The organism is Sphingomonas jaspsi DSM 18422, from assembly GCF_000585415.1.
Classification (GTDB): Bacteria; Pseudomonadota; Alphaproteobacteria; order Sphingomonadales; family Sphingomonadaceae; genus Sphingomicrobium; species Sphingomicrobium jaspsi.
In genome coordinates, this window is record NZ_KK073876.1 from 699,009 (window position 1) to 810,974 (window position 111,966).

A 111,966-nucleotide genomic window follows, 5' to 3' on the forward strand; every position below is an offset into this window, starting at 1 on the left:
CGACAAAGCGGTCGGTGACCATTGCGGGGCACGAAACCTCGATCAGCCTCGAGCCCGTCTTTTGGCAGCAGCTGGAAACGGCGGCGGCAGCGGAAGCGCTGCCGCTCAACGCGCTCATCGCCCGGATCGACGTCGAGCGAATGGACGGCGATCCGCCGCCAAACCTGACCTCGGCCATCCGGCAGTGGCTATTGGCGCGCGCGCTGGAGCAGCGTAGCGGCGAATAAGGCGCCACCGTCCGGGGCATGCTCCAACCACAGCGCCGGCTCGATCAATTCCAGTTCGATTACCTTCAGCGCCAGATCGTTGCCGCGGATCAAGTCGACCCGCGCGTAGGCCGCTTCCGCGGGCGCAGCTGCAAGCGCCGCTTGTGCCAGTTCGATCGCACCGGCGGGCGGATCGCAGGGCTCTTCGCGGCCGCCTAGGTGCGACTGGACGCGATAGTCCCCGGCCTTTGGCCGCTTGACGATGCAGTGGCTGAACTGCCCGCCGAACAGCATCAACGAATATTCGCCTTCGCCGGTGACCGAATGGAGGAACGGCTGGACCATCATCGCCTTGCCCACGACATCGCCCGGTAGGGAATCCGTCGGGCCCAGGCGGTGAGTCCCGTCGGCGCTGGCCGACACTGGCGGCTTGATCACCAATTCGTCCCCGAAATCGGCGCGAGCAGCGGAAAGCGCGGCGTCATCCATCGTGTCGACCAGACGCGTCGCTATGGTGGCGATCCCCTTGTCGCCAAGCTCCGCCAAGTAACGCTTGTCGCTATTCCAGCGCAGCAAGGCGACGGGGTTGAGCGTCGGCACCTGATCACGATCGAGCCGGTCGAGCAGGGCATGCCAGCGCGGCGGGTCTAGGTGGTAGCCCCAAGCCACCAGCGGCGTAACGAGGTCGAAGCCGGACAGGTCGCCGACGTCGGTCCACGGCAATGCCTCGACCTCGGCCCCTTGGGCACGAATGGCCGCGGCTTCGACGTCGAACGCCCAGTCCCATTCCTCGTGGAAGCCGGGCGGCGGTACCAGAACGGCGATACGCATCGGGTTAGTCACTACCCGGGGTTGCGGGATAGCGTCATCGCGACAGCAAAATCCGGGCCTGGCTGGCGATTTGCGACAGCATCGGCGCAGTTACCGTTCCGCCATGCTTGGCGCGTTCGACGAGCGAGCGGAACTGGGCAATGCGGATGGGGTTCTTGTCGACCCACTTCTGCACGCTTTCGTCCGGATCGTCGCTGCGCGTGCGGGACAGGAACTCGATCCGCAGTTGTTCGAAGTCTCGCGCCAGATTGGCTTGCAGCAAGCGTTCCCACTGGTCGGCGGGGGTGAAGCTTGCCACTTGCTGCTGCGCCCAGTCGATGCCCAGCACTTCGCCGAGGCGGGTGTAGGCGCGGGTGATCGCCAGTTCGTCGAGACCCTTGCGCGCGCCCAGCGACGCGATGCCGAAGATACCGTCCAGTTCGTAAAGGCGGACCAGTTCGTCGACGATCTTGCGGTCGCCGGTGATCGCTTCCAGCGCTTCGCGCCGCGCCGCCGCCTCGCCGCGCACTTCGGAGCGGATGAGGACGGCAGCCTGCGCCGCGACCTTGTCGAGGCCGGGCTTCAGCGTTTCGACGATCTTCGACACGAACGTCTCGCCCGCCGCGGCACGGATCAGGTCGCCAAGGTGTGCGCGAACCAGCCGTGCGGCATTGGCGAACAGTTCGATGCGGACCGTCTCTGGCACATCGGCCTGTTCGATCCGCTGCCATAGCGCGGGCAGGCCCAGCAGCCGTTCGGCCGCGAGGAAGGCCGAAACGACCTGACCGATCCCGACGCCTTCCTCTTCGACCATGTCGAGCGCGACGCTCGGCCCAAGGCGGTTGACGAGCCGATTGGCGACCTTGGTCGCGATGATCTGGTGCCGCAGGCGATGGGCGCGGATGGCGTCGGCATGGGCCTTGACCATCGGCGCGGGGAAGGCGGCGAACAGCTCGTCCTCCATCATCGGATCGTCGGCCAACTCAAGCTCTTCGGCCGCGGCCTGCAGCGTCAGCTTCGACATCGACAGCACCACCGCCAGTTCGGGGCGGGTGAGCCCGCGGCCCTCGAGCCCCCGACGGAGCAGCGCGTCGCTGCTTTCCAGCCCCTCGACCTTGCGATCGAGGCGGCCGCTGGCTTCGAGGATTTCGATCGTCCGCACGAAGCCGGGAAGCCCGGCGGGCCCGCGCGCCTCGGCGATCGACAACGCCAGGCTCTGGAGGCGGTTGTCTTCCAGCACGAGGTCGCTGACTTCGTCGGTCATCTTGGCGAGCAGCTTGTTGCGGACCGCTTCGTCGAGCCGGCCGTCGCGCATTTCGCGGTTGAGCGGGATCTTGATGTTCACCTCGTTATCCGAACAATCGACGCCAGCCGAATTGTCGATGAAGTCGGTGTTGATGCGCCCGCCCTGTTCCGCGAATTCGATGCGACCGGCCTGGTTGATCGCCAGGTTGGCCCCTTCGCCGATGACCTTCGCACGGACGTCGCGCGCGTCGACCCGCAGCGTGTCGTTGGCCGGATCGCCGACCTGTGCATTGGTCTGGGTCGACGCCTTGATGTAGGTGCCGATGCCGCCGAACCAGAGCAGGTCGACCGGGCTTTTCAGGATCGCGGTAATAAGGCTGGTCGGGTCGATCGTGTCGACGTCGAGGCCCAGCGCTTCCTTGGCCTGCTTGGTCAGTTCGATCGATTTCTGGCTGCGCGGTACGATCATGCCGCCCTTCGACATGACCTTGCGGTCATAATCGTCCCAGCTGGAGCGCGGCAGGTTGAACATCCGCTCGCGTTCCTTCCAGCTTTTCGCCGGATCGGGATCGGGGTCGATGAAGATGTGGCGGTGGTCGAAGGCAGCCACCAGCAGAATCGATTTCGACAGCAGCATGCCGTTGCCGAATACGTCGCCCGACATATCGCCGCAGCCGGCGACCTTGACCGGGTCTTTCTGGACGTCGACGCCCATCTCCAGGAAATGGCGCTGGACCGAAATCCACGCGCCCTTAGCGGTGATGCCCATCGCCTTGTGGTCATAACCGTTGGAGCCGCCGCTGGCGAAGGCGTCGCCCAGCCAGAAGCCGCGATCGAGCGCGATGGCGTTGGCGACGTCGCTGAACGTCGCGGTGCCCTTGTCGGCGGCGACGACGAAATAGGGGTCTTCGCCGTCATGGATGACGACGCTGTCGGGGTGCGTGACATGATCGTTGACGATGTTGTCGGTGACCGACAGCAGCGAACGGATGAAGATGCGGTAGCTTTCCTTGCCCTCTTCGAACCAGGCGTCGCGATCGACCGCCGGGTTGGGCAGGTGCTTGGGATAGAAGCCGCCCTTCGCGCCGGTCGGCACGATGACCGCGTTCTTGACCAGCTGCGCCTTCATCAGGCCCAGGATTTCGGTGCGGAAATCGTCGCGCCGGTCGGACCAGCGCAGGCCGCCGCGGGCGATCGGCCCGCCGCGCAGGTGGATGCCTTCGACCCGCGGGCTGTAGACCCAGATTTCGCGATAGGGGATCGGCGCGGGCAGGCCCGGCACCTTGGCGCTGTCGATCTTGAACGCCAGCGCTTCGGCAGCCGCCGGGGAAAAAGCGTTGGTGCGAAGCGTCGCGCCGACCACGCTGCGCATCAGGCGCAGGATGCGGTCGTCGTCGATCGCGCGGACGTTCTTCAACGCATCGTCGAAGGCGGTCGACTGCTCGGCCATCGCGGCCTTGCGATCGCCGTCGAATTTCGGATCGTGCGAAGCGACGAACAGGTCGATCAGCGCGCGCGTCGCGGCAGGCGCGCGGCGCAGCGCCTCGACCACGGTCAGCAGGCCGAACGACACGCCGGTCTGGCGCAGGTAGCGGAACCAGGCACGCAGCCAGACGACCGAGCGCGGGTCGAGCCCGGCGAACAGCACCAGCTGGTTGAACTCGTCATCTTCGCTGCGGCGGTCGAGGACCGACGATAGTGCGTCCTCGACCAGGTGCGCGCGGTCGATGACGGATTTGACGTCGCTCTCGCATGGCAGTTCGAGCTGGAAGTCGTGGATGTACCCGACGCCGTCGCGCAATTCGCTAGGCATTTCGTCGATGACGCGGAAACCGAAATTCTCCAGCACCGGCACCGCATCCGACAACGGGATGAGGCCGGACTTGGCGTAAATGTTGAGGTGCAACTGGCCGCCCTTGTCGGTGCGGCTGAGGTAGATGCGCGCGTCGCGGCCTTCGCCGTCGATGCTGGCGAGCCGGATGATATCGCTCGCCGCCTCGCTGGCGCGAATGAGGGAGCGATAGCCTTCCGGGAAGGCATCGGCATAGGTGATCGCAAGGCGGGTGCCCCGGCCCGGGCCGGTCCGTTCGATCAATTCCTCTTCGACGTTGGGCCGCCAGCCGCGGACCATTTCGTCGAGGCGATGGTTGAGATCGGCAATGTCGGGCGTCGGTGCCCACGATTCGATATCGACCGTGTAGCGCAGCAGGGCGAGATCGCCCTCGCCAAGTTCGACCTGCCAGCTGGTGACGCGCCGGCCAGTCACTTCCTCCAGCATTTCGGCAATCGCCAGACGGCGCTGGGTGTTCAGCTCTTCGCGCGGCAGCCACACGAAGGCGAACAGATTGCCCTTCAGGATCGAGCGCAGCAGCAGGATGGCGGGACGCGGACGGTCGGCCAGCGACATGGCCGCTTCGATCAGTTCGCGGCCGCTTTCGGCGCTGATGCTGATCAGCAGGTCGCGCGGTACCGATCCGACCGCATGGCGCAGCGCCTTGCCGCTATGCCCCCGCGGGTCGAACCCGAAATGGCGATCCAGCTCTTTAAGCCGCTGCCGTAGCACCGGGACGTCTTCGGTCGGCTGGGTCAGCGCCTGGCTGGTCCACAGGCCGGCATGGACGCCGATGCCCGTCACCTTGCCCTTTTCGCGGATCGGCACCACGACGAGGTCGAGCGGCACGCGGCGATGAACGGTCGACAGGCGTTCGGCCTTGGTCAGCAGCGGTACCGCGCCGCCCTGTTCGAAGTAGCGAATGGCACCTTCGCTGCCGCCCTTGTCGGTGGCTTCGCCGGGGATAGTGAAGATGCCCAGCTCCTCGCTCGGCTCCTTCCCCGGGCGCTCGACATGGTAGCCAAGCAGCGTCATCGCGCCGTCGGCGAACCATTCAAGCAGCTGCCTTCCTTCGTCATTCTCGACCTCGGCAGCGTCGGCCCGCATCTTGGCCTGCAGTTGCGGCCAGTCGCGAACGGCGGCGCTGACGTCTTTAAGGACCGCGTTCAGGTCGGCGACCAGATCGCGGCGACCGCGCGCGTCGGCGCGGTCGAGTTCGATGTACATCACCGATTCCGCATTGAAACCGGACTGGCCCGCTTCGCCGATCTGCTCGGCGACGCCGTCGGCATTGCGCTTCACGCCGACCACGGGGTGGAGCAGGCGGTGGATGGTCAGTTGGCGCCCGGCGATCGCATTGGCGACCGAGTCGACCAGGAACGGCTTGTCGTCGTTGACGATCGCCAGCCGCATCCGTCGGCGTCCAGCCTCGCCACCGGTCGATTCGAGCTGGATCGTGGGCGATTGCGGGCTGCGCGAGGCCATGGCGCCAGCCAGGAAGTTCGCGGCTTCCAGCCGCTGCTCGGGCCCGAACCCGTCCAGTTCTCCTGGCAACGCATGGTCCGAAAGCGCCTGTTGCAGACGATCGGCCAGCGCCGATCCCTTGCCCGATGTGGCCGTCATGTCCTGTATTTGCTCCGCATGGCTAGCGATTGGGGCGGGGCCTAGTCCCGCCCGCGCGCCAAGGCAACAGGGCAATGCTTGCCGGGAGGGCGCTTTCCCTAGCGGCGGCTGCGACGAAGCGCGCGGTCGAGCAGGGCGTCGTCGCCGACCAGTTCGACCACTTCGTGGACGCCATTGGCGTTGCGACGGGTAATGACCAGCGCGAATTCCTCGTTGGTCGCAAGCTGTGCCAGCGCCAGTGGCGTGGCGGCGCGCAGCCGAGTTTTGGCCAGCACCGCATGGTCGACCGCGTCGGGCTTGTCGGGACGGCGCGCCTTGCGTTCGGCCGCGACCAGGCCCTTGAGGCCGCCGTCGGCATCCTCGAGGAATTTGTGGAAACCGCCGAAATCGACGCCCATGCGTTCGGCATAGGACAGCGCCGCGGCGAATTCGGTAAGGCGGGTTTTGTCGTAATCGACGCCGAAGACGAGCTTGACGATCGGCGTCATCGGCGCGCGTTCCTGCGCCTTTACGCCTGCGTCTTCGAGGATTTCGGCATATTCTTCGGGCACGCGGCGGCACGCCACGGCGAAATCATAGGCCATGTCGAGCGCGCGGTAGAGCGCGGCGCGGCTGCGGCCGTCGGCCTGCTTGCAGACCTCGGCGCTTTCGCGCGCGGCCCACAGGCGGTCGGCAAGGCCGGCGTCGGCGTCGACGCTGATCTCGCTCGCCTCATCATCGGCCGGGTCGGTTTCGATCGCGATGGCGTCGGCCAGCGGCCCGTCTTCCCAGACCAAGTGCGGCACGGCGGCGCCCGCATCGGCACCGGCTTCGACCGGTTCAGCCGCTTCGGCCAGGTCGAGGACGTCTTCGTCCGCCTCGTCGGTTTCGGGTTCGAGCGGCGGCAGCGCGGGGCGGATCACCTGCGCGACCTGTCCGGCTTCCCCGGCATCCTTCCAGTTGATGACGCCGTAGATGAAATCGATGGTGTCGCCGTCGCTGCTGAACGGCATTAGGATGCCGCGGTAGCAGATGTTGTGACCGCGCTGGTTGACGAATTCGGCTTCAAATCCGACCGGAGCGCGGTTGGCGATGATTTGCATATAATGGTCGGTAAGGCGGCTCAGCAGCGAGCGGCCCGGAACGTCGGCGATCGATTTGATGTCGTCGCCCAGCCCGCATTCCTCGCGGATGGCGGTGCCGATGTACGGCGTCGCCGGGTTGTCGCCGCCCTCGGTGAAATCGAGCAGCACGCTATGCGGGCCGAAGTCTTGGATATCGCCCGGCTCGAGATCCTCGATCGAAGGATAGTCGCGCCCATCGAGCAGCGAGCACCAGTAATTATAGGCGCGCACATGCATGCGGCGCTCGTCGGTGCCGATCGCGTTCGACACATCGGGCTCCGGTGCTGCCGGCGTTGCGGCCGGCAGGTCGAAGTCGGACGGGTGATCGGAATAGCTGTCCACGCGTAAAAACCCCGCAAATCTCCAAATCCGGTCCAATTTGAAGGATAAGCGTTGCAAAAGCGTTAAGCATATTTGGCGACGCGCGATGGGTTTCCGGCAAATTCAGGACAGGCTTGCGGGGCGAAACGAGGCCGTGTAGGGGCGCAATCCGCAACGGCCGTCGCGCCCAAGCCGCTTTAGCTCAGTTGGTAGAGCACCTCATTCGTAATGAGGGGGTCACAGGTTCGAGTCCTGTAAGCGGCACCATCCGTTTTATGCGCCTTTGAGAAGGCAAATTCACGGCGACCCTCTTAAAGCACGTTCGTTTGTGGGGTGCGCGTGGGTCGATGTTTTCGTGACGAGTTCATGCCGCCGAACGCTCTATATCTCGCCGCCCACGCCCTTAAATTTGGCGACAAAGTCCGAGACTTTCTGGAACACGGAATTCTTCTTTTTGAGGTAGTCCGGGTTTAGGGGGCTCATTTTCGGCAAGATGTCTTTCAAATCATTGCCGTTTTCACTCGCAAATTCTCGTTTGATGGAGTTTGTAACATAGCGCTTGGCGGCCTCAGGGTTTAGGTTCTCTGCTGCCACAAGCTCATCAAATTCACGGCGCTGCTCGCCCTGAGCAAATGCGAAGAACGCTTCGATCACACCATCCTTGCCGTCGATCTCATCAAGATTGGTTTGACTGATGAATTCGACGATCAAACCTTCCTTTGCACGATTGCCTAGGCTCGCCCGGATCAAGCGGCGGGCTTCCTCGATCAGATCGCCTTTATCTTTCGCGTGACGATTCTTCTCGAAAATGAGCTCTAGAATGTAGTCGAGATTGATCTCTTGAGACTTCAGGAGGTCGACTTCAAAGACAACATCATCCCAATCGAGCGTCGACTCTTCGCGCTCTGCCGATTCCTTCTCTCGCCGCAACCAATCACGAATGTCGTTGTAGGTGGATTTGTAATCTTGAATTTTCCGCTCAGCCGGTAGCTTCACGACCGCCAGCTTTTCGATGTCGTCGTCAGTCAGATGATAGAGTTCTTTAAAAGACTCTATGGCCTCTGTGTCGCTTCGGTCGAGGTCTTGAAAGGCCCTCAAGGCAACGAACTCGTCGAAGTTTTGAAGGATGTTTTCGGCCCTGAGGAACTCGCCAAATAGCTTTGCAAAGTCCTTCTTGTCTGCTTCCTTGAAAATCTCGCTGGGGTTAGGAAAGCGGTGCTCCAGCTCATCCAGGATCGTTGTAAGCCCTCGGCAGGCTGCCCCGGAAGCGATGTCGGAGAAGCCGTCCATGTATTCCTGATAGCTTTTCTCCAGCACGACGTTCTTTGTGTTGCTGTCGCCAAACAAGGTGATGGCATCGATGGTCGCCTGCTCCAGATTACGGAACGCGACGATGTTGCCGAACGTCTTCGTTGCATCGAAGATTCGATTGGTGCGGGAGTAGGCCTGGATCAACCCGTGGAAACGGAGATTCTTGTCAACAAACAGTGTGTTAAGCGACGGAGCGTCGAAGCCGGTCAGAAACATTCCAACCACGATCAGTAGGTCTACTTCCTTGGACTTCACCCGATTGGCGAGGTCACGGTAGTAGTTCTGAAATCCGTTTCCGTCCGTGCTGAAACTCGTACCAAACAGCGAATTGTAGTCCCGGATAGCCGCGTTCAAAAACTCTTTGCCGCTGCTCTCAAGAGCGGACACATCGAAGCTTTCGTCCAGAATCTCGCCGATCGCGTTCTGCTCCTCATTCGCCGCGAACGAAAAAATTGTGGCGATCTTGAGGGACTTTTCGCTGTCACTTTGCAGCTGATTCAAGGCTTCGTAATAGAGCTTGGCGGCGTCCACGCTGCTTACCGCAAACATCGCATTGAAGCCGCCGCTTCCAAGATTGGTGCGGTGCGTTTTCTGGCGAAAATTGTTCAATATGTATTGGGAAACTTCCCGAATACGCTGAGGGTGCAACAGGGCCTTCTTGTTCTCAGCAGCGCTGAGTTTGGCCTCATCCTGTTCCTCTTCGATCTCTCTGAACTTCGGCCGAACGTCATTATAGTCGACCTTAAACTTGAGAACCTTCTCGTCCCGGATCGCATCCGTGATCACATAAGAGTGGAGTTCCTGGCCGAAGACGCTGGCGGTGGTTTCTGCACCTGATGCGTTTTGCGGGAAGATGGGGGTTCCCGTGAAGCCGAACTGGTAGAAGCGCTTGAACTTCTTCTTCAGGTTCTTCTGCGCCTCGCCGAACTGACTGCGATGGCACTCGTCGAAGATGAAAACCACTTCCTTGTCATAGACAGGCAAGTCGCTCTCGCTCTTCATCAGGTTGTTTAACTTCTGGATCGTGGTGACGACGATCTTGTTGTCGTCCTTCGCCAGATTGCGCTTGAGCGCAGCCGTGTTCTCAGAGCCATTAACGCTGTCGGGCGAAAATCGCTGATATTCCTTCATCGTCTGGTAATCGAGGTCCTTACGGTCAACGACGAAAAACACCTTGTCGATGAAATCTAACTCGGTAGCCAAACGTGCCGCCTTGAAACTCGTCAGTGTTTTGCCCGAGCCGGTGGTGTGCCAGACATATCCTCCGCCCTCCGGCTTGCTCCAGGTCTTTGCGTTATGAGAGCTTCTTATTTTCCACAGAATGCGTTCGGTTGCGGCGATCTGATAGGGCCGCATGATCAGCAGCGTCTCGCTCACATCGAAGACGGAGTAGTGCAATAGAACATTGAGAAGCGTGTGCTTCTGCAAGAACGTGGCGGTGAAATCCTTCAGGTCTTTGATCAGACCGTTGTCGGCCTTCGCCCAGTTCATCGTGAAGTCGAAACTGTGCTTGTTGCGCTTCGTAGTGTTGGCAAAATATCGTGTATCGGTGCCGTTGGAGATCACGAACATTTGCAGGAACTTATAGAGCGAATTTTCGCTGTTGAAGCTCTCCTTGCTGTAGCGGTGAATCTGGTTGAACGCCTCGCGAATGGCGACGCCGCGCTTCTTCAGCTCGATTTGCACCAAGGGTAGGCCGTTGACGAGGATCGTCACATCATATCGGTTGGCATGAACGCCGGTCTGTTCAAACTGCTTGATGACCTGAAGCTTGTTGCGCGCGATATTCGTCTTATCGAACAGGTAGATATTTTGGATGTGCCCGTCATCGAAGACGAAATCGTGGATGGAATCGTCGTGGACCTTGCGCGCCTTCTCGATGATGCCATCGCTGGGTTTGTCGAGGTAGGTTTCGACAAAGCGCAACCATTCCGCATCGGAGAATTCCACGCTGTTGAGAGCGTTTAGCTGCAACCGCACATTGGCGAGCATGGCCTCAGTCGATGCGATATCAGGGCGGAACTCGTAGCCTTGGCTACGCAGATCCTTGATGAGTTCGCGCTCCAACTCATCTTCGCTCTGATAATGGTCAGCGGCAACCCACTCGCTGGCATATTTGTCCAGAACAATGAAGTTCTTAGACTCCGCGATCGGTTTTGTGTGCTCAACCATTCTGCTCAACCTGCTGCCAGTAGCTGTAATTCTCTTTGATGTGATTTAGCAGAAACGCCACGACCTGTTTCTCTTCGGGAGATGGTTCGGAGATGGCCTCACTCGAAAGAGTGCTGTGGCTGGTAAACTGAATGATGCGGTTAAAGTACGACTGTTTGTCGTCGGGTAACAATTCGGACCACCTTGGATACCCCAGAAAGCTCGCCGTTTTTTCGTACAAGTTGCGGAGCAAAGTGAAGTGAAACCGTTCGATTGCGTTGCTTGCGATCGCTTGCTCCAACAGCTTTTTCAAATGCAGGTGATATGAGAAGCTCTGATTGGAATCGCCTTGCTTTTCAACCAACTCGAACGTGCCGTCATCCAACCGCCCGAGCAGGTAGCAAGCTTTGCTTCCTAGTTCATTGTGCAGCACGTTATAGAAAAGCGGACTGTGTGTCGTAATGACGAATTTCAACGGTTCAGGGGCGCGCTTGATCAAGGCGGCGAGGTCTACCGCCAGCTGGATAAGGTGATTCTCGTCAAGGGAAGTTACAGGGTCATCGATGAACACGTAGGATAGGTTGTTGAATTGATCGCTATCACGATCGCCCGGTTCCGGCACGCTCAGCACGTCGATCACGACTTCAAGCAGCGTGTAGAATATGCTCCAGATGAAGTTGCTTTCCTCGCCCTTGGAAATTTTCAGATTGCCGGTTCCCTCGTCGCCCGTTTCCATTGAGAAGGTGACTTCGGAAAACGCTTTGACGGTCGCCTCGCTGCCGTCCGGACCAATACGCTGATACTCTTCGTTAAAAGTCGGGGTCAGTTTATCGTTAGCGTAGCGCTGAAAATTCCTCGTAATGTTGGGTTCCTGGCCCTGCTCCAGCAATATCCAGTCGGTGAAGGAGTTCGGCTGAATGACTAGCCTGGGCTCGGCATCATTGAGCAGGTCATTGTCCCAATAGAACAGGTCTTCGGTGTGGGCATTGTAATAGAGGATTTTTTGCCGCGTCGGCTCAGCGTCCTCGTCGCCGTCCGGCTTTGGCGCAACCAATTCTTTCAGAGCACGGGACAAGCGGGTCTTGCCGTTACCATTGAAGGCATAAATCAACTGAACCTTCTTGTCGGCGTCGTGCAGCTTTTGCGCGATCTCTTCGAGGGACTTGCTCACGCCTGAGTAGCCTCTTCTGGCTTGGGAAAACTCAGGAGCAGGTCGCGATAATATTCATATTGCTGGTTTCGCAACGCGATTTCGCGCGGAAGGCCCGCGCTGAGCGAGGTGGTGAGCGTGTCGAATTTGTCGAGGATCGCGACAATCCGACCCTGGGCACTTTCCTGTTTGGGGATGGGGATCATAATCTTGGCCAGATTTTCGACGTTTACGCGCCTCACCTTCGTACCCGTGACGTATGGTCGCTTTTGCTTCTGAAATTGCTCAGTCTGAAAGAAGTACGACACATATTTCGGATCGAGGTTGTGGGCATAGAAGCAAGCGTCGCTGCTAACTGCGATGTCGCTTTCGCCGAGCCAAGCGACTGCCTTGCACACATCGTCGTCGTTCTCGCTTGTCGTCGCGATTACCAAATCCCCTTGCTTTGCCATCTTGGCCTTGCGGGCAAAATCTGCGGTGACAAAGCTCTTGGTTGAGTGCGTGAACGTACCATAGTGAGTGTAGATTTGGCCGTAATGAATGCAGCCAACGCCATCCCCCACAAAATCCTTCTTTTGTAGCCCGCCGCCGCGCGTGAACGCACCAAGCCGCTCATCACCCAACGCCAAATAATCGGCCTCTCCGTCGCCAAAGGTGAAGAGAGCTTCGCGGTAGTGCTTGTATTGTCTTTTCCGCGCATCAAGCTCGGCGGTCAGCTCGGCGGTCAGCTCGGCGGTCAGCTCGGTGAAGCTATCCAGGATCCGAACAATCTCCGCCTGAATCGCGAGTGACTTTTTCGGGTTGTCCGGGCAGGGGATCGGGATTGAGTATTCTTTGCGAATAACAGACGGGTGGGCCTTTTTAGTGTAATCGAAAACCTTGATTGCCCAAGCCGCTGACAGAGAATGAAATAGATAGCGGGTTATTAATTTTTCCGGCTGTAGCACGCGCAGCCATCCGCATACATTGGTTACCGAATATTTGTGAGGGCTTCGGTGGAAAAACCGCCCACCGCCGTCAATTGACCAAGTAAGGCGCTCATCATCGAACATGAATTTGCCGTAGCGTCCGAACTCGCCTTGGTTGCTGGCAGATGAAGAATAGACCGGGAAATCCCCGGGAGTATTGGCCAAATCATTTTTTGAAATTACGTTGCCTCTGCCTAGCTTGACGAGGCCTGCGTCTTCTAAGTCACCGAGCAGCAGCCACTCAACGTCAGCGCCATCCAGCAACTTTCCCAGAAAGCCCAGATCACTCACGCCTCGATCTCCGCGATAATCGAGTCAATATCGGCGCGTAGCTGGTCGATCTTTGCGACGGTGGATTTCAGCTCGGCGTTCAGAGCGTTAATATCAATCAGCTCCCGAGTGTCTTTAGGCTTCAAGTAGGCGCTAACCGACAGATTAAAGTCAGCCCCGACAATCCGCTCATAAGAGACGGTTTCCGCGACATGCGGCACCTCTTCCTTGCGGCTGAAAACCTCCATGATCTTGGCGATGTGCTTATCATCCATGAAGTTGTTGTTGGTGCCCTTGCGAAAGAACTCCTGGCCTGTGGCGTCGATAAACTGTACGCCCGTATCGGTCTTGTTCTTGGCCAGCACCAGAATGTTGACGGCAATGGTCGTGCCGAAAAACAGGTTAGGCGCGAGGGCAATGACGGTTTCAACATAGTTGTTGTCGACCAGATATTGGCGGATTTTCTGCTCTGCCCCGCTGCGATAGAAAATGCCGGGGAAGCAGACGATTGCAGCGCGTCCCTTGGCCGACAGATAGTGAAGGGCGTGAAGCACAAAGGCGAAGTCCGCCTTGGACTTGGGCGCCAGCACCCCGGCCGGAGCAAAGCGTTCGTCATTGATCAGCGTGGGATCATCCGATCCCTTCCAGCGGACCGAATAAGGCGGATTGGAAACGATCGCGTCGAACGGTTTCTCATCCAGGAACTGCGGATGTTCGAGTGTGTTGCCGTTCCGGATGTCGAACTTGTCATAATTGATGTTGTGCAAGAACATGTTCATGCGGGCGAGGTTGTAGGTCGTGTAGTTGATTTCCTGCCCGAAAAATCCGTCCTCGATGATATGATCGTCGAATTGCTTTTTGGCCTGCAAGAGCAGTGACCCGGAGCCAGCGGCAGGGTCGTAGATCTTGTTGACGCTGGTTTGTCCGTGCATCGCCAGCTGCGCGATCAGCTTGGAGACGTGCTGCGGCGTAAAAAACTCGCCGCCCGACTTGCCCGCATTGGCCGCATAGTTCGAAATCAGAAACTCATAGGCATCCCCGAACAGGTCGCCTTGGTTGTCTTCAAATTTCAGAGGCAGTCCCGCAACGCCCTTCAGGACCGCCGCCAGACGGGTGTTCTTTTCCTTCACCGTATTGCCCAGGCGATTGCTGGTTGTGTCGAAGTCCGAAAACAGGCCTCGGATATCCTCTTCGGATGGATAGCCGTTTGCGGAGCTCTCGATCGCCTTGAACACGGCCGCCAGATCGGTGTTCAAGCTGTCATTGGTGTTAGCGTTGGCTGCGACGTTTGCGAACAGTTGGCTGGGGTAGATGAAGTACCCTTTGGTTTTCACCGCATCGACCTTGGCTTCCTGCGGAATGGCACTGTCTGCCATTGACGCATAGTTGATGCTATCATCGCCCGCCTCGATGTAGTCAGTGAAATTCTCGCTGATGAACCGGTAAAACAGAGCGCCCAAGACGAACTGTTTGAAGTCCCAGCCATCGACCGCGCCTCTTACATCGTTGGCGATGGCCCAAATCTGTCGATGCAAGGCATCACGCTGTTGTTGGCTGGTCATCCGTCAAAACCCCAAATTCGAATAGGCACAGGCAGTCCCGCATCGCCGTCAATCAATAGGACTGGAAGCAAGGAAGGTCGGCAGTCAAGAATAGACATCCTTAAGGCGTACCAAACCCCTATCGTTCGGTAACGCGCAAATTTTGTCACCTTATTTGGAAATGCCGCAAAGCTGGCGAGGGTCAATTATCAATAGGTTTCAGCAAATGGTGAGCCTCAACACCTAGCGCCTTTGCCAGCCGGTCCGCCGCACGAACCGATGGGTTCCGCGTCCCTCGCTCAAGATCGCTGATGTAGCTGCGTTCCATGCCAACTTCGAGCGCCAGTTGCTCCTGGGTCATGCCCTTTCGCTTCCGGTAACGCCGGACATTTTCACCAAGGAGCTGAACCACGTCCATGCAAATGATGTGGCCGTGCACCTGCGTTCTAGTCTGTAGACCAATCGTGTCATTTTCGCTTGCTCGTCAACCGGCCGTCGGGAACGAAGGGCTCGGAATGTGAGCGCAAACTATCAACGCTCACCTTCAAAGGGGGAATAATGAGTAAACGTACCGTCGAAACTTCAAGCTTAGCTTTAGCCGCACGAGGTTTGCTGGGCCGAAGAGCGCAAGTCTGGCAATGGCTTGTGGTCGCAATTGTCGGTTTGTTCGCGCTCAGCCTGCGAATGAACATTTATCAACTCTCCGCTCCCAACGCTCCGCTGATCCTATTTTGGTCGACCATGGCAATTGGCATGGTGATCGCGGCCGCCCATATGCCGCCAGCTTTTTTCCGCTTGCCTCGCTTCGCCAAAGTCATGGCCTATTTGTGCATCCCGACATATGTGGTGCTGTACGGGTTCGCGCTCGGCCAAGTTGGCGAGGCATGGGAGAGAACCCCTAAAGGCGCCGCTGAAGCCAAGCAGGCCGAAATCGACCGCCAGAATGAGTTGAAAGAGGAAGCGGAAAGCCGCCGATTGGACGCGGAGCTTGCTACAGCGGCAAAGGAACAGGAAAGGGCAGGCAAGCTGATCGCACAGCTCCAGCGATGCTTTCCGGTGTCCCAGGCCACGGTCCGTAGCAGCCTGCACAATCCTCATGCTTTCGAACTCGTGGACACGACGGCGATTGAGTCGGACTTTCGCGGGCGTAATGTCGCTATGACCTTTCGGGGCGAAAACGGTTTCGGCGCGCTTCGTACTTGGGTCATCAAAGCCAAAATCGATCCCAGCGATTGCAGGGTTTTGGACATCGGCGAACCTGAACAAGCATGATCTGAAGCCGAACAAGCCCTCAGGGCGATCCCACATCAACAGCAGCGCCTGCGGAGCAATCCGTGGGCGCTTTTCTTTCGGAGATGCCACATGATTAGCATCCGCGAAGATACGGCGCTTTTACGCGCCCTCGAACTGCCCATTGACGACCGATTGAAACGCCTACTTCGAAAACGACGAAGGCAGCTTGGCGAGGATTTCGAGCTGACCGAACTTGCGCATTTCCTTGTGGTGCAGCCGGCCGATAAATTGCCTGCGCTGGAGCGGGCGCTAGGGTTTGATGTCCTAGTCAATCAGGTCGATGGCTCGCGCTTCGGCCAAGCGGATTTTAGTCCAAGTTCGGAATGGATCGCCGACCACGGTTTCTGCTTCGAGGCGGTCTTCGTTTTTGAGGATAGCGGCTATGGCCACGTCCTTGTCGTGCCGAAAACCGAAGGTATTGATACAAACCTGATCGCGTTTTGCGAGCAATTCGCTTTGCCCGGTGCCGAGTGTCAAACGAGGGCCTGATCGCCAAGAACCCGTTCACTTAATGGTATAGCCCCAGCGAGCCTCACACATCGCGAACGGCTGACCGAACCCACCAATCCCATCGCGCCCCCGGACCCTCCGGCGGGCGTTTTTTTGTGCCCTGAAAGGAACACCCCATGCTTTCATTCCATGACGCTGCCGCAATCGCGGCGGCTCCTGAAGCCATGACCAGCGATCCAGTCCTTCAAAAGTTGATCGCCGACCGCGTCAACGACTGGACGACGACTGACCTGTTAGACCTCACACACCTAGCAATCATCGAACCCGGCGACACCGAACAGGCGATCATCGCTGAATTGGCTTTCTCACCTCTGACCAACCCAATCGATGGTACCCGTTTCAGGGACAAGGGCTTCGAACCCGGCTGGGGCTTTCTGGAGCGCCACAACGGTTGGTTCGAAATGATCCATACCGTTGGCAACGACGGCTTCGCGTTCGTGCTGTTCATCCCCGATAGCGATAAAATCGATCACGAACTGCATCGTCTGTGTCGGACCTTCGCTCCACAAACACGGCCATAGGGCCATCTTATATGAAGCAGGAGGAAGCCATGCGGTTTCTGGCCTTCCTGATCATTGCCAGCGTCATCCTCAGCCTCGCTCGGGCTCTGACGCTGGTCTTGATCCTAGTACTCGCGATCTCGCTACTATGGGCGCTTTTTACCAAGCCGATGGAGCTGTTGGGGCTGGTTCTGCTCGCGCTCATGACGGAGGCGCTTTCCAGCCGGCCGGCCACGACGATCGTCTGCGTGGCTTTCGTCGCGACGATTATCGCAGTTCGCCGGCCCGCCGGAAAAAACGATTGACGGTGCTCGGCCGATCGTTATTTGCCGCGCTCCTGACCGGCATATGCCCGCTTAGCCATAGCAAGCCAACCGCGTCGCAACTGAGCCGCACCGGAATTCAATTCCGGGGCAAACTGGCTTGCGTTTGTGGCGGTGGCATTTCAGCTCCAACACATCGCAGGCCCACACTCAACGAGCCGCCGCGCTCGTTCAAAGGGCAATGCTATGGAAATTGACTACGAATCTCTCGACACCATCACACCGGAAAACCTCAACGAATTTTGCCTGGTGTCCCTACCTATCAATCTGAAGGTCGAGCCCGTCATCAGCTTGGACGATTTGTTCGAGGTGCAGCAGGCGATTGAGGCCATCGCTGCGGTGTTCGGGTTGCACCCCGACATGGTCCAGATAAAGATAACGCAGCCTCTCTAACCATGGTCGGGGGAGGGGGCAGCCGGTGGCCGTGGCTCTTCGCTTCGCACCCCTCCTCGCTGGGAAACGCGGGAAACTAGAAAGCTGAAATCCGACGTTGACAGCGTCACCGTACGCGCTGATGGACGTCACCGATTCCGCAAGGGGCAACACCAAACTGAGTTGCCGGGTCGCGAATCGAAGGACGACATCGGACGTCCAATCTTTTGCTGAGACTTGGCGCCGCTTGGCGCCTCGATCCTACTCGCAAGTGCGACCCAACCACACAACCGAGGGCGAGCTCTATTCGCCTGCAATAAGCGGAATTCAACATGACAGAACCATCAATGTCCGGTCCAGAGAGCCGGAGTCCATTTGCCGAGCACGCGCTCAACGGCCGGGCCGAAAGCCTCCGGTCGCTCGCTCAGGATCAGGTGCCCTTGTTGGGCGGCTTGGCAGTCCAGGGTCAGGCAGGTGTCTGGTACGCCGAGCCCAACGTAGGGAAGACACTAGCCGCCATAAAACTGATGATTGATGACGTGAACTCCAAGGTGCTTAATGGCGACGACTGCTTCTACATTGCCGCTGACGATGGGGCGACCGGGGCACTCTCAAAACTAGAGCTTCTTGAGGCCGTTGGCGTCAACGTCTTGGTTCCCGGATTCGGGGGCTTCAATGTCACTGACTTTCCGAAGTTGGTCGGCGAATCCATTCTGACCGGGACGGCGAAACGCCGCTTCCTCATTGTCGACACGCTCAAGAAGTTCACCAATTTAATGGACAAGGCGGACAGCAGCCGGTTCGCGAGTCAGGTGCGCCAATTTACGCTCCACGGGGGCTCCCTGTTGGGCCTGGCGCATACGAACAAGCGGGCGGATCAAGACGGCAATCCGATCTTTGCTGGAACCACCGATATCCGAGATGACTTCGACTATGTGTTCACGTTGAAGCGCATCCCGCATTTGGAACCGGGACGGCAGTTCGTGCAGGCCGATGCCATAAAGCAACGGGGCTGCACCATTCAGCAGGCCATATTGAGCTACAGCGACGTACCGCGCCGCAAGTATTCGGAGCTCGTCGGTACGCTCACAATTCATACCGATGAGGAGCTTGCCGCTTTACGGCGACAGATCGACTTGTCGAACGATGCTGAGGTGATTCAAGCGGTGGCGCGCCTTATCGATGCCGGGGGCAAGGGCAAAATGTCCATGGCCAAAGAAGTCGCACGGGACCTCGGGGTGTCGAGGAACGCCGTCGATCGACTCATCGACAAGTACACCGGCAACGATCCCAACAAGCACTTTTGGGCATTCGACGTTCAACATCGCGGGTTGCGAATTTATCGCCTGCTGGACCCAAGGCAGGCACTAACGATCGCGCAGCCGGAAATGGTGTTCTAGAATCCCAGAACCCCGGGGCCCCCGGCCACCACCCCCGCGCAGCAGGCGAGGGCTGACCCGGCGGCTCCCCCCAAAAAAACCCGACTGTCGGGCCGCAGAGGCCAGCCAGAGCCCATCCGGCATGGCTCCGGTGCTGCGGCCCACCCTGGGCCCGGGCGCGCTCAGCGCTGCCCACCCATCCACACAGAAAAAGGAACGCACTCTCATGGCAATTCGAAAACTCGATGCTGCGTTCTGCCTGACCGCCTCCTGCGAACCGGGCAAGCGCAAGACTACCTATTGGGACACTGGTATTCGTGGCTTCGTGCTGGAATGCCAGTCGTCTGGTACAAAGACATATGCACTCCGCTATACCGACGAAGGTGGAACCCAGAGACAAACAAAGATCGGAAGATATGGCGACATCACGTTCGACCAGGCTCGCAAGGCGGCCAAAGTGCTTCGGTCGCAAGTTGTACTCGGCGAAAATCCCGCAGCGGAGCGGCAACGGCGCAAGGCAATACCAACCTATGCCGAACTTGCCGATCAGCATATTTCGCACGCCAAGGCCACGCTGCGCCGAGCCGACAACACGGAATCCAATCTCCGGGTTCACGTCATTCCGAAGTGGGGCCGATATCGCCTGACCGACATCCAACCGCAGGATATCTCACGTTGGCTTGCCGACAAACGAGCACAGGGGTTGAAGCCTGCCACGGTTGAGAAGATCCGCGTGGTCTTCAGCCGGTCGTTCGAGCTGGCGCGCATGTGGAACATTCCTGGCAGCGAAACCAATCCTGTGCGCAATGCAGCCCGGGTTCGGTTCAACAACGCTCGGAATCGCTACCTCACGGCCGACGAGGTGCATCGGCTTCTCGAGGCTGCGTCAGGGTCGAAAAACAGGCAGCTAAAAGCCATCATCCATCTGTTGATGTTGACGGGCGCTCGTAAGTCGGAACTGCTCAACGCGAAGTGGGAGCACGTAAACCTGGAACGCCAGGAGTGGTTCATTCCGTTGTCAAAGACCGGCAAGGCTCGGCACGTCCCACTTTCGACCATGGCCGTTGAGGTGATCAAAGCCCTGCCTAAGTTCGACAAGTGCCCTTACCTCATCCCCAACCCGAAGACCCGCAAGCCGTTCACCTGCATCAAACACCCATGGGACACGGCAAGAGAAGCGGCCGGGATTGCTGACCTTCGGATTCACGACCTAAGGCACTCGGCGGCGTCGTTTATGATCAACTCCGGCATCGATCTTTACACTGTCGGACGGGTCCTTGGGCACGCCGACCACCAGTCGACGATGCGCTATTCACACTTGGCGAATGAAACACTCTTGGCGGCGGTCGAAGCTGGAGCAGCTAGTCTGCGGGCCGCGGTACAACTCAGTGAGCAGGGCTGACGTGGCCGCGCCAATCGGGTCCAATTTCTATCGCGTCCTTCGCCATCAAATCAACGAACGTTAGGCACAAACATGAACACGACTACCAAACACACGCCGGCGGCGAGCATCGACAGCGCGCTCGCCGACATTCAACAGCTGCTCTCCGAATGCTGCCCGGCATCTAACAAGCATGAGCGAGCTACGGTCGCGATCGAGGCATTAATCATAGCCGGCGTGTGTACACACTCCGAGATCGTCGGCGCCATGCGTGCCATGGGCTTCGACTACCGGCACGCGAACATCTTGCTCAAGACAATGACGGGCAAGGCATCCCATCATCGATGGACCCTCGACGGGGCCGGCACCTACGGCGTGGCTGCCAACTAGTGACATGCCGGGCAGGCGGCTGGGCCATGGCAATGCGCCTCCCGGCCGTCTGCCACATTATTTATCTTGTTCGGGTAGCTCCTATCGGCCCCACGCGGTCGGTTAAGAGTTGCCTGTGATATTGCGATCTTGACCAGCCGCTGCGTTCAACCTTAGGCGGTAGTTTGCTCGGGTAAGTATGGAATAGGTTCGGGGGGACCAAGAGTTGAGAGCACTTAGACTAGCCATGGTTGGGTTGGGCGTTTTACTGTCCATCCTGCCAGGCCGCATTTCTGTGGCGGAGGCACAGGTCGTGACCGCGGGGCGGACGTTCAGCTGCACGCCCATTGCCGTTTGGGATGGCGACGGCCCAGTGTGGTGCGCCGAAGGACCGAAAGTCCGGATTGCTGGGGTTGCAGCGCGCGAGATTGACGAAACCTGCCGGCCTAGCCAGCCATGCCCGAGCGTTTCAGGGGTCGATGCGCGCGATCGGTTGGTCGCGCTATTTGGCGGGCCCAGAGGCACCATGCCAACCGGCCACATAAAAGTAAAAGCGGCGACGATGACGTGCCGCTCAGATGGTTCAGCCGGGGGAAGCCGGACTGCAGCTTGGTGTTACTCGCCGTCGTTCGGCGACCTATCATGCAAGGTTATCGCCCGTGGAGGCGCGGTGCGGTGGGATCGCTACTGGCGAGGGCATCGTTGCTAAGTTAACCTTAGATTTCACTTGCTCGCACGCCGGTTTGGCTGCAAGTTTTCGTCGCCTTTATTGCTGATTATAGCGACGGCAGAAACCTAGAGAGCGTATTCCCAGGGAACTAGTTATCCCTTTTTGATGCGCGACTGGGAAACGGGGGATAAATGTCAGCGCTCGACACGTTGAAAGAGCTTCTGGGTGCAAAGACCCAACCATACGTTCCAGCATTGAATCCTTTCCTTCAGCTGGACGTGGACGCTCTGGCCAAAGAAATGAAGCTTGAAGAGCGCGGGACTCAACGTGGTGCGGCCGACTTACCCCCAACTGATGCCACCACCTTTGACGATGTCGAGCTTGATATTGTCGATCGCATCGAAACCGAAGCAAGGCAGGCCTTTACGGAGTGCGTGAACGAGCTGCGGGCAATGGACGGTCGCCTAACAAGTCTCGACTTGCTGGGTAGCTTCGCCAAGGCGCGATCTGCTGCCTCGTCTGCACTTGGCGAGTTCGTGGCGGAAGCTCGCATCTGGGACGGCCGGTTGACCCTTGATCGACAAGAGGTGAAGCGCTCGACTGCCTACCTGGAAGAGTTTCGCTCAGAGAACCGGCTGGGAAATCGACTCGCCAAGCCTCAAAAGCGCGGGATTTCGTTTTGGGGGGTGGCGATTTTCGCCGTAGCCGCCGAAACAGCGATCAATGCCATTTTCCTGCGGGTCAACGACGACCTAGGTTACATCGGTGGTGGTATGATGGCGTTCGCCATTGCAGCCATCAACGTCGGTATCGCAACGCTTTGCGGCAAGGTCGTGATGCCGTTCAAAAACAGCGTTCATCCCTTTCAGCGCTGGCGAGCAAACGCCTTCATTACACTCTACTGTTTTGCGGCCCTCCTCCTAAATCTGGCGGGGGCTCATTACCGTTTTGTGAAAGGGCAGGGCGCCGCTGATCCGGAGGGGGCAGCCATTACGCACCTCTTGGCCAACCCCATTGGGTTGCCGAACGTCGTGGCGTGGCTGCTGATACTGTTCGGCCTTGGCTGTTCGCTTGCTGCACTTATTGCTGCCTATCAGTCTGACGATCCGTATCCAGAATACGGGCCTGTCAGTCGACAGCACGATGAGATTCTCGAGAGGTACAACCAGGGCATCGAGGATGCGACCGACGAACTTCGGCGGATCAAGGACGATGCCGTTCAAACCGCGCTCGAGGTAGAGAAGCGGCTGGCGCGTGACCGGCGGGAGTATGAGTCAGCCTTAGTGGGCCGCCAAAGTTTCATCGCGCTTTATGGGCAGCGGCATCCGAATTTGCAGACCGCAGGAAACAGGCTTCTGGGCATTTACCGAAATGCCAACCGGGCGGCTCGGACAACACCGCCGCCTCCATACTTCAACGACCCGTGGAAGCTGACACCTCTTGCCGATCCCGGGACCACGCCGCCGCCGAATCTGACAGCGCAGCTGGATACGGAAGTGGCCGAGACACATCGCGCCCTTGCTGCGGCCATCAAAGACATCGACGAAGCCTTTGTGGAACACGTCGAGAGCTTCAAACGCATCGATGACCTGGTGGAGTGAGTGGATGACCAGAAATCGGACGCGCAGGTCACCGCGAAATCGTGGCGAGAGCGGAGGTAAACTTAAGGGGTGGCTCGGACTTGCTGCAGCGGTCGCCTTTCTAGGCGTTGGTGGCTGGCAAATTGCGGTTCAACTGAGTGGCCGCTCGGAGCTCGGAGGAGATCTCTGCCCGGTAACAGGTGAAGCGTCTTTGACGGCGGTTGTTGTTGACCTTACCGACCCGTTGTCGGTTCCACAAAAGCAGGACTTTCTCAACCAGCTTGAGCGGGTTCGAAATGGGGTGCCGAAGTACGGTCGACTGACCTTGTATAGGGTGGACGCGACGAAGGAGCACCTGCTCGAGCCCGTCTTTGACAAGTGTAATCCCGGCGACGGTAGCGACATTACGGAGGCGAATGGCAATCCGAAGAAAGTTCGAGCTCTCTGGTTGTCGGAATTCTCGAAGCCAGTTGAGGATGCCTTCGTTGAACTGACCAAGCAAAGCGGCGCGGCGGAATCGCCTATTCTTGAGAGCGTGCAATCAGTGACTCTCACGAAGTTGCAACGGCCAGACGCCGCAGGGAAGCCAAAGAAGCTTATCCTGGTTTCTGACCTGCTTCAAAACAGCGGCGACCTAAATTTTTATCACCGCCTCCCGACGCTCGAAGAACTCCGTCGAACCAATACGTATCGAACGGGAATGTCAGACCTGACCGGGGTGAAAACAGAGATTTGGATGCTTTCCAGGCCGACCGCGGCCGACATCCAAGGCCGATCCTTAGCGACGCTATGGGCACTAATCTTTCGCAGCGAAGGCGCCGAGGGCGACATTCCTGTGCACAACATAAATGGGTGAAGCACGTGACTGAAATTCCGTACATCGACCGCTTGGCAAAAGCTCAATGGTTTGAGCGTTGGGGCTTCATCATCTTTGCGGTTGTCGGATGCGTCGGCATCGTCGTTAGCAAGGTAGCCCTCGATGCAACCAATCCCACGAACTCGTTGATTGTGAGCGGCGGAGCGGTCGCTGTGATGCTCCTTTATGCGTTCATTGTTTGGCGGGCGATGAAAGGGCGAATTCGTGCCGACCAAGCCGGTGACAATCTCTACTATCTGGGTCTGCTCTATACCCTCAGCGGTTTAGCCTACGCCATCTTCACCTTCCGGCCGGGTGCAAAGTCAGACTCGATCGTTGAGGGTTTCGGTATCGCTTTGGCTACCACCATTGCAGGCCTGATGTTGCGCGTGTTCTTCAACCAGGTGCGCGCCGACCTGGTGGAGATTGAAGACCGCGCCCGCATAGAGCTGACGGAAGCCGCAACGGCGCTCAAGTCAGAACTGAACCAAATCGTCGTTGAAATGAATGACTTTGGACGTCTGACGAGGCAGTCCCTTAAAGAGGCTGTTGATGGTGTTGAAGCTGGCATGATCAACACGATCAAGGAGGCGGGCACGAAGCTCGCCAAAATGTCGACGACAGCAGAAGAGAAAGTTCTTGAAGCCTTCGGCCGCCTCGATGGTTGCGCTGACGAGCTGGTAGGCAGCACCAAGGAAGTCAGTGCAGCGATTAGCGAGCATGCGGCAGCTGCGAAAAAGGCTTCGTTAGCACTGGAGAAAGCGTCGACGAAGGCGGACACGCTAGCGGAAGCGACGGAACGCTTGGACACTTTTACGGCCAAGGTCGCCGAGCAGGCGGAGAAAACCAGCGGCATTCAAACCAGCATTGCAAGTACGGCCATGACCCTTTCTCAGCAAACACAGGCGCTTGCTGGACTGGTGGGACAAATGACGGCTTCCATCCAAGGGGTTGGCGAAGCATACGATCGCAGACTGGCGCAGTTGGAGCAAATGCCTACGGCATCGGCAGAAAAGGTCTCTGGCCTTCTCAATCAAATCGAGGCGCGAGCAAACGAACAGTTGGCTGTCGCTGCAGCGGCGGGCAAGGAAGCCGTGCAAGCCCATGTGCAAGCCCTGCGCGAGGCCGTGGCCACGATGACACGGCTGAACGAAAGTCTTGCGGCTGAACTTCAGAAAACTCAGGGTTACCAGACGCGCGTCCAAGACGGGATCGTTCGAGCAGTCGACCAGCTAACCGACCATGTAAACGGTAATGGTAACGCCCGGTGACCGAGCGCTACGACCCAAGGCAACTCAAGCCATACAGGCGAGGGCTGATTCTCGGTTTGACGATGGCCGAGATCATGATTTTGATCATCTTCCTGTTGCTCATGGCGCTGACCGCGGCATTGGCCAAACGCGACGAGAAGATTGAGCAGCTCTCGCACGCTTCTGAAGCGCAAGAACTGATTGCGAAGCTTCAAGAGCGGTATCCTCAAGCCAAAAACCTGGATGAACTTTTTAAGGACCTGGTGCTCGCAGCAGATGCCAAAGACAGGCTCGATCAAATGGCCTCTGAAGAGGGGCTTACCGATCAGGTCGTCGAGGACGCAGCTGTCGGTAGAGCAGCGCGCGAGCTGGCGGAGCAACAAGGCGAGAACGATCCGCTTAACCTCATCCGCAAAGCGTCGGAGGAGGCAAAACTAGGGAAGAAGGGGCAATGGCCGCCATTCATCAGTTTGAGCGAAGCGGACGGGTATTTCTTCGAGAGCGGCAGCGCTCAGCTGAGACCTGAATTTGATCGTGCGCTCCGGACCAACACTTCCGCAAAGTTGGCTGAAATTGTTCGGGATTACGGTGTCAATGTAATCGAGGTGATTGGTCACACGGACGAAGTGCCCATGGTTGGCCAAAGCAACCTTGATAAGACACTTATCCCGGCAATGCAGGGGCGCATCGGCATGGGCGCATTGCAACCAACCGACAATGCCGGCCTGGCCATCGCGCGTGCTACTTCGGTAGCGCGCGTGCTTCGCGCCGATCCGCGCCTCCGCGGAGTCACCATTCTCCCCTTGTCAGGTGCGCAAATGATCGAACCGGTCGATCGACTGGCGGACGGGCGAGCGGCCGGTGATGATCGCAAGCGCCGACGCATCGAAATACGGGTCCGGCGAATGACTCAGGAACTGGGGAAGCAGGCGGGTGAGTAGCCAGCAATGGATGAGTTAGATCGCGCTTTGGAAAGGCTAGCGCTGGCCGTTTCCAGAAAAGCCCACCCTGTACCTTCAGCGCCCTCGGTCGTACCCGCCGAACCAGCACAACAGGCACCGCAAGCCCACAGCGCTCCGCCTCTGCCGGTGGCGCCTGCTCCTGCGCCTACTGTGACGGGTTTCGAAGTTGTCCGGCCTCCGCGCCCAATTGAAGGTTCAACCATCAGTGACCTTGGCGATATGCCCGTTCATGGACTTGCCACGGATGATCCGGAGAAAGGTTGGTTCGAGAGGGGCCTGTCAAAAGTGAAGGGGTATTTCCGGTCGAAACTGGCTCGTTGGCGTTGAAACGGCCTCGTCGATACTCGCCTCGCCGTGCTCCCTATAGGGCTCACTCGATGCCCCGAAAAACTCGAGGCAGAAAACCCTCGGGTGGGTTGGGCCTTGGGTTGGCTGCTATCGCCGTGATTGCCGTTCTGGGCAATCTTGGGGGAGAAAAGAGCGAGCCCAAATCGGAGCCGCCAAACGGCATTCGATCGGCGTTTGAAGCGGGCACGTCCTCGCCGGTTGCTGGCTCTGATGCCTTTGAGGTCGAAGCGGAGCCGATGGCTGAGGCGGTCGATACCACTTCCGTCGCGTCATCCGGTGTCGGTTCAACGACCGGCTTTGCGCCTTCAACGCAGCCCAGTGATGAACCCTGGAATAGTGATTTCCAATGCGGAGCTAAAAGGTACTGCACGCAGATGAACAGCTGCGAAGAAGCCCAATTCCACTTCCGTCAATGTGGCCTGTCGCGGCTGGACGGCGACAGCGACGGCATCCCATGTGAAGATCTGTGTGGAGCCTGACGCTATTTACCGCTTCGCACCCGATCGGGAGAACTGGAAATGGCCAAACCAGCAAAACCAAAGCGTGTTGTTGCCAAAACTTTTGAGATTTGGGCTGAGATTCAATCGTCTCGACGAAGCTACTTCATTTCTAGGAAGCAGAGGGACGAAGGCGCCTCGGATGACGAGGCGATCTTGTCGATACAGGCTTGCATCATTGAGCCGCCACCGTCCTTCCGAGACTGTTTGGGACAATCCCTCGACGTTAGTGTGATTTCTGCTTGCCGCTACGGCCAGAACCAAGACGAGCCCGCACGCTTCTTTGGCACCGTAAATCTTCAGTCCAAGAGTCGATCGGCGCTTGCGTACCTTCCACCGGCGCCTTTCTGGGCGATGCCAAAAATGATCGATGAAGGCAGCCGACTGCTGAACTTGAGTTTTGTGCAGCTAAGGGGTCGTATGGGCTACCTTACCGGACTTTACCTCTGCGACGCCGAGGATCGAGCTGAGCTTTTGGAGTTTCAAACTCGAAATTAGGCGGGCGCTGCAGCCCGGGACTCTCCAGCGGTGAAGTGCGTCAAGGTTTGAACCGTTCCTTGCGGTGGTACGCAAGATAAGCGGACTGTTTTTCCGAAAAGGCGCCCCCGTTCAACGGCCCCTCAAGGTGCCACGCTTTCCAAACGGTGGGCGACACAGAGCTTGATTTGAGGACCCGGCCGTCATCCTCAAAACTGATCAAGCCTCGATCGAAGAGGCGGTCGATGTGGGGAGCAAGGAGAAGCCCATTGCATCCGTCGAGCTTCTCTGCGTCGGATGAAACTGACCACGGCTTGATGTGACTGGCGACGAGAAGGTTGATCTCCTTCACGCCCGTCAGTCGGCAGCGGTCTTCGTTGAGCTGTAAGTTTGAACGGAAGACGCCTTGCCCCCTACGGGACTTGACGAGCTGTTGTTTCTGAGTGGCCCCTATGTCGGTTCGGCCGAATAGGTTCGCCAGTGCTTTCTCGTCTGCAATTTCGTCATCCGTCAGCTCAAGTTCCAATGCCGGCGGTCTATAGTCGAGCTTATCCAGGAGAACCTGAGCGAAGCCAGCACTGATCTCGGCGAGATAGACGCCCTGGTTGCCGTTGCCATTTTTCTGGAGCGGGTCGTACTTTCCCTGGAAGTGGGGAATGAGCTCGGCCACGAACGACTTGGGGTGCACGGGCTTTGAAACTTCGTGCCAGCTGACTTGTACGTGCCAACCCTCTTGGTCCCAGTAGTGGCCGGCGCCACCAAAATCCGGCTTCTCTGAGGACTCGGCTGGGGCGGTCACGGTCCCTACGGCTTTGACGAGCGTCTCGGCGAAAGAGAAAACCAGGTCGCCAGGTTCGACCTTTGTCATGTTTTCATAGAACTCGTTTCGCCGCCCATCAGCGGTGAGTTTCGGCGACCAAAGGAACCCGCCTTTAACCTCTTGGCGGTAGGTTTGGTTTTGGTTCACCCACCAGTAGCGCATTACGCGTTCACTCCATCATCATAAGAAAATCGCTCCGCTAGGCGAAGAGCAATCGGTATATCTGCCGGCGCAAGATCAACGGTGAGCAGCTCCGCAGGACTAAGCCATTGGATACCGTCGTGTACCGTCATCTCCAGCTTTCGGCTGCCAGTTGTTGCTAAAACTGCGATCAAGTTGATGGCGCCGCCAGGGTAGTGGTGAACTGACTCACAAAGGATTTCGCCCGCTTGTATTTCCAGAGATAGTTCTTCCTCGATCTCGCGAATGACGCACTGTTGCGGAGATTCGCATTCTTCCAGTTTGCCGCCTGGAAACTCCCACAACCCCTCGAGGCTCTGGCCCGGACCGCGACGCGCCACCAATATTCGATTGTTATGAACGACTATTGCGGCAGCGACCTGTTTCACTGGGTGCCCCTCAATCTCAGACTAAGGCAGCCAGCAAACCGAAAGTGAGATTTGTAGAGGGCAAACTTCGATCCGCCATTCGGCAGTTTTAGGTGAGTTCTAGTCATGAGCCAGCCCGTGATCCCAGCGAAACCTAGCGTCTTTCATCGCTAACGCCAGCACCTCTTCCAGAATATCGCGAGTGCTGGTGATATAGTCGTAATCGCGCCACTCAGGGTCATCGAGCGGGGCGGTCATACAGTCGTGGATGTTGTCGATCTGCAGAGGATTTAGCAAACCATTGTGCCCCAGCGCCGCGATGAGACGGCAAAGCCCATTGAAAACGGCCACGGTCGTCAGCTGGACCGCATCCGTCGCGACCTCATCGTCTTCGGCCAGACCGGAACCGGCTCCGTTCGAAGAATCAACCATTGTCGTAGTGCCGTCCAAGCGGCCGGTACCCGGATTCGCTCGCAGTTTGCCTGAGCTGAGCATGGACCGCGTTGCCATAGAGCCCAACATCCTGCGCGACGATGCCAGCTGATTCATATCTAGCAAATGGGCTGTCGGTTATCATCCAACCACCCGGCATTTTTGAACGAAGACCCGACCTTGAGAGGCTCTCATCCTCTTCGATTGCGAGGATGCCTATGCGATAGTGTTTCTGCATCATCAGCCGCACTTCTTCGATCGATCTCGGTTGCTGCTCGAACAGCAGATCCCTGAGAACGGCGACCGGTATCACGTGGTCTTTCACCAGGCGTTTGCGTTCTAAGCCTGCGAGGGTTCGGGCTGCCATAGTCGATATAAAGTGCGCCCTACGGAGCGCCTCACCGTGCCGGCTAGGGCAGGGATTGTTGTACCAGTGCGGTCTCGAGCTCGCGTTCAAAAACGGGCCACCCCTCTCGAACGCGAACCAGTTGTCGAAAAAAGTCCGATAGGGAGCGCTTCGATCGCGAACACTAACGGCAGTCAGGATATGCTGGAGGTAACTTAAGGCGAGCGGGTTCGTGGCGGCCATGTGCGCTTCTCCTTCAAGTTTGTATTGGTCAAGTGAGGCCGGGATCAGCCCTTAATGACAATGTCGATTTGATCTTCGCTAACACCAAGACCCACACTCAGCCCTCTCTTTGCCTCGGCTATCGTCAGCCCTCTGGGCGTGCGTTGCTTGGATTTCTTGATCTGGCGCGGAGAGTTCGAGAATGACCATTGTTGCGTGGGCTTCCCCGCGATCTGCCAATCGATCGTGTTTATCGACAAGCCTGGAAGGATTTGCGCGAGTTCGACGCCTATCGCCGGGTTTGAGCTTTTGTCTGCTTCGAACTTTTCAGGATCCAACTCTGCGTAACGCGAGAACTGGAAGCTCCAGCGCTTGTCACCGCTTTCCGGAACCGGGATTATCTCCCTAATTTCGGCAATGAACACCGGCCTGCGGTCGCCTTTCCGAACCGCAACGAAGTGCGATGCCTCGCTGAACTTTTCTTTGGTTCCATACCACGCAGCCGATCCGTTAGCGGCTACCATCGCTTCGATGCTGTCTTCCGATACGATTCGAATAACTTTGGTCATCACAATTGCCTCCCTGTTTCCCCCAATAGCTTATATAGTTAGTATAGTCAAGATATACCTTAAACATGAAATGTATACATTTTTTCGTATTCAATGTGCCATGCGAGGGATTTGGGAGCTTTTGGAAAAGCGCACCATGAACGACCGTCTGAAAATCGATTGTGTGGGCCGCTGGGAGGTCGCAAAATGCAGTCGCGTCCAATTTGTGCGCGTTGCAAAGGGTCGGCCCTTAACGCACGTTCCCGCCGAATTGGGAAAGGCTTGGGCGGGGTGAAGCGGTGACGCGATTTCTCGTCTAAACCACCTGAAAACCTACAAAATCCCGCGAACGAAGGGTCGATTTCGTAATGAGGGGGTCACAGGTTCGAGTCCTGTAAGCGGCACCATACCCGGCATCGCCGACGCATCCCCTCATATGGTCATTCTTGCCTCATAGGCGCTGATTGCGGCGTCGCGGGTCAGGGTCAGGGCGATTTCGTCGAGGCCGCCCATCAGACAATCGCGGCGGAACGGGTCCATGGCAAAGGCGAACCGAAGGCCGCCGGCGCTCGTCACCACCATCGACTCGAGGTCGATCCGTACGTCGCGGTCCGCTTCCCCAAGCAACAGGTCGACCTCCGCCTGAGACAGCGCTACCGTTGCGATGCCGTTCTTAAAGGCGTTGCTGGCAAAGATGTCGGAAAAGCTTGGCGCGACGATCGCGCGGATGCCGAGGTCGGCCAGCGCCCATGCCGCATGTTCGCGGCTTGACCCGCAGCCGAAATTGTCGCCAGCGATAAGGATCGGGGCGCCGCGATAGGTCGGGTCGTCGAACAGGTTGCCGGGGTCGGACCTCAGGTGCTGGAAGGCAAAGGCGCCGAGGCCGCTACGCCGGATCGTCTTCAGGTGATCCGCCGGAATGATGAGGTCGGTATCGACGTTGGCCAGGCCAAGCGGATAAGCCCGGCCTTCGACGACGGTCAGCGGCATCATGCTGCCAAGTCCCCGTTCGATGCGTCCAGGAGATCGCGCACGTCGGTCAGGCGCCCGGTGACGGCAGCGGCGGCGGCCATCGCTGGCGACAATAAGTGGGTCCGCGCTCCCGGTCCCTGTCGCCCCATGAAATTGCGGTTCGAGGTCGACGCGCAACGCTCGCCCGGCGGCACCTTGTCCGGGTTCATGGCCAGGCACATCGAACAGCCCGGTTCGCGCCATTCGAAACCGGCCTCGATGAAGATGCGGTCGAGCCCTTCCGCCTCGGCCTGTCGCTTGACCAAGCCCGAACCGGGAACGGCGAGCGCCTGACGAATGGTACCGGCAATGCGACGGCCGTTGAGGACGGTGGCGGCGGCCCGGAAATCCTCGATCCGGCTGTTGGTGCAACTGCCGATGAAGACATGCTCCAGCGCGACGTCCTGCATCCGCTGGCCCGGCGACAGGCCCATATAGTCGAGCGCTCGCGCCGCGGCCTGCCGCTTGGCCGGGTCGGTGAAGCTGTCGAGGCCTGGAACGGCCCCGGTGATCGCAACGACATCTTCGGGACTTGTGCCCCAGCTGACCGTCGGCGCGATGTCGCTGGCGGACAGGCGCACCGATTGGTCGAAGGTCGCGCCCTCGTCGCTGCGCAGGCGGCGCCAGCGCTCTACCGCGCGATCCCAACTTTCGCCCTGCGGCGCCATCGGACGACCTTTAAGGTAGGCGAAGGTTTTGTCGTCGGGGGCAAACAGGCCCGAGCGGGCGCCGCCCTCGATCGACATGTTGGCAATCGTCAGTCGGCCCTCCACGGTCATCGCGTCGAAGGTGCTGCCGCGATATTCGATGACGTGGCCGGTGCCGCCCGCCGTGCCGATGCGACCGATGATGGCGAGGATCACATCCTTGGCGCTCACCCCGAAGCCGAGCGAGCCATCGACCCGGATTTCGAGCGTTTTCGACCGCTTGAGCAGCAGCGTCTGCGTCGCCAGCACATGTTCTACTTCACTAGTCCCGATGCCGAACGCGAGTGCCCCCAGCGCGCCATGGGCTGCGGTGTGGCTGTCGCCGCACACCAGGGTGGTGCCGGGCAGGGTGAAGCCCTGTTCGGGCCCGACGACGTGGACAATGCCCTGCTCCGGCGCGGTGTCCTTGATGTAGGGAATGCCGAACTCGGCGACATTCTGTTCGAGCGCGGCGAGCTGCTCGGCACTGGCCGGGTCCGCGATCGGCAGCCGGGTGCCGTCGGGACCGGTGCGCGCCGTGGTCGGCAGGTTGTGGTCCGCCACCGCCAGCGTCAGGTCGGGGCGGCGAACCCGGCGGCCGTCGGCGCGCAGCCCTTCGAACGCCTGGGGTGAGGTGACTTCATGGACGAGGTGACGGTCGATGTAGATCAGGCAGGTGCCGTCGTCGCGGCGTTCAACCACATGATCGTCCCAGATCTTTTCGTACAGCGTGCGCGGCTGGCCGGTCATGCGCAGCACCGGTGGACGGCCGAGATGATTTGCCGCTGCGCGTCATGGCGACGCAGCGCGGCGCAGAGGTTACGGCGCACCTGGTCGCCGAACTCGGAACATCGGGCGTCGCCGCCGACGTCGGGCGTGCGACAGCCTTCCGCCAGCGTCTGTTCCAGCGCGCCGCGCAGGACGTCCGCCCATTCGCCGAAATCGAGCTGGTCGAGCATCATCGCCGTACTGGCGATGGTGCCGGCCGGGTTGACGGTGTCGAGACCCGCCAGCGCCGGTGCCGACCCGTGGATCGGCTCGAACAGTCCCGGGCCCTCGGCGCCGATACTGGCCGAACCGAGCAGGCCGATCGACCCGCCCAGTGCCGACAGCTCATCGGACAATATGTCGCCGAACAGATTTTCGGTGAGGACGACATCGAACCGTCGCGGCTCGAGGATGAGGGCCATGGCGCAGGCGTCGACATAGAGATGGTCAATGGTGACGTCGGGATAATCGGCTGCAATTTCGGTAACGGTCTGCCGCCACAGTTTCGAGGTGGCCAGAACGTTGGCCTTGTCGACCGAGGTCAGCTTGCCGCGCCGCGTCCGGGCCGCCCGGAAGGCGACATGCGCGACGCGCTCGATCTGGTCGCGGTCATAGGCACAGAGGTCTGACGCCTGCCGCTCGTCGCAGTGCCGTTCGCCGAAATAGATGCCACCCGTCAGCTCGCGTACGATCAAGATGTCGGCGCCGCGCGTCGTTTCTGGGCGGATCGGGGAAATATGTTCGAGACCTTGCAGCGTCTTGGCGGGACGCAGGTTGGCGAACAGGCCGAGTTCCTTGCGTAGGCGCAGCAGGCCCTGTTCTGGCCGCACCGACGCGCCGTCCCATTTCGGCCCGCCTACGGCGCCGAGCAGGATGGCATCCGCTTCGCGGCAGGCGGCAAGGGTCAACGCCGGCAACGGTTCGCCGTGACGGTCGATCGCAATTCCGCCGAAATCATGTTCGCCGAAGCGCAGGCCGAGCCCGCGATGGTCCGACAGGACCTGCAGGCACTGAACCGCTTCCGACGTCACTTCGGGACCGACGCCGTCGCCGGGGAGGACTGCGATGTCGATCATGCCGCGCGCACCGTTCCGGGCGCTTCGGCGCGAAGCCGCCGCACCGTATCCGCGTTGCTGGCGGCGTCGAGGTAGGCGGAAACGCAGCAGGGCAGGATGTCGCGCGCCCGTGCCCGGCCCGAAAACAGTTCGCCATCCACGTCGATCGCGATTTCGACGAGGACGCTGGCGCCCTGTCCGTCCTCGCTAGGCTCGTTGGGATCGGCGGCGATATATTGCATGTCGAGGCTGTCGACCCGTGCCGGGATCGCCAACAGCTGGCTGACTGCGGAGAAGGCGGCGTCGAGCGCACCGGGCGCGCTGGCGACATCGGTGACGCGGCCGCGTTCGCCATGTTCCAGCTCCACGCGGGCGACCGGCCAAGCATTGGCAGAAACCGGCGCCCTGATGTCGACCTTCGACAGCTTCCACAGGGCCTGGGGCCGGTGGGTCGATTGTTCGGCAAGGATGGCGACGAGGCGAGCGGCGTCCACCAGCCCGACCTCTTCGGCCACCGCCTTGAACGCTTCGAATGCGCGGTCGAGCTTTTCGCCTTCCAGCAGGTAGCCGAGCGCCTTGGCGCGGGCGGCAAGCGCATGGCGGCCGCTGTGCTTGCCAAGGACGATGCCGTCGATGGAAAGGCCGATGTCTTCAGGTTTCATGATCTCGTAGGTCTCGCGATTTTGCAGCAGGCCGTGCTGGTGGATGCCGGATTCGTGTGCGAAGGCATTGGCGCCTACTACCGGCTTGTTGCGAGGCGGCGGGGTGTTGGTAACCTGCGCCAGCGTGCGGCTGGCGTTCATGATGTTGGTGGTGTCGATGGCGGTCGATACGCCGAACGCGTCCGATCGCGTGCGCAGCGCCATGACCAATTCTTCCAGCGCGCAATTGCCCGCGCGCTCGCCGATCCCGTTGACGGCGCATTCGACCTGCCTCGCCCCGCCGCGCACGGCCGCCAGCGAATTGGCGACCGCCATGCCGAGGTCGTCATGGCAGTGGGCCGAAAAGATGACGCCGGCGGGCCGGTCGACATGTCGTCCCAGATGGCTGAACAGTTCGTAGATCTCGTCGGGCGTGGTGTAGCCGACCGTGTCGGGCACGTTGAGCGTGGCCGCGCCTTCGCGCGCCGCGACGGACAAAGCTTCGACCAGGAAATCGCGTTCGGTGCGGATCGCGTCTTCGGCCGAAAATTCGATGTCGTCGGCGAACTCCCGCGCATAGGCGACCGAGGTGCGGATGGCGTCCAGCACCTGCGCGCGGCTCATGTGCAGCTTGGCGTCGCGGTGGATCGGGCTGGTGCCGATGAAGACGTGGATACGTTTGCGCGGCGCGGCGGCCAGTGCGTTGGCCGACGCCAAAATGTCGCCGCGGTTGGCACGCGACAGCGAACAGATGGTCGGTCCTTCGATGTGGCGCGCGATGTCGGCGATGGAACGGGCGTCCTGCGGCGACGAGGCGGCGAAGCCGGCTTCGATCACATCGACCTTGAGCGCCGCAAGCGCCCGCGCCATGCGCAGCTTGGCTTCGGGGGTCATTGAAAAACCTGGCGCCTGCTCCCCGTCGCGCAAGGTCGTGTCGAAGATGCGGACCGTCTCGGCCATGGTCAATTTCCTGGTTGCTTTGAAGTGATGGCGACCGACCGGACGTCGACCAGCCGGCCGAGCTGCCGCGCCACCGTGTCGAGGCAGCGCGAGGGATCGCGAGGGGCGACGTCGAAGGCCAGCGTCCCATGGTCGGCGTCGGCGGACATGGCGATGCCGTTGACGGCAAAGCCGCGCCGTTCGACCACGCCAAGCATGCGCATCACTGCGCCTTCGCCCGGGGCAAAGCCGATTTCGATGCGCTCGGTCACCAGCCCTTCTCCATCATCTGCACGTTCGAACTGTTGGGCGGGACCAGCGGCCAGACATTGTCGCGCGGGTCGATGCGGACGTGGCAAAGGATCGGACCCGGGGTCGCCAGCAACCGCTGGATCGCGCCCTCGACCTCGCTGCGGTGATCGATGGTGAAGGCTTCGATGCCGAACGAATGCGCGACTTCGGCGAAGTCCGGATTGTCGCTGAGGTCGATCTCGGAAAAATTCTCGTCGAAGAACAGTTCCTGCCACTGGCGGACCATGCCCAGCTGGCTGTTGTCGATCAGCACGATCTTCAGCGGCAGGCGGTAGCGGCGGACGGTTGCCAGTTCCTGCACGTTCATCATGAACGATCCGTCGCCCGACACAGTGACGACGGTTGCCGCCGGATCCGCCAGCAGCGCCCCGATCCCGGCCGGGACGCCATAGCCCATGGTGCCGAGCCCGGCGCTGGTAAGATGCGCCTGCGGCCGGGTGAAGCGGCAGTGCTGGGCTACCCACATCTGGTGCTGGCCGACGTCGCAGGTGAAGATGGCGTCATTTCCCGCCGCCTCCGACAATCGCTTGAGCAGGGCCGGGGCGTAGATGCCGTTGCCCGGTGCGTCGTACCGCGGTGCCCACAGGCGTTTCTGTGCCGCGCACTGGTCGCGCCACGGGTCGCAGTCGGGCCTTGCATCCAAAGCGTCGAGCATCGCGGATATGTCGCCGGCGATGCCGATTTCGGCCCGGCGCAGCTTGCCGATCTCGGCCTCGTCCGCGTCGAAATGGATGACCCTGGCGCGCGGCGCGAAGCTGTCGAGCTTGCCGGTTGCGCGGTCATCGAAGCGTGCGCCGACGCAGATCAGCAGGTCGCAATGGTCGATCGCGACATTGGCCGCGCGGGTGCCATGCATACCCAGCATGCCGAGGAATGACGGCTCGTCGGTCGGCACGCCGCCCAACCCTTTCAGCGTCGCGACCGATGGAATGCCCGACCGCCGCGCGAAATCGCGCAACGCCCGTTCGGCACGGGCGATGGCAATGCCGCCGCCGAAATAGAGGATGGGCTGGCGGGCCTCGGCGATCAGCGCGTTGGCGGCTGCGATCTTTGCTTCGTCCATCGGTTCATGGGCGAAGACGGGCGGATCGAACGGCTCCGGCGCAGCGGACATAACGCCAATGTCCTTCGGCAGGTCGATCAGCACCGGCCCGGGGCGTCCCGACCGGGCGATATGGAAGGCCTCGGCGAACACCCGCGGAATGTCGGCGGTGCTGCGGACGATGAAGCTGTGCTTCACGATCGGCAGGGTGATGCCGAAGATGTCGACTTCCTGGAACGCGTCGGTCCCCATCAGGGGCGAGGCGACCTGGCCGGTGATGGCGACCATCGGCACGCTGTCCAGAAAGGCGTTGGCGATGCCGGTGACGAGGTTGGTGGCGCCGGGTCCGGAGGTCGCGATGCACACCCCGGGACGGCCGGAAACCCGGCCATAGGCGTCTGCCGCCAATGCCGCCGCCTGTTCGTGCCGGACCAGTATATGTTTCAACTGGCTGGACGCGGTCAGCGCATCGTAGACCGGCATGATGGCGCCGCCCGGATAGCCGAACAGGTGCGTTACGCCTTCGCGCTCCAGCGCTTCCACGACCATGCGGGCACCCTGGACGGAGTGCCGCTGGTCCTGAGCGGGTCGCGCGGCGGCGGTCATTGTCATGCCGCCTGCGACGCCGGTTGGCGCTCGGCCGGTGCGGACGCCGGGGCTTCGGCCTGCAACCAGGCCATGTGACGCCGCAGTTCGGCACCCACCTGTTCGATCGGCTGGTCGAGATCGGCCTTCCACATCGCCTGGTAGTTTGGCTTGCCGGCCTCGTTTTCGGCGACCCACTGCCGCGCGAAGGCGCCGGTCTGGATGTCGGTCAGCACCTCGCGCATCCGCGTGCGGGTTTCGTCGTTGATGACCCGCGGCCCGGAAACGAAGTCGCCATATTTGGCGGTTTCCGACACGAAGTGCAGCATCTTGGCAAAGCCGCCTTCGTACATCAGGTCGACGATCAGCTTCAGTTCGTGAAGGCATTCGAAATAGGCGACCTCGGGCTTGTAGCCTGCGTCGACCAGCGTCTTGAACCCCGCTGCGACAAGTTCGGTCGCGCCGCCGCACAGCACCGCCTGTTCGCCGAACAGGTCGGTTTCGGTTTCCTCGCGGAAGGTCGTTTCGATGGCGCCCGCGCGCGTTCCGCCGATCCCCGCCGCATAGGCCATCGCCTTGTCGCGCGCCTCACCAGTCGCGTCCTGGTGCACTGCGAACAGGCAGGGCACGCCGCGACCGATTTCATACTCACGGCGCACGAGGTCGCCCGGCCCCTTGGGCGCGACCAGCACCACGTCGATGTCCGCTCGCGGGGCGATCTGATCGTACAGGACGCTGAACCCGTGGGCGACCAGCAGCGTGTTGCCCGGCGACAGGTTGGGCTGGATGTCGCGGGCGTAGACGTCGCGGTGCGACATGTCGGGGGTCAGCAGTGCGATGAACTGCGCCGCGCGGGCCGCTTCGGCAGGGGCTTTCACGTCGAACCCGTCGGCCCGTGCGCGATGGGCCGCACCGCCGCCGTGGCGGGCGCCGACGATGACCTTGAAGCCGCTGTCGCGCAGGTTGCGGGCATGTGCCCGGCCCTGGCTGCCATAGCCGATGATCGCGATCGTCGCGCCCTTCAGCGCTGCCGGGTTCGCATCATCGTCGGTATAGATTCGTTCCACTGGGTTCCCTTTCGTCGCGCAAAAGAAAACCCCCGCTCCGGTGGGGAGCGGGGGTTCTGGTTTCCGGTCTGTGTCAGACCATCACGCAGAGCTGTCCGCTCCCGTATGTGAGCCAATAAGTACGAGCGTAATAAGGGTCGGGCGAACGTCGCGCGACGTCGCCTGGGCAGTGTTCAGAAACAGGTTTTTCGCCTGCTGCACCTAAGACCCTCTTCAAAGACAGGAGCCAAATAGGATCCCATTTCGCCGTCGACCATGCTGCATCGCGCAATGAATCGCAAGCGCCAATCGACATTTCATCCTGCGAATTGCGCTATGCGAAGCCCGGGGGCTATGCTCCCAGGCCTGTTTGTATCCCAAATGCCACAGCAAGGATGATCATGACCGAAGAGCGCCTGCCGTCCCGAGAAATGGTCGAAGGCCCGTCGCGAGCGCCCGCCCGGGCCATGTTTCATGCCGCCGGTTTCGATGAGGAGGCGCTGGCCAAGCCGCTGGTTGCCATCATCCACAATTTTTCGACCGTAACGCCCTGCAACATGCACCTGCGCGACCTCGCGCAGCAGGCGGCGAAGGGGATCGAGGAGGCGGGCGGGACGCCGATCGAATTTAACACCATCGTCGTCACCGACGGTGAATCGATGGGCACCAGCGGAATGCGCGCGTCGTTGATGAGCCGCGAAGTGATTGCGGATTCGGCCGAGCTGGCCGTGCGCGGGCACTCCCTCGATGCGGTGCTGTTCATCGTCGGCTGCGACAAGACCATCCCGGCGGCTGCCATGGCCGCCGTGCGACTGAATCGGCCAAGCGTGATCCTGTACGGCGGCTCGATCATGCCGGGACGCCTGGGCGACAAGGCGTTGACCATCCAGGACGTGTTCGAAGCCGTGGGCGCGCACAGTGCCGGCGCGATCAGCGACGACGAACTGAAGGCCGTCGAAACCCACGCCTGCCCCGGCGCCGGCGCCTGCGGCGGCCAGTTCACCGCAAACACCATGGCGCTGGCCATGACGTTCCTGGGCCTGTCGCCGGTCGGGCTCAACGACATTCCCGCGGTCCATCCCGACAAGCCTGGCGCAGCCCGGGAGGCCGGACGGTTGACGGTCGACGCGCTGCGCGCCGGTCGCTTTCCCCGCGACCTCGTAAACGCCAGCAGCCTGCGCAACGCGGCGGTCGCTGGGACGGCGACGGCAGGGTCGACCAACCTCATCCTCCACCTGCTCGCGATCGCGCGTGAGGCAGGGATATCCGAGAGCGACTTCAACATCGACCTGTTCGACGAGGTATCGCGTGCGACCCCGGTCATCGCCGATCTGAAGCCCGGCGGACGATTCATGGCGCCCGATATGTTCGCCGGCGGCGGGACGGCGCTGCTGGGCCGAAGGTTGATGGAAGCCGGGCTGATCGTCGATGCGCCCACGGTCACCGGACAGTCGCTCTTCGACGCCTTCGCCGACGCGCCGGAAACGCCGGGCCAGCAGGTCATCGTCACCGCCGACCGACCGATCAAGCAACGGGGCGGGTTTGGCATCTGCTATGGCAATATCGCTCCCGAAGGATGCGTGGTGAAGTTGGCCGGGCACGGCAAGCTGCGCTTTGAAGGGCCGGCCAAGGTTTTCGATGGTGAAGAGTCGGCGTTCGAGGCGCTGGGCAAGGGCGGCATCGTCGCCGGCGACGTGGTCGTCATCCGGGGCGAAGGACCGGTCGGCGGGCCGGGCATGCGCGAAATGCTGGGCGTCACGGCCGCCATCCAGGGCCGCGGGCTGGGCAACGATGTCGCGCTGATCACCGACGGGCGCTTTTCGGGTGCCACTTACGGCTTCATGGTCGGCCACATCTCGCCAGAGGCTGCGCGCGGCGGTCCGATCGCGCGTATCCGTGACGGCGATCGCATCGTCATCGACGTCGAACGACGGGTGGTCGAGACCGATGCCGACCTTGCCGCCCGGTCGCTGCCGGCGTGGCAGCCTTCTGCCGAAAATCGCGGCGCCTACGCCAAATATGCGGCGCTGGTCGGATCGGCGTCGAAGGGCGCGGTGACGCTTCCGGATTAAGGCGCGGCCACGGTCGCCGACCCCAGCGCGTCCGCCAGCGAAGGCACATCGTTGGCGATCGTGCGCTTGGCGGTCGGTCGATCGAAAATGGCCGCGAGGGCAGGCGGCGGATCGATCGTCCGTCCGATCAGCGGCTCGACCGTTTCGAGAAACTTGTAGGGATGCGCGGTCGCCGCAAGGATCCACGGCCGCTCGGCCTGCGCGTCTTGCGGCAGGCGCGCAAAGGCTTCGGCGGCGGTGGCCGAGTGCGGGCACCACACATAACCGCTGGTCGCAAAATCAGACCGGATACGTGCCTTGATCGCGGCATCGTCGACTAGCTCGACGGTGAGGTCGTGAAGCTGGTTTGGCAGCGCGGCGAGCCGTTCGAAATTGCTGGGCGCCCCCACGTCCATCGCGTTCGCCAGCGTGGCGACCGACGGGCGCGACGCATATCGGCCGCTCGCCGACCAGTCTTTCAACGTTCGATTGGCATTGGTCGAAAGCCGGATCGGCCCGATCGGCGCGCCCATCGACCGCGCCAGCACCGCTGCAAATCCATGGCCCAGGTTGCCGGTGGGAATGACGAACCCGGGTTTTGCGCCGAACCGTGAAAAGGTCCTGGCGGCGGCATGGGCAAGATAGGTGGCTTGCGGCAGCAGGCGACCGAGGTTGATCGAATTGGCCGACGTCAGCCGGTGGCGCGCCGTCAATTGGGCATCGGCGAAGGCGGCCTTTACCAGCCGCTGGCAGTCGTCGAAATCGCCCTCAACTTCGAGCGCTTGGACCGGGTCGCGCCAGCAGGTCAGCTGCCGTTCCTGGAATGGCGACACGCGTCCCTTGGGAAACAGGATGATGGCGCGAACCGCCGCCATGCCTTCCGCCGCACAGCCCACCGCTCCGCCGGTATCGCCCGAGGTGGCGGCGAGTACCGTCAGCGGATGGCCTGCATCGCCGAGCCGGTCGAAACAGCCCATCAGGAAGCGCGCGCCGAAGTCCTTGAACGCGCCGGTCGGGCCGTGAAACAGCTCCACCGCCTGCAACTGGGGCCGGCCGGGATCGGGCGTGACGAGCGGCACGGGCGCGTCGAATGCGGCAGCGCAGATGTCGGGCAAAGCCTTGGCCAATGGATCGCCCGCGAAAAACGGCTCCAGAAATTGGCCGGCGAAATCGGCCAGCGAACCGTCAGCGCCAAGCTCGGTCCAGTCCGGAGCGGGCAAATGGTCGGGGAGGTAAAGGCCTCCGTCAGACGCGGCGCCGCGAAGCAGGACCTCGCTGATCGAATCGGACTTGGCGTTGCCGCCCGTGCTAACGAATTTCACGCCGGCAGCGCCTCTCCGACCCGCTCCACCCGCACGCCGTCGGAGGCGGCCGGTGCACGATAGGCGCGGAAGCCGATGTCGGAATCGGCGAAGGTCCACGACATCGCCTGTTCGACTGCAACGGCTGCACCCTCCGGCGCCCAGGCGAAGACCGACGGCCCCGATCCGGAGAAAGAACAACCGAGCGCACCGGCTTCCAGCGCGGCTTGCCGAACGGCGGGCAGCAGCGGCAGCAGGTGCTCGCGTTGCGGCTCGATCAGAATGTCTTCGAGGCCGGCGCGGATGAGCTCGACATTGCCCTCGCAGCACCCGGCGACGAAGGCGGCGACGCGGCGGCTGTGTTCGACTGCCAGCTTGAGCGACACCTGCGGCGACAGGATCGACCGGGCCATGCGGGTTTCGACCTTGACGGCGGGGTGAATGAGGATGGCAACGACCCCGGTTGGCGCAGGCAGGCGATGGAGCAGCGGCGGTGCCTCGCGCGCGGCGAGGATGAGGCCGCCCATCAGGCTGGCCATGACGTTATCCCAGTGCGGCGGATCCGATGCGACCCGCTCGCCCTCCAGCGCAAAGGGCAGCAGGTCGGCCGTCGCGAACGGCTTGTCGAGCAGCGCATTGGCCGCCGCCGCGCCGGCCACGGCGGATGCGGCCGAGCCCCCCATGCCGGCTGCCAGCGGGACGCCCTTGTCGATCGACAATGTCGCGCCGAACGGATTGCCGGCTGCCGCCAGCACCGCCGCGGCCGCGGCAAGCGCCGTATTGGTCTGGGAACTGTCGGGCAGGGCCGACACTAGGCCTGCGACCGATCCCAGTCGCACGCCTGCCCGATCGTCGCGAAGGGCAGTCACCCGGTCGCGCGCGGCGTCGAAGGCCTGGCCCAATATGTCGAAACCGACGCCGACGTTGCCGATGCTGGCCGGCGCGCTGGCGATGGCGAAACGGGCAGGCAGCATGGTCATGCCGGCATCTTCAGCGGCACGGATTGCGGATGACGTTGCGGGCCGCGTCGAAGCAGCGCGCACTGCGCGTCGATCACGTCCGCGAACACTGCCGTTGCGGTCGGCCACCGTCCTGCTCCCTTGCCGAAGACCTGATGCACCTTGCCGTCTGAATCGGTGACAAGGAAGCGGTTTTCCTCGTCGCGGGCGCCGGCCAGCGGGTGGTCGGCGGGCAGCGACACGATCCGAACGTCGGCTTCGATGCTGCCGTCGGGAAGCAACCGACATCGGCCGACTTGCTTCAGCACTTCGCCACGTCCCAGCGCGTCGCGTGCGGCGGCGGGCGGGAGGTCGCGCAACGACTGTTTGGGCAGGCGTTCGGGACTGAGCGCGACGCCGAAGGCTTCGCGCGCCAGGATCGCCAATTTGTCGGCCGCGTCATGACCGTCGACATCCGTCGACGGGTCCGCTTCCGCGAATCCAAGCGCCTGCGCTTCGGCCAGCGCATCGTCGAAGTTCCAACCTTCGCCGAGTTTGCTCAGCAGATAGTTGCAGGTACCGTTCATCACCCCTTCCACCGCGACCACCGATCCGCCCAATCGGCGAACGGACTCGATCACCGGCGCCCCGCCACCGACCGCCGCCGAAAAGCGCAGCGCACCGCCGCCCCGTACCGCGCAGGCGTGGAGCGAATCCCAATGCTTGGCCACCGCCGCCTTGTTGGCGGTGACGACCTGTGCGCCGTGAAGAAGCGCCTGCCGCATGGCGTCGGCCGGGAAGTCGGCCCCGCCGACCGCCTCGACCAGAAGGTCCGGCCTAACCGCCAGCGCCTGCGACAGATCGTCGGTGAACTGCGCCTCTTCGTCATGCTGGTCTGGCTGGCGAACCAGGACCGGCCCGACGTCGAACAGGTCCGGGCGCGACTTGAAATAGGCGAGCACGCCGGCACCGACCGCCCCGCAGCCGAGGAGTGCGACCCGCAGCCGCTGGTTCCGCGCCGCCTCTGCCTTGCGGGCGGCAAAATTGCCAATCCGGGTCGCCTCGCTGGAGCCGAGCGCCGCTACCTCGATAAGGACGTCGTCGGCTGCCGCCTCGTGGATCGCCTTGACCTGGATCAGGCCCTTGCTCGCTTCTTCGGCCTCGGCGTAGGTCAGCTCGGAATAGCGCTGCGCATCCGGATTGCTGGCCGGGTCGTCGGCATAGACGCCGTCGACGTCCTTGATCAGGCGAACCCGGTCTGCGCCGAGCTTCGCCGCCAGGAATACCGCGGTGAGGTCGGTTCCGCCGCGACCCAGGGTGACGACGCCGTGCGCGGCATGGTCGGCGATGAAGCCGGGAACGACCGCCACGTCGCACGACCGGAATTTGTCGAGCACCGCCGAGGCGTCGAGCGCAAACAGGTCGGAATCGAGCGGCGACCCTTGCGCGACCAGCCCGATTTCGTGCGGATCCAGGGTGACGGCCCGCACGCCGACCTTGCCTAGCGCCAGAGCCAGCAGCGCGGCTGATTGCAGCTCGCCGACGCGGACAAGGCGCGCCACCAGCGACTCCGACGCCGCGTCGCCGCCGACGCGGCCGGCCTGGTCGAGCAGCGCGTCGGTCTGTCCGGCCAGCGCGGATACAACCGCGACCACCTTCTCGCCCTCGCGGACGTGGCGGTATACTTCCAGCGCGACGTTCAGATAATCGTCCTCACGGTCCAGCACGGAGCTGCCGAACTTGAGGACGCTCAGGCGGTGTGCGTCGAGGTCGGACACCGCATCCTCTTTCAAATTGACTTCCAGGCCCATGGTTTGCTCGCTTTCGATCGGTCTTGAATGGCAATAAAAAACCCGCTCGCCGGGAGGGGGAGCGGGTCGGTGAAAATCTGGTTCTAGTGGACCAATATCAGCCGTCGGCACCCCGCATGTGCGTGGTCGTCGTCATAATGGTCATCATCATGCCGAAGGGCGCGCGCGACGCCGCTGCGCGGACAAGCGCTGCAGGCATGGCAAAGGGCGAACGGTTCGACATTGGGATCCCAAATCGCACGAGATCGACCTAAACGTCAAGCGCTGACCCGATTGGGTCCCGATTTCAGTCGCCTTTTGTTGCCGATGGGATACAATCTAGCCGGCTTTCGCTTGGCGCCGCCTCTATGGCGTCGATCGGAAAAGGATCCCGTCAGGGACGAATTTGGCCGTTGCCGCGCAGCTGGTATTTGAAACTGGTGAGCTGTTCCGGGCCGACCGGGCCGCGCGCGTGCAGCTTGCCGGTCGCAATGCCGATTTCGGCGCCGAAGCCGAATTCGCCGCCGTCGGCGAACTGAGTCGACGCGTTCCAGATGACGATCGCGCTGTCGACGCGGTCGAGGAAATATTCGGCAGCAGCACTGTCCTCGGCGACGATCGCTTCGGTATGACCGGTGCCGTATCGACCGATATGGTTGATGGCTTCGTCGATCCCCGCGACCGTCCTCACCGCCAGGATCGGCGCCAGATATTCGGCATGCCAGTCGGCTTCGTCGGCCGCCGACATCGGCACCACCGCCCGCGCCGCTGCGTCGCCGCGCAGTTCGCAATCGCCCAGCGCCGCAACGATCGGCGGCAAAAGCCGGGGCGCCGCCTCACGGTCGACCAGCAGCGTTTCGGTCGCGCCGCAGACCGAAGTGCGACGCAGCTTCGCGTTGCGCACGATGCCTGCCGCCATCGCCGGATCGGCGGAGGCGTGAACATAGGTGTGACACACGCCCTCCAGGTGACCGAGGACTGGAACGCGGGCTTCGCGGCTGACCCGTTCGACCAGCGGCTTCCCGCCGCGCGGGATCAACAGGTCGATGCTGCCCGACAGGCCTTCCAGCATCATGCCGACCGCTTCCCGATCGGCGGTCGGCACGATCTGCACCGCAGCCGGGGGCAGCCCCGCGTCCTCGAGCCCTGCCACCAGCGCCTGGTGGATCGCGAGCGCGCTGCGAAGCGCCTCGGACCCGGACCGCAGGACGACGGCATTGCCCGACCGCAGGCAGATCGACGCCGCGTCGGCGGTCACATTGGGCCGGCTTTCGTAAATCATCCCGATCACCCCGATCGGCGTGCGGACGCGGGAGATGTCGAGGCCGTTGGGCCGGTCCCAACGCGCCAAGACCTGCCCCACGGGGTCGGGAAGACTGGCGACTTGCTCGAGCGCGGCGGCGATCCCTTCGAGCCGCTCGTCGTTGAGCAAAAGCCGGTCGACCAGCGCCGTCGCCGACGCGACATCGACCGTGTTGGCGGCAAGGATGTCTGCTGCCCGCAAGCGGACGTTGCGCGCCATCGCGCGGATCGCCGCGCTGCGCTGCTCGGCGGGCGCGATGCGAAGCTGGTCGACCGCGTCGCGTGCAGCGCGGCCCATGGCGTGCATGGTATCGTCAAGGCTCATAACAGCACCATGTCGTCGCGGTGGATCACTTCGTCGGGGCCGTTATAGCCCAGTCGGGTCCCGATGTCGGCACTGGCACAGCCGAGGATCGATGCGGTTTCGACGCTGTCGTAGGCGGTGATGCCGCGCGCGACTTCGCGCCCCGCCGGATCGAGGACTCTCAGGCAGACGCCGCGCTCAAAGCGTCCGTCGACGCCCCGCACGCCGGCCGGCAGCAGGCTGCTTCCGCCGCGAAGCGCGGCGACCGCGCCGTCGTCGACCGTCAGCGCGCCCGCCGGGACCAGCGTGCCCGCGATCCACTGCTTGTAGGCGCGTGCCGGGGTGCCGGCGGCATCGACGACCGTTGCCCTGACCTTGTTGTGTGCGATCGATCGCAGCGGGTGATCGGACCGCCCGGATGCGATGATGGTGGCGCAGCCGAACCCTTGCGCGATGCGGGCCGCCGCCAGCTTGGTTCGCATCCCGCCCGATCCGACACCATCGCCATCGGCATCGCCGGCATAGCGTTCGATGTCGTCGGTGATGGCCGCGATGTGCGGGACGTGGCTTGCGTCGGGATCGTGCATCGGGTTAGCCGTGTAGAGGCCGTCGACATCCGACAGCAGCATCAGCAGGTCGCACTGAACCATCTGCGCGGCGCGCGCCGACAGCCGGTCGTTGTCGCCGTAGCGCAGTTCCTCGGTGGCGACGCTGTCATTCTCGTTGATCACCGGCAGGACGCCGCTGCCCAGCAGCACTTCCATCGTGGCGCGACCGTTCAGCCAGCGCCGCCGCGATTCGGTGTCGTCGATCGTCAGCAACAATTGCGCTGTTGCGATCGAATAGGGTGCAAGCGCCTGTTCCCAGGCCTGCATCAGCAAGGGCTGCCCGGCGGCGGCCGCCGCCTGCTTGTGCGACAACCGGGCGGATTTTTTCAGGTCGAGCCGACGTCGCCCGAGCGCAACCGCGCCCGACGATACGGCCACCACTTGCTTGCCGGCACGGCGCAGGTCCGAAATGTCCGCCGCCAGGGTAGCCAGCCAGTCGCGACGAACCCCGTCCGAACTGGCATCGACGATCAGCGAGGAGCCGACCTTGATCGTGACCCGGCGCGCAGCGGAGAGCAGCGCGGCGGGCGCCGCCGCGTCGATATCCGGAAGGACTGGGTTCGTATTGGCCATTGCGGCGGAGCCTATCGCGCTTTTTGCCGCATTGCACCATCGCCTGCGTCGCGCCCAACTGGACGCTGGTCCGACCTTACCGCTATGACATTGCGCGAGAGTGAGGGATTAAGTGGATCTGCCGACATCGGGCCAGCGTACGGACAGCAGGATTGCCCAGCGCATTCGCGAATTGATTGTCGAAGGCGTCCTGCCGCCCGGCCAGCGCGTGGCGGAGGCGGCGATCGCCGAGCGGCTTGGGGTATCGCGCACGCCGGTTCGTAACGCGCTACCTGCGCTGGCGAGCGAGGGCCTGCTCGAACCGGCCGGAAAGCGCGGCTATGCCGTTCGCGCCTTCACTGCAGAAGACAGTTTCCGCGCGACCGAACTGCGCTGCGTGCTCGAAGGTTATGCTGCGCGTGAACTGGCGGCGCGCGACGACCGCGCCCCCATCATCGCCGCGCTGCGCGAGGTCGTGAAGGAGGGCGACGCCATTTTCCGCAAGGGCTTCGTGGTCAAGGAAGACGAGGAAGCCTATGCCAGCATGAACGGGCGCTTCCACGACCTCATCGTCGGCGGCGCGCGCGACCCGATCCTCGAAGACCTGGTCCGGCGCGTCTATTCGGTCCCGTTCGTCGCGCCGCATGTCGTCGCGTTCAAACGCGTCCCGCTGGAGCAGATCTACCCGATCCTGGTCAGCGCGCAGCATCAGCATCATGCCATCGTCGACGCGATCGAGGCGGGCCAGCCCGACGTCGCCGAAACCCTGATGCGCGGCCATTCCAGCCCGGCCCGCCGCAGCCTTGGCCTCGAAGGCGGAGAGTCGCCGTCGAACGAATAGCTTGACCCGTCACCGCCCGGCACCGTAATGGGATCCCATCGGGTCGGCCCTTCGATGGACGGCCTGAAGCATCAAGAGTGGGTTTGCGACCCACGCCAACCTGCCCACCCGGGCAAGGTGGCGGTCCCGTTTTAGGGGCGATGCGGCCGAGACGGCAACGAAGCGGGTCTTCAGGCAGCATCACCTCGTGGAAGAGGAATGGCGATGGAGTTGCCTGTGCTGACCCCGATCGACGCAAATGCTGCGACGAGTCGTTCGAACGAGCGATGTAGCGCGACGTCCGAACCCGCGCTCCGGCTGTTCGACGTGCCTGTTCCTGCCGATTTGCCTTTTGTCGCCGGCCGCGTTCGTGCGGCGACGCTCGGCGACCCGTTTCATCCTCCGGTCGTCGTCCTAGGCGGCATTTCCGCGGACTGCTTTCCATCGATCTGCCCCGACGGCCGCGCCGGATGGTGGCCTGGCCTAGTGGGGGAAGCGCGCGCGATCGACCCGGCCCGTCACTATGTCATCGGTGTTGAATTCGCCGCCGACGAACGCGGCGGCCATGCGCCCAGCAGCAGCGACCAGGCCCGGGTGCTGGCGGCGGCGTTGGACGCGATCGGCATCGATCGGCCAGTGACGATTGTCGGTGCTTCCTATGGCGGGATGGTTGCACTGGCCCTTGCCGAGCGCGAGCCCGAACGCGTCGCCCGGCTCGTCATCCTGTCGGCAGCCGGTGAGCCGCATCCCGCCGCAACGGCCATCCGCGACCTGCAACGTCGCATCGTCGCCTTGGGCATCGAGTGCGGGCGCGACGGCGAGGCGCTCTCGATTGCCCGCGGCCTCGCCATGACGACCTATCGTACCGCTGCCGAATTCGAGGCCCGTTTCGTGGGGGGGATCGAGGGGCCGTCGCCGTTGCTGCCGTCCGACCCGGGGCGATATCTGCGGGCCCGCGGCGACTGTTTCGGATCGGTCATGTCGCCCGGCCGCTTCCTCAGCCTGTCGGCCTCGATCGACCGCCACCGGGTCGACCCGGCCGCCATCACCGCGCCTTGCCTGCTGATCGGGGCGACTAGCGACCAGCTGGTGACCGCCGACCAATTGCGGTCGCTCGCCGATGCGCTGACCGGGCCGACCGACCTTCACCTGCTCGATTCGCTTTACGGCCACGACATGTTCCTGAAGGAAGCGGAGAAGGTGGGCGTGCTGGTCGCGGCCTATCTGGGCGATCAGGCATGACCGGCGCCCGCCCGCCGGCGACCATTGTAGCCGCCGCGCGTCCGGACCTCGACCCCGCCTACGGCAGCATCGTGCCGCCGCTGTGGACGTCCGACACATTTCGCTGGGACACACCCGACGATAAGCCCGGCTTCGACTATTCGCGCACCGTCAATCCAAACCGGGACTTGCTCGCCGCGGCACTGTCCGAACTGGAAGGGGCGGCCGGCGGCGTCATCACCAACAGCGGTCAGTCCGCAGCGCTGCTTGCCATCCTGCGGTTGCGACACGGGGCCAAAGTGGTCGCGCCGCACGATTGCTACGGCGGCACCTTTCGCTTGTTGCAGGGCTTCGCCGCCAAGGGGCAGATCGATTGCAGATTCGTCGATCTGGGCGACGCAGACGCGCTCGCACAGGCGATGGCCAACGGCATCGACCTGCTGTGGATCGAAACGCCGAGCAATCCGCTGCTCCGGATCGTCGACATTCGCCGCTGCGTCGCGCTGGCCAAGACGCATGGGGCGCTGGTCATCGCCGACAACACCTTGCCGACCCCGGTGCGTCAGCGGCCGCTCGACCTTGGCTGCGACTTCGTGATGCATTCGACGACCAAGGCGATCAACGGCCATTCGGACCTGTTCGGCGGTGCCCTGTTCGCCCGGGATGTGGCGCACCTGGAAGAATTGAACTGGTGGTCGAACGCGGCCGGGCTCAACGGCTCGGCCTATGACGCGGCGCAAATCTTGCGCGGGCTGAGGACGCTGCCGCTCCGTGTCGACCGGCAGGAGCAGAGCGCGCTGACCCTTGCCCGGTGGCTGGAAGCCCATCCGCAGGTCGAGGCGGTGCATTATCCGGGCCTGGAATCGCACCCCGGCTACGCGATCGCGGCAGCGCAGCAGTCGGGGCCGGGCTTCATGCTCAGCTTTCGCCTCAAAGGCGGAAAGCCAGCGGCCGACCGGTTCGTCGCGTCGCTCGGTCTTATAACCCTCGCCTCATCGCTCGGCGGCTTTGCCAGCCTCATCTGCACGCCCGCGTCGATGACCCACCGCGGCATGCCGCCAGAGGTTCAGGCCGAAGCCGGAATCCACGAAGACCTGCTGCGCCTGTCGGTCGGGCTGGAGGATGCAGTCGACCTGCGGTCCGACCTTGCACGGGGCTTCGCGGCCGCCCTGGCGTGAATATTTCGCATTGTGCGTTGCAGCATAGGGCCCAAGTTCCTAGGCTGTGGCCAGCCCGGGCGACCGCAATGCATTGCCGCTGCCGGATTTGAACGGGACCTGCCGGCCATAAGACGGGGGATTCGTTGAGCGAGACGCAAGCCACGACCGATCGCAACGATGCTCATGTCTCCGCGCCGCGCCCGACGATCGAACAAAATCCGGATATCCGGTTCCTCGGCCGGCTGCTTGGCGACGTCATTCGCAAATTCGGCGGAGAACCTCTGTTCCGCCGCATCGAGTATATTCGTTCGACTTCGGTCGACCGCTTCCGCGGCGCGGCACGGCATGGCGAGGTCGATCCGGGCCTGGAGGCGCTGAGCGACGCCGACATGCTCGCCTTCGCGCGCGGTTTCATGCTGTTCTCGATGCTCGCCAACCTTGCCGAAGACCGGCAGAGCGATTTCGCCGAACGCGGTGCCAGCCTTGCCGAAGCGATCCGCGTCCTGGAGAGCGAGGGCGTGACGCAAGCCGACATCGCCGCCCTGCTCGACCACGCGCTGATCGTTCCCGTCGTCACCGCGCACCCGACCGAAGTGCGGCGCAAGAGCATGATCGACCACAAGAACCGTATCGCCGAGTTGATGCGGATGCGCGACGCGGGGCGGGTCGAAACCCCCGATGGCGAGCCGGTCGACGATGCCATCGCCCGGCAGATCGCCCTCCTTTGGATGACCCGGCCGCTGCGCCGCGAGCGGCTGTATGTCGCCGACGAGGTCGAGACCGCACTCTCTTACTTCCGCGACATCTTCCTGCCCGTGCTGCCCGCGCTTTACGGGCGGTGGGAAGGGACCCTTGGCTACCGGCCTGGCCCGTTCCTGCGGCTTGGCAGCTGGATCGGCGGCGACCGCGACGGCAACCCCAACGTCAATGCGCAGACGCTCGAACTTGCGCTGGGGCGGGCGTGCGAAACGACGCTGGGAGACTATCTGGAGCAAGTCCATCGGCTCGGTGCCGAATTGTCGATTTCCTCGGAACTCGCCGAACCGACCGATGCGCTGCGCGCGCTCGCCGCTCGATCGCACGATGATTCGCCGGCGCGTGTCGACGAGCCATACCGGCGCGCGATCAGCGGTATTTATGCGCGCCTCGCAGCAACGCACCGCGCCGTTACGGGGCGCGATCCGCCGCGTCCGCCACGGATTGCAGCAACGCCTTACGAAGGGCCGGCCGATTTCATCGCCGAACTCCAAGTTCTGGTCGATGCGCTGGAATATGATGGCAACGGCCTGCTGTCGGCGCATGCACCGCTGAAGCGGCTGATCCGCGCGGCGGAAATATTCGGCTTTCATTTCGCGACGCTCGACCTCAGGCAGAATTCTGCGGTGCATGAGCGCGTCCTTGCCGAATTGCTGGCCGCCGCCGGCGTCGAGGCGGATTACACGGCCCTGTCAGAGGAGGAACGGGTGCAGTTGCTCCGCCGCGAACTGGCGTCGGCTCGCCCGCTATCCAGTCCCTATGTCGCCTATTCGGACGAGACGCGCTCGGAACTGGACATCATGCACGCCGCGGCACGGGCGCACGCGCGCTACGGTCCCGAATCCATCCGCTATTATGTGGTGTCGATGACCCAGCAGGCCTCCGACCTGCTGGAGGTCTATGTTCTGCTCAAGGAAGCGGGCCTGTGGCAGGCGGGTCAGGGTGCGGCGGCGCCGATCCTTGTCGTGCCCTTGTTCGAAACCATCGCCGATCTTGAACGCGCGCCGTCGGTGATGCGCCAGTTGCTCGCCATCCCGGAAGTCGCCGCGCTGATGACCGCGCACGGTCATGGCGAAGTGATGATTGGTTATTCGGATTCGAACAAGGACGGCGGATATCTGAAATCGGTGTGGAGCCTGCAGCAGGCGAGCCGCGCGCTCACCCCCGTGTTCGACGCTGCCGGGGTTCGCCTGCAGCTGTTTCACGGGCGCGGCGGTGCGGTCGGCCGGGGCGGCGGATCGAGCTTCGCCGCCATCCGTGCCCAGCCGCAACAGACGGTCAATGGCCGCATCCGCATCACCGAACAGGGCGAAGTCATCGCGGCAAAATATGCGACGCCCGATATCGCTGCGGCCAACCTCGAAGGCATGGCCGCTGCGACCATGCTGGCCTCGCTCGAGCCGGAGGGCATCTCGCCCGACGACCGGACGCGGTTCGGGGAGACCATGGATCGACTGTCCGACGCGGCGTTCGCCGAATATCGCAGCCTCGTCTATGGCGAACCCGGCTTCGCATCCTTTTTCCGCCAGATGACGCCGGTGTCGGAAATCGCGACCCTCAACATCGGGTCGCGCCCGTCGAGCCGCACCAAGTCGGACCGGATCGAGGATTTGCGCGCAATTCCCTGGGTGTTCAGCTGGGCGCAGGCACGGGTGATGCTGCCCGGCTGGTATGGCGTCGGCAGTGCCTTTGCGAAGGCAGGCGATCCGGCGCTGCTGCGCGATATGCTGCAGGCATGGCCCTTCTTTCGCACGACGCTCGACAATATGGCAATGGTGCTTGTCAAGTCGGACCTGTCGATCGCGACCGCCTACAGCAAGCTGGTTGCCGACGCGGACCTGCGCGATCATCTGTTAGGGCGGATCGGCGACGAGTGGCGCCGCGCGCACGACCTCCTGCTCGGCATTACCGGCGAAAGCCACCTGCTGGAGCGTAACCCCGCCCTAGCCAATTCGATCCGGTTGCGGCTTCCCTATATCGAACCGCTCAACTTGCTGCAGGTGGAATTGCTGAAGCGCTTCCGCGCGGGCGAGACCAGTCCCGAGGTCAAGGACGGCATCCATCTTACGATCAACGCGATCGCCACCGCGCTGCGCAATTCGGGCTGACAAAGCTGCGAGGGAGGGCCGACCGAGCGGTCGACCCTCCCCAACGCATTATGCAGGCCGACGGGCGTAGAAGCCGAAGCCGAGGATGATCGCGTAGCAGATCGCCGGCAGGATCATCGCGGTGGCCAAGCTGCCGCTGGCGTCGGCCAGCACGCCGGTCAGCAGCGGAACGACCGCGCCGCCGAAGATGGCAATGTTGATGATGCCCGAACCGTCGGCCGCCTTGCTGCCGAGCTTTTCGCAGGCGAGGCTGAAGATGGTCGGGAACATGATCGAGTTCATCAGGCCGATCGCCAAAAGGCTGTAGCCCGACACGGCGCCGGTGGTGTGGGTCGAAATGCCGAGCAGGGTCATCGCGCCCGCCGCGCAGGCGGCGAGGATCAGGCCTGGGCTGGCAAGGCGAAGGACAGCCGAACCGATGATGCGACCGACCAGCGCGCCGCCCCAATAATAGGGAATCATGTTGCCCGCAGCTTGTTCTTCCAGGCCCATGACATGGCCCTGCATCAGGTAGCTGACGATAAGCGAACCGATCGACACTTCCGCGCCGACGTACAGGAAAATGCACAAAGCGCCGTAGCCGAAACGCGGGCGCTTCAGCAGCTGGAAGCCACCGAGCAACGAGCTTTGCTCATGCTTCTCGCCTTGCAGGCGGTTGCGGAACGCCCAGACGACGGCAGCGATTACCGCCAACGCGACGGCAAGGCCGATGTAGGTGTGGACGATCGCCTGGCTTTCAGCCGTACGGTAGGCGTCAAGCTGTGCCCCCGACAGTTCCGAAGCGGTGACGCCGGCGAGGCCGCCGAGAATCAGGGCCGAGCCGACGCGCGGGAAGATGGTGGTGCCGAGCGAGTTGAACGCCTGCGCGAAGGTCAGGCGGCTGTGGACCGTCTTTTGCGGGCCGAGCAGGCTGATCAGCGGGTTGGTGACGACCTGCACGACGACGACGCCGCTGGCGAGGACGAACAGGGCGAGCAGGAACAGCCCATAGGTCGCGGTCTGGCTGGCCGGGATGAACAGCAGGCAGCCGGTCATCATGGTCAAGAGGCCGACTACCGCGCCGCGCATGTAGCCGATCTTCTTGACCAGCTGCGCGCCCGGGATGCCGATCACCAGGTAGGCGGTGAAGAAGCAGAACTGGATCAGCATCGCCTGCGTGTAATTGAGCGTGAACAGCTCCTTCAGCTTGGGCAGGATGACGTCGTTGAGGCTAGTGATGCCGCCAAAGATGAAAAACAGCGCGAACACGAAATAGTTGAGGCCCGGTGCCTTGACCTGAGTTTCCTCGCCGGCGCCGTCCGCCGTCGCCGCGCTTGCAATCGGTGCTGCCACAAAATCCTCCCCGCATGAATTGGGAACGTTAACACGTTCTCTCTCAGCCGACGCTGGCAGCGACGCGGCGGGAATGCAAGCGGGTCGTCGTCCGCATGCGTCGATGGTGAAAAAATCGCCTGTCTGGAAGGGGTTCAGCGCGCCGTCTGGACGACGCCGCTGCAGCTGCCGAAGCCGATCGTCACTGCGCCGTCGCGGACGCAGCGCGCCCACAACGTCAATTCGTCGCCATCTTCGAGGAAGCTGCGCGTTTCGCCGCCTGGCAGGGCGATCGGGGTCTTGCCGCCGGTCGAAATTTCCAACAGCGAGCCGAGCCCGCTCCGCTCGGCCGTGGACAGGGTGCCGGTGCCGATCAGGTCGCCCGGCTGCAGGTTGCAGCCATTGGACGCATGGTGGGTGACGATCTGCGCCGCCGACCAATACATCGCCGACGCCGCTTCGCCCTCGCTCAACATATGCGGCGCGGTTCCCGCCTCGCGCATGGCCTTCGACGACAACGTCACCGCAAGCTGGACGGCAAGTCCTCCACTGGCTTGGTCGGCGTCGTCGCTGAGGTAGGGCAATGGCGCAGGATCGCCGTCGGGTCGCGGCGCCATCGCGGTCCGGAACGGCGCCAGCGCGTCCGGCGTCACCACCCACGGTGAAATGCTGGTCAGGAAGTTCTTGGCCAGGAACGGCCCGAGCGGCTGATATTCCCACGCCTGCAGGTCGCGCGCTGACCAGTCGTTGAGCAGGCAGTAGCCGGCAATATGATCCGCCGCTTCCCCAATCGGGATGGTGTCGCCCAGCGCATTGCCCTTGCCGATGAAAATGCCGAGTTCGAGCTCATAGTCGAGGCGGCGGCACGGGCCATAATCGGGCGCGTCGGCCTCCGGTGGCTTGCGCTGGCCCTTGGGTCGCACCACCGGCTCGCCCGACACGCGCACGCTGCTCGCGCGGCCATGGTAGCCGATCGGTACATATTTAAAGTTGGGCAGCAGCGGATTGTCGGGGCGGAACTGCTTGCCGACATTGGTCGCGTGATGGATGCCGACGTAGAAGTCGGTGTAATCGCCGATGTGACACGGCAGGTGCATGGTCACCTTGGCCGCATCGACCAGCAGCGGTTCGACCTTGGCGCGATATTGGTCGTCCGACAGTAGCGCGCTAAGCCGCTTGCGCAGCGCGGTCGCGTCGGCCGGGCCATGGCCGAACCAGGCGTTGAGACCTTCCAGGCTCAGCGCCAGCCGCCAATGCTCGTCGATCAGGTCGGTATGCGCCAGCGCGCGCAGGTCGAGGATTTTGTCGCCGATCGCGACGCCGATGCGCTTGTCTTCCGGAAAGCCCGTCGAAAAGACGCCCAGCGGCAGGTTCTGGATGGGGAAGTCGGCATGGCCGTTGGCGCTGTCCACCCAGCTCAAGCGGGCGGGGTCGTGGGTTTCGTCGATCATGGTCATTTGGGAAGTTCGGCTTTCGGGAAATCGGCCCAGCATGCGTCATAGTCCGGCTGCGCGCGGTCGAGGGCGAAGCGCGTCGGCACATAGGGCCAGCAGCTTTCGACCATGAACGCCATGGTGTTGTCGATCTTGACGGGTTTCAGATCGGCCTCGCTCGCCTTCTTCCACGCATCGACGTCGGGACCATGCCCGCTCATCAGATTGTGGAGGCTGAGGCCACCGGGTGAAAAGCCGCCTTCCTTGGCGTCATAAGCGCCGTGGATGAGGCCCATCGCCTCGCTCATCACGTTGCGGTGGAACCAAGGCGGCCGGAAGGTGTCCTCGCCCACCATCCAGCGCGGCGGGAAGATGACGAAGTCGGCATTGGCGCGGCCCGGCGTTTCGCTGGGACTGGTCAATACGGTGAAGATGCTGGGGTCGGGATGGTCGAAGCTGACCGTGCCGATGGTGTTGAAGCGCGCCAGTTCGTAGCGATAGGGCGCGAGGTTGCCGTGCCATGCAACCACGTCGAGCGGGCTATGGTCGAGCGTCGTGGTCCACAGGTGACCCAGATATTTCTGGATCACCTCATGCTCGCCATTGGCATCTTCGAACGCAGCGACCGACGTTTCGAAATCGCGCGGGTTGGCGAGCCCGTTGGCGCCGATCGGTCCCAGTTCGGGCAGGCGGAAAAGCGCGCCGAAATTTTCGGCCAGATAGCCGCGACAGTCGCCGTCCACGTCGACCTTGAATCGCACGCCGCGCGGCACCACGCCGATCCAGCCCGGTGCCAAATCCATCCTGCCCATTTCCGTAAACAGGTGAAGCGTCCCCTGCTGCGGGATGATGAGCATTTCCGCATCGGCGTTCACGAACAGCCGCCGGGTCATCGACTTGGATGCGCGGTAGAGATGGACCGCCACACCGGTCAGGTCGGCCGGGTGACGGTTGCCCAGCATCGCCACCATGCCGTCGACGAAATCGGCATCGGCGGGCAGGTCGGCAGGCGGATCCCAGCGCAGCCGGTTGGGCGCGACCGGTTCGCTAGCCAGCGGTGCGACGAACGCTGCGGCGCCCTCATAACGAACGAACGGTCGATGGTCGGCGGTCGGACGCATCCGGTAAAGCCAGCTGCGGCGGTTTTCGTGGCGGGGAGCGGTAAAGGCGGTGCCGCTGAGCTGCTCGGCATAAAGGCCGAAGGCAGGGCGCTGCGGGCTGTTGCGGCCCTTGGGCAGGGCGCCGGCAATTGCCTCGCTCTCGGCATGGGCGCCAAATCCGGTCAGATATTCGATCGTGTTCGACATCGATGCAAAAACCCCCTCGATTCCGGGTGGGGAACCGAGGGGGTCGTTACGCGCCTCAGGCGCGTGGCGCAATTGCGCGAAGGCGAACGCGTTAGTTGACGTTCACCTCGATCTTGTCGGGAATGTTCACTTCGGTCTTCTTGCCGCTGAAGCCCAATTCGTCGCGGAACAGGAAGAGCAACACCAGCACCACGATAATCAGCAGCACTACGGCAAGGACGCCGCCGCCACCGCCGCCGCCGCCGGTCTCTACGATGGTGGTCCGTTCGGTCGTGTTGTTTTCGTCGGACATGTCGATACTCCCTGATTGTTGTCACTTCGTTGGCGTAACGAACGTATGCCGTTCGCGACGGTTCCCGCCTGTCCCGCGATGAAGCGCTGAAAGGGCACGCATCCTTGCGCTTCCTCGTTCGTTTCCGCCTCAACCCCCAAGAGCAAGGAGCAGGGTCATGAGCGGTTTCGAAGACATCAAGGAACATATGGAAGTTATCGGCGCCGACGGCGTCCATGTCGGCACGGTCGACGGGATCGAAGGCGACCGCATCAAGCTAACCAAGAAGGACAGCGGGATGGGCAGCCATGAAGGCCATCACCACTTTATCTCGCGCGGGCTCGTCGCCGGGATCGAAGGCGACCAAGTGCGTCTGTCGGCCAATGCTGACGTCGCGGTAACCTTTGAGGAAGAAGAACAGGGCTAAGCTCCACAGGCCGAGCCGGGAAAGGGCGGTGCGTCGTCGGACGCGCCGCCCTTTTGCTTGCCTGCTATCCGTCTTAAGCTGGTCCCGATGGTCCGCCCGCGCCCTTACCGACCCCGCTATCGCCCGCCCTCCTTCCGTCCGCGTCGGCGGGGCGTCTGGCGGGCAGCGCTTTGGGTTCCTGTCTTGCTGCTGATCGGCGCCTTGCTCTACCCGGCATTGATGAAGCCGCGCGGGTTCCTCGCCGATGCCCCGGAAAGGGTCGGCGACCGCTTCACGCTGTGCGGGCCGGGGCGCGGTCACGCCTGCGTCATCGACGGCGACACGTTCAAGCTGGGCAGCCGTAAGATACGCATTACCGGGATTGACGCGCCCGAATTGTCCAATGCGCGCTGTCCGCAGGAAGCGGCGCTCGGCGTTCGCGCCCGCGACCGGCTGCGCGACCTTCTCAACCAAGGCAGCTTCACCATGACCGCCCACCGGCTGCAGCGCACCGATGCCTATGGCCGCGAACTGATGGCGGTCGAACGCCACGGCGTCGACCTCGGCCAGCGCCTGATCGACGAAGGACTGGCGCATCGTTATCTTGGTTCGAAAGGGAGCTGGTGCTGATGGGAAAGCTGAAGCGCAAGAAGTATGAAAAGCTCGTCGCGCCGATGGAGGCCGAACTGGTCCAGATGGCGCATTGGGCCTCAGCCACCGGCCAGCGCATCCTCGTCCTGTTCGAAGGCCGCGATACGGCTGGCAAGGGCGGCGCCATCAACACCATTTCGGGCGTACTCAATCCGCGCCAGTGTCGCACCGTCGCGCTGTCCAAGCCGACTGACGCGGAAAAAGGCCAATGGTATTTCCAGCGCTATGTTCCGCACCTTCCGAGCAAGGGCGAAATCGTGCTGTTCGACCGCAGCTGGTACAATCGCGCCGGGGTCGAAAAGGTAATGGGCTTTGCCACCGACGACCAGGTCGCCGCCTTCCTCGAAGCGGTGCCACGCTTCGAAAAGCTGCTGACCGACGACGGCATCCTGCTGTTCAAATATTGGCTGACCACGGACCAGGAAAAGCAGGAAGAGCGGTTCGCGGAGCGGCTGGACGATCCGCTAAAGCGCTGGAAGCTGTCGCCGATCGACCAGGCCGCGCGGACCAAATATGACGATTACACCGCTGCGCGCGACGCGATGCTGAAGGGGACGCACACCACTGACGCGCCATGGACACTGATCGACTTCAACGACCAGAAGCGCGGCCGACTGACGTTGATCCGCGACCTGCTCGACCGGTTGCCCGACACCAAGGTTCCGGACGAGCCCGTCGATTGGCCTGCGCTCGGCCGCAAGCCGGCGAAGGAAAAATTTGGGGTGCTGAAGCCGATCGCCGACTATCCGACCGGCAAGGACGACTAGCGCGTCGCGGCGACGAGGCCGACGTGCGCGCGGATGGCGCGGACCAGCGGGCAACGACTGGCGACGTAGCCGAGGGCGGTCATCGCCGCTGCCCCAATTCCCAATGCAATCATTACCTTGTCCCCTGACTGACCGGTCTGTCCCTAGGGGCATTCGGCAAAGATCGATTGACGGTTCGATGACGTTTTCGTGACGCTGCTAGCCGCCGCTTTTGGTTGATTTCGGGCGTGCAAAGGAGAAGGATGGACGCGCGCCGGTGCGCAGGAAGTGGGGGATGCGATGAGCGATTATGTGACGGACCGCCGCGGGCTGATCGGCGCGGGCGTACTGGCGGCGGGCGCAGCGGGAATGGTCGGCTCGCCGGCCTCCGCGCAGGCAAGCGGCGGTTGGCAGCCGACCGATGAGAAGCTCGACCAATGGTATGAGGCGCAGCCCGGACATCGTCACAGAATGGTGTTCGACACAGTGAGTGTCGACCAGGCGCAGGCGACGCTCGGCTATGCCAACAACAGCTATGTCGCGACCACCAAGGGTTATGGCGGCAAGCCGCAGGAATTGGGCATGATCATCATCATGCGCCACGCCTCGACGCCGTTCGCCTACAATGACGCGATGTGGAAGAAATATGGCAAGCTGTTCGCCAAGAACCTGAAGCTGCAAGGCGCCGACGCGATCCGCGCGACCAGCATGAACCCGTGGCTTGCCCGCGATCCCGACGATGGTCCGGTGCCCAAGGGCATGGAAGACTTTGCCGATCCGTCGATCGGTGCGCTTGCCGCAAAGGGCGCGCGGTTCGCGGTATGCGGACTTGCGACCGAAGGGATCGCGATGCAACTGGCCGGCGCGACCAAGGGCGATGCCAAGGCGATCGAGGCCGAACTTCGCGCCAACCTGGTGCCGGGCGGGAACATGGTTCCGGCGGGCATCATCGCCGTCAACCGCGCGCAGGAGCATGGCTACACGCTGGCGATCGTCGGATAAGGCGGTCGCGCAGCCGGCGACCGCGGCGATCACATGTTCCTGAGCTTGTCCTCGAGCGCCCTGACCTGTTCTTCGTCGACCCACTGCCCGGCGACGTCGGTCACTTTCTGACGTTCGGCCTGCTTGCCGTCCGCGGTGTTGGGCGCGTCGGCGGGCGGCGCGGCGATGTCGAGCGCGAACCAGATCATGCCCGCAGCCCACAGCAGCGCCACCCAGCGGCTGCGAAAGATCCAGCTGTGCCTGATCGGGAACATGACCGCATGTTGGCACGGCAGGGTTAACGAAGTTTGCCACGCTAACCGGATGATAACCCTCGGCGCGCTAGCAAGCGGTCATGGCAGCACCGCTTCCCACGTCGAAACGTTCGGTCGACCTGAATTCGGTCGAGCGGGTGTCGCGCATCCGCCGCGACCCGCCGCCCAAGCTCAAGGAAATCCCGATCAAGGACCCGGACGAGGTCGACCGCCAGGCGGTGGTGATCGGCGTCACCGTTTTCGCGCTGGCGCTGTTCGTGATCGTGCTGACCGCGATGATCTGGGCCGGCTGGACCCCGCGCAGCACCGTCATCCACGTCTAGGTCGCGCGGCGGGCGCACCCGCGACTTTTCACAGTTTTCACGGTCGTGAGAGCAGGTCGAACGGTTCGACGGCCTCCAGATTTTCGAGATGGGCCTCGATCGCCGCCGACGCCTCGGCCTGCGGATCGCCGCATTCGCCGCGCTGTTCCCACGGCATGGCGAAACGCTTGGGATCGAGCCGGGCGAGCAGCCACATCAGGATGCGGTCGTTGGGCACGCGCCGTTCGCCGACCAGCTCCCCATCCTGATAGATTCGTTCGGGGCGGCCGTTGATCGCGCGGTCGAAGGCGATGGCCGAAAGGCGGCCGACGGCGAGCTGCTGCGCCGTATCCCACGCCTGGCGAAAGGGGGCGGAGCGGACGCGCAGGGCTTAGGCCGACCGTGCGGTCATCAGTGCTTCCTTCGCCGCATGATGGACCGACCCGGTTTCGGCGAGCGCCCCGATGAACACGCGCTGCCGCAGCGCCGACCAGCCGAGGCGCTGGCGACTGGGTTCGGGGTCGAAGGCCAGCGGATCGTCGAAATCGTCCAGCTTGCCGTCCGCCTTCATCGTGGTGGGCAGCGGCACCAGGCTGAGTTGCGGCCCGCCGACTTCGTTGGCGGCATCGCGCGTATCGTCGAAACGCTTGTTGGCCGCGCTCCACGCGTGAAATTCCTCCACCGACATATCCCGCCGTTCCCGCTTCGCCATAGGTCGCTCCTGCCGTTCGGTAAAAACGACTGGATGGTGAACCAGAAAGGTTCGTGTAGGAAAGCGGTTTTTACCGCTTGGTCATAGGGGTCGGTGCGGATGCCGCGGCGTGGTCGTAGCTGAGCGCCCGGCGCATGCGCCAGTGCTGGTCGGCGCCATAGGCCCAGACGATGGCGAAGCGGGCGCGGCCGACGAGCTTTTCCGGTCCACTGCCCTGGCGTTCGTAGAACAGATGCTCGCCGGTCTCGATCGCGCCATATCCGGGAACGGGATCGACCTGGACCGTGCCCTCGACCAGTTCGCGGCGCGAGCGCCACGCGTTGGGCTTCACCCATTCCGCGCAGGACTTGGCGGCATCGGCGGCGAAGGTATCGCCGCCCGCCATCAACCCGCCCTTGTCATGATAAAATTCGAAATCGTCGGTCATCATCCCGCGCAGCGCCGCCGGGTCGCAGCGATCGAACATCAACGCAAAGGCTGTCGAATCCTGCTGGCGGATGGCAGCGGTGAGCGCCGGGCCGGTGGGGATGGCGGGGGTGGCGGCGGCGAGAAAGAGGGCGGCAAACATGCCGGTGTTTTACTACGGCAACACGGACGTGACAACCAGGGATGGCAGCCGTTGATCTTCAGCTGTTGTCATTTGTGCGGCTAACTTTTTTGAAAGAGGCGCTGAAGTATTGCAGACGCATGTCGGGTCCAGACAACCTCAGCAAGATCGATCGCATCAAGGCGCGAGATGGCGAAAATTGCTGGCTATGTGGTTTGCCAATGGATTTCGCGGCCGAGCCTAATTCCGCGAAGGCGTGGAGCGTCGAGCATCTTTTGTCGAAAGCACACGGGGGGTCGGAGAAACTGGAGAACCTTGCGCTTTGTCACCCGCCCTGCAACCGGCGGTTGGCGAACCGGTCGGTCGTCAAAAAAGTCGAGATGCGGGAGAAGCAGCGGCGCAAGGCATGGCTTTCGTCGATCCGAGGGCAAGTCATGAAGGTGCTTGGAGCCTAGCCCAATGAAGGATGGTCGACAGCGTGCGCGTCCCGGCTGGTTGCCCCCCCAACGGGCGAGATGGCGTCAAGCCTATCAAGCGCCTGAAAGGCCTCGACGAGTTCAAGGTCCCTGCATTCGTCGGGCGGATGGCGCGCATCCAACTGCGGCGGAAGCTGGCCTGGTATGCTATGCTTGCGGCGACCGTGGCAGTCGGTGTCGGGATTGGCTTGCTGATCGTTTAAAGGTCACGTCGACCGTTCACCTGTCTTTTTGGGTTGAAATAAGGACGAACCATGAAGCGGGAGCCCGGATCAGGTTCGGGGTGACGGAGGCAGGCCATGAAATCACCCAAGACCGTTGCCGCGCTGACCGAAATCGGTCGGGTGCGTCTGTCGAGGAGCTTTTTCATGCGCGACATGCTCTATTCGGAGATTGCGCAGGTGCACGGGTTGCTCAATGTGCCGGACGATCCCGACGTCGCGATCGCGGCGGGGAGGCGGTTGTGCGAGGAATTGCTGGAGCCGCTGCAGGACCATTGGGGGCGGATCGCCATCCGGTCGGCCTATCGCAGCCGGGAAGTGAACGGGTTCGGCAACCGTATGCAGAAGGAAGGCAAGGCGGGCTACACCTGCGCGTCGAACGAGGCCAATGCGGCGGCGCATATCTGGGATATGCGCGATGCCGACGGGTGCATGGGGGCGATGGCCTGCGTAGTCGTGCCGGCGTTCTGGGACGCGCACCAGGGCAAGGGCGACTGGCAGATCATGGCCGAATGGATCGACCGCAACCTGCCTTATTCAAGCGCTTGGTTCTTCCCGACTTACTGGGCTTTCAACATCGGCTGGCACGAACGGCCGCAACGGCGGATCGATAGCTATGCGGAGCCGAAGGGGCGGTGGAGAAAACCCTGACTGCAGTCAGCCGCCTTTTATCCTCGTGTGAATATAACCGTCCTCCTTCCTGAGTGCGAAAAGGAAAACGATCATTCCAATAACCACGAAGCTCGCCAGAACCACCTGATTGGAAAGTGGGACGCCAAGAGTGGCGGCGGCCAATGCAACTAGGTATACGAATCCCGCCACAAAAAACGTCCGATAGAGGCCAGCGTTGGCTACCAAAGCTTCAAGCTTTGGGTCCGCCTTCTCGCCAACCAAAAACGACTGATAGTCTTTTGGTTTTAAGAATCGCCAGCGGCGCAAGAAGGGGTCCAGAATAAGGGAGCCCAAACGATTTACAGTCACGCCCGCTACGAACGAGACCAACAAGAACGCCCCTAAGTCGCGAGGCTCCGGCGATGGAAAGTTAGAATAGTGCAGGGCGTACGTAAGCGCCGCGCCCGGCACCAAATTGGCGACCAAATTGTATGCGTCCAGCTTATCAAACATTCGGACGCCTACTCCTTATTCCGCCGCAACGCCTCCGACATCCCCAAACAGCTCCGCCTCCAGCTTCTCGGCCGCCGGCACGTCGTTCGCCGCCCTTGCCTTCTGCCGCCGGTCGAAGTTGTCCCAGACTTCGTTCCAATTGCCCTTGGTCGCGGCCTTGGAATATTCGGTCGCGCGGGTTTCGAAGAAGTTGGCGTGCTCGACGCCGTTCAGCAGCGGGGCGAGCCAGGGCAGGGGGTGTTCGTCGACCATGTAGATCGGCTTGAAGCCGAGCTGGCCCAGCCGCCAGTCGGCGATGTAGCGGATGTACTTCTTGATCGCCTTGGGCGTCATGCCTTCGACCGGGCCCTGTTCGAAGGCGAGGTCGATGAAGGCGTCTTCCAGACGAACGGTCTTCTGGCAGCAGTCGATGATGTCGTCCTTGACCGCGGGGGTCAGGCAGTCGCGTTCCTTGGTGAAGGCGTGGAACAGGCGGGTGATGCCTTCGCAATGCAGGCTTTCGTCGCGGACCGACCAGCTGACGATCTGGCCCATGCCCTTCATCTTGTTGAAGCGCGGGAAGTTCATCAGCATCGCGAACGACGCGAACAGCTGCAGCCCTTCGGTGAAGCCGCCGAACATGGCGAGCGTGCGGGCGATATCCTGGTCGGTGTCGACGCCGAAGGTCGCGAGATAGTCGTGCTTGTCCTTCATCTCCTTATACTGAAGGAACATGCCATATTCGCTTTCGGGCATGCCGATGGTGTCGAGCAGGTGCGAATAAGCGGCGATGTGGACCGTTTCCATGTTGCTGAACGCGGCCAGCATCATCTTGATTTCGGTCGGCTTGAACACGCGGCCGTATTTTTCGTGGTAGCAGTCCTGCACCTCGACGTCGGCCTGGGTGAAGAAGCGGAAGATCTGCGTCAGCAGGTTGCGCTCATGGTCCGACAGCTTCTGCGCCCAGTCGCGGCAATCCTCGCCCAGCGGCACCTCTTCGGGCATCCAGTGGATCTGCTGCTGGCGCTTCCAAAATTCGAACGCCCAGGGGTATTCGAACGGCTTGTAGGTCTTGCTGGCCTGGAGGAGGGGCATCTTAGTCTCCTGCGCTTTCGTCTTTGGTGGTGTGGGTTTCGATGGTGGTGACGCGCGGACGATTGCGGGTCAGCGCGACGGCGATCGCGGCCGCCGCGGCGGCGACCAGGACGAGAATGATCGTGAGACTGCTCATCACAAATGTCCGTTATAGTTGATGTAGAGGGCGAGCACGACCAGCGCGAAGATCAGGAAGGCGATCTTGCCGAGTATGTCCTTCAGGCAGCCGGTCACCAGAACAGTCCCTTGCGGCCGTTCTTCGCCCGGGCGCGGAACATCTGCAGGTACATCCACATGCCGCTGATCGCGAAGAAGATCAGGCCGAGGCCGCTGACGATCGAGATGATGACGCCGGCGGGGCCGAATTCCTCGCCCGAATGGAGGTGGTGGAGATAGCCGACGTTCCATTCGCCGGGCTTTGGCGTGCGCTTGGGCCGGCAGGTCATGTCGGCGGGGCAGACGAAGGCCTTGGGCTCAACGATCGCTTCATCCTCCTCGTGCGCGCTGGCGGGCGGGGCGATCGCGGCGCCGATCGCGGCGGTCTGCTTCGCGCCCTTTTCCTCGACTTCCTTTTCGAAGCCGCCGTTGTTGACCAGCACGCCGACCTGGCTGAGCACGCCGGTGACGGCGATGAACAGGATGAAGACGCCGACGAGGACGCTGATCCAGCGGTGGAACTTGCGCATTACCGGTCACTCTCCACTTCGGCCGGCGAAGGCCGATACTCCATCAATCCAAGGCCGTGCACCGCCACGATCGCGCCGACGACCAGCAACAATACCGGGCCCTGGTTCCCGCGATCCGCGCCGTCGGCCGGTCGCCGCATCGCCCAGATCGCACCGCCGATCATCGCCGCCGCTATCGCGACTTCGACGATCTGCAGCGGGGTCACGCCTCGGCCCCCAGCTTGCCGGCGAGGCCGAGCGCGAAGATCGTCAACGCCGCGCCCAGCGCCGCCATCATCGTGCCGACGATGCGGCGGGCGTAGCGCTGGCTTTCGGTCCCGCGCGCGCTCATCGCCAGGATGGCGAGGCCGCCCACAAGGGCGACCACACCGATCGACAGCATGATGATCTGGGCCAGCGTCATCGACTTACTGGCAGGCCAAACACTCGTCATAGTCGGTGGTCGACGCGAGCTGGATTTCTTTCAGATCCGGCGTGTTGTCGGCCTCGACCCCACCCGCGAAGCCGGCGCGCTGCACCGACTTGGAGCGGAGGTAATAGAGCGACTTGATGCCCAGTTCCCATGCGCGGAAGTGGAGCATCATCAGGTCCCACTTGTCGACGTCGGCCGGGATGAACAGGTTCAGCGACTGCGCTTGGTCGATGTAGGGCGTACGATCGGCGGCGAGTTCGAGCAGCCAGCGCTGGTCGATTTCGAACGAGGTCTTGTAGGTGTCCTTTTCTTCCGGGGTGAGGAAGTCGAGGTGCTGCACGCTGCCGCCCTGTTCGAGAATCGAATTCCACACCGCGTCGCTGTTCTTCGACTTTTCGGTCAGCAGCTTTTCAAGATAGGGATTCTTGATCGAGAAGCTGCCCGACAGCGTCTTGTGGGTGTAGATGTTGGCCGGGATCGGTTCGATGCAGGCGCTGGTGCCGCCGCAGATGATCGAGATCGACGCGGTCGGCGCGATCGCCATCTTGCAGCTGAAGCGTTCCATCACGCCCATGTCGGCGGCGTCCGGGCAGGGGCCGCGTTCCTGGGCCAGCATCATCGAGGCCTGGTCGACCTGCGCGCGGATATGCTTGAAGATGCGCATGTTCCACGACTTGGCCATCGCGCCTTCGAACGGCAGGCCGCGCGCCTGCAGGAAGCTGTGGAAGCCCATGACGCCGAGGCCGACCGAGCGTTCGCGCTCGGCGCTATACTTGGCGCGCGCCATTTCGTCCGGCGCGCGGGCGATATAGTCGCTCAGCACGTTGTCGAGGAAGCGCATGACGTCCTCGACGAACCGCTTGTCGCCGTTCCATTCGTCCCAGGTTTCGAGGTTCATCGACGACAGGCAGCAGACTGCGGTGCGGTCCATGCCGAGATGGTCGCGGCCCGTCGGCAGGGTGATTTCGCTGCACAGGTTCGACGTCGACACCTTGAGGCCGAGGTCGCGGTGATGCTTCGGCATCTGCCGGTTCACCGTGTCGGCGAAGACGATGTAAGGCTCGCCGGTGGCGAGGCGGGTTTCGACCAACTTCTGGAACAGCGAGCGGGCGTTGACCGACCCACGCACGCTGCCGTCCTTGGGCGACTTCAGCTCGAAGTCGGTGCCTTCGCGGACGGCTTCCATGAATTCGTCGGTGATCAGCACGCCGTGGTGCAGGTTCAGCGCCTTGCGGTTGAAGTCGCCGCTGGGCTTACGGATCTCGAGGAACTCTTCGATCTCGGGGTGCGAAACGTCGAGGTAGCAGGCGGCCGAGCCGCGGCGCAGCGAGCCCTGCGAAATCGCGAGGGTGAGGCTGTCCATCACGCGGACGAACGGGATGATGCCGCTGGTCTTGCCGTTGAGGCCGACCGGCTCGCCGATGCCGCGCACGCTGCCCCAATAGGTGCCGATGCCGCCGCCCTTGGACGCCAGCCAGACATTTTCGTTCCAGGTGTTGACGATGCCGTCGAGGCTGTCGTCGACGCTGTTGAGGTAGCAGCTGATCGGCAGGCCGCGACCGGTGCCGCCGTTCGACAGCACGGGCGTTGCGGGCATGAACCATAGCTTGGAAATATAGTCGTAGACGCGCTGGGCATGACCTTCGTCATCGGCGTAGGCCGACGCGACGCGGGCGAACAGGTCCTGGTAGGTTTCGCCGGGAAGGAGGTAACGGTCCTTCAGCGTCTCCTTGCCGAATTCGGTCAGCAGCGCATCGCGGCTGGCGTCGGTCCTCACGTCGAAGGCGCGCGCATCGATGGTCTTCGAATCGCGCTTGGTTTCGGTCGCCGAAACGTCGTCCGCGTTCACATCGCTCGAAGGTGCAAAGTCCATCATACTACCCCGTCCTACCGGCCGCTCCGCGACGGCTTGTTCTATATCTGTTCGACTCGGTGCCATGGCCCCGAACCTAGCGCAAATCAGAGCGTCGCGGGGGTTTTTCTGTGCTCGTTCCCCGATATCCACAGGGCACAAGTGGGCTCACCATGGGAGATAGGTATCCCCCATCCAAACCACAATAAGTAGATCAAACCCCCAGTCGCTACACAATCTATTGTGTCTAAATGCCGCGCAGACGCAAGAGTCAAAATTAACGGGACGTAAAAAAATCGGGGCTGCTAAGGGGCCTGTTGCAGCAGAGTCACGGCGCGGGCCACGTCGGCCTCTTCGGGCGCGGTGAAGGCGCTTTTGCCCATTGGCGTGTCGGCGGGAAGGCCGGTCGTGTAATAGGCCATGCCGCGTTTCCCCTTGCGGTCCCACCACAATCCGGAACGCAGGCCATAGGCCTCGCCCGAATGGCCCAGCCAGTCGCCCTTCGGCAGGCCGGGATCGTCGTGGCAGGACTGCTGCGGCGTCGCCAGCAGGTGGATCGACAGGCCGAAACGGCAATAGATCCCGCCTTCCGAATCGCCATTGCTGCCGTTCCACACCCAGGCCGGGCGGGTCATCGCCGCGACCGAGCGGCGCGACAGGATGCGCACGCCGTCGATCGTCCCGCCGTTCATCAGCATCCGGCCGATCCGGGCGAGGTCGCGGGCCGAAATGCGAAGGCCGCCCTGCGGTGCGAACAAGGACCCGTTGCCACCGGGTCGGTAACCGCCGAGGTCGCAATTTTGGCCGTCGTGGACGAAGACCGGGCAGGCTGGCTGTCGACCGCGCAGATCGTCCTTCACCACTGCGCCGTCCTGCACCAGCACGACGGCGCGCTTGATCGCGGCGTCGCTGCAGGTCGGCCAATTGTAGCAGGCGTCCAATTTCATCGGTGCAAGGACCAGCCGGCGCATTGCCATGTCGAAGCGCTCGTGCGTGACCCGCTCGACGATGCTGCCGACCACCGGGAAGTTGACGTTGGCGTAGGTGAAATAGTCGCCTTGCGGGCCGTGGAGCGGATCCCAGCTGGCAGGATCGTCGAGCACCGATTTCAGCGTCTGGCCAAGCGGAATGGCATATTGATCGTCATGGTCGCGCAGACTGCTGGTGTGGCTGAGCAGTCGGCGCAGCGTCACCTTCTGGCCCGGAAACGCGGGATTGCGGACGGGGTAGCCCAGATAGTCGCCGATCGGCCGGTCGAGGTCGAGCCGATGCTGTTCGACCAGCCGCATCACCGCCACGGTCACCACCAGCTTGCTGATCGACGCGACCCGGACCGGATCGTCGGGGGTCGCGGACCGGCGCGAGGAGGGGTCGGCAATGCCGCTGGCCGTGGCGGCGATTTCGCCATGACGGTCGAACACGACGCTCGCGCGGGCAGGTCCCGCCGACTGTCCCAGAGCGCTAGCGGGCAAGGCGGCGAAAAGGGTCAGGAGTAGGGCGTGACGCATCGCGCCACACTCCCCCGCGCGCAAAAAAATCGCAACCGGGTTGAAACCGGATCGCATTTGTCGCATTTATGCGATGCGGACCGGGCCCCTCTGGCGGGTGCTCTTCTTTGAGCCCCGTGATGTCGGACCGCATCGGATATCCGGTGCGATTCGTGGGCGGTCCATCAGCCCTCAAAAACCATCCCGACGCACCGGGTCTCCGATCGAAAGCAACGCTTTTCGAAGAGGAGAATGCCATGTCTTCCAGGCTGTTTCGCCTGACCGAGATCCACCAGCGGATCGACGATGCCCTGCGCCGCGAACAAAGGCGCCGATTCCCCGACCTTTTCCGGATGATCCGGCTGAAGAAGCTGAAGCTCAGGACCAAGGACCTGATCCATCACATCGTCCGTTCGGGTCGACCCAAATCCCCCGGCCGCGCCGGCTGACGGGACAGGCGGGGCGGGCGCACCTTGCCCTCCAGCGGCCGCCCCGCCGCCTTTAACAGGGACATATTCTCATGGAATTTCTGTTCGCCGACTGGCTCGGCACGCCGGCGTGGTTCTGGCTCGCCTTCCTTGCGCTCGTCGCGCTGCTCACCGCCTTCGACCTCGGCGTCCTTCACAAGAAGGACCGCGAGATGGGGATCGGCGAAAGCCTGAAGCTGAGCGCCTTCTACATCGGCATCGCGCTGGCGTTCGGCGCGTGGATCTGGGCCGAACGCGGCGCCGATCTCGGCATGAAATATTACACCGGCTTCTTCATCGAAAAGGCGCTGTCGATCGACAATGTCTTCGTGATCAGCCTCATCTTCACCTATTTCGCGATCCCTGCGCGGTACCAGTACCGGGCGCTGCTATGGGGTATCCTCGCCGTCATCCTGCTGCGCGGGTTGATGATCGCGGGCGGCGCGGCGCTGGTGAGCGAAGCCTATTGGGTGCTCTACATCTTCGCGGCCTTCCTGATCGTGACCGGGATCAAGATGTTCTTCGCCGGCGACAAGCCGATGGACGTCGGGTCCAATCCGGTCGTGAAATGGATTTCGACCCATATGCCGGTCACGCGCGAACTGCATGCGCAGAAATTCTTCGTCCGGATAACCGACGAGCGGACCGGGAAGCTGGTGACCGCGGCCACCCCGCTGTTCCTGGCGCTGGTGGTCATCAACCTTGCCGACCTCGTCTTCGCGGTCGACAGCGTGCCTGCGATCTTCGCCATCACCACCGACCCGTTCATCGTCTATACGTCGAACATCATGGCCATCCTCGGCCTGCGCGCGCTCTATTTCGCGCTGGCCGCGATGGTGCACCGCTTCCACTACCTCAAATATGCGCTGGCTGCGGTGCTGGTCTTCATCGGCGCCAAGATCTTCGTGTCCGATTTCGTGATGGACGGGGCGAAGTTCCCGCCGCTGCTCAGCCTAGTGGTGACGATCGCGCTGATCGCGGCCGGGATCGGCTATTCGCTGTGGAAAACGAAGGGCCAGCCCGAACCGGAATGGCCGGCAGCCTAGGCGGTCATGCGGCAGGCGGGGCAAGCACCGCCAGGTCAGCCTTCCTGATGCGGTAGCGAAGGGGGCTGGCCATGGCGGTGGTTTCGCCGTCGAGCGAGACCATGATGTGCGGTCGTCGGCCTTCGACTTCGAGCGACTGCACATCGTCGAGCCGGATCATGTCGTCGCTGCGGGTCAGGCCGACCAGCGCCCGCAGCGACGCCGCGATCAGTCCCAGGACGCCCTTCTTGCGCATGACGAAGACGCAAAGTCGCCCGTCGCTAAGCGACCTTCGCGCGCCGGCGGCGGGCAGCGCCACCTCATAATCGTTGTTGCCAACGAACAGCAGCGGTGTGTCGAGCGAGCCCTCCGCCGCGCCATTGACCCGCAGCGTCAGGCGATGATCGTGGAAGCGGGCCAGCGTGCGCAGCGACGCCACCAGCATCGCCAGCTTCTTCGACCGGCCGAGGCGCTTCTGCTGCGATTCACGATCGATCACCATCAGCGGGTAGAGACCGATGGCGCTGTTGTTGATGAAGGTGCGGCCGTTGAGTTCGGCCACGTCGACCCTCATCCGATGGCCGGCGGCAATCACCGCCGCGGCGCCCGCGGCATTGGCGGGAATGCCGAGGTCGCGCGCAAAATGGTTGAGGGTGCCGAGCGGCATCACGCCAAGCGCGGTGTCGGACCCGGCCAGCGCACCGGCGACGGCGCTGATGGTCCCATCGCCTCCGGCCGCGATCACCAAGGCGGCCTTTGCATCGACCAGCGCCTTCGCCCGATCGGCGAGTGAAGGACCGTCGACCTCCTCAACCGTCGCGTCGACGCCGGCGGCGGCCAACGCCGAACGCAATTCATCTGCGGTGTCACCGCTGACGCTACCGCCGTGCGGGTTGATCAGCAGGTGCGCGTCCATGACGGCCAAACGCGCGGATCGTTCGCCGGCTCCGCCGCGCTCGAATCCGCTATTCAGGCTAGCGCGCCGGGCAGTCCCCGATCCGCCGCGCGGTCACCTCGGCAGTGTAGCGATAGTCGCCGTCGGCGACGAAATAGGTCAGGCCCTGCGCGTCGCCGCTGAACCCGTCGAGCGTATATTTGCCGTCGAACGTCGGCATCACCTGGCCCGACTTGCCTGGGCGCTGGCATTTGAGCTGGATGCTCATCCGCCCGTTGGAGATATAGCTGCTGGTCGCTTCGCACGTGTCGCCCGCTTCGGCGAACAGCGCCGGATCGGGCGTCCCGTCCTTGGCGACGCAGGCCTTTACGACCGCCGTGTCGCCTTGCTTCAGCTTGGTCGCCGGGGTGGTCTTGTCGGTCGATGCGAGGGTCACGATCTCGCTCGTCACTTCATATTGGCCGGGTGTCAGGTTCGCCGGCGGCGCTTCATCCTTCTCCGCCGTAGCGCCTGGCGCCCCGTCGCCGCATCCGGCCAGCGCCATTGCCAGCGCCGTCGCGATCGCGGCGGTCCTTACCATCGCCTTCATCTCCACTACCCTCCCCATGCGCGATCAATTGTCGCTTGCACTTCCTTCGGTGCAATCGCCGACGCGCTTGCTGGTCATCGACATCGCCATTTTCATCGTGCCCCGCGGCCCGTTGTCGACCGTCGAGTGCATCGTCATTTGATAATCGGTCGGGGTGTAATTCCCCGCGAACTGGACGACCTGGCTCGGCCCGCCCTGGCCGCAGCGCATCGTGCCGCTGACCTTGCCGCCGTCCATCTTGAAATCGTCGTAGCGGCAGCCGCTGCGCTTGCCGCTGAAAAAGTCTTCTGCGGGCCGATCGGCCATCGCCTGGGTCAGGCAGAATTTATGGCCGCTGACCTGCTTGGCCATCATCGCCTTCATCTGTTCGGCAGCCGCCGGGGGCATGCCCGGGATGTCGAGCGAGTCGAGCCGCGCCTCGGTCACCCATTCGCCCGGCTTCATCTTCACCGCGCCGCCCGCGTCGCGCACCTTGTCGGCAACTTCCTCGACCGATGCATTCTTGGCGGTAACGGACGGCCCCTGGTTGCAGGCGGCCAGCGCCAGCAGCGAACCCATGACCAGCGAACGGCGCATCGTGTTTCCCCTTCTTGCCCGGTCGGAGCATAAGCGGGATGACGCCGCTTGCAAACGCTCAACGGCGCGCGCGTGTGGGCGCGTGGAAGTCAGCGGGTTTAAGCGCGACCCAGCGCAGGAAACGGGCGATTTCCTGATCGTCGCGGATCGCCCCGACGTCGCCCCCGAACCGTTCGAGTTCGACGTTGGAGAAGCGGGTGTGCAAGGTGCGGTGGCAGATGGGATGGACCGGCACCACATCGCGACCACCGCGGCTTTTGGGCACGGGATGATGCCATTCGATCCGGGTGCCGATCGGGCGGCGGCAGAGCCAGCAGATTTGGTCCATCGTCGTCAGACTGGAACAAATCGCGGCCAGAGACCATATCCGTCCGGCATGGCTATCCAGATCCGCACCTCCCTCGCCGAACCCGAAACGGGCGAGAACTTCGTCCCGCACCGTCCGGCGCGCCCGCAAAAGGCGGAGGGCGGGAAGGCGTTCAAGCTGGTCAGCGACTTCGAACCGTCGGGCGACCAGCCGACCGCGATAAAGGAGTTGGTCGAGGGCATTCGCGATAACGGCGAGGTCAGCCAGGTGCTCCTGGGCGTCACCGGGTCGGGCAAGACCTTTACGATGGCGCAGGTCATCCAGCAGACCCAGCGCCCGGCGCTGATCCTGGCGCCGAACAAGATCCTCGCCGCGCAGCTCTATGGCGAGTTCAAGAGCTTCTTCCCCGACAATGCGGTCGAATATTTCGTCAGCTATTACGACTATTACCAACCCGAAGCCTACGTCCCGCGGACCGACACCTACATCGAGAAGGAAAGCTCGGTAAACGAGGCGATTGACCGGATGCGGCACTCGGCGACGCGTGCGCTGCTGGAGCGCGACGACGTGATTATCGTCGCGTCGGTCAGCTGCCTGTACGGCATCGGCTCGGTCGAAACCTATTCGGCGATGATCTTCGATCTGAAGAAGGGCCAGAGCGTCGAGCAGTCGGAAATCATCCGCAAGCTGGTCGCGCTGCAATACAAGCGCAACGATGCCGCCTTCGCGCGCGGCAATTTCCGCGTGCGCGGCGACAATCTCGAAATCTTCCCGTCGCACTATGAGGACAGCGCGTGGCGCATTTCCTTCTTCGGCGACGAGGTCGAGGAGATCGTCGAGTTCGATCCGCTGACCGGCAAGAAGGCGGCGAGCCTCGACAGCATCCGCGTCTATGCCAATTCGCACTATGTCACGCCCGGGCCGACGCTGAAGCAGGCGACACAGGCGATCCGGCACGAGCTGGAGGAGCGCTTGAAGGAGCTGGTCGCCGAAGGCCGATTGCTGGAAGCACAGCGGCTGGAGCAGCGGACCAATTTCGATCTCGAGATGATCGCCGCGACGGGATCGTGCGCGGGGATCGAAAATTACAGCCGCTTCCTCACCGGCCGCCTTCCAGGCGAGCCGCCGCCGACGTTGTTCGAATATTTGCCCGACAATGCGCTGCTGTTCGTCGACGAGAGCCACCAGACGGTGCCGCAGATCGGCGCGATGGCGCGCGGCGACCATCGACGCAAGATCACGCTGGCCGAATATGGCTTCCGCCTACCGAGCTGCATCGACAACCGCCCGCTGCGCTTCAACGAGTGGGACGCGATGCGCCCGCAGTCGGTGTTCGTCAGCGCGACGCCGGGTCCGTGGGAAATGAACGAGACCGGCGGCGTGTTTTCGGAGCAGGTCATCCGCCCGACCGGCCTCATCGACCCGCCAGTCGAGATCAAGCCGGTCGAGGACCAGGTCGACGACCTCGTTCACGAGGCGAAAAAGACGGCGGAGGCGGGCTATCGCACGCTCGTCACCACGCTGACCAAGCGGATGGCCGAGGACCTTACTGAATATCTCCACGAGGCGGGCCTGCGCGTCCGTTACATGCACAGCGATGTCGAGACGCTGGAGCGCATCGAGCTGATCCGCGATTTGCGCATGGGCGTTTACGATGTGCTGGTCGGGATCAACTTGCTCCGCGAAGGGCTCGACATTCCCGAATGCGGGCTGGTCGCGATCCTCGACGCGGACAAGGAAGGCTTCCTGCGCAGCGAAACGTCGCTGATCCAGACCATCGGCCGCGCCGCCCGCAACGTCGACGGTCGGGTGATCCTCTATGCCGACAGCATCACCGGTTCGATGGAGCGCGCCCTCAACGAAACGTCGCGCCGCCGTGAGAAGCAGGAGGCCTACAACCTCGAGCATGGCATCACGCCGACCACCATCAAGCGCAACATCGCCGACATCATCGCCCATGTCTCGTCCAAGGACGGCGTCGTGGTCGACACCGGCGACGAGGATGTGCCGCACATGGTCGGCCACAACCTCAAGGCCTACATTGCCGAGCTCGAAGAGAAGATGCGCAAGGCGGCCGCCGACCTCGAATTCGAAGAGGCGGCACGCATTCGCGACCAGATTCGCCGGCTGGAGGAGGACGACCTCGGCATTCCCGCGCCCGACCGCGTCGCACCGCGGCCGGTCGGCAATGCGACGCAGGGCAAGCCCGGCACCCGCCGCGACCGCTTCGGCAAGACCCGCTACAAGAAAATGGGCGGACGCCCTTGATCGGTCTCGCCGCGCTGGCGCTGGCCTATGCGGCACCGGACCTCGTCGGCGAAGCCAGCCGCGAAGTGGCGCGGCGCGAATGCCGGTCGAAGGATAGCGGCGAAATAATCGTCTGCGGCCGCCGCGGCCCCAACGAACGGTTTCGGCTGCCGGGACGCGACGCCCCTTTCACGCCGGAAGGCGATCTGCCCAGCGCCATGCGCGAGCGGATGAGCTGGATCGACGAAGGCGACAGCGGCATCCAATCGTGCGGACCCGTCGGTCCCGGCGGTTGGACGGGCTGCCTGGTCAAGCAATGGAACCGGCAGACCCAGCAGAACCAATGGGGCAGCAACCGGCCCAAGAAGAAATATTAGGCGCGGCTTTCGCAGTTTCAGCGAAGCACGGCGCGCGCGGCTTGCCTGCGGGCGTAAACGAACAGCAGCAGGGCGACGCCGATGATGACATAAGGCATCACCGCATTTGCGCCGTCGTTCGCGCCGGCAATGTCGACGGGGTGCATCAACTGGTAACCCAGCCCCGCAATCGCACCGATGAACGACAGGCCGAGGATCGGGACCGCGAGCCGGTTGCGGGCGAGCAGCAGGATCGAGCCCAGCAAGCCGCCCCATACCCCGAGGCCCCATCCGACACTGACCCAGATCGGAAAGGCGTTGATGTAGGCCATCATCCCGTCGGCATCGATGCTGGGCATCATCGACCGGATGTAATCGGCCCCCCGGGTGCGGGTCATGACATAGTCGAAGGCGCCGAAGCCATTCCAGATCAGCGCGAGCAGGCCGACGATCCAAAGGTGCATCGGCGCACGGACAGGTTGCGTGTCCATCCATTCCTCCCCCGCCGGCGTGGCAATGGCCCGTCAAGCAACAAGGGCGGCGATCGTTCAGGCGCCGACAGGGACCATGAGCACAATTTCGCGGCCAGCTGTCAAGCGAGGGATACGATGGTGATGTCGCGCGTTGGCGCCTACATGTTGAAACTCTTGCCGATTTTGCCCTTTGCCGGATTCCTGGCGCTGTTGTCGTGCGCCACCACCGATCCGGTCGATGCGGCGGCCGTACCGCCTGCACGCACGACGGCGGCAGGATAAGAAAAGGGCGGCGGCTCGTCCGAGCCACCGCCCCATCCTCATTCAGATGCGAACGATCAGAAGCCGACGCGAAGGCCCAGCTGCCCGCTGGTCTCGTTGCCCTGCTTCTTGCCGACCGTCAGCGACCCGCCGACGTCGAGCGACACGCCGCCGCCGAGCTCGGCGTTGAAGCCGGTGTTGATGCGGCCGTAGGCCTTCTTCGAGATGTCGTCGACGCTCCAGCTGTTGACGATCACCGGCGATGCGGTCTGCGAGAAGAGGAAGGTGCGGCCGTCGCCGCTGAAATCCTTTTCGATCAGCGCCGAGCCGTAGGGACGGAGCTGCAGACCGCCGGTTTCCATGTCGCCGCGGGCTTCGATACCGACGCTGCCGCGGAGCGACTTCACGTTGATCGAGCTGACGTTGAGGGTGAGCGCCGAATCGCCGCTTTCGGTGTAGCCGTCGACCTTGGCCTTGGCGTAGTCGAGCGCGGCCACCGGGCCGATGCGGAAGCCGCCGAGCGGCATCAGGTAGCCGCCCTTCAGGCCGGCGCCGTAGTGACGACCCTTCGGGCTGGCGGTCATGCCTTCGACGACGCCCGCGCGGGTGATGTCATGCTTGTCCCAGCCGTATCCGGCATAGCCCTGCACGAAGGCGCCGCCCATCGCCACGCCGGCGTAGCCGCCGACCTGTACCGACTTGGCGCTGTCGTCGGAGGCGTCGTTGCCGAAGTTGGCGCGCGGCTTGCTGTAGTTGACCGCGAGGCCGGCCGCGCCGTTGCCGAAGCCGAATTCGACGCCGCCGGTCGCGCCCCACATGCTGAGGCGATATTCGTCGGTACGATGGGTCGCATCGATACGGCGCGCCGAACTATCGCCGACCGCGAAGATGCGGACGCCGGTGGCTTCGCCGCCGTCACGCGGCGCGCCAGCGTCGAGGCGGCTGGTGAGGGTCCGGCCCCACTGCTTTGCAAGGTCGAGGCCGACATCGCTCGGCGCCTGCAGCGTCAACGGCGCCTCAAGCTGGCGCGCGATGTAGGCGGCAACGATGCGGAAACCGTCGGTCGTCAGGTGCAGCGCGTCGCCGTAGAACAGATAGCCCTTCGAGCTGACCACGCAGGTGGTGTTCGGGAAGGTCGGGCAGACGAGGCCGCTGGTGATGCCATAGGCAGTCGGGTTGGCGACGATGTTGTCCAGAACCTTCGACAGGTCGAGATAGTGGACCATCGTGCCGTTGGCGGCATAGCCGGCCAGCGAATTCTGCATCGCGGTATTGAACGCGCTCGAGAAGGTGCTGCGGATCTGCGCACCGGTCGGATTGGCGGCGATTTCCGGCAGGCGACCGGTGTCGCCGGCAAGGAAGCTGATGGTCGGCGCGCCGGCAGCAACCAGGCGGTCGATCTGCGCCGTGGCGAGCGCGGCCGTGCTGGTGCCGGCCGCAGCCGCGCCGGAAAGCGTGCCGCCGGCCTGTTGGTAGAAGCGCGCGTCGTTGCCGCCGATCGAAATGGTCAGCAGGTCGCCTTCATCGAAGGTGGTCGACCCGTTCGGGAACGCACTCGATTGCGTGCCGACGTTCAGATACTGGTCGACTTCATACTGGAAGCCTTTGCCGCACAGCGGCGCGCCATAGGCACCGTCGAAGCAGATCAGCGTATTGTTGCTGCCGGCGAGGGCGCCGCCGATGGCGAAGTTTTCGATCGGTGCATTGAGGATCGTGCCGAGCAGGTCGACATAGTTGAGGCCGCCCGAAAAACGGCCGGTCGGATAGACGGCAAGCGCGCTGGGATTGTTGTAGCCGAGCTGGAAGGCGTTGCCGTCGTCGGCATAGCTGTCGCCGACGGCGACGATGCGGTCGATGCGCTGGGCGCTGGCGGGCGTGGCAACGGTCATCGCGCTGGCAGCGAGCAGCGCGGCGGTAAACAGGCGCGTGTTGGTCATGAAAGCATCCTCTCCCCGATCCGCGTCGTCAGCGCGCGGACGTTGGCTGCACTTTTGCCCGCGCCGACTGTGTAGAACAAGTGACGCCAAAGCCACATTTGACCAGAAAATGGCAGTCGCTCGACGCATTCCGTAGCGTCAAGGAAGGTCGTTTCAGCGAGGCTCCGCGGCGAGGCGGCTCATCAGGATCGCGGCGCGCTTGGCCTGGCGCCAGATCGACGCAATGTCGACCGTCTCGCCCGGGGCATGGTCCCCGATGCTGGCCGGCCCCAGTCCGACCAGTCCGTCAACGTCGGCGGCGACGAAGCTGATGTCGCCCGCGCCGCGCTTCAGCGGGTCGAGTTCGGCTTGCGCCGCCAGCCCAAGGTCGGCGTTGACCGCGTTAAGCCGCGCCAGCAGCGCGCGGTTGCCGGCGGTCGGCGCCATCGGCGGATAGGCGTCGACGCCGAATTCGATGCTGGCGTTGGTGCCCGGAAGGTGGTTGGCGACGATCGCGGCCATTTTCGCTCTCGTCCGGTCGACCTGCTGCGGGGTCAGTGCGCGAAGGTCGCCGCGGGCGACGGCGACGGCCGGGATGATGTTGGTCTTGCCGGTCGCCTCCAGCCGGATTTCACCCTGGTCGAGCGCGGCGGTCTGGCCGCCGCCGATGAGTCCGACGTTGTAGGTCAGCTTGTCGTCGGTCAGCTGGCGGCGGAAATCGTCGAGGATGCGGACCAGCTCGTAAATCGCGCCATAACCCGACGCTTTGCTGAAAATGCCGCTGGAGTGGCTGGGGATGGCGGTGGCCTTGACCGTCCAGCTCATCGATCCGCGGCGGGCGATGACGCCCATATCCTTGCCGTCATCGACGCTCAGCCCTTCGAAATCGAGCGCGACGTCGGCACGCTTGCCGGCGTCGACCAGGTCGCGGCGGGCAAGGTCCAGCGGGCTGCCGGTATCTTCCTCGTCGCCTGTCAGCACCACTTCAATGTCGGCGCTGGCAAGGGTCCCGGCAGACTTCATGGCGCGGAGTGCGGAGAGGATGGTGACGATCCCGCCCTTGTCGTCCCCGGCGCCGGGTCCGGTGCCGTCATTGCCGGTGCGCTTCCACTGCTGGAACGGGCTGTCGGGTTCGAACACGGTGTCGAGGTGGCCGATCAGCAGCAGCCGCTTGCCACGGCCATTGCCCTTGTGGGTGGCGATAAGGTGACCGGCGCGGCCCGCCGCGCGCATATCTATCCACCGCGTCTGGAAGCCGAGCGCCTTGAATTCGGCGTCCATCATCGCGCCGACCCGGGTGACGCCGTCGATGTTGTGCGATCCGCTGTTCTGATTGACCAGCCTTTCGAGAAGGGACAGCTGGCGCGCCTGGTCTGCGTCGACCGCGGCGATGATCCGTTGCTCGACGGGAGTCAGGCGCGCTTGCGCCGACGTCGAAGCGAGAGAGATCGCGATCAGCGCGGCGGCGAATATCCGGGTCGTCATGGATCGACTCTACCGTAGCGACGCCGGGGCGCAACCACGGATATTGGTTACACGCCTTTCCTACAACGAACCAAAAAGGTTAGTCAAAAATGCGACTCGGATAGTGGAGGTGGCGATGGATGAATATGGCATCGATCATTTGGTCGACGCGCTGATCGATCGGGAGGGCGGCTTCGTCGACCATCCCGCGGACCGTGGCGGGCCGACCCGATATGGCGTGACCGAGATTGTGGCACGGGCGCACGGCTATGCCGGCGCCATGCGCGACCTTCCGCGCGAGGAAGCGGCGGCCATCTATCGCCGTCTTTACTGGCTGCGTCCGCGCTTCGATCAGGTGGCGCAGCGCGCGCCGCGGGTCGCGGCGGAACTGTTCGACACCGGCGCCAACATGGGCCCGGCGGTGGCGGCGACCTTCCTCCAGCGCGCGCTGACGGCGCTCAACCGCGGGGGCAAGGATTTTGCCGACCTGACGCCGGACGGGCGGATCGGGCCGGCGACGATTGCGGCGCTCGACCGCTTCCTCGACGTGCGTGGGAAGCGAGGCGGGGAGACGGTGCTGCTCCGCGCGCTAGAGGCGCTGCAGGGCGAACGCTACCTCTGCCTCGCCGAAAAGAGGCCGGCCAATGAGGCCTTCCTTTATGGCTGGCTGGCGAACCGCATCGGGACCGTCGGGCCCCAGTCTTAAATTCACGCAAACCGCGGAAAAACGCGGCTTTCGTGAGTCGACAGTGAATCCAAGGAGAAGAAATATGGGTTTCATCGATGCCATCGTCGGACCGGTGTCCAAGCTGCTCGACAAGATCATTCCCGACCCCGAGGCACGCGACCGCGCCAAGCTCGAACTGATCAAGCTACAGGGCGACCAGGAATTGCAGGCCATCACCGCGCAGATGCAGGCGATCGTCGCCGAAGCGCAGTCGCCCGACCCGTGGACCAGCCGTGCGCGGCCGAGCTTTCTCTACATGATGTATGCGCTCATCCTGTGGTGCATCCCGATGGGGCTGATCGCGGCCGCCGACCCGCGCATGGCCCAGGGAATTGCCGCCGGCATGACCGCCTACTTGCGCGGAATCCCGGAGGAACTCTACGCATTGTTCGGAACGGGCTATCTTGGCTACACTGCCGCCCGCACCTGGGGGAAAGTGAAGGGAGTGGAAAAATAGGACGCGACGACCCGCTCTTCGCTCGCCGCATCTACCGGCTGAAGCGTCGCGCCTTCGCCGGTGCCACCCGCCGCATGATGGAGGCGGTGGAAAAGGTCGGGATGAGCCCCGCGGCACTGCTCGACAAGGTCAGCCGCTGGAAGGGCGGCGACGCGTCGCGGCTGGTCGCCGACGGCGCGGCTTTCGGCGAGGGCGAACGGCAGAAGGTCGACGTCTGGGCCCCGGTCGGCGACCCGCCGCCGGGCGGGTGGCCGGTGCTGGTGTTCTTCTACGGCGGCGGCTGGGTCAGCGGCGCGCGTCAGGAATATGGCTTTGTCGGCCGGGCCTTCGCGGCGCAGGGCTTTCTCACCATGCTGCCCGATTATGGGCTGCACCCGCACTCGACCTACCCCGATTACCTTCACGACGGCGCGGCGGCGACGCGCTGGGCGTTCGACCATGCCGGCGATTTCGGCGGCGATCCGCAGCGCATTGCGGTGATGGGTCACAGTGCCGGCGCCTATAATGCGGCGATGATCATGCTCGATCCGCGATACCTCTACGCGGTCGGCCTTCCGCTCGCGACGATCAAGGCTGCGGCGCTGCTCAGCGGACCCTATGACTTCCCCTATTTGATCGAGCGCGGCGGGTTGCTGGCGTTCGAAAAGGCGCCGGTGCAGGAAAGCCAGCCGGTCGCCTACGCCCGTCGCGACGCGCCGCCGACGCTGCTGATCACCGGCACGGCCGACACCACGGTGCGTGCCCGCAACAGCCAGTCGCTGGCCAAGGCGCTGACTGCCGCGGGTGCACGGGTCGAATTGAAACTGTATCGCGGGCAGGGGCATACCGACCCGCTGCGGGCGTTGTCGCCGCTGTTCCGGTCGGCCAATCCGGCGCTCGCTGATTGTGCCGATTTCCTGCACGGCCACCTCGGATGACGCCGGGCCGCCTCAACGCCTTCACCGACGGCGTGATCGCGATCATCATCACGATCATGGTGCTGGAACTGCCAATTCCGAAAGGGCACGGCCTGGCCGATTTGAGGCCGATCGCGCCGCTCTTCGGCGCTTACGCATTGAGCTTCATCAATGTCGGTATCTTCTGGAACAATCACCATCATTTGATGACGCTGGCAAAGCGGATCGACGGACGGGTGATGTGGGCCAACCTGTTCCTGCTGTTCTGGCTCAGCCTGGTCCCGTTCGTGATCCGCTGGCTCGGCGAGGACGCGATCACGGCCGGGCCCGCCGCCGCCTATGGCGTGGTGCTGGTCGGGGCGTCGATAAGCTACGCGCTGCTGGAAATCGCCATTCACCGTGCGGACCACGCCAATCGCGCGCTCCATTCGGCGATCGGGGCAGGGGTGAAGGAAGTGGCCAGCTTCGCGCTTTATGCGGTGGGCGTGGCGCTGGCCTTTTATCATCCGATGGCTGCCGTCGCCTGTTACGTCCTCGTCGCGGCGCTGTGGTTCGTTCCGGACCCCCGCGTGGAGCGCGTCGCCAGCGACACTTGAAGCGGCGCCACCCGGCACCCCACATGACCGGCCATGGAACAATATCATGGCACCACCATCCTCGGGGTGAAGAAGGGCGGCCGGACGGTCATCGCTGGTGACGGACAGGTCAGTCTCGGCAACACGGTAATCAAGCCCAACGCGAAGAAGGTCCGGCGGATCGGCGCGGACGGGCAGGTGATCGGCGGGTTTGCGGGCGCGACGGCTGACGCCTTCACCCTGTTCGAACGGCTGGAGAAGAAGCTGGAGGCGTCGCGCGGCCAGCTGCTGCGCGCGGCGGTCGAACTGGCCAAGGACTGGCGGACCGACAAATATCTTCGCAACCTCGAAGCGATGATGATCGTCGCCGATGCCGAAACGATGCTGATCCTCACCGGCAACGGCGATGTGCTGGAGCCCGAAGGCGGGATCGCGGCCATCGGCAGCGGCGGCAATTACGCGCTCGCCGCGGCGCGGGCCCTGTCGGAATATGAGCCCGACCCCGACGTGCTGGCCCGCCGCGCGATGGCGATCGCCGCCGAGGTGTGCGTCTTCACCAACGACCGGCTGACCGTGGAAACGGTCGGCGAGTAAGGATTCCCATGAACGAGCATCTGACTCCCAAGGCGATCGTCGCTGCCCTCGACGAGCATATCGTCGGCCAGACCGACGCCAAGAAGGCGGTGGCGGTGGCGCTGCGCAATCGCTGGCGGCGACAGCGTTTGTCGCCCGAACTTCGCGCCGAAGTGACGCCCAAGAATATCCTGATGATCGGGCCGACCGGCTGCGGCAAGACAGAGATCAGCCGCCGCCTGGCGAAGCTGGCCGATGCGCCGTTCGTCAAGGTCGAGGCGACCAAGTTCACCGAGGTCGGCTATGTCGGGCGCGACGTCGAGCAGATCGCCCGCGACCTGGTCGAGGAAGCGGTGCGGCTGGAACGTGAGCGCCGCCGCGAGAAGGTACGCGAAACGTCGGAGGCGGCGGCGATGGACCGCCTGCTCGACGCGCTGACCGGCAAGGGATCAAGCGAAGCAACGCGCGAAAGCTTTCGCCAACGCTTCCGCGACGGCAGTCTCGACACCGCCGAGGTCGAGGTCGAGGTGTCCGAAGCGCCCGCCATGCCGTTCGACGTGCCCGGGCAGGGCGGCATCGGCATGATCAACCTTAGCGACATGATGGCCAAGATGACCGGCGGCCCGCCCAAGAAGCGGCGCAAGCTGAAGGTCCCGGCCGCCTTCGCCAAGCTGGTCGAGGAAGAAGCCGACAAGCGCGTCGACCAGGACGATGTCACCCGGGTCGCGCTGGCCGATGCCGAGGAGAATGGCATCGTCTTCCTCGACGAAATCGACAAGATTGCGGTCAGCGACGTGCGCGGCGGATCGGTCAGCCGCGAGGGCGTGCAGCGCGACCTGCTGCCGCTGATCGAAGGCACCACGGTCGCGACCAAATATGGACCGATCAAGACCGACCACATATTGTTCATCGCGTCGGGCGCTTTCCACGTGGCGAAGCCCGCCGACCTGCTGCCCGAACTGCAGGGGCGTTTGCCGATCCGGGTCGAACTGGCGGCGCTGACCGAAGCGGATTTCGTCCGCATCCTCAGCGACACGCGGGCGAGCCTGACCGAGCAATATCGCGCGCTGCTGAAGACCGAAGAGGTCGGCATCGACTTTGCCGACAGCGGCATCGCCGCGCTGGCGCGGATCGCGGCGGAGGTGAATGACGCGGTCGAGAATATCGGTGCGCGTCGACTGTCGACGGTGATGGAAAAGCTGCTCGAGGACGTCAGCTACACCGCCGAGGATCGCAAGGGCGAGACGCTGACCATCGATGCCGCCTTCGTCGAGCAGCAATTGAGCGGCATCGCCAAGAACGCCGACCTGTCGCGCTACGTGCTCTGATCCGCCGGCCGGTAGCGCGCGGTCAGGCCGTTGACGAAGGGTGACCATAGGGGCGCCTTGACTCCCGCGAGGCGCAGTCGGCTGGCGACCCACTGGTTGCAGGTGTCGATGGCGCTGGCCTTGCCTACCCCTCGGTAAAAGGCGTCGCGCTGCCAATAGCCGGGGTGGTCCATGCGGATCGGCCGACCGTTGTCGTCGAGCACGAACCCGGCGCGGATCGCGGCCCACAGACGGCGATACTGCTCCGGCGTCAGGCGAATCACGCGGGTGGCGTAGCCGGGGTCGGTGACCCATTCGACGTGCATCACCCGCTCGCCGCCGCTGGTCGCGGCCCACAGCGTGCCGGGCGTCACGTCGCTCCAGGTCGGGGTTTCTAGGTAGACGCGCTTTTCACCCGCACCGAAGGCGATCCAGCGGGCATTGTCGGGGGCGTTGGCGAAATCTCTGGCCGGGAACAGCGGCGCCCAGTCGAGCCCGCCTTCATCGACCGGCAACACCAGGTCGGCGTGGACGCCGTTGCTGGCGAGATAGACGGTGATTCCGTCGTCGGGCTCTCTCCAGTCGCGATTGACGCTGACGACGGCGCCGACCAGCGCGGCGGCGAGATAGGCCAGGGGGATCGCGAGAACCGCGAGGAGGATACGCTTGGGCCAGCGGGTCTTACGGCGACGGGGCATGGCGGCGAGTGAAGCAGGGAATTGCGGAAAATAAAAAGCCTCAAAAAGCGGATGTCCCCCCGGACATCGGCTTTTTCCCGGCCCCTTCGCGCCTGCGGCGCTTCGGGAGCTTCAAAAATATGTCCGCGCCCCGCGCGGTCATATTTTGAAGCTGGTCGGGGCGACAGGATTCGAACCTGCGACCCCCACACCCCCAGTGTGATGCGCTACCAGGCTGCGCTACGCCCCGACCGTTTCGTGCGCCGCCCCTTGCGGTTGTGGCGCGAGCGGCCATCTAGTCGGGCGGGCATCGCTTGGCAAGGCAGCCAAAGCCATGATAGGCGGCCCGCCACTTCTTTCCTTCCGCGACTCCCCGTCGCGCATCCATGACGAGACGATCAGGATCATGACCATCACTACCCTTCTTGCCGCCGCAGCAGCGCCCGCTCCGTCGGCCGGTGCAGGCTTCATCGTCCAGACGCTGCCGCTGGTCCTCATTTTCGTGATCTTCTATTTCCTGCTGATCCGTCCCCAGTCGAAGCGGATGAAGGAGCACCAGGCGCAGATCGCGGCGGTCAAGAAGGGCGATGAGGTGATCACCGGCGGCGGCCTGATCGGCAAGGTCACCAAGGTTGGCGATACCGAAGTCGAAGTCGATCTCGGCGGCCTCAAGGTGCGCGCGGTGAAATCGACCCTCAGCCAGGTCGGCGGCGGCGCTTCGACGAAGCCGGCGAACGACTGATGCTCGATTTTCCCCGTTGGAAGGTGTGGACGGTTTCGCTGATCATTCTGATCGGCATCGTCCTGTCGATTCCCAGTTTCTTCCCGAAGGCAGAGGTCGAAAAATGGCCGTCGTGGGCGCCCAAGCAGCAGATCAGCCTGGGCCTCGATATTGCCGGCGGCAGCCAGCTCCTGCTCGAAGCCGACATCGCCGACGCCGCCAAGCAGCGTCTGGCCGCGATGGAAGACCAGGTCACGACCGAACTTCGCCGCAACGAGCCGCGGATCGATATCGGCAGCGTGTCGACGGCCGGCAATCGCCTGAGCTTCATGGTCCGCGACCCGACCCAGCTCGACGCTGCGGTCGAACGGCTTCGCACGCTGACGCAGCCGGTCGGCCTGACCGGCAGCCGCGATTGGGACGTGACGACCGCCGACGGGAATCGGATCACGCTGACGCCGACCGATTCGGGCGCGGCCGCGGCGCTCAAGAATTCGCTGACCGTCGCCCGCGACGTCGTGCGTCGCCGCATCGACCCGCAGGGCACCAAGGAAATCACGGTCATCAACCAGGGCGACAAGCGAATCTTCGTGCAGGTGCCGGGGGTCGAAAACCCCGAGGCGCTGAAGCAGTTGATCGGCCAGACCGCGCGCCTTGAATTCAAGCTGGTCGACCAGAGCGCCGACCCCAACCTCGTCGCGCAGGGCATTGCTCCGGCCGGCAGCCAGGTCCTGCCGATGGTCGACGGCGGCGCGATCGCGGTCCAGCGGCGCGTGATGGTGTCGGGCGAACAGCTGGTCGATGCCAAGCAGAGCTTCGACCAGGACGGCCGCGCGGTCGTCAGCATCACCTTCAACGCCGCCGGGGCCAAGCGCTTCGGCCGGGCAACGCAGGAAAATGTCGGCAAGCCGTTCGCCATCATCCTCGACGACAAGGTGCTGTCGGCACCGAACATCAACGAGCCGATCCTTGGCGGACAGGCGCAGATCGCGGGCAATTTCACGGTCGACAGCGCCAACCAGCTGGCAGTCAGCCTCGCGTCCGGCAAGCTGCCGGTGAAACTGAACGTGATCGAGGAACGCACCGTCAGCGCCGAATTGGGTGCCGATTCGATCCACAAGGGGGTCATCGCCTCGCTGGTGGCGACCGCGGCCGTGATCCTGTTCATGCTCGTGACCTATGGCCGCTTCGGCATCTACGCGACGGTCGCGCTGGTCATCAACGCGCTGCTGATCCTGGGCATCATGGCGATTTTCAACGCCACCCTGACCTTGCCCGGTATCGCCGGCTTCGTGCTGACCATCGGCGCAGCGGTCGACGCCAACGTGCTGATCAACGAACGCATCCGCGAAGAGCAGAAGCGCGGGCGCAAGGTCCGCGACGCGATCGAGACCGGCTACAAGGAGGCGTTCACCGCCATCTTCGACGCCAACATCACCAACGTCATCGCGGCGGTGCTGATGTGGTATTTCGGCTCGGGCCCGATCCGCGGCTTCGCGGTCGTGCTGATCATCGGCATCGTCACGTCGGTGTTCACCGCCGTCTACCTCACCCGCATGCTGACTGCGTTGTGGGTCAAGCGCGCCCGCCCGCGCGACCTGCACATCTGATCGGACTGCCAATCATGAAGCTTCTCAAACTCATTCCCGACGACACCAACATCGACTTCATGCGGTGGCGCAACGTCGCGCTGATCATCTCGATCATCATCACCAGCCTGTCGATCGGCTACACTGCCTACAAGGGCCTGAACCTTGGCATCGACTTCGTCGGCGGCCAGGTAGTGCGCGTGTCCTTCCCGCAGAAGGTCGAGATCGAGGATCTTCGCGGCAAGGTCGATACGCTGAAGGTCGGCGATGCGTCGATCCAGGACCTCGGCGACGGCAAGACCTACCAGATTCGCCTGCCGCGCCCGCCCGGCGCCGATACCCAGTCGAATGCGGTCGTGTCCAAGGTTCGCGAATTCCTGCCCAAGGCCTATCCCGGCGCCACCGTCGGCGCGGGCGAATCGGTGTCGGGCAAGGTTAGCCAGGAACTGGCGCGCGACGGTGCGCTGGCGCTGATCCTGTCGATGGTCGGCATCGCCATCTACATCTGGTTCCGCTTCGAATGGCAATTCGGGGTGGGAGCGCTGGTGACGCTGTTCCACGACGTGGCCATGGTGCTTGGCTTCTTCGCCTTCACCCGCCTGCCGGTCGACCTCAACGTCGTCGCGGCGTTGCTGACCATCGTCGGCTATTCGCTCAACGACACGGTCGTCATCTACGACCGGATCCGCGAAAATCTGCGCAAATATCGCAAGATGCAGATCATCCCGCTGATCAACTTCTCTCTGAACGAGACGCTTAGCCGGACGATCGTGACGTCGTTGTCGATCCTCATCGCGCTCGCCGCGCTGATCATCCTCGGCCCCGAAGTCATCTTCGGGCTGACCGTCGCGGTGTTCCTCGGCATCTTCATCGGCACCTATTCGTCGATCTACATTTCCTCGCCGATCCTGGTGTGGCTGGGGGTCACGCCCGACAGCTTCCTGCGGTCCGAGGACGAGATCGCCAAGGCTGCCGCCGAGGGCGCCTGAGGCCTTTGTCGAGGCGGGCCGTCGCTCTGGCGATTGCCCGCTTCCCCTCGCTCCATTGGCACGCTAGGACTGCGCACATGGTGAACAAGACCCGTATCGCGGCGCTGTTGCTGCTTCCCGCCGTCATCCTGCCGGTCTCCGGCTGTGCCAAGAACAAGGTGAAGGGCGATACGGCCTACGTCGCCCGCGACGTCAACACGCTCTACAGCCTTGCCAAGCAACGCGCCGACCGCGGCCAGTATGAGGTTGCCGCCGCGCTGTTCGACGAAGTCGAGCGCCAGCATCCCTATTCGGTCTGGGCCCGCCGTGCGCAGCTGATGAGCGCCTTCAGCTATTACATGGCGCAGAAATATCCCGATGCGGTCAGCAGCGCCCAGCGCTTCCTGACGATCCACCCGGGCAACAAGGATGCGGCCTACGCCAACTACCTGATCGCCATGTCCTATTATCAGCAGATCGAGGACGTGACCCGCGACCAGAAGATCACCCAGCAGGCCAGCGACAGCTTCAACGAACTGATCCGCCGCTACCCGCAAAGCCGCTACGCCAACGATGCGCGGCTGAAACTCGACCTTATCAACGATCACCTCGCCGGCAAGGAGATGGAGATCGGTCGCTTCTATCAGCGCTCGGGCAACTGGCTGGCGGCGGCGACCCGCTTCCGCGCGGTGGTCGACAAGTACCAGACCACCACGCACACGCCCGAAGCGCTGGAACGCCTCGTCGAGACCTATCTGAACCTCGGCCTTCGCGAAGAAGCGCAGCGCGCCGCGGCGGTGCTGGGCGCCAACTATCCGGGCAGCAAGTGGTACCAGCGCAGCTACGATCTGATGCAGCGCTATCCGGTATCGCAGCCGCAGAGCTGAGCTGAGAAAGCCGGCGGCGTGCTGAGGCAGCTGTCGATCCGCGATGTCGTCCTGATCGACCGGCTCGACCTTGAATTCGAGCCGGGCCTCGGCGTGCTGACCGGCGAGACCGGCGCGGGCAAATCCATCCTCCTCGACAGTCTGGGCCTTGCGCTCGGCCTGCGCGCCGATAGCGGGCTGGTGCGCAGCGGCGAGGCGCAGGCGGCGGTCAGCGCCGAATTCAACCTGCCCGCCGGCCACCAAGCCTATGCCGCGCTCGATAAGCAAGGGATAGAAATGGAGCAGGGCGAACCGCTGATCCTGCGCCGCACGTTGAAGGCCGATGGCGGCAGCCGCGCCTTTGCCGGCGGAGCCAGCGTCAACGCGGCACTGCTGCGCGATCTCGCGCAGGGCCTCGTCGAAATCCACGGCCAGCACGACGATCGCGGCCTGCTCAATCCCAAGGGCCATCGGGCGCTGCTCGACGCCTTCGGGCGGATCGACGGGACGTCGGTGGCGTCGGCGTGGAGCGAGGTGGCGCGGCTCGACGGCGAACTCAGCGACGCGCGCGCGGCGGCGGAGGCGGCGGAGCGGGACCGCGAATGGCTGCAGTTCGCGGCGGCAGAGATTGCCGCCCTGGCACCGTGTCCGGGCGAGGAAACCGACCTTGCCGAACAGCGGGCGGCGATGCAGGCGGGCGAAAAGGCGGGCGAAGCGCTGACCGGCCTCGACGAATTGCTCGGCGGATCGGACGGCGCATTGGCCCAGCTGCGCGCGGCGGCGCGGCGGATCGAGCGCGGTGCCGCCGATCATCCGTTGCTGGCCGAAGCGCTCGCCAGTCTCGACCGGGCGGTAATCGAGACCGCCGAGGCGGAAGACCGCATCAATCGCGCGGCCGATGCGCTGGCGTTCGACCCGGCGAAACTCGAGGCGGTCGAGGCGCGGTTGTTCGACATCCGCGGCATGGCGCGCAAGCACCGTGTCGAGCCGGATGCGCTGGCGACGCTGGGCGAAGAGCTGGCGGGTCGGCTGTTATTGATCGAAGCGGGTGGGGAGCGGATCGCGGCGCTGGAGGCGGAACTCGCTGGCGCGCGGCAGCGCTATGACGATGCGGCGCAGGCGCTTCGGGCGCAGCGCAAGGCGGCGGCGGCACGGCTCGACGCGGCGGTGGCGGGCGAACTGGCGCCGCTGAAGCTGGACGCCGCCAAGTTTCGAACGGCCTTGTCCGATGCCGAGGCAGGTCCTGCCGGGGTCGACCGCGTCGAATTCGAAGTCTCGACCAATCCCGGCGCGCCGTTCGGCCCGCTGACCCGGATCGCGTCGGGTGGCGAACTGTCGCGCTTCATCCTGGCGCTGAAGGTCGCGCTGGCCGAGGCAGGCGACACGGCGACCATGATCTTCGACGAAATCGACCGCGGCGTCGGCGGCGCGGTGGCGAGCGCGATCGGCGAACGGCTGGCGCGGCTGGCCGACAAGTCGCAGCTGCTGGTCGTCACGCACAGCCCGCAGGTCGCGGCCCGCGCGGCGCACCACTACCGGATCGAAAAGGCGCATGGCGAGGGCGGTACCCGCACTACCGTGCGCAAGCTCACCCCCGACGAGCGGCGCGAGGAAATCGCCCGAATGCTGTCGGGCGCAGACATCACCGACGAAGCCCGCGCACAGGCCGCGCGGTTGCTGGAGGCCGCATGACCCAGACCGACATCATCCAGCCCTACGGCGACCAGACGCTGACCCATGTGCTGGTCAGCGACGGCAGTGGAGAGCCCCGCCCGGGCGTCCTGATGTTCCCGACGGTGATGGGGGTATCGCCGCTTGAAATCGGCTTTGCGGAAAAGCTGGTCGCGCTCGGCTATTCGGTGCTGGTCGCCGATCTGTTCGGTCGACGTTTCCAGCCCGGCGCGGATCGCGAAGCCGCTTTCGCGGCGATGGGCGCGCTGCGCGCGGACCGGGCTGCCCTGCGCGATCGACTGCTGGCGGTACTGGACACGGCGCGCGCGCAGGACGCCATCGATGCGAACCGGATCGCGGCCACGGGCTATTGCTTCGGTGGCCAATGTGCGCTCGACCTCGCCCGTTCAGGCGTTGGTATCGCGGGGGTCGCCAGCTTCCATGGCTTGTTCGACCCGCCGGGCCTGCCGGCCAATCCGATCAATGCCAAGGTGGTCGCCTATCATGGCTGGGACGACCCGATGGTGCCGCCTGACGCGGTCGTTGCGCTGGGCAAGGAGCTGACCGAGGCGGGCGCGGACTGGCAAATCCACGCTTACGGCCATGTCGGCCACGGCTTCACCAATCCCTATGCCGCTTCGATGGGCATTGCCGGGGTTGCGTTCAACGAAGCCGCCAACCGCCGCAGCTGGGCCGCGCTCGAGGATTATCTGGCCGAGCTGTTCGGATGAGCGGCGACGGCTTGTTTGACATAAGCGAGGCGGAAGCCGCCAACCGCCTAATGCGGCTGGCCAAGGAGATCGCGCGCCACGACCGGCTCTATCACGACCGGGACGAGCCGGAGATTTCGGACGCGGATTATGACGCGCTGGTGCGCGAGAATCGCGAGCTTGAAGCGCGCTTCCCGCATCTGGTGCGCAAGGATTCGCCGTCGGCGCGCCTGGGGGCAGCCCCGACGTCAAGCCTGGCAAAGGTCACCCATGCGCGGCCGATGCTCAGCCTCGACAATGCGTTCAGCGACGCGGAGGTTGAGGAATTTGTGGCCCGCGCGCGGCGGTTCCTGTCGCTGCCCGCCGATGCGCCTGTCGTCCTTACGGCCGAGCCCAAGATCGACGGGCTGAGCTGTTCCTTGCGCTACGAAAACGGCGCGCTGGTGCAAGCGGCGACGCGCGGCGACGGGGCGGTGGGGGAGGACGTTACCGCCAACGTCCGGACGATTGCGGACATTCCCCAGCGGATCGACGGTGCGCCCGCGCTGCTTGAGGTTCGCGGCGAGGTCTATATGGCCAAGGCCGACTTCGCGGCCTTGAACGCGCGGCAGGAGGCAAGTGGCGGCAAGATTTTCGCCAATCCCCGCAACGCCGCTGCCGGATCGCTCCGCCAGAAGGACGCAAGCGTCACTGCCGCCCGTCCGTTGCGCTTCCTCGCGCATGGGTGGGGCGAGGTCAGCGAACCGCTGGCCGACACGCAATATGATGCGATGAAGCGGATCGAAGGGTTCGGGATTCCGGTCAGCGACCTGCTGGTGCGGGTCGACAATCTTGCCCATACGCTCGCGCACTATTCGAAGATCGAACATGCCCGTGCCGACCTGCCGTTCGACATCGATGGGGTGGTCTATAAGGTCGACCGTCTGGATTTGCAGGAACGGCTCGGCTTTGTCGCCCGCGCGCCGCGTTGGGGCCTTGCCCATAAATTCCCGGCGGAAAAGGCCGAGACGACGCTGGAGGCGATCGACATCCAGGTCGGGCGGACGGGCAAGCTGACCCCGGTCGGGCGGTTGAAGCCGGTCGGCGTCGGCGGGGTGATCGTCAGCAACGTCACGCTGCACAACCGCGACGAGATCGCGCGGCTGGGGCTGCGCATCGGCGACAGGGTGCGCATCCAGCGCGCGGGCGACGTCATTCCGCAGGTGGTCGAAAACCGGACCCGCGACGCCCCGCGCGATCCCTATGTCTTTCCCGACCACTGCCCCGAATGCGGCAGCGAGGCGGTGGCCGAAGAGGGCGAGGTCGACGTCCGCTGCACGGGGGGCCTGATCTGCCCGGCCCAGCGGCTGGAGCGGTTGAAGCATTTCGTGTCGCGCGGGGCGATGGACATCGACGGGCTGGGCGAAAAGAGCCTGGTGGAATTCATCAGCCTCGACTGGCTGAAGGCGCCGTCAGACATTTTCCGTCTGAAGGCCCACCGCGACCAGCTGATCGGCCGTGAAGGCTGGCAGGCGGTCAGCGTCGACAAGCTGCTGGCGGCGATCGACGCCCGCATCGGCTTCGACCCGGCGCGCTTCCTGTTCGGCCTCGGCATCCGCCACGTCGGCGCGGTGACCGCCAAGGATTTGATGAAGGCATTCGGGACCGTCGAGGAACTGGAGCGTGTCGCACGCAGCGACAGCGCCATTGCTGATCTGTCGAACGTCGAAGGGGTCGGCGGGGTCGTCGCGCAAGCGGTGGTCGATTTCTTCCACGAACCGCACAATCGCGAGGAAGTGGCGCAGCTGCTGGCGCTGGCGAAGCCTGCCGCCTACGTTTCGACGGCGCGCGAGACCGAGTGGAGCGGCAAGACCATCGTCTTTACCGGCACCCTTGAAACCATGAGCCGCGACGAAGCTAAGGCACAGGCCGAACGGCTGGGGGCGCGGGCGGCTGGGAGCGTAAGCGCCAAGACCGATCTCGTGGTCGCGGGGCCGGGCGCCGGATCTAAGCTCAAGAAGGCCGAAGAGCTCGGCATCCGTGTCATGAGCGAGGGCGAGTGGCTTGCTGAAGTGGCCAATTCGTAGGGCGGAAGGGCAGCCCAATCACGTTTGCTGCAGATAGTTCGATAGACCGCTGCTGAGCAGCCTACTCCGCGGGCTAGGTCGCTCAGCCGAGTCGCGAACTACAGCGTGTCCGGCGGGACACGTTTGTGACACCGTCATGACAATCGGCGAAATTTTTCATCAGAATGTCATGGATTAGGCGTGACAGTTTGCTGCCTCAGCGAAAAATAATCTCAATATTCCATAACCTTATACCAAATGGACAGGCCGGTTCAGCCGATTCGCATTTTCCGCATCAGACTTATTTGACGTCTTCATGACATTGGACTTACAGTTTGGAGAAGGAAGCGAATTTTTTTGAAGGGGATTTGCCATGCGTACATTGATGCTTGCTGCCGTCGCCGGTGTCGCAATGACCTTCTCTGTGGCGGCCCAGGCGGAAATGTCGCCCGGCGTCAACGACCTGCTGATCCAAGGCAAGCGCGAGCTAGCCGACAACCAGCGCCTCGTTCATTACGGCGATCTCAACCTTCGCGGCGAGGCTGGCCAACTGGCGCTGCGCAATCGGGTAAACAGTGCGATTGCCGATCTTTGCGATGCGTCGCGCTTCTCGGTTGCGGATCCGACCGGGTCGCTGAAGTGCAGCAATGAGGCCTGGGCCGACGTTAAGCCGCGGCTGGCGTCGCTCAACGTTCGCTAAGCTTCGCGCCTGAATAGGCGTCGACAAAAGGGCGGCGGTGATCCGGTCACCGCCGCCCTTTCGCGTTTCTTGAGCCCAGGACGACCGACCTATGCGGCCGTCAGCACCAGGACGCACCATTCGCCATCGCCGCGTTCGACGACCGAGCAGCCCTGCGCCTCATAAGCCGCGACCACGGCGTCGGCCTGTGTGTCGAGCAGCCCTGCCAGCACGATCGACGCGCCCGGCGCGCAGGCGGGCACGAAGCTCGGCGCCAGTTCGATCAGCGGGCCGGCGAGGATGTTGGCGATCAGGAGATCGAACGGCGCGCGGGCGGCGAGCAGCGGATGTTCCATCCCGTCCGAGACCGCGAGCAAGACCTCGCCCGCGCCATGGCCGACCTTTACCCCGTTGATCAGCGCATTGTCGCGCGTCACGTCGATCGAGATGGGGTCGATGTCAGTGGCGATCGCCTTGGCTTCCGGCCACAGCGCCATCGCCGCAAAGGCAAGCAGGCCGGTGCCGGTACCGATGTCGGCGATATTGTCGAAGCGCTTTCCTGCCTGCTCCAGCCGGTCGAGTGCTGCGAGGCAGCCGGCAGTCGTATCATGCTGGCCGGTGCCAAAGGCGAGGCCCGCGTCGATTTCGAAATTGATCGTGTCGGCGGGACGATCGGCAAAATGCATCGGCGTGTGGACGAAAAAGCGACCGGCGCGGATCGGCTCCAGCCCCTGCTGGCTCTTCACCACCCAGTCGGTGGTATCCTCCAGATGCTCGACCTCGGGTTCGCTGCCGGCGGCGAGGCGGCGGAGCAGGATCAACTCCTGCGTCGTCGGCTGCTCGGCGAAATAGGCGTGGATGCGCCAGTCGTCGGGCGCGTGCGGGTCGGGTTCGTCGGCGACGATTACCGGCGGCTCGTCGGCGTAGGGGAAAAGCTCGTCGCTTTCCGGCAGGGCTTCGGCCTCGGCGCGGGTGCAGTGGAGGGTAACCCGCCAGCTCATTGCTGGTCCTCCGCCTTTTCGGCCGCTGCCTGCGGATCGGCTTCCTTCTTGAGCCGCTCGTCGAGCGCTTTGCCCTTGGCTTCAGCATAGGCCTTGCACGCATCGGGGTCGCGCAACGGTCGCAGCCCTTCGAAGCGGGCGGGCATGTCGCTCGCATCGGGATGCGGGGTGATCAGGATGTCGCAGTCGCTGGCGGCGATCTTGGCAAGACTGGCGCGAAAGGCGGCGACGAGATCGGGGTGGGTGCCATATTTATAATCGTCGCGGCTGATGGCGCTGAGGCTGTCGGCATAGACGATGGTCGGGCAGACCCCGCCGTCGCAGCTGACCCAGCGCCAGCTCATCGCGCCGAGGGTATGGCCCGGGGTCGCCATCGCCACGAGGTTGAGGTTGCCGAGGCGGATTTCTTCGCCGTCGCGAACGGTCCGGTCCACCCGCGCGGCGCGGAAGGGGGGCATCAACCCGGCCTGCGGGTCGTCGGCGGTCGGCGCACCGGTCGCAAAGACGCGCGCCGCGGTAGGCGAGGCGTAAAGCTGAGCGCCCGTCGCCTGCTGCAGCACCGACATGCCACCAACATGGTCGATATGTTCATGGCTGTGGAGCAGGATCTTCACGTCGGCGGGGCGGAAGCCCAGCGCGCGGATATTGGCGATGACGGTGTCGACGCCCTTTTCCGTGCCGCTGTCGATCAGGATATGGCCCTTGTCGCCGGTGATCAGGATGGCGCTGATGCCGCAGGTGCCGACATAGTAAGTGTTGCCGTGGATGCGGACCGGCGGCCCGGGTGCGTCCCAGCCGCTGTTGCCTTTGCAGGCATCGGCCCAAGCCGGCCCCGCTTCCTCGATCGGCGCGCGCGGCCGCTCGATCTGGCGCGGCTTCTTGCCCAGCGGGATGGTGACGATCGGCGTCTGCACCAGCGCCAGCGCGATCAGGCTAGCGAACATAGCTGGCCCCATTGGCGTCGATGACGGCGCCAGTGGCGCTGGCGGGCGCGTCGATGGCGAGCCAGCGGATCACTTCGGCGATTTCGTCGGTGGTCGCCGGCCGTCCCAGCGGAATGTCGGCAAGCAGGCCGGGGCCGCCGCGGCTGGCGAGATATTCCTCGACCATTTCGCTGGCGGTGAAGCCCGGGCAGACGGCGAAGGCGTAGATGCCCTCGGCGGCATAGCCGCGCGCGATGGTCTTTGTCATGGCGATCATGCCCGCCTTAGAGGCGGCATAGTGCCAGTGCATCGGGCTGTCGCCGCGATAGCCGGCGCGGCTGGCGACATTGACGATGCGGCCCTTGTGATCGTGCGAACGCCAATGGGCGATGGCGTGGCGGCAAAGGTCGGCGCTGGCCTGCAAATTGACCTGCATCGTCCGGGTCCAGGCGGCGTGCCAATCCTCGTCGGACGCATTGTCGGCGACGGCCTCGAAAATGCCGGCATTGTTGACGAGGACGTCGATCCGCCCGTCAAGGCTATCGTATGCCGCTTCCCACAGGCGTCGCGGCGCATCGGGGTCGCCGAGGTCCGCCGCGACAATGCCGTCGCCGCCCTTGCTGGAATGGCCGACGACACGGTGGCCCGCTTCGGTCAGCGCCTTCAGCGTCGCGGCGCCGATGCCGCGGCTGGCGCCGGTCAAAAGGATGTTCATGCCCTACGCCTAGCCCCGTCGGGGGCCGGGCGGAAGGGTCAGGCCGCGAAGTTGGCCGCGAATTCCTCGCTGGCCTTGGAAAAGCTGTCGATCTGGGCAGTGAATTCGCCGAAATCCTGTTCGACGGCGTCGATATCCTTGGCGACATTTTCGGTGTCGTGGCGGATGGCGGCGATGGTCGAGCTCATCGAATCGGCGGCCAGCGCGGTTTCGTCGACCGCGGCGGTGATCATCGTCACCGTCTGCGCCTGCAGTTCCATCGCCTGGCGGATGCGGTCGGCCGACGTCTGCACTTCCTCGACCGTCTTGCTGATCGACGCATTGCTGTCGACCGTCTGGCGGGTGGCGCTGGTGATTGCGCCGATCTTGGCGGCGATGTCGTCGGTGGCGCGGGCGGTTTGCGACGCGAGGCTCTTCACTTCCTGCGCGACGACGGCGAAGCCGCGACCGGCATCACCGGCGCGGGCCGCTTCGATGGTAGCGTTGAGGGCGAGCAGATTGGTCTGGCCGGCGATGTCGCGGATCAGGCCGAGGATCGATTCGATCGCTTCGACATGGCTCGACAGGGCCTGGCTGACCTTGACCGCCTGGTCGGCCTGGTCGCCGGCGCGGGTCGCGACCCCGGCAGCGATCTCGACTTCGTTCCGGGCATCTTCGATCGCGCGGATGAGGCCCGCTGCGGTCTGCGCCGCTTCGCGCATCGCTACGGCCGACTGTTCCGCCGCCGCCGCCACTTCGCTGGTCTTGCCCAGCATGCTGGTCGCGGCCTCGCTGGTCGCATTCGTGCTGCCAAGGAGGTTGCGCGCCTTTGCCGCGGCGTCGGCGGTGATCTGCCTGACCCGGCGCTGGAACAGCTTGCCGTGCACGCCGCGCTCTTCGGCCGCATCACGCGATTCGCAAACCGCGACCTGCGCCAGCACGACGTCGAACGAATAAAGCGCCTTCTGCAGCACCGCCTTGATCGCCGCATCGCGAACGTCGGGCTGGTCAGCATAACGGTCGGCTACCTGGGTCACGATCTCCGAGATGCAGGCCGTGCGCGCAACATTGTAATGCGGGACGCTGACCCCGGCGCTGAACAGGTCCATGCCGGTCTGCGCGACGCGGCGGATCCAGTCGGCGTCGATCGGCTTGCCATAGTCGGCTCGCGCGCGCTCGACCCCCTGCTCGCCGAGATATTTGCGCACGGTGGTTTCGACGATGTCTTGCAGTGCAGCCCAGGCCGCTCCGCCGTCATCGATGTTGCTGCTAGCATAGGCGTCGAGGCGATTGTCGACTTGAGCCTGAGAGATCGGCTCGAGCGCTTTGGTCTTGGCCATATTGGATCCTTAGGCGGCGAATTTGGAGGTGAATTCGCGGGTGGTCGCCTGGAACTGGTCGATCTGTCCGGCGAAGCGGCCGAAGCCCTGTTCGACGCCGTCGATATCCTTGGCGACATTTTCGGTGTCGTGGCGGATGGCGGCGATGGTCGAGCTCATCGAATCGGCGGCCAGCGCGGTCTCGTCGACGGCGGCGGTGATCATCGTTACCGTCTGCGCCTGCAATTCCATCGCCTGGCGGATGCGGTCGGCCGACGTCTGCACTTCCTCGACCGTCTTGCTGATCGACGCATTGCTGTCGACCGTCTGGCGGGTCGCGCTGGTGATCGCGCCGATCTTGGCGGCGATGTCGTCGGTGGCACGAGCGGTCTGGCTGGCGAGGCTCTTCACTTCCTGCGCGACGACCGCGAACCCGCGACCGGCGTCACCGGCGCGGGCCGCTTCGATGGTGGCGTTGAGTGCGAGCAGATTGGTCTGGCCGGCGATGTCGCGGATGAGGCCGAGGATCGATTCGATCGCTTCGACATGGCTCGACAGGGCCTGGCTGACCTTGACCGCCTGGTCGGCCTGGTCGCCGGCGCGGGTTGCGACCCCGGCAGCGATCTCGACTTCGTTCCGGGCGTCTTCGATCGCGCGGATGAGGCCCGCGGCAGTCTGCGCCGCTTCGCGCATCGCCACCGCCGACTGTTCCGCTGCCGCCGCCACTTCGCTGGTCTTGCCCAGCATGCCGCGGGCCGAGGCCGCCGTGGTCGATGCCTGGGCACGAAGTTGCTCGCTCTCGCTCGAGCAGCTTCGCACGACGGTCATCACCTTGCTGTTGAATTCGCTCGCCTGCTTGGCCTGCGCTGCCTCGCTTTCGCGGCGGGTATATTCGATCGCATAATGGATGAAGCAGTCGATCTCGAGGCTCTGGATTTCCGACAGGGTGCGGGCGAAGCGAACTTGCGTCGCCTCATCCGGGCTCGACTTGCGGATGGCGACGAAGGCGGCTTCGGTTTCAGCACTGATCCCAGCCAGCAGCGTCGAGAGGGTCATGCCGTTCTGCAGCGCGCGTTCGACATAGTCGCGGCTCTTTTCCGTCCAGGCGCTGCCGGTGATGTTGCTGAACTTTTCCTCGATCTGCGGACGGATCTTGGCCGCGAGATGGTCGATCTTCGCTTCGTCGAACTGCTCTTGGACCTCGGGCGACTTGGCGTAGCGGCGCCAGAATTCGCGCGCCATGTCGAGCGAATCGCCGGCAATCGCGGCCCACAGCTCGCGCGATCGCTGGGGCAGGTCGCCTGTCACGTCGTAAAGAGCGATACCGCGCGCCACGTCATATTTGCCGTTGCCGCCGCCAAGAACCACAGTCGCCATAACCTCATTCACCCCGTTGGATCGGTGTTGCTTCGGTTTCGCTATGCCCAGAATTGGTTAAGGGGCGGTTAGCTTTGGCCGCGCGCTTGCAAGCCGCGCGTGAGCCGCCTAGTTGGGCAGCGCATCTTTTCCAGGGACGAAACCGACCCATGAATTCACCTTCCAGCCGGCCGCTGTCGCCGCACCTCACCATCTGGAAATGGGGCCCGCATATGCTGGTCTCGATCCTCCACCGCATCACCGGCGGCGCGCTGACCGTCGCGGGGCTGGGGATCCTGACCTGGTGGCTGGCGGCGCTGGCTGCAGGTGAAGAGAAATATTCAACCTTCGTCACGGCGGCGCAGCACCCAGTCGGACTGATCGTGCTGGCCGTTCTGACCTGGGCCTTCTACCAGCACCTCTTCTCCGGTCTTCGCCACCTCGTGCTCGACATGGGCGCGGGCTATGACCTGAAGGTCAACCGCTTCTGGTCGGTGATGACCATCGCCGGTTCGCTGTTCGCGACCGCGCTGACCTGGGCCTATCTGACGGGAGTGATCGCATGAGCCAGGGCAAGAGCGCGACCCCGCTGGGCAAGGTCAAGGGCTTGGGTTCGGCCGGCCATGGCGGCGGGCATTGGCTGGAAGAACGCTATACCAGCGTTGCCCTGGTCCTATTGTCGATGTGGCTCATCTTCTCGCTGGTGATGCTGCCCAACTTTGAAGTCGGCACGCTGACGGAATGGCTGAAAAGCCCGTGGGGCGCGCTGCCGATGGCGCTGTTCGTCATCACTGCCTTCCGCCACGGCATCGACGGGCTGAAGGTCGTCGTCGACGACTATGTCCATGACGAAGGCAACCGCGTCGCCTTCCATTTCGTCCTTACCATGCTGGGCGTCGCCGGCGCGTCGATCGCGCTGTTCGCCCTCGCCAAGATCGCTTTCGGAGCCGCCTGATCATGACCGCCTACAAGATCATCGACCATGTCTATGACGTCGTCGTCGTCGGGGCCGGCGGGTCGGGCCTGCGCGCCACCATGGGCGCCGCCGAAAAGGGGCTGAAGACCGCCTGCGTGACCAAGGTCTTCCCGACCCGCAGCCACACCGTCGCGGCACAGGGCGGTATCGCCGCCAGTCTCGGCAACATGGGCCCGGACCATTGGACCTGGCACATGTACGACACCGTCAAGGGCAGCGACTGGCTCGGCGACCAGGACGCGATCGAATATCTGTGTCGCGAAGCCCCGGCGGCGGTCTACGAACTCGAGCATGCGGGCATGCCGTTCAGCCGCACTGACGAGGGCAAGATCTACCAGCGCGCCTTCGGCGGCATGACCCAGAACATGGGCGAAGGCCCGGCCGCGCAGCGCACCTGCGCCGCCGCAGACCGCACCGGCCACGCCATGCTCCACACGCTCTATCAGCAGAGCCTGAAGTATGACGCCGACTTCTTCATCGAATATTTCGCGCTCGACCTGATCATGGAAGACGGCGTGTGCCGCGGCCTCGTCGCGCTGTGCCTCGACGACGGCAGCATCCACCGCTTCCGTGCGCAGGCCGTTGTGCTCGCAACCGGCGGTTACGGCCGCTGCTATTTTTCGGCAACCAGCGCCCACACCTGCACCGGCGACGGCGGCGGGATGGTGCTGCGCGCGGGCCTGCCGCTGCAGGACATGGAATTCGTCCAGTTCCACCCGACCGGAATTTACGGTGCGGGCGTGCTGATCACCGAAGGCGCACGCGGCGAGGGCGGATACCTCACCAACTCGGCCGGCGAGCGTTTCATGGAACGCTATGCGCCGAGCGCGAAGGACCTTGCCAGCCGCGACGTCGTGTCGCGCTCGATGGCGATGGAAATCCGCGAAGGGCGCGGCGTGGGCGAGCACAAGGACCATATCTTCCTGCACCTCGACCACATCCCGGCCGACATCCTGGCCGAACGCCTGCCGGGCATCACCGAGACCGCAAAAATCTTCGCCGGCGTCGACCTGACCCGCCAGCCGATCCCGGTCGTGCCGACCGTCCACTACAACATGGGCGGCATCCCGACCAACTATCATGGCGAAGTCGTGACGTTGAAGGACGGCAACCCGGATACGGTGGTCCAAGGCCTGTTCGCGGTCGGCGAAGCGGCCTGCGTCAGCGTCCACGGCGCCAATCGCCTCGGCTCGAACAGCCTCATCGACCTGGTCGTGTTCGGCCGCGCGGCGGGCCTTCGCCTTGCCGAAGTGATCAAGCCGGGCGCGGCCCAGCCGCTGCTCAAGGACGGCGCGACCGACCTTGCGCTTGCCCGCCTCGACAAGTTCCGCCACGCCGAAGGCACGCTGTCGACCGCGGACATCCGCAACGATATGCAGCGCACGATGCAGGCCGACTGCGCGGTGTTCCGCACCGAACGCACGCTGGCTGAAGGCGTGACCAAGATCGACGCCATCTACAAGAAGATGGCCGACGTGAAGGTCGCGGACCGCAGCCTGATCTGGAACAGCGACCTCATCGAAACCCTCGAGCTCGACAATATGCTCGGCCAGGCGGTGGTGACGATGCATTCGGCCGCCAACCGCAAGGAAAGCCGCGGCGCGCACATGCACGAGGATTTCCCGGAGCGCGACGATGCCAACTGGATGAAGCACACCGCCGTGTGGTTCGAAGGCTGGGGCGGCAATGGCGGCGGGGTCAAGATCGACTACCGCCCGGTCCACACCTACACGCTGACCGACGAGGTCCAGTACATCAAGCCCAAGGCGCGCGTCTATTAAGAGGCGGTCGGCGGCGCTTCCTCCTCAAGCCGCCGCATCAGTTTCTTGGGCTTGGTCGTGATCGCTGCCAGGCTGAAGCGGTCGAGATAGGCGAGGAAGGCGGCGATTGCGCCGCCGAGCGCGGGCTTCAGTCCGCAGGCGCCGTCGATCGCGCAGCCGCCACCGCCCGGCATACAGCTGATGAAGCCGTCCAGGCTTTCGAAGCGGCGGACGACGTCGCCGACGTTGATGTCCCTGGCGTCACGTGCAAGTCGCATCCCGCCACCGCGACCGCGAAAGGTCACGACATAGCCCTCGGCCTGGAGGCCTTGCGCGACCTTGGCGAGGTGATTGCGCGAAATCCCGTAATGGCGGGCGATCCATTCGACCGAAAGTTGCTCGTCGCTCGCCGCCAGCGCCATCAGGACGCGCAGGGCATAATCAGTGTGAAGGCTCAGTTGCATTTAATAGGTATATGAAATATTGATTTATCGATCAAGCGACGATAATAGGCATATCACATACCAATTAATCGAGTCGCACCGATGAATCCTGATCACGATCCGCATCACCGCTTCGCGTTGGAGGCCCGCGCCGCAAAGCGCGCCGCTGCCCATGCCGCCGGCGTCGACGAGGCTTATATCGCCAGCTTCGTCGAGCGCTTTTACGCGCTTGTTCGGGGCGACGAACGGCTTGGCCCGATCTTCGCTTCCAGGGTCAGCGACTGGCCGGAGCATCTCGACCGCATGAAGTCTTTCTGGCGTTCGGTACTGCACAACAGCGGGGAATATCAGGGTCGCCCGATGCCGAAGCATGTCGCGATCGATGGCCTCGACGACGCGCATTTCGAGCGCTGGCTGACTCTTTTCTACGCCACGCTTCGCGACGATGAGCCGACCGAAGCAGCGACGCAGCGCGTCGGCGCGACGGCGCGCAATATCGCCGACAGCCTGCTCACCGGCATCGCCCTCCATCGCCACGGGATCGTCGGTGGAAAGGCAGGAAGGGAACTGCCCCATGTTTGATCTTGAACAACAGGCCTGGGATCTCGGCTATCATCCCGACGAAGCGCCGCTTGCCGCTTGGTCGAGGACCGATCCCCGCCCGATCGTCCAGCCGGGATTCGAATTCCCCGTCGACGTCTGGCGGCTGATGGGGGCCTGCTACACGGTCTTCTTTTCGGCGATGGCCGGTCTTGCGGCGGGCAGCGGGACGGCGCTGTTCATGGTCGTCATTTCTGCGCTCTACACGCTGATCTATTTCGGCACCGGCTGCGTGCTCGCCCGGCTTGCCGGTCCGCAGGCACGCTCGCCGCTCGAACAGGGCGTCCCGCTTGAAACCTGGACAGGTCCGATGGAGCGCGGTGCGGTTTACGGGCAAGTGCTGATCGTGCCATTCGGCATCGCTGCGTTCGGCATGGCCGTGATGCTGATCGCTTGGGCGGCCTGATATGCGCACCTACGCGCTGCCGCCCGCTGCCGTCTGCTACAAGGTGATCGGACCGTTCGACGACCAGACCCTGCCGGGCGGCCTCACGCGCGAACATCGGCTGAAGCCGGGGGTATGGGCCGTGATCGACCTGTCGTGCGGCAACCTGCATTTCACATGGGATGATGGCGAAGGCGGCGATCAGTTACTGGTCGGCCCGCGCCGGTTCGTCATCCCTCCAGAAATTCCACACTATATCAGTGCGTTGTGCGATATTTCCTTGACGATCAGCTTCTTTCGACCAGACTGAGCGATCGATCTATCTGCGATGAATTGTGCAAAAATGTCGACGAACGGTTGACGATGAACCGTTCTATATCGTAGACGAATCGAAGTTCAACGTCGGGAGACAGTCGAATGTTTACCCTCCAACCGACCCGCTCGCCGGGGAAAAAACTGCTGTTCGCCATCCTTACCGCGCTGGCATTGGCCGTGCCGCTGTTCATGGTCTGGTTCCTTATCTACGACCGCGAAGAACAGTCGCAGACCGCCGTCGCCTCGATCGCGCAAGGGTGGGGCGGCAAGCAGGTGCTGCGCGGCCCCGTCCTGGTCATACCCTACAAAAGCACGACGCAGGAAACCGCGGTCGAAAACGGCAAGTCGGTGACGCGGGTGCGCACCCTCGAAAAGGAACTGGCCCTCGATCCGGCGGCGGTCGACCTTTCAACGACCATCGATCCCAAGCCGCTCAAGCGGTCCATCTACGAGGCGGTGGTCTATGATTCCGCCGTCCGCGGAGCGGTGCGGTTCGCGCTTCCGACCGACCTCGCCCGGTACGGCGTCGACCGCGCGTCGCTGGACCTGTCGAAAGCCGAATTGCGCTTCGCCATCGCCGACCAGCGCGGGCTCGGCGCCAATCCCTCGGTCCGCTTCGGCGGCAGGCCGGTCAGCCTGCAACCCGGCGCGCATGGTTCGGGCGGCGGTTTCTTCGCCTTCGTCGACGCCGGCGCGCTGGCGGGCAAATCGATCGTCGCGGAATTCGACTACCGGCTGCGCGGCAACGCGTCGCTCGCGCTCGAACCGCGCGGCGGCGACATTCACTGGCGGGTCGCCAGCAGCTGGCCGCACCCCAGCTTCACCGGCAGCTTCCTGCCGGGCGCGCGAACCATCGGGGCCGACGGCTTCAAGGCCGACTATCGTATCGGCAATTTGTCGCTCGGCCGGACGCTGGTCGACACCGCCGAGCGAGGACAGTGGAGCTTTGAGAGCGGCGCGGCGGCAGCGGCAGCCGAAGCCGTCGCTGCTGCCGCTTCGGACGAGGCCGGGACCAATACGGTTTCGCCCGCCGGCGCGACCGCTAGCGTCGAACTGATCCAGCCGGTCGACCTCTATTCGCGCGTCGACCGGGCAGCGAAGTACGGCTTCCTGTTCATCGGCTTCACCTTCATGGCGCTGTTGATGTTCGACATCATCGGCGGCATCCGGGTCAGCAGCGTCGAATATCTGCTGATGGGCGCCGCGCTCCTACTGTTCTTCGTGCTGCTGCTGGCCTTTGCCGAGGTGATCGGTTTCGCGCTGGCCTACCTCGTGGCGGCGTCGGCGATCGTCGGCCTCAACACCGCTTATTCCGCCGCCGTCCTCGGCAGCTGGAAACGCGGCTACGTCATGGGCGGATTGCTCGGCGGCCTGTACGCCGTGCTCTATATCCTGCTGGGCCTCGAAGCGCTGAGCCTGCTGATCGGGTCGGTGCTGTTGTTCGTCACCCTGGCGGGGGTGATGTACGCCACCCGCCGCATCGACTGGAGCGGCGGTGAAGCGGCGGCCCACGCGTAAAACACTGGCAGCGGGGGGCGGCAGTCGCTAAGCCGCTCCCCGCTTATGACTGATCCTAAACCCCCCAAGCGCATTTTCCCGACCTCGAAGGTCGATGCGCAGGCGGCCAAGCATGTGCCGTCATCGCCCCAGACCGAAAGCCAGGCCTACAAGCTGGCCTTCCAGGACACCGATTTCCTGCTGCGCGAAGATCTTCGCCCGGTCCGTTTCCAGCTTGAACTGATGAAGCCCGAGCTGCTGCTCGAAGAGGCCAACATCGCTTCGACCTTCGTCTTCTACGGCTCCGCCCGCGTGCCCGAACCGGCCAAGGCGAAGGCGCTGCTCGATCACGCCAAGACCGACTGGGACAAGAAGGTCGCCGAACGGCTGGTCGCCAAGGCCCATTATTACGACGAGGCGATGAAGCTCGCCGCGCGCGCCAGTCGCTTCCCGGTCGACGAAGAGGGCAAGCGCCATTTCGTCGTCTGCTCGGGCGGCGGGCCCTCGTTCATGGAAGCCGCCAACCGCGGCGCACAGGAAGCGGGCCAGGAATCGATCGGGCTCAACATCGTGCTGCCGCACGAACAGCTGCCCAATCCCTACGTCACGCCGGACCTCAGCTTCCAGTTCCACTATTTCGCGCTGCGCAAGATGCACTTCCTGATCCGCGCGCGAGCGGTGGCGGTATTCCCGGGCGGCTTCGGCACCTTCGACGAAATGTTCGAGCTGCTGACGCTGATCCAGACCGGCAAGGTTCGTCCGTTGCCGATCCTGCTGTTCGGCCGCGAATTCTGGACCCGCGTGGTGGATTTCGAAGCGCTGGCCGAAGAAGGCGTCATCAGCCCGCACGACCTCGACCTCATCACCTGGGTCGAAACCGCCGAAGAGGCATGGGACGCAGTCTGCCAGCATTACGAAGTCTGCTGAGCGAGCGGACCTAAGCGCAAACGAAAAGGGCGGCCCCTGATGGGACCGCCCTTTTTGCTTGTCCGCTTACGTGCGGCTTATTTCTTGGCCGGTTCCGCCGGCGCGGCGGCATTTTCGTCCGCCGGCGCAGCGGCGTTGGCGTCGGCCGGTGCGGCAGCTTCATCGCCGTCGGCAGCCGGGGCAGCGGCTTCGGCCGGCGCGGCGGGCAGCGGCAGCGGCGAATCGCTCTTGGAATTGAGGAAGGCGATGACGTTGGCGCGGTCCTGCGGGTCCGACAGACCGGCGAAGGTCATCTTGGTGCCGGGCGCGAACTTCTTCGGGCTGGCCAGCCATTCGTTGAGGTTGTCCCAGTTCCAAGTGCCGCCCTTGCCGGCCAGCGCTTCGGAGAAGGCGAAGCCGTTGGCGCCCTTGCCCACTTCCTCGCCCAAAACGCCCCACAGGTTCGGACCGAGCGCGTTCGCGCCGCCCTTGTCGGCGTTGTGGCAGGCGGTGCACTTCTTGAATACCGCTTCGCCCTTCGCGACGTCGGCCGAGGCCAGGTAGAAGGCGATCGGCTTTTCGGCTTCCGCCGCGCCGCCCTCGGATTCTTCGCCGCCGGCGACTTCCAGCCCGCCTTCGTGCGGTGCGTGGTTGCGGAACATCTCGCCGGTGACCAGCGAAGCGCCGAGCGCGACGATGCCGGCGGCCAGTACCCAGCCTGCGATGGTGTTGTTGCGGTCCTGCATGAATCCCCTGCGGCTTTGCCGGAAAAAAGGTTGAATTGGACACGCCCTTTAAGGGCGAGTTCCCCTCACTTCAAGCCGTCTGCCCATCGCTCCAGTAACGTGCGGGCGATGGCGGCGCGGGGGGGCGGCAGGAAGGCGGGGTTTCCGCCGCCGGACAGCGCGGCGACCACCTCGTCGCGGGTGAACCAGCGGGCATCGTCCAGCTCTTCACGGTCGATGACCAGCTGGGCGCCGTCGGCGTCGGCGATGGCGCCGATCATCAGCGACGATGGAAAGGGCCACGGCTGGCTGGCGATGTAGCGGACGTTGATCACGTCGATCCCCGCCTCTTCCTTCAGCTCGCGCGCCACGGCCGCCTCGATCGTCTCGCCCGGCTCGACGAATCCGGCCAGCGCCGAGTACCGCCCGGGCGGATATTGCGGCTGGCGGCCGAGCAGCAGGCGGCCGCCATGTTCGGCCAGCATGATGACGACCGGGTCGCTGCGCGGATAATGTTCGGCGCCGCACGACGGGCACTGCCGCGACCAGCCGCCGCGATTGGGCTGGGTCAGCGCTCCGCAAACCGAACAATGGCCATGGCGCCGGTGCCAGTTGGCGAGGCTGAGGGCAGCGGCGAAGATCGGGGCTTCGTCGGCCCGCAACTGGCCGAGCAGCGCAAAATGGGCCGATGCCGTGATCGGAACCGTGCCGTCGGGAAGCGTGGAAAAACGCGGCTCGCCCTGGTCGAAACCGAGGAACAGCGGCTCGTCGCCCGCGAGCGGCAACCATGTCAGCCGTCCGTCCGGTTCCAGCTTGGGCGCGCCATTGTCCCAGGCCAGCGCCCGGGCGGCAGGGTGCGACTTCAGCGCCTCGATCTCGCCAGGCCGCGCGCGAAGGGGATCGGCCCGGTCGAGACCCGGTCCGGCGAAAAAAGGATCAGTCGGCAAGTTCATGCTTTCGTGACAAGGCGGCCTCGACCGCGCGGGCATAAAGGGTGGGAAGGCCGGCCTCGCCGATCAAGTCCAGCGGCTGCCACCAGCCGTCGCCGGCCGGTTCGGGCCGTTCGACCAAGTGCAGGTCGAGCGTGAAATGGGTGAAGCCGTGCGACACGGTGGCGAAGGTTCGTGTTGGCACGCCGTCGTGATGCCAATCGTCGCCGGGCAGGCCCGCCATCCCGCCGAGCAGCCCCTTGGCGGGCCGCCGAACCAGCCACACCGCGCCGTCGCGTGTCGTCCACCAGGCGATGCCATGGCGATGCGGCCGCGCCTTCTTCGCCTTGGGGGCGGGAAAGCGTTCCGGATCGCCGCTGGCGAAGGCGGCGCAATCATTGCTCAGCGGGCAGGCTAGGCAAGCCGGCTTTTTCGGCCGGCAGACGGTCGCACCCAGGTCCATCATCGCCTGCGCGAAATCGCCCGGGCGATCGGCCGGGGTCATTGCCTCGGCCAGTTGCCGAATTTCGGGCCGTGCTTCGGCGACCGGCCGGTCGATGCCGTAAAGCCGCGCGATGACCCGCTCGACATTGGTGTCGACCACCGCGACCTGCTCCCCGAACGCGATCGCCGCCACCGCCGCTGCGGTGTAGGCGCCGAGACCGGGCAGCTTGCGCAGTTCCGCTTCGCTGGTCGGAAAGCCGCCGCGCGCCGCGACGACGCGGGCGCAGGCGATGAGGTTGCGGGCGCGGGCGTAATAGCCGAGCCCCGCCCATTCCTGCAGCACGGCCTCCTCTGGCGCTTCGGCCAGCGCCTCGACCGTCGGCCAGCGTTCGATAAAGCGGCGAAAGCGCGGCTTTACCGTCGCCACCGTGGTCTGCTGCAACATCACCTCGCTCAGCCACACGCGATAGTGCTCGGGCGGCGGCATTCCCGGCGGGCTGCGCCACGGCAGGACGCGGGCATGGGCGTCATAATGTTCGAGAAGCTGCGTGGCAGCACTGGCGAGCATGAAAACCCTATGGCATGGTCGCCCGCTATGGCGAAATCCCCCCGTGCCGATTCAGCGACCGAAACGCCCCGCCGCGGCCATGCCCGCGCGTGCGGCGACCTGCTGGGCGACATCGCCGGGACCAGCTTCAGAAAGTTCGGCTTCATCCAGGCCTCGGTGGTCAGCCGCTGGGCCGAAATCGTCGGCGAACGCTATGCCAAGGTTTCGACCCCCGAATCGATCCGCTTTCCGGCCGGCAAGAAGTCCGACGGCACGCTCAACCTCGTCGTCGAGGGCGCGCACGCCCCGCTGATGCAGCATATGGCGCCGCTGGTGATGGAACGGGTCAACCGTTTCTTCGGTTATGAAGCGATCGCCAAGGTCGCCTTCCGCCAGGGCCGCGTCGCCGCCGCCGCCGCGCCGAAACCGGTAAGGCCTGAAGGGGCCGCCGTCCCCAAGGAATTGGGCGAGGGCCTGCGCCAGATCGCCGACCCCGAACTTCGCGCCTGCCTCGAATCGCTGGCGTCAAAGCTTGCCGGATCGACCGGCACCCCGACCGTCGAACCGGTCACGATCAAGACCATCACCCTGACATCCCGGAGTTGATTCATCCCATGACGACCAACAAGCTGATCATCGCTGCCGCCGTTCTGGCGCTTGCCGCCTGCAACAAGGACAAGGAAGCACCCGTCGGCGAAAAGGGACCGGACGTAACCGCCGCCCCGGTGCCGCCGCCGGCCAACGGCGACTGGTCGACGGTGGTCAAGGCGACGCCCGAAGGCGGCTTCGTCATGGGCAACCCCAACGCCAAGGTGAAGCTGGTCGAATATGGGTCGATGACCTGCCCGCACTGCGCCGAATTCGAAGAAAAGGGCGCCGGTCCGCTGATCGACAATTATGTAAAGAAGGGCTGGGTTTCGTACGAATTCCGCAACTTCGTGCGCGACGCGGTCGACATCACCGCGTCGGTCGTCGCGCGCTGCAACGGCGAATCGACCTTCTTCGCGCTGACCCGCGGCATGTATGCCGACCAGCGGAACTGGATGGAAAAGCTGCAGGCCGCGCCCGAAGCGCAGGCCAAGTCGCTTGAAACCATGTCCGCGCTGCAGCGGACCAGCACGATCGCCGACATGGCCGGTTTCAAGACCTGGGCGGCGCAGCGCGGCGTCCCGCGCGCCAAGCTCGACCAGTGCCTCGCCAACCAGGGCGAACTCGACAAGCTGGTGCAGGTCAATGCCGATGCCGTCTCGCAGTACAGCATCCCGGGCACTCCTACCTTCCTCATCAACGGTTCGGTGGTCGACAAGGCCGCGACCTGGGAAGCGCTGGAGCCCAAGCTCAAGGAAGCGATCGCCAGCTAAGATGGTCCAAGGGGGGTAACAGGATTTGCGCTTTCGCCGGCTGAAACTCAGCGGGTTCAAAAGCTTCGTCGAGCCCGCCGAGCTCCGGATCCAGCCGGGGCTGACGGGCGTCGTCGGCCCCAACGGCTGCGGCAAGTCCAACCTCCTCGAAGCCATCCGCTGGGTGATGGGCGAGGCCAGCCCCAAGAGCTTGCGCGGCGGGGGGATGGAAGACGTCATCTTCGCCGGGACCGCCAGCCGCGCCCAACGCGACTTCGCCGAAGTGTCCCTGCTGATCGAGCGCGAGGGCGAGGACGGCAATTATAGCGAAAGCGAGGTCACCCGCCGGATCGAGCGCGGGGCGGGCAGCGCCTACCGGCTAGACGGCAAGGATGTCCGCGCCAAGGACGTGTCGCTGCTGTTCGCGGACGCGGCGACCGGGGCCCATTCGCCAGCGCTGGTCAGCCAGGGCCGCATCGGCGCGGTCATCGCCGCCAAACCGGTCGAACGGCGGCAGATGCTGGAAGAAGCGGCGGGGATTTCCGGCCTCCACGCCCGCCGCAAAGATGCCGAGCAGAAATTGCGCGCGGCAGAAGCCAATCTCACCCGGCTCGACGAAATGCTGTCCGACCAGGAAGCGCGCGCCGCGTCGCTGCGGCGGCAGGCGCGGGCGGCCGAACGCTATCGCGCGCTGACCGAGAAAATCCGGCTCGCCGAAGCCAAATTGCTCTACGCCCGCTGGGCCGACGCAGACCGCGCGGCGGTGAAGGCGGCGGAGGAAGCCAAGGCGGCTGAGGGCGAAGTCACGCGCCTCGGCGAAGCGATGGCCGTCGCCCAGCGCTTGCAGGAAGAAGCGGCGAGTGTGCTTGCCCAGCGGCGCGACGCATCGGTTGCGGCGCGCGAGGCGGGGCGCAACCTCGCCCACCAGCTCGCCACCGCCCGGGCCAAGCGCGACACGGTCGTCCGCCGCCTCGCCGAGCTGGAACGGCTGGCGCAATCGCTGGCGGCCGAGACGGCGCGCGAGCAGGCGTTGAAGGCCGATGCAGCCAAGGCGATGGACGCGCTCGACCGGGAGCGCGACGAAATCGAAACCCGGCTTGCCGATGCCGAAACCGTCGCCGTCCGTATCGCGCAGGAACTGACCGCCGCCGAAGCTGCATCGCGCGAGGCGGAGGCCGCGCTGGCTGCGCTTCTCGCCAAGGAAGCGGCAATGCGCGCCGAACGGCGGGTCGCCGACGCGGCGGTCGATTCGGCGCGCAGCCAGTCCGCGCGTATCGCTGCCGAT

General features: G+C 63.7%; 117 protein-coding genes, 2 tRNA genes and 1 riboswitch (2 of these 120 running past the window's edge). Of the genes, 59 read left to right on the top strand and 60 right to left on the bottom strand.

What is annotated here, in order from left to right:
* Positions 1-227: the 3' portion of a ribbon-helix-helix domain-containing protein gene (locus tag G570_RS03530; protein ID WP_037499205.1), read on the top strand. 16 nt of this gene lie to the left of the window's left edge; only the last 227 of its 243 coding nucleotides appear in the window; the start codon falls outside the window, past its left edge; it ends in the stop codon at positions 225-227.
* Here G570_RS03530 and G570_RS03535 read toward each other — a convergent pair.
* The 3 genes from G570_RS03535 to G570_RS03545 all read right to left on the bottom strand — a co-directional run bounded on the left by G570_RS03535 (position 189) and on the right by G570_RS03545 (position 7,160).
* Positions 189-1,037 (bottom strand): ATP-grasp domain-containing protein, encoded by an 849-nt coding sequence (locus G570_RS03535; protein ID WP_037499207.1) that lies wholly within the window; start codon positions 1,035-1,037, stop codon positions 189-191. The genes G570_RS03530 and G570_RS03535 overlap by 39 nt on opposite strands.
* 34 nt (positions 1,038-1,071) lie before the next feature.
* A complete protein-coding gene (locus G570_RS03540; RefSeq protein ID WP_037499210.1) occupies positions 1,072-5,715 on the bottom strand; it encodes an NAD-glutamate dehydrogenase in 4,644 nt (1,547 codons plus the stop codon).
* Between the two features lie 98 nt (positions 5,716-5,813).
* Positions 5,814-7,160, bottom strand: a complete 1,347-nt coding sequence (locus G570_RS03545; protein WP_156930308.1) for a PAS domain-containing protein — start codon at positions 7,158-7,160, stop codon at positions 5,814-5,816.
* A 170-nt stretch (positions 7,161-7,330) separates the two neighbouring features.
* On the opposite strand from G570_RS03545, the gene G570_RS03550 reads away from it, so the two are divergent.
* Positions 7,331-7,406, top strand: a tRNA-Thr gene (locus G570_RS03550).
* A 114-nt stretch (positions 7,407-7,520) separates the two neighbouring features.
* On the opposite strand, the gene G570_RS03555 is transcribed toward G570_RS03550, so the two are convergent.
* From G570_RS03555 to G570_RS03575, 5 genes are all read right to left on the bottom strand, one after another.
* Entirely contained in the window at positions 7,521-10,622 is a 3,102-nt protein-coding gene (locus tag G570_RS03555; RefSeq protein ID WP_037499212.1) for a type I restriction endonuclease subunit R, read from the bottom strand.
* Positions 10,615-11,772 (bottom strand): ATP-binding protein, encoded by a 1,158-nt coding sequence (locus tag G570_RS03560; RefSeq protein WP_037499215.1) that lies wholly within the window; start codon positions 11,770-11,772, stop codon positions 10,615-10,617. The genes G570_RS03555 and G570_RS03560 overlap by 8 nt, the downstream gene beginning before the upstream one ends.
* Positions 11,769-13,010, bottom strand: a complete 1,242-nt coding sequence (locus tag G570_RS03565) for a restriction endonuclease subunit S (protein ID WP_037499217.1) — start codon at positions 13,008-13,010, stop codon at positions 11,769-11,771. The genes G570_RS03560 and G570_RS03565 overlap by 4 nt, the downstream gene beginning before the upstream one ends.
* Positions 13,007-14,551, bottom strand: a complete 1,545-nt coding sequence (locus G570_RS03570; protein WP_037499221.1) for a type I restriction-modification system subunit M — start codon at positions 14,549-14,551, stop codon at positions 13,007-13,009. The genes G570_RS03565 and G570_RS03570 overlap by 4 nt, the downstream gene beginning before the upstream one ends.
* Positions 14,552-14,732: 181 nt before the next feature.
* A complete protein-coding gene (locus G570_RS03575; protein WP_037499223.1) occupies positions 14,733-14,948 on the bottom strand; it encodes a helix-turn-helix domain-containing protein in 216 nt (71 codons plus the stop codon).
* 140 nt (positions 14,949-15,088) lie between these two features.
* On the opposite strand from G570_RS03575, the gene G570_RS03580 reads away from it, so the two are divergent.
* The 14 genes from G570_RS03580 to G570_RS03640 all read left to right on the top strand — a co-directional run bounded on the left by G570_RS03580 (position 15,089) and on the right by G570_RS03640 (position 27,318).
* Complete coding sequence (locus tag G570_RS03580) at positions 15,089-15,802, top strand: hypothetical protein (RefSeq protein ID WP_156930309.1); 714 nt, start codon at positions 15,089-15,091, stop codon at positions 15,800-15,802.
* A gap of 90 nt (positions 15,803-15,892) precedes the next feature.
* Positions 15,893-16,312, top strand: coding sequence for a hypothetical protein (locus G570_RS03585; RefSeq protein ID WP_037499229.1), 420 nt, complete (start codon positions 15,893-15,895; stop codon positions 16,310-16,312).
* Between the two features lie 137 nt (positions 16,313-16,449).
* The gene (locus G570_RS03590; protein ID WP_037499231.1) at positions 16,450-16,854 is read left to right on the top strand and encodes a hypothetical protein; all 405 of its coding nucleotides are present in this window, start codon (positions 16,450-16,452) and stop codon (positions 16,852-16,854) included.
* Positions 16,855-16,865: 11 nt separating this feature from the next.
* A complete protein-coding gene (locus G570_RS03595) occupies positions 16,866-17,138 on the top strand; it encodes a hypothetical protein (RefSeq protein WP_037499234.1) in 273 nt (90 codons plus the stop codon).
* A 204-nt stretch (positions 17,139-17,342) separates the two neighbouring features.
* Positions 17,343-17,549 (top strand): hypothetical protein, encoded by a 207-nt coding sequence (locus tag G570_RS03600; protein ID WP_037499237.1) that lies wholly within the window; start codon positions 17,343-17,345, stop codon positions 17,547-17,549.
* Between the two features lie 311 nt (positions 17,550-17,860).
* Entirely contained in the window at positions 17,861-18,928 is a 1,068-nt protein-coding gene (locus tag G570_RS03605; protein ID WP_156930310.1) for a hypothetical protein, read from the top strand.
* A gap of 121 nt (positions 18,929-19,049) precedes the next feature.
* Positions 19,050-20,309 carry a site-specific integrase gene (locus G570_RS03610; protein WP_084607490.1) on the top strand — a complete coding sequence of 420 codons (1,260 nt, stop codon included), beginning with the start codon at positions 19,050-19,052 and terminating at the stop codon, positions 20,307-20,309.
* A 72-nt stretch (positions 20,310-20,381) separates the two neighbouring features.
* Positions 20,382-20,678 (top strand): hypothetical protein, encoded by a 297-nt coding sequence (locus G570_RS03615; protein ID WP_037499242.1) that lies wholly within the window; start codon positions 20,382-20,384, stop codon positions 20,676-20,678.
* A gap of 840 nt (positions 20,679-21,518) precedes the next feature.
* A complete protein-coding gene (locus G570_RS03620; RefSeq protein WP_037499245.1) occupies positions 21,519-22,928 on the top strand; it encodes a hypothetical protein in 1,410 nt (469 codons plus the stop codon).
* 4 nt (positions 22,929-22,932) lie between these two features.
* On the top strand, positions 22,933-23,763 hold the full coding sequence (locus G570_RS03625; protein WP_156930311.1) for a hypothetical protein: 831 nt from the start codon (positions 22,933-22,935) through the stop codon (positions 23,761-23,763).
* A 5-nt stretch (positions 23,764-23,768) separates the two neighbouring features.
* Positions 23,769-25,034, top strand: a complete 1,266-nt coding sequence (locus G570_RS03630) for a hypothetical protein (protein ID WP_156930312.1) — start codon at positions 23,769-23,771, stop codon at positions 25,032-25,034.
* Positions 25,031-25,954: an OmpA family protein gene (locus tag G570_RS03635; RefSeq protein ID WP_037499253.1), complete on the top strand. Its 924-nt coding sequence runs from the start codon at positions 25,031-25,033 to the stop codon at positions 25,952-25,954. The genes G570_RS03630 and G570_RS03635 overlap by 4 nt, the downstream gene beginning before the upstream one ends.
* Positions 25,955-26,403: 449 nt before the next feature.
* Positions 26,404-26,802 carry an excalibur calcium-binding domain-containing protein gene (locus G570_RS13335; RefSeq protein WP_218915870.1) on the top strand — a complete coding sequence of 133 codons (399 nt, stop codon included), beginning with the start codon at positions 26,404-26,406 and terminating at the stop codon, positions 26,800-26,802.
* Between the two features lie 39 nt (positions 26,803-26,841).
* The gene (locus G570_RS03640; RefSeq protein WP_037499256.1) at positions 26,842-27,318 is read left to right on the top strand and encodes a hypothetical protein; all 477 of its coding nucleotides are present in this window, start codon (positions 26,842-26,844) and stop codon (positions 27,316-27,318) included.
* Between the two features lie 40 nt (positions 27,319-27,358).
* Here the strand turns inward: G570_RS03640 and G570_RS03645 are convergent, their stop codons facing one another.
* The 12 genes from G570_RS03645 to ilvC form a co-directional block, all read right to left on the bottom strand.
* The gene (locus tag G570_RS03645) at positions 27,359-28,279 is read right to left on the bottom strand and encodes an HNH endonuclease (RefSeq protein ID WP_037499258.1); all 921 of its coding nucleotides are present in this window, start codon (positions 28,277-28,279) and stop codon (positions 27,359-27,361) included.
* Positions 28,279-28,686, bottom strand: coding sequence for a (deoxy)nucleoside triphosphate pyrophosphohydrolase (locus G570_RS03650; protein ID WP_037499262.1), 408 nt, complete (start codon positions 28,684-28,686; stop codon positions 28,279-28,281). The genes G570_RS03645 and G570_RS03650 overlap by 1 nt, the downstream gene beginning before the upstream one ends.
* Positions 28,687-28,785: 99 nt before the next feature.
* Positions 28,786-29,097, bottom strand: coding sequence for a hypothetical protein (locus tag G570_RS03655; protein WP_037499265.1), 312 nt, complete (start codon positions 29,095-29,097; stop codon positions 28,786-28,788).
* Positions 29,090-29,686 (bottom strand): hypothetical protein, encoded by a 597-nt coding sequence (locus G570_RS03660; RefSeq protein WP_037499268.1) that lies wholly within the window; start codon positions 29,684-29,686, stop codon positions 29,090-29,092. Before G570_RS03660 ends, G570_RS03655 begins: the two co-directional genes overlap by 8 nt.
* Positions 29,687-29,730: 44 nt before the next feature.
* The gene (locus tag G570_RS03665; protein WP_037499271.1) at positions 29,731-30,234 is read right to left on the bottom strand and encodes a hypothetical protein; all 504 of its coding nucleotides are present in this window, start codon (positions 30,232-30,234) and stop codon (positions 29,731-29,733) included.
* Between the two features lie 411 nt (positions 30,235-30,645).
* Positions 30,646-31,206, bottom strand: a complete 561-nt coding sequence (gene leuD / locus G570_RS03670; protein ID WP_037499274.1) for a 3-isopropylmalate dehydratase small subunit — start codon at positions 31,204-31,206, stop codon at positions 30,646-30,648.
* On the bottom strand, positions 31,203-32,660 hold the full coding sequence (leuC, locus tag G570_RS03675) for a 3-isopropylmalate dehydratase large subunit (RefSeq protein WP_037503641.1): 1,458 nt from the start codon (positions 32,658-32,660) through the stop codon (positions 31,203-31,205). The genes leuD and leuC overlap by 4 nt, the downstream gene beginning before the upstream one ends.
* Positions 32,657-33,754 carry a 3-isopropylmalate dehydrogenase gene (gene leuB, locus G570_RS03680; protein ID WP_051504002.1) on the bottom strand — a complete coding sequence of 366 codons (1,098 nt, stop codon included), beginning with the start codon at positions 33,752-33,754 and terminating at the stop codon, positions 32,657-32,659. The genes leuC and leuB overlap by 4 nt, the downstream gene beginning before the upstream one ends.
* Positions 33,751-35,334, bottom strand: coding sequence for a 2-isopropylmalate synthase (locus G570_RS03685; RefSeq protein WP_037499277.1), 1,584 nt, complete (start codon positions 35,332-35,334; stop codon positions 33,751-33,753). Before G570_RS03685 ends, leuB begins: the two co-directional genes overlap by 4 nt.
* Positions 35,335-35,336: 2 nt before the next feature.
* Complete coding sequence (locus G570_RS03690; protein ID WP_051504003.1) at positions 35,337-35,585, bottom strand: ACT domain-containing protein; 249 nt, start codon at positions 35,583-35,585, stop codon at positions 35,337-35,339.
* On the bottom strand, positions 35,582-37,273 hold the full coding sequence (ilvG, locus tag G570_RS03695) for an acetolactate synthase 2 catalytic subunit (protein ID WP_218915871.1): 1,692 nt from the start codon (positions 37,271-37,273) through the stop codon (positions 35,582-35,584). The genes G570_RS03690 and ilvG overlap by 4 nt, the downstream gene beginning before the upstream one ends.
* Before the next feature lie 2 nt (positions 37,274-37,275).
* Entirely contained in the window at positions 37,276-38,319 is a 1,044-nt protein-coding gene (gene ilvC / locus G570_RS03700) for a ketol-acid reductoisomerase (RefSeq protein WP_051504004.1), read from the bottom strand.
* A 380-nt stretch (positions 38,320-38,699) separates the two neighbouring features.
* On the opposite strand from ilvC, the gene ilvD reads away from it, so the two are divergent.
* Entirely contained in the window at positions 38,700-40,370 is a 1,671-nt protein-coding gene (gene ilvD, locus G570_RS03705) for a dihydroxy-acid dehydratase (protein WP_037503653.1), read from the top strand.
* Here the strand turns inward: ilvD and thrC are convergent.
* From thrC to proB, 6 genes are all read right to left on the bottom strand, one after another.
* Complete coding sequence (gene thrC, locus G570_RS03710; RefSeq protein ID WP_051504005.1) at positions 40,367-41,671, bottom strand: threonine synthase; 1,305 nt, start codon at positions 41,669-41,671, stop codon at positions 40,367-40,369. The genes ilvD and thrC overlap by 4 nt on opposite strands.
* The gene (locus tag G570_RS03715) at positions 41,668-42,630 is read right to left on the bottom strand and encodes a homoserine kinase (protein ID WP_037499284.1); all 963 of its coding nucleotides are present in this window, start codon (positions 42,628-42,630) and stop codon (positions 41,668-41,670) included. The genes thrC and G570_RS03715 overlap by 4 nt, the downstream gene beginning before the upstream one ends.
* Entirely contained in the window at positions 42,627-44,399 is a 1,773-nt protein-coding gene (locus tag G570_RS03720; protein ID WP_051504006.1) for a homoserine dehydrogenase, read from the bottom strand. The genes G570_RS03715 and G570_RS03720 overlap by 4 nt, the downstream gene beginning before the upstream one ends.
* 97 nt (positions 44,400-44,496) lie before the next feature.
* On the bottom strand, positions 44,497-44,622 hold the full coding sequence (locus G570_RS14050) for a hypothetical protein (protein WP_281169493.1): 126 nt from the start codon (positions 44,620-44,622) through the stop codon (positions 44,497-44,499).
* Positions 44,623-44,772: 150 nt separating this feature from the next.
* Positions 44,773-46,005 (bottom strand): glutamate-5-semialdehyde dehydrogenase, encoded by a 1,233-nt coding sequence (locus G570_RS03725; RefSeq protein ID WP_037499287.1) that lies wholly within the window; start codon positions 46,003-46,005, stop codon positions 44,773-44,775.
* The gene (proB, locus tag G570_RS03730) at positions 46,002-47,165 is read right to left on the bottom strand and encodes a glutamate 5-kinase (protein ID WP_084607496.1); all 1,164 of its coding nucleotides are present in this window, start codon (positions 47,163-47,165) and stop codon (positions 46,002-46,004) included. Before proB ends, G570_RS03725 begins: the two co-directional genes overlap by 4 nt.
* 112 nt (positions 47,166-47,277) lie before the next feature.
* Here proB and G570_RS03735 point away from each other — a divergent pair, with 112 nt between their 5' ends.
* From G570_RS03735 to ppc, 4 genes are all read left to right on the top strand, one after another.
* Positions 47,278-47,985, top strand: coding sequence for a GntR family transcriptional regulator (locus tag G570_RS03735; protein ID WP_218915872.1), 708 nt, complete (start codon positions 47,278-47,280; stop codon positions 47,983-47,985).
* Between the two features lie 63 nt (positions 47,986-48,048).
* Positions 48,049-48,157, top strand: a riboswitch (SAM-I-IV-variant riboswitch).
* A 32-nt stretch (positions 48,158-48,189) separates the two neighbouring features.
* On the top strand, positions 48,190-49,206 hold the full coding sequence (locus G570_RS03740) for an alpha/beta fold hydrolase (protein ID WP_051504007.1): 1,017 nt from the start codon (positions 48,190-48,192) through the stop codon (positions 49,204-49,206).
* Positions 49,203-50,363 (top strand): trans-sulfuration enzyme family protein, encoded by a 1,161-nt coding sequence (locus G570_RS03745; RefSeq protein ID WP_037499290.1) that lies wholly within the window; start codon positions 49,203-49,205, stop codon positions 50,361-50,363. Before G570_RS03740 ends, G570_RS03745 begins: the two co-directional genes overlap by 4 nt.
* A 125-nt stretch (positions 50,364-50,488) precedes the next feature.
* A complete protein-coding gene (gene ppc, locus G570_RS03750) occupies positions 50,489-53,209 on the top strand; it encodes a phosphoenolpyruvate carboxylase (RefSeq protein ID WP_174377462.1) in 2,721 nt (906 codons plus the stop codon).
* Positions 53,210-53,257: 48 nt separating this feature from the next.
* On the opposite strand, the gene G570_RS03755 is transcribed toward ppc, so the two are convergent.
* From G570_RS03755 to G570_RS03770, 4 genes are all read right to left on the bottom strand, one after another.
* Positions 53,258-54,541, bottom strand: a complete 1,284-nt coding sequence (locus G570_RS03755; RefSeq protein WP_037499293.1) for a sugar MFS transporter — start codon at positions 54,539-54,541, stop codon at positions 53,258-53,260.
* Positions 54,542-54,675: 134 nt separating this feature from the next.
* Positions 54,676-55,977, bottom strand: a complete 1,302-nt coding sequence (gene fahA, locus G570_RS03760; RefSeq protein WP_037499296.1) for a fumarylacetoacetase — start codon at positions 55,975-55,977, stop codon at positions 54,676-54,678.
* A complete protein-coding gene (hmgA, locus tag G570_RS03765; RefSeq protein ID WP_037499299.1) occupies positions 55,974-57,260 on the bottom strand; it encodes a homogentisate 1,2-dioxygenase in 1,287 nt (428 codons plus the stop codon). Before hmgA ends, fahA begins: the two co-directional genes overlap by 4 nt.
* A 91-nt stretch (positions 57,261-57,351) precedes the next feature.
* Positions 57,352-57,552, bottom strand: coding sequence for a hypothetical protein (locus tag G570_RS03770; RefSeq protein WP_037499301.1), 201 nt, complete (start codon positions 57,550-57,552; stop codon positions 57,352-57,354).
* A gap of 157 nt (positions 57,553-57,709) precedes the next feature.
* Here G570_RS03770 and G570_RS03775 point away from each other — a divergent pair, with 157 nt between their 5' ends.
* From G570_RS03775 to G570_RS03790, 4 genes are all read left to right on the top strand, one after another.
* On the top strand, positions 57,710-57,958 hold the full coding sequence (locus tag G570_RS03775; protein WP_037499303.1) for a DUF2171 domain-containing protein: 249 nt from the start codon (positions 57,710-57,712) through the stop codon (positions 57,956-57,958).
* 183 nt (positions 57,959-58,141) lie between these two features.
* On the top strand, positions 58,142-58,567 hold the full coding sequence (locus G570_RS13340) for a thermonuclease family protein (RefSeq protein WP_169731726.1): 426 nt from the start codon (positions 58,142-58,144) through the stop codon (positions 58,565-58,567).
* A complete protein-coding gene (ppk2, locus tag G570_RS03785) occupies positions 58,567-59,355 on the top strand; it encodes a polyphosphate kinase 2 (protein WP_037499307.1) in 789 nt (262 codons plus the stop codon). Before G570_RS13340 ends, ppk2 begins: the two co-directional genes overlap by 1 nt.
* A gap of 279 nt (positions 59,356-59,634) precedes the next feature.
* Entirely contained in the window at positions 59,635-60,336 is a 702-nt protein-coding gene (locus G570_RS03790) for a hypothetical protein (RefSeq protein ID WP_037499309.1), read from the top strand.
* Positions 60,337-60,365: 29 nt separating this feature from the next.
* On the opposite strand, the gene G570_RS03795 is transcribed toward G570_RS03790, so the two are convergent.
* Positions 60,366-60,590 (bottom strand): hypothetical protein, encoded by a 225-nt coding sequence (locus G570_RS03795; protein ID WP_037499311.1) that lies wholly within the window; start codon positions 60,588-60,590, stop codon positions 60,366-60,368.
* 80 nt (positions 60,591-60,670) lie between these two features.
* Between G570_RS03795 and G570_RS03800 the strand changes: the two genes are divergently transcribed.
* Complete coding sequence (locus G570_RS03800; RefSeq protein ID WP_037499314.1) at positions 60,671-60,913, top strand: hypothetical protein; 243 nt, start codon at positions 60,671-60,673, stop codon at positions 60,911-60,913.
* A 37-nt stretch (positions 60,914-60,950) separates the two neighbouring features.
* Here the strand turns inward: G570_RS03800 and G570_RS13070 are convergent, their stop codons facing one another.
* The 3 genes from G570_RS13070 to G570_RS03810 all read right to left on the bottom strand — a co-directional run bounded on the left by G570_RS13070 (position 60,951) and on the right by G570_RS03810 (position 62,172).
* Complete coding sequence (locus G570_RS13070) at positions 60,951-61,130, bottom strand: hypothetical protein (protein ID WP_051504008.1); 180 nt, start codon at positions 61,128-61,130, stop codon at positions 60,951-60,953.
* Between the two features lie 153 nt (positions 61,131-61,283).
* The gene (locus G570_RS13075; protein WP_051504009.1) at positions 61,284-61,604 is read right to left on the bottom strand and encodes a hypothetical protein; all 321 of its coding nucleotides are present in this window, start codon (positions 61,602-61,604) and stop codon (positions 61,284-61,286) included.
* 70 nt (positions 61,605-61,674) lie between these two features.
* Positions 61,675-62,172, bottom strand: a complete 498-nt coding sequence (locus tag G570_RS03810; RefSeq protein WP_037499317.1) for a nuclear transport factor 2 family protein — start codon at positions 62,170-62,172, stop codon at positions 61,675-61,677.
* Between the two features lie 41 nt (positions 62,173-62,213).
* Between G570_RS03810 and G570_RS03815 the strand changes: the two genes are divergently transcribed.
* From G570_RS03815 to G570_RS03825, 3 genes are all read left to right on the top strand, one after another.
* Positions 62,214-62,606 (top strand): HNH endonuclease, encoded by a 393-nt coding sequence (locus tag G570_RS03815; RefSeq protein WP_084607500.1) that lies wholly within the window; start codon positions 62,214-62,216, stop codon positions 62,604-62,606.
* Positions 62,607-62,617: 11 nt separating this feature from the next.
* Positions 62,618-62,830: a hypothetical protein gene (locus G570_RS03820; protein ID WP_037499319.1), complete on the top strand. Its 213-nt coding sequence runs from the start codon at positions 62,618-62,620 to the stop codon at positions 62,828-62,830.
* 96 nt (positions 62,831-62,926) lie between these two features.
* Positions 62,927-63,499, top strand: coding sequence for a hypothetical protein (locus G570_RS03825; protein ID WP_245600253.1), 573 nt, complete (start codon positions 62,927-62,929; stop codon positions 63,497-63,499).
* Between the two features lie 6 nt (positions 63,500-63,505).
* Here G570_RS03825 and G570_RS03830 read toward each other — a convergent pair whose 3' ends face one another.
* The 8 genes from G570_RS03830 to G570_RS03860 form a co-directional block, all read right to left on the bottom strand.
* Entirely contained in the window at positions 63,506-63,973 is a 468-nt protein-coding gene (locus G570_RS03830) for a hypothetical protein (RefSeq protein WP_037499322.1), read from the bottom strand.
* 15 nt (positions 63,974-63,988) lie between these two features.
* Positions 63,989-65,047 carry a ribonucleotide-diphosphate reductase subunit beta gene (locus tag G570_RS03835; protein ID WP_037499324.1) on the bottom strand — a complete coding sequence of 353 codons (1,059 nt, stop codon included), beginning with the start codon at positions 65,045-65,047 and terminating at the stop codon, positions 63,989-63,991.
* Position 65,048: 1 nt separating this feature from the next.
* Positions 65,049-65,183, bottom strand: a complete 135-nt coding sequence (locus G570_RS14055) for a hypothetical protein (protein ID WP_281169494.1) — start codon at positions 65,181-65,183, stop codon at positions 65,049-65,051.
* 94 nt (positions 65,184-65,277) lie between these two features.
* The gene (locus G570_RS03840; RefSeq protein WP_037499327.1) at positions 65,278-65,733 is read right to left on the bottom strand and encodes a PepSY domain-containing protein; all 456 of its coding nucleotides are present in this window, start codon (positions 65,731-65,733) and stop codon (positions 65,278-65,280) included.
* A complete protein-coding gene (locus G570_RS03845) occupies positions 65,733-65,939 on the bottom strand; it encodes a hypothetical protein (protein WP_037499330.1) in 207 nt (68 codons plus the stop codon). Before G570_RS03845 ends, G570_RS03840 begins: the two co-directional genes overlap by 1 nt.
* The gene (locus G570_RS03850; protein ID WP_037499333.1) at positions 65,936-66,136 is read right to left on the bottom strand and encodes a hypothetical protein; all 201 of its coding nucleotides are present in this window, start codon (positions 66,134-66,136) and stop codon (positions 65,936-65,938) included. The genes G570_RS03845 and G570_RS03850 overlap by 4 nt, the downstream gene beginning before the upstream one ends.
* Before the next feature lie 4 nt (positions 66,137-66,140).
* On the bottom strand, positions 66,141-68,018 hold the full coding sequence (locus tag G570_RS03855; protein WP_037503678.1) for a ribonucleoside-diphosphate reductase subunit alpha: 1,878 nt from the start codon (positions 68,016-68,018) through the stop codon (positions 66,141-66,143).
* 284 nt (positions 68,019-68,302) lie between these two features.
* The gene (locus tag G570_RS03860) at positions 68,303-69,505 is read right to left on the bottom strand and encodes a serine hydrolase domain-containing protein (RefSeq protein WP_174377463.1); all 1,203 of its coding nucleotides are present in this window, start codon (positions 69,503-69,505) and stop codon (positions 68,303-68,305) included.
* A gap of 236 nt (positions 69,506-69,741) precedes the next feature.
* Between G570_RS03860 and G570_RS03865 the strand changes: the two genes are divergently transcribed.
* Both G570_RS03865 and G570_RS03870 read left to right on the top strand, forming a co-directional pair.
* Positions 69,742-69,933: an HP1242/YdcH family protein gene (locus G570_RS03865; protein WP_037503684.1), complete on the top strand. Its 192-nt coding sequence runs from the start codon at positions 69,742-69,744 to the stop codon at positions 69,931-69,933.
* Positions 69,934-70,004: 71 nt separating this feature from the next.
* Entirely contained in the window at positions 70,005-70,997 is a 993-nt protein-coding gene (locus G570_RS03870; protein WP_037499336.1) for a TerC family protein, read from the top strand.
* Between the two features lie 4 nt (positions 70,998-71,001).
* On the opposite strand, the gene G570_RS03875 is transcribed toward G570_RS03870, so the two are convergent.
* The 4 genes from G570_RS03875 to G570_RS03890 are packed head-to-tail and all read right to left on the bottom strand — an operon-like array spanning position 71,002 to position 73,364.
* Positions 71,002-71,892 (bottom strand): diacylglycerol/lipid kinase family protein, encoded by an 891-nt coding sequence (locus G570_RS03875; protein WP_037499339.1) that lies wholly within the window; start codon positions 71,890-71,892, stop codon positions 71,002-71,004.
* Between the two features lie 58 nt (positions 71,893-71,950).
* Complete coding sequence (locus tag G570_RS03880; protein ID WP_084607502.1) at positions 71,951-72,478, bottom strand: DUF3617 domain-containing protein; 528 nt, start codon at positions 72,476-72,478, stop codon at positions 71,951-71,953.
* Positions 72,479-72,484: 6 nt separating this feature from the next.
* A complete protein-coding gene (locus G570_RS13080; protein ID WP_051504012.1) occupies positions 72,485-73,036 on the bottom strand; it encodes a DUF3617 domain-containing protein in 552 nt (183 codons plus the stop codon).
* Positions 73,037-73,094: 58 nt separating this feature from the next.
* Positions 73,095-73,364, bottom strand: coding sequence for an HNH endonuclease (locus G570_RS03890; RefSeq protein ID WP_037499348.1), 270 nt, complete (start codon positions 73,362-73,364; stop codon positions 73,095-73,097).
* 48 nt (positions 73,365-73,412) lie between these two features.
* On the opposite strand from G570_RS03890, the gene uvrB reads away from it, so the two are divergent.
* Together uvrB and G570_RS13085 are read left to right on the top strand one after the other, a co-directional pair.
* On the top strand, positions 73,413-75,611 hold the full coding sequence (gene uvrB / locus G570_RS03895) for an excinuclease ABC subunit UvrB (protein WP_037499351.1): 2,199 nt from the start codon (positions 73,413-73,415) through the stop codon (positions 75,609-75,611).
* Entirely contained in the window at positions 75,608-75,967 is a 360-nt protein-coding gene (locus G570_RS13085; RefSeq protein ID WP_051504013.1) for a hypothetical protein, read from the top strand. Before uvrB ends, G570_RS13085 begins: the two co-directional genes overlap by 4 nt.
* A gap of 17 nt (positions 75,968-75,984) precedes the next feature.
* Here G570_RS13085 and G570_RS03905 read toward each other — a convergent pair whose 3' ends face one another.
* Entirely contained in the window at positions 75,985-76,437 is a 453-nt protein-coding gene (locus tag G570_RS03905; protein ID WP_037499354.1) for a hypothetical protein, read from the bottom strand.
* Between the two features lie 123 nt (positions 76,438-76,560).
* On the opposite strand from G570_RS03905, the gene G570_RS13830 reads away from it, so the two are divergent.
* Positions 76,561-76,701, top strand: a complete 141-nt coding sequence (locus tag G570_RS13830) for a hypothetical protein (protein WP_169731727.1) — start codon at positions 76,561-76,563, stop codon at positions 76,699-76,701.
* Between the two features lie 56 nt (positions 76,702-76,757).
* On the opposite strand, the gene G570_RS03910 is transcribed toward G570_RS13830, so the two are convergent.
* Positions 76,758-78,617 (bottom strand): autotransporter domain-containing protein, encoded by a 1,860-nt coding sequence (locus G570_RS03910; RefSeq protein WP_037499357.1) that lies wholly within the window; start codon positions 78,615-78,617, stop codon positions 76,758-76,760.
* A gap of 153 nt (positions 78,618-78,770) precedes the next feature.
* Positions 78,771-80,081, bottom strand: a complete 1,311-nt coding sequence (locus G570_RS03915) for a M20/M25/M40 family metallo-hydrolase (RefSeq protein ID WP_037499364.1) — start codon at positions 80,079-80,081, stop codon at positions 78,771-78,773.
* 115 nt (positions 80,082-80,196) lie between these two features.
* On the opposite strand from G570_RS03915, the gene G570_RS03920 reads away from it, so the two are divergent.
* From G570_RS03920 to hslU, 6 genes are all read left to right on the top strand, one after another.
* Positions 80,197-80,766 (top strand): glycoside hydrolase family 108 protein, encoded by a 570-nt coding sequence (locus G570_RS03920; RefSeq protein ID WP_037499366.1) that lies wholly within the window; start codon positions 80,197-80,199, stop codon positions 80,764-80,766.
* Positions 80,767-80,830: 64 nt separating this feature from the next.
* Complete coding sequence (locus tag G570_RS03925; RefSeq protein ID WP_037499369.1) at positions 80,831-81,244, top strand: holin family protein; 414 nt, start codon at positions 80,831-80,833, stop codon at positions 81,242-81,244.
* 74 nt (positions 81,245-81,318) lie between these two features.
* Positions 81,319-82,161: an alpha/beta hydrolase gene (locus G570_RS03930; RefSeq protein ID WP_037503691.1), complete on the top strand. Its 843-nt coding sequence runs from the start codon at positions 81,319-81,321 to the stop codon at positions 82,159-82,161.
* Positions 82,158-82,736, top strand: a complete 579-nt coding sequence (locus G570_RS03935) for a TMEM175 family protein (RefSeq protein ID WP_037499374.1) — start codon at positions 82,158-82,160, stop codon at positions 82,734-82,736. The genes G570_RS03930 and G570_RS03935 overlap by 4 nt, the downstream gene beginning before the upstream one ends.
* A 33-nt stretch (positions 82,737-82,769) precedes the next feature.
* On the top strand, positions 82,770-83,309 hold the full coding sequence (hslV, locus tag G570_RS03940; RefSeq protein ID WP_037499377.1) for an ATP-dependent protease subunit HslV: 540 nt from the start codon (positions 82,770-82,772) through the stop codon (positions 83,307-83,309).
* An 8-nt stretch (positions 83,310-83,317) separates the two neighbouring features.
* The gene (hslU, locus tag G570_RS03945) at positions 83,318-84,616 is read left to right on the top strand and encodes an ATP-dependent protease ATPase subunit HslU (RefSeq protein WP_037499380.1); all 1,299 of its coding nucleotides are present in this window, start codon (positions 83,318-83,320) and stop codon (positions 84,614-84,616) included.
* Here hslU and G570_RS03950 read toward each other — a convergent pair.
* On the bottom strand, positions 84,604-85,293 hold the full coding sequence (locus G570_RS03950; RefSeq protein ID WP_051504014.1) for a TIGR02117 family protein: 690 nt from the start codon (positions 85,291-85,293) through the stop codon (positions 84,604-84,606). The genes hslU and G570_RS03950 overlap by 13 nt on opposite strands.
* Positions 85,294-85,445: 152 nt before the next feature.
* A tRNA-Pro gene (locus tag G570_RS03955) sits at positions 85,446-85,522 on the bottom strand.
* Positions 85,523-85,678: 156 nt separating this feature from the next.
* Here G570_RS03955 and yajC point away from each other — a divergent pair.
* The 8 genes from yajC (at position 85,679) to G570_RS03995 (ending at position 94,542) form a co-directional block, all read left to right on the top strand.
* Positions 85,679-86,014 (top strand): preprotein translocase subunit YajC, encoded by a 336-nt coding sequence (yajC, locus tag G570_RS03960; protein ID WP_037503697.1) that lies wholly within the window; start codon positions 85,679-85,681, stop codon positions 86,012-86,014.
* Positions 86,014-87,603: a protein translocase subunit SecD gene (gene secD / locus G570_RS03965; protein WP_037499383.1), complete on the top strand. Its 1,590-nt coding sequence runs from the start codon at positions 86,014-86,016 to the stop codon at positions 87,601-87,603. The genes yajC and secD overlap by 1 nt, the downstream gene beginning before the upstream one ends.
* 14 nt (positions 87,604-87,617) lie before the next feature.
* Positions 87,618-88,571 (top strand): protein translocase subunit SecF, encoded by a 954-nt coding sequence (secF, locus tag G570_RS03970; protein WP_037499385.1) that lies wholly within the window; start codon positions 87,618-87,620, stop codon positions 88,569-88,571.
* A gap of 77 nt (positions 88,572-88,648) precedes the next feature.
* The gene (locus tag G570_RS03975; RefSeq protein WP_037499389.1) at positions 88,649-89,437 is read left to right on the top strand and encodes an outer membrane protein assembly factor BamD; all 789 of its coding nucleotides are present in this window, start codon (positions 88,649-88,651) and stop codon (positions 89,435-89,437) included.
* An 18-nt stretch (positions 89,438-89,455) separates the two neighbouring features.
* Positions 89,456-91,108: a DNA repair protein RecN gene (gene recN, locus G570_RS03980; protein ID WP_037499392.1), complete on the top strand. Its 1,653-nt coding sequence runs from the start codon at positions 89,456-89,458 to the stop codon at positions 91,106-91,108.
* Positions 91,105-91,818: a dienelactone hydrolase family protein gene (locus G570_RS03985; RefSeq protein WP_037499395.1), complete on the top strand. Its 714-nt coding sequence runs from the start codon at positions 91,105-91,107 to the stop codon at positions 91,816-91,818. Before recN ends, G570_RS03985 begins: the two co-directional genes overlap by 4 nt.
* Before the next feature lie 50 nt (positions 91,819-91,868).
* The gene (gene ligA / locus G570_RS03990; protein WP_425423546.1) at positions 91,869-93,863 is read left to right on the top strand and encodes an NAD-dependent DNA ligase LigA; all 1,995 of its coding nucleotides are present in this window, start codon (positions 91,869-91,871) and stop codon (positions 93,861-93,863) included.
* A gap of 352 nt (positions 93,864-94,215) precedes the next feature.
* The gene (locus tag G570_RS03995; protein WP_084607506.1) at positions 94,216-94,542 is read left to right on the top strand and encodes a UrcA family protein; all 327 of its coding nucleotides are present in this window, start codon (positions 94,216-94,218) and stop codon (positions 94,540-94,542) included.
* 89 nt (positions 94,543-94,631) lie between these two features.
* Here G570_RS03995 and G570_RS04000 read toward each other — a convergent pair whose 3' ends face one another.
* From G570_RS04000 to G570_RS14060, 5 genes are read right to left on the bottom strand one after another with little or no spacing between them, the layout of a single operon-like run.
* The gene (locus tag G570_RS04000; protein WP_037499404.1) at positions 94,632-95,522 is read right to left on the bottom strand and encodes a 50S ribosomal protein L11 methyltransferase; all 891 of its coding nucleotides are present in this window, start codon (positions 95,520-95,522) and stop codon (positions 94,632-94,634) included.
* A complete protein-coding gene (gene bla, locus G570_RS04005) occupies positions 95,519-96,466 on the bottom strand; it encodes a subclass B3 metallo-beta-lactamase (protein ID WP_051504015.1) in 948 nt (315 codons plus the stop codon). The genes G570_RS04000 and bla overlap by 4 nt, the downstream gene beginning before the upstream one ends.
* Positions 96,456-97,160 carry an SDR family NAD(P)-dependent oxidoreductase gene (locus tag G570_RS04010; RefSeq protein WP_037499407.1) on the bottom strand — a complete coding sequence of 235 codons (705 nt, stop codon included), beginning with the start codon at positions 97,158-97,160 and terminating at the stop codon, positions 96,456-96,458. Before G570_RS04010 ends, bla begins: the two co-directional genes overlap by 11 nt.
* Before the next feature lie 38 nt (positions 97,161-97,198).
* Positions 97,199-98,479 carry a methyl-accepting chemotaxis protein gene (locus G570_RS13345; protein WP_084607510.1) on the bottom strand — a complete coding sequence of 427 codons (1,281 nt, stop codon included), beginning with the start codon at positions 98,477-98,479 and terminating at the stop codon, positions 97,199-97,201.
* A gap of 9 nt (positions 98,480-98,488) precedes the next feature.
* On the bottom strand, positions 98,489-99,835 hold the full coding sequence (locus G570_RS14060) for a methyl-accepting chemotaxis protein (protein ID WP_037499409.1): 1,347 nt from the start codon (positions 99,833-99,835) through the stop codon (positions 98,489-98,491).
* A gap of 149 nt (positions 99,836-99,984) precedes the next feature.
* Between G570_RS14060 and sdhC the strand changes: the two genes are divergently transcribed.
* The 3 genes from sdhC to sdhA are packed head-to-tail and all read left to right on the top strand — an operon-like array spanning position 99,985 to position 102,571.
* A complete protein-coding gene (sdhC, locus tag G570_RS04025; protein ID WP_037499411.1) occupies positions 99,985-100,380 on the top strand; it encodes a succinate dehydrogenase, cytochrome b556 subunit in 396 nt (131 codons plus the stop codon).
* Positions 100,377-100,769, top strand: coding sequence for a succinate dehydrogenase, hydrophobic membrane anchor protein (sdhD, locus tag G570_RS04030; RefSeq protein ID WP_037499412.1), 393 nt, complete (start codon positions 100,377-100,379; stop codon positions 100,767-100,769). The genes sdhC and sdhD overlap by 4 nt, the downstream gene beginning before the upstream one ends.
* A 2-nt stretch (positions 100,770-100,771) precedes the next feature.
* The gene (sdhA, locus tag G570_RS04035) at positions 100,772-102,571 is read left to right on the top strand and encodes a succinate dehydrogenase flavoprotein subunit (protein ID WP_037499414.1); all 1,800 of its coding nucleotides are present in this window, start codon (positions 100,772-100,774) and stop codon (positions 102,569-102,571) included.
* Here sdhA and G570_RS04040 read toward each other — a convergent pair.
* On the bottom strand, positions 102,568-103,014 hold the full coding sequence (locus G570_RS04040) for an RrF2 family transcriptional regulator (RefSeq protein WP_037499416.1): 447 nt from the start codon (positions 103,012-103,014) through the stop codon (positions 102,568-102,570). The two genes, sdhA and G570_RS04040, sit on opposite strands and share 4 nt — an antisense overlap.
* Positions 103,015-103,095: 81 nt before the next feature.
* On the opposite strand from G570_RS04040, the gene G570_RS04045 reads away from it, so the two are divergent.
* From G570_RS04045 to G570_RS04065, 5 genes are all read left to right on the top strand, one after another.
* Positions 103,096-103,575 carry a group III truncated hemoglobin gene (locus tag G570_RS04045; protein WP_037499417.1) on the top strand — a complete coding sequence of 160 codons (480 nt, stop codon included), beginning with the start codon at positions 103,096-103,098 and terminating at the stop codon, positions 103,573-103,575.
* On the top strand, positions 103,568-103,999 hold the full coding sequence (locus G570_RS04050; protein ID WP_037499419.1) for a hypothetical protein: 432 nt from the start codon (positions 103,568-103,570) through the stop codon (positions 103,997-103,999). The genes G570_RS04045 and G570_RS04050 overlap by 8 nt, the downstream gene beginning before the upstream one ends.
* A gap of 1 nt (position 104,000) precedes the next feature.
* A complete protein-coding gene (locus G570_RS04055) occupies positions 104,001-104,288 on the top strand; it encodes a TehB-like domain-containing protein (RefSeq protein WP_051504016.1) in 288 nt (95 codons plus the stop codon).
* A gap of 107 nt (positions 104,289-104,395) precedes the next feature.
* A complete protein-coding gene (gene creD / locus G570_RS04060) occupies positions 104,396-105,811 on the top strand; it encodes a cell envelope integrity protein CreD (RefSeq protein WP_037499422.1) in 1,416 nt (471 codons plus the stop codon).
* Between the two features lie 45 nt (positions 105,812-105,856).
* A complete protein-coding gene (locus G570_RS04065) occupies positions 105,857-106,717 on the top strand; it encodes an LOG family protein (protein WP_037499424.1) in 861 nt (286 codons plus the stop codon).
* 77 nt (positions 106,718-106,794) lie between these two features.
* On the opposite strand, the gene G570_RS04070 is transcribed toward G570_RS04065, so the two are convergent.
* The 3 genes from G570_RS04070 to G570_RS04080 form a co-directional block, all read right to left on the bottom strand.
* Positions 106,795-107,442: a c-type cytochrome gene (locus tag G570_RS04070; protein WP_037499425.1), complete on the bottom strand. Its 648-nt coding sequence runs from the start codon at positions 107,440-107,442 to the stop codon at positions 106,795-106,797.
* Positions 107,443-107,507: 65 nt separating this feature from the next.
* Positions 107,508-108,374, bottom strand: a complete 867-nt coding sequence (gene nudC, locus G570_RS04075) for an NAD(+) diphosphatase (RefSeq protein WP_037499427.1) — start codon at positions 108,372-108,374, stop codon at positions 107,508-107,510.
* Positions 108,358-109,362 (bottom strand): A/G-specific adenine glycosylase, encoded by a 1,005-nt coding sequence (locus tag G570_RS04080; protein ID WP_037499430.1) that lies wholly within the window; start codon positions 109,360-109,362, stop codon positions 108,358-108,360. Before G570_RS04080 ends, nudC begins: the two co-directional genes overlap by 17 nt.
* A 27-nt stretch (positions 109,363-109,389) precedes the next feature.
* Here G570_RS04080 and G570_RS04085 point away from each other — a divergent pair, with 27 nt between their 5' ends.
* The 3 genes in view from G570_RS04085 to smc are tightly spaced (at most 25 nt apart) and all read left to right on the top strand, a layout consistent with a single transcriptional unit that may run on beyond the window.
* Positions 109,390-109,947 carry a DUF721 domain-containing protein gene (locus G570_RS04085; RefSeq protein ID WP_245600254.1) on the top strand — a complete coding sequence of 186 codons (558 nt, stop codon included), beginning with the start codon at positions 109,390-109,392 and terminating at the stop codon, positions 109,945-109,947.
* An 8-nt stretch (positions 109,948-109,955) separates the two neighbouring features.
* Positions 109,956-110,702: a thioredoxin domain-containing protein gene (locus G570_RS04090; RefSeq protein WP_037499433.1), complete on the top strand. Its 747-nt coding sequence runs from the start codon at positions 109,956-109,958 to the stop codon at positions 110,700-110,702.
* A 25-nt stretch (positions 110,703-110,727) separates the two neighbouring features.
* A protein-coding gene (gene smc, locus G570_RS04095) for a chromosome segregation protein SMC (RefSeq protein WP_037499434.1) crosses the window boundary here: on the top strand, positions 110,728-111,966 show its beginning. It continues 2,175 nt past the right edge of the window; the window shows 1,239 of its 3,414 coding nt (coding positions 1-1,239); its start codon is at positions 110,728-110,730; its stop codon lies beyond the right edge, outside the window.

Bases quoted from the DNA above. Each gene is read 5' to 3' on its own strand.
- G570_RS03535 (WP_037499207.1), bottom strand. From the start codon at position 1,037: ATGCGTATCGCCGTTCTGGTACCGCCGCCCGGCTTCCACGAGGAATGG.
- G570_RS03540 (WP_037499210.1), bottom strand. From the start codon at position 5,715: ATGACGGCCACATCGGGCAAGGGATCGGCGCTGGCCGATCGTCTGCAA.
- G570_RS03555 (WP_037499212.1), bottom strand. From the start codon at position 10,622: ATGGTTGAGCACACAAAACCGATCGCGGAGTCTAAGAACTTCATTGTT.
- G570_RS03570 (WP_037499221.1), bottom strand. From the start codon at position 14,551: ATGACCAGCCAACAACAGCGTGATGCCTTGCATCGACAGATTTGGGCC.
- G570_RS03575 (WP_037499223.1), bottom strand. From the start codon at position 14,948: ATGGACGTGGTTCAGCTCCTTGGTGAAAATGTCCGGCGTTACCGGAAG.
- G570_RS03580 (WP_156930309.1), top strand. From the start codon at position 15,089: ATGAGTAAACGTACCGTCGAAACTTCAAGCTTAGCTTTAGCCGCACGA.
- G570_RS03585 (WP_037499229.1), top strand. From the start codon at position 15,893: ATGATTAGCATCCGCGAAGATACGGCGCTTTTACGCGCCCTCGAACTG.
- G570_RS03590 (WP_037499231.1), top strand. From the start codon at position 16,450: ATGCTTTCATTCCATGACGCTGCCGCAATCGCGGCGGCTCCTGAAGCC.
- G570_RS03595 (WP_037499234.1), top strand. From the start codon at position 16,866: ATGAAGCAGGAGGAAGCCATGCGGTTTCTGGCCTTCCTGATCATTGCC.
- G570_RS03600 (WP_037499237.1), top strand. From the start codon at position 17,343: ATGGAAATTGACTACGAATCTCTCGACACCATCACACCGGAAAACCTC.
- G570_RS03605 (WP_156930310.1), top strand. From the start codon at position 17,861: ATGACAGAACCATCAATGTCCGGTCCAGAGAGCCGGAGTCCATTTGCC.
- G570_RS03610 (WP_084607490.1), top strand. From the start codon at position 19,050: ATGGCTCCGGTGCTGCGGCCCACCCTGGGCCCGGGCGCGCTCAGCGCT.
- G570_RS03615 (WP_037499242.1), top strand. From the start codon at position 20,382: ATGAACACGACTACCAAACACACGCCGGCGGCGAGCATCGACAGCGCG.
- G570_RS03620 (WP_037499245.1), top strand. From the start codon at position 21,519: ATGTCAGCGCTCGACACGTTGAAAGAGCTTCTGGGTGCAAAGACCCAA.
- G570_RS03625 (WP_156930311.1), top strand. From the start codon at position 22,933: ATGACCAGAAATCGGACGCGCAGGTCACCGCGAAATCGTGGCGAGAGC.
- G570_RS03640 (WP_037499256.1), top strand. From the start codon at position 26,842: ATGGCCAAACCAGCAAAACCAAAGCGTGTTGTTGCCAAAACTTTTGAG.
- G570_RS03645 (WP_037499258.1), bottom strand. From the start codon at position 28,279: ATGCGCTACTGGTGGGTGAACCAAAACCAAACCTACCGCCAAGAGGTT.
- G570_RS03655 (WP_037499265.1), bottom strand. From the start codon at position 29,097: ATGGTTGATTCTTCGAACGGAGCCGGTTCCGGTCTGGCCGAAGACGAT.
- G570_RS03660 (WP_037499268.1), bottom strand. From the start codon at position 29,686: ATGGCCGCCACGAACCCGCTCGCCTTAAGTTACCTCCAGCATATCCTG.
- G570_RS03665 (WP_037499271.1), bottom strand. From the start codon at position 30,234: ATGACCAAAGTTATTCGAATCGTATCGGAAGACAGCATCGAAGCGATG.
- leuD (WP_037499274.1), bottom strand. From the start codon at position 31,206: ATGATGCCGCTGACCGTCGTCGAAGGCCGGGCTTATCCGCTTGGCCTG.
- leuC (WP_037503641.1), bottom strand. From the start codon at position 32,660: ATGACCGGCCAGCCGCGCACGCTGTACGAAAAGATCTGGGACGATCAT.
- leuB (WP_051504002.1), bottom strand. From the start codon at position 33,754: ATGATCGACATCGCAGTCCTCCCCGGCGACGGCGTCGGTCCCGAAGTG.
- G570_RS03685 (WP_037499277.1), bottom strand. From the start codon at position 35,334: ATGGCCGAGACGGTCCGCATCTTCGACACGACCTTGCGCGACGGGGAG.
- ilvG (WP_218915871.1), bottom strand. From the start codon at position 37,273: ATGACCGCCGCCGCGCGACCCGCTCAGGACCAGCGGCACTCCGTCCAG.
- ilvD (WP_037503653.1), top strand. From the start codon at position 38,700: ATGACCGAAGAGCGCCTGCCGTCCCGAGAAATGGTCGAAGGCCCGTCG.
- G570_RS03715 (WP_037499284.1), bottom strand. From the start codon at position 42,630: ATGACCATGCTGCCTGCCCGTTTCGCCATCGCCAGCGCGCCGGCCAGC.
- G570_RS03720 (WP_051504006.1), bottom strand. From the start codon at position 44,399: ATGGGCCTGGAAGTCAATTTGAAAGAGGATGCGGTGTCCGACCTCGAC.
- G570_RS14050 (WP_281169493.1), bottom strand. From the start codon at position 44,622: ATGTCGAACCGTTCGCCCTTTGCCATGCCTGCAGCGCTTGTCCGCGCA.
- G570_RS03725 (WP_037499287.1), bottom strand. From the start codon at position 46,005: ATGAGCCTTGACGATACCATGCACGCCATGGGCCGCGCTGCACGCGAC.
- proB (WP_084607496.1), bottom strand. From the start codon at position 47,165: ATGGCCAATACGAACCCAGTCCTTCCGGATATCGACGCGGCGGCGCCC.
- G570_RS03740 (WP_051504007.1), top strand. From the start codon at position 48,190: ATGGAGTTGCCTGTGCTGACCCCGATCGACGCAAATGCTGCGACGAGT.
- G570_RS03745 (WP_037499290.1), top strand. From the start codon at position 49,203: ATGACCGGCGCCCGCCCGCCGGCGACCATTGTAGCCGCCGCGCGTCCG.
- fahA (WP_037499296.1), bottom strand. From the start codon at position 55,977: ATGACCATGATCGACGAAACCCACGACCCCGCCCGCTTGAGCTGGGTG.
- hmgA (WP_037499299.1), bottom strand. From the start codon at position 57,260: ATGTCGAACACGATCGAATATCTGACCGGATTTGGCGCCCATGCCGAG.
- G570_RS03770 (WP_037499301.1), bottom strand. From the start codon at position 57,552: ATGTCCGACGAAAACAACACGACCGAACGGACCACCATCGTAGAGACC.
- G570_RS03775 (WP_037499303.1), top strand. From the start codon at position 57,710: ATGAGCGGTTTCGAAGACATCAAGGAACATATGGAAGTTATCGGCGCC.
- ppk2 (WP_037499307.1), top strand. From the start codon at position 58,567: ATGGGAAAGCTGAAGCGCAAGAAGTATGAAAAGCTCGTCGCGCCGATG.
- G570_RS03790 (WP_037499309.1), top strand. From the start codon at position 59,635: ATGAGCGATTATGTGACGGACCGCCGCGGGCTGATCGGCGCGGGCGTA.
- G570_RS03795 (WP_037499311.1), bottom strand. From the start codon at position 60,590: ATGTTCCCGATCAGGCACAGCTGGATCTTTCGCAGCCGCTGGGTGGCG.
- G570_RS03800 (WP_037499314.1), top strand. From the start codon at position 60,671: ATGGCAGCACCGCTTCCCACGTCGAAACGTTCGGTCGACCTGAATTCG.
- G570_RS13075 (WP_051504009.1), bottom strand. From the start codon at position 61,604: ATGGCGAAGCGGGAACGGCGGGATATGTCGGTGGAGGAATTTCACGCG.
- G570_RS03810 (WP_037499317.1), bottom strand. From the start codon at position 62,172: ATGTTTGCCGCCCTCTTTCTCGCCGCCGCCACCCCCGCCATCCCCACC.
- G570_RS03815 (WP_084607500.1), top strand. From the start codon at position 62,214: ATGGCAGCCGTTGATCTTCAGCTGTTGTCATTTGTGCGGCTAACTTTT.
- G570_RS03820 (WP_037499319.1), top strand. From the start codon at position 62,618: ATGGTCGACAGCGTGCGCGTCCCGGCTGGTTGCCCCCCCAACGGGCGA.
- G570_RS03825 (WP_245600253.1), top strand. From the start codon at position 62,927: ATGAAATCACCCAAGACCGTTGCCGCGCTGACCGAAATCGGTCGGGTG.
- G570_RS03830 (WP_037499322.1), bottom strand. From the start codon at position 63,973: ATGTTTGATAAGCTGGACGCATACAATTTGGTCGCCAATTTGGTGCCG.
- G570_RS03835 (WP_037499324.1), bottom strand. From the start codon at position 65,047: ATGCCCCTCCTCCAGGCCAGCAAGACCTACAAGCCGTTCGAATACCCC.
- G570_RS14055 (WP_281169494.1), bottom strand. From the start codon at position 65,183: ATGAGCAGTCTCACGATCATTCTCGTCCTGGTCGCCGCCGCGGCGGCC.
- G570_RS03840 (WP_037499327.1), bottom strand. From the start codon at position 65,733: ATGCGCAAGTTCCACCGCTGGATCAGCGTCCTCGTCGGCGTCTTCATC.
- G570_RS03850 (WP_037499333.1), bottom strand. From the start codon at position 66,136: ATGACGCTGGCCCAGATCATCATGCTGTCGATCGGTGTGGTCGCCCTT.
- G570_RS03855 (WP_037503678.1), bottom strand. From the start codon at position 68,018: ATGGACTTTGCACCTTCGAGCGATGTGAACGCGGACGACGTTTCGGCG.
- G570_RS03860 (WP_174377463.1), bottom strand. From the start codon at position 69,505: ATGCGTCACGCCCTACTCCTGACCCTTTTCGCCGCCTTGCCCGCTAGC.
- G570_RS03865 (WP_037503684.1), top strand. From the start codon at position 69,742: ATGTCTTCCAGGCTGTTTCGCCTGACCGAGATCCACCAGCGGATCGAC.
- G570_RS03870 (WP_037499336.1), top strand. From the start codon at position 70,005: ATGGAATTTCTGTTCGCCGACTGGCTCGGCACGCCGGCGTGGTTCTGG.
- G570_RS03875 (WP_037499339.1), bottom strand. From the start codon at position 71,892: ATGGACGCGCACCTGCTGATCAACCCGCACGGCGGTAGCGTCAGCGGT.
- G570_RS03880 (WP_084607502.1), bottom strand. From the start codon at position 72,478: ATGGGGAGGGTAGTGGAGATGAAGGCGATGGTAAGGACCGCCGCGATC.
- G570_RS13080 (WP_051504012.1), bottom strand. From the start codon at position 73,036: ATGCGCCGTTCGCTGGTCATGGGTTCGCTGCTGGCGCTGGCCGCCTGC.
- G570_RS03890 (WP_037499348.1), bottom strand. From the start codon at position 73,364: ATGGACCAAATCTGCTGGCTCTGCCGCCGCCCGATCGGCACCCGGATC.
- uvrB (WP_037499351.1), top strand. From the start codon at position 73,413: ATGGCTATCCAGATCCGCACCTCCCTCGCCGAACCCGAAACGGGCGAG.
- G570_RS03905 (WP_037499354.1), bottom strand. From the start codon at position 76,437: ATGGACACGCAACCTGTCCGTGCGCCGATGCACCTTTGGATCGTCGGC.
- G570_RS13830 (WP_169731727.1), top strand. From the start codon at position 76,561: ATGTCGCGCGTTGGCGCCTACATGTTGAAACTCTTGCCGATTTTGCCC.
- G570_RS03910 (WP_037499357.1), bottom strand. From the start codon at position 78,617: ATGACCAACACGCGCCTGTTTACCGCCGCGCTGCTCGCTGCCAGCGCG.
- G570_RS03915 (WP_037499364.1), bottom strand. From the start codon at position 80,081: ATGACGACCCGGATATTCGCCGCCGCGCTGATCGCGATCTCTCTCGCT.
- G570_RS03920 (WP_037499366.1), top strand. From the start codon at position 80,197: ATGGATGAATATGGCATCGATCATTTGGTCGACGCGCTGATCGATCGG.
- G570_RS03925 (WP_037499369.1), top strand. From the start codon at position 80,831: ATGGGTTTCATCGATGCCATCGTCGGACCGGTGTCCAAGCTGCTCGAC.
- G570_RS03930 (WP_037503691.1), top strand. From the start codon at position 81,319: ATGATGGAGGCGGTGGAAAAGGTCGGGATGAGCCCCGCGGCACTGCTC.
- G570_RS03935 (WP_037499374.1), top strand. From the start codon at position 82,158: ATGACGCCGGGCCGCCTCAACGCCTTCACCGACGGCGTGATCGCGATC.
- hslV (WP_037499377.1), top strand. From the start codon at position 82,770: ATGGAACAATATCATGGCACCACCATCCTCGGGGTGAAGAAGGGCGGC.
- hslU (WP_037499380.1), top strand. From the start codon at position 83,318: ATGAACGAGCATCTGACTCCCAAGGCGATCGTCGCTGCCCTCGACGAG.
- G570_RS03950 (WP_051504014.1), bottom strand. From the start codon at position 85,293: ATGCCCCGTCGCCGTAAGACCCGCTGGCCCAAGCGTATCCTCCTCGCG.
- yajC (WP_037503697.1), top strand. From the start codon at position 85,679: ATGACCATCACTACCCTTCTTGCCGCCGCAGCAGCGCCCGCTCCGTCG.
- secD (WP_037499383.1), top strand. From the start codon at position 86,014: ATGCTCGATTTTCCCCGTTGGAAGGTGTGGACGGTTTCGCTGATCATT.
- secF (WP_037499385.1), top strand. From the start codon at position 87,618: ATGAAGCTTCTCAAACTCATTCCCGACGACACCAACATCGACTTCATG.
- G570_RS03975 (WP_037499389.1), top strand. From the start codon at position 88,649: ATGGTGAACAAGACCCGTATCGCGGCGCTGTTGCTGCTTCCCGCCGTC.
- G570_RS03985 (WP_037499395.1), top strand. From the start codon at position 91,105: ATGACCCAGACCGACATCATCCAGCCCTACGGCGACCAGACGCTGACC.
- ligA (WP_425423546.1), top strand. From the start codon at position 91,869: ATGCGGCTGGCCAAGGAGATCGCGCGCCACGACCGGCTCTATCACGAC.
- G570_RS03995 (WP_084607506.1), top strand. From the start codon at position 94,216: ATGCGTACATTGATGCTTGCTGCCGTCGCCGGTGTCGCAATGACCTTC.
- G570_RS04000 (WP_037499404.1), bottom strand. From the start codon at position 95,522: ATGAGCTGGCGGGTTACCCTCCACTGCACCCGCGCCGAGGCCGAAGCC.
- bla (WP_051504015.1), bottom strand. From the start codon at position 96,466: ATGTTCGCTAGCCTGATCGCGCTGGCGCTGGTGCAGACGCCGATCGTC.
- G570_RS04010 (WP_037499407.1), bottom strand. From the start codon at position 97,160: ATGAACATCCTTTTGACCGGCGCCAGCCGCGGCATCGGCGCCGCGACG.
- G570_RS13345 (WP_084607510.1), bottom strand. From the start codon at position 98,479: ATGGCCAAGACCAAAGCGCTCGAGCCGATCTCTCAGGCTCAAGTCGAC.
- G570_RS14060 (WP_037499409.1), bottom strand. From the start codon at position 99,835: ATGGCGACTGTGGTTCTTGGCGGCGGCAACGGCAAATATGACGTGGCG.
- sdhC (WP_037499411.1), top strand. From the start codon at position 99,985: ATGAATTCACCTTCCAGCCGGCCGCTGTCGCCGCACCTCACCATCTGG.
- sdhD (WP_037499412.1), top strand. From the start codon at position 100,377: ATGAGCCAGGGCAAGAGCGCGACCCCGCTGGGCAAGGTCAAGGGCTTG.
- sdhA (WP_037499414.1), top strand. From the start codon at position 100,772: ATGACCGCCTACAAGATCATCGACCATGTCTATGACGTCGTCGTCGTC.
- G570_RS04040 (WP_037499416.1), bottom strand. From the start codon at position 103,014: ATGCAACTGAGCCTTCACACTGATTATGCCCTGCGCGTCCTGATGGCG.
- G570_RS04045 (WP_037499417.1), top strand. From the start codon at position 103,096: ATGAATCCTGATCACGATCCGCATCACCGCTTCGCGTTGGAGGCCCGC.
- G570_RS04050 (WP_037499419.1), top strand. From the start codon at position 103,568: ATGTTTGATCTTGAACAACAGGCCTGGGATCTCGGCTATCATCCCGAC.
- G570_RS04055 (WP_051504016.1), top strand. From the start codon at position 104,001: ATGCGCACCTACGCGCTGCCGCCCGCTGCCGTCTGCTACAAGGTGATC.
- creD (WP_037499422.1), top strand. From the start codon at position 104,396: ATGTTTACCCTCCAACCGACCCGCTCGCCGGGGAAAAAACTGCTGTTC.
- G570_RS04065 (WP_037499424.1), top strand. From the start codon at position 105,857: ATGACTGATCCTAAACCCCCCAAGCGCATTTTCCCGACCTCGAAGGTC.
- G570_RS04070 (WP_037499425.1), bottom strand. From the start codon at position 107,442: ATGCAGGACCGCAACAACACCATCGCAGGCTGGGTACTGGCCGCCGGC.
- nudC (WP_037499427.1), bottom strand. From the start codon at position 108,374: ATGAACTTGCCGACTGATCCTTTTTTCGCCGGACCGGGTCTCGACCGG.
- G570_RS04080 (WP_037499430.1), bottom strand. From the start codon at position 109,362: ATGCTCGCCAGTGCTGCCACGCAGCTTCTCGAACATTATGACGCCCAT.
- G570_RS04085 (WP_245600254.1), top strand. From the start codon at position 109,390: ATGGCGAAATCCCCCCGTGCCGATTCAGCGACCGAAACGCCCCGCCGC.
- G570_RS04090 (WP_037499433.1), top strand. From the start codon at position 109,956: ATGACGACCAACAAGCTGATCATCGCTGCCGCCGTTCTGGCGCTTGCC.